The organism is Helicobacter pylori (assembly GCF_003637685.1).
Classification (GTDB): domain Bacteria; phylum Campylobacterota; class Campylobacteria; order Campylobacterales; family Helicobacteraceae; genus Helicobacter; species Helicobacter pylori_CJ.
In genome coordinates this window covers 1-96,707 of sequence record NZ_MVWW01000006.1, presented here as the reverse complement: position 1 = coordinate 96,707, position 96,707 = coordinate 1, and the positions used below count along the sequence as shown (strand labels likewise).

General features: G+C 38.9%; 81 protein-coding genes, 7 tRNA genes and 4 pseudogenes. 40 read left to right on the top strand and 52 right to left on the bottom strand.

Annotated features, from left to right (window positions below):
• From EAL44_RS05695 to uvrB, 3 genes are all read left to right on the top strand, one after another.
• On the top strand, positions 1-2,171 hold a 2,171-nt coding region (locus EAL44_RS05695), incomplete at its 5' end, for a PBECR3 domain-containing polyvalent protein (protein WP_121075695.1).
• Positions 2,172-2,239: 68 nt separating this feature from the next.
• On the top strand, positions 2,240-2,986 hold the full coding sequence (locus tag EAL44_RS05690; protein ID WP_121075692.1) for an ATP synthase subunit B family protein: 747 nt from the start codon (positions 2,240-2,242) through the stop codon (positions 2,984-2,986).
• Positions 2,987-3,026: 40 nt separating this feature from the next.
• Positions 3,027-5,003: an excinuclease ABC subunit UvrB gene (gene uvrB / locus EAL44_RS05685; RefSeq protein WP_121075698.1), complete on the top strand. Its 1,977-nt coding sequence runs from the start codon at positions 3,027-3,029 to the stop codon at positions 5,001-5,003.
• Here the strand turns inward: uvrB and EAL44_RS05680 are convergent.
• The 6 genes from EAL44_RS05680 to EAL44_RS05655 all read right to left on the bottom strand — a co-directional run bounded on the left by EAL44_RS05680 (position 5,000) and on the right by EAL44_RS05655 (position 10,488).
• Positions 5,000-5,833 (bottom strand): outer membrane protein, encoded by an 834-nt coding sequence (locus EAL44_RS05680; protein WP_121075689.1) that lies wholly within the window; start codon positions 5,831-5,833, stop codon positions 5,000-5,002. The genes uvrB and EAL44_RS05680 overlap by 4 nt on opposite strands.
• Before the next feature lie 64 nt (positions 5,834-5,897).
• On the bottom strand, positions 5,898-7,220 hold the full coding sequence (gene purB / locus EAL44_RS05675) for an adenylosuccinate lyase (protein ID WP_121075686.1): 1,323 nt from the start codon (positions 7,218-7,220) through the stop codon (positions 5,898-5,900).
• Positions 7,221-7,329: 109 nt separating this feature from the next.
• Positions 7,330-8,274, bottom strand: coding sequence for a thiamine pyrophosphate-dependent enzyme (locus tag EAL44_RS05670; protein WP_000238158.1), 945 nt, complete (start codon positions 8,272-8,274; stop codon positions 7,330-7,332).
• A gap of 12 nt (positions 8,275-8,286) precedes the next feature.
• Positions 8,287-9,510 (bottom strand): 2-oxoacid:ferredoxin oxidoreductase subunit alpha, encoded by a 1,224-nt coding sequence (locus EAL44_RS05665; RefSeq protein WP_001129863.1) that lies wholly within the window; start codon positions 9,508-9,510, stop codon positions 8,287-8,289.
• A gap of 9 nt (positions 9,511-9,519) precedes the next feature.
• Positions 9,520-9,912, bottom strand: a complete 393-nt coding sequence (locus EAL44_RS05660; RefSeq protein WP_000656179.1) for a 4Fe-4S dicluster-binding protein — start codon at positions 9,910-9,912, stop codon at positions 9,520-9,522.
• A 15-nt stretch (positions 9,913-9,927) separates the two neighbouring features.
• The gene (locus tag EAL44_RS05655; protein WP_000486467.1) at positions 9,928-10,488 is read right to left on the bottom strand and encodes a pyruvate flavodoxin oxidoreductase subunit gamma; all 561 of its coding nucleotides are present in this window, start codon (positions 10,486-10,488) and stop codon (positions 9,928-9,930) included.
• A 286-nt stretch (positions 10,489-10,774) separates the two neighbouring features.
• Here EAL44_RS05655 and EAL44_RS05650 point away from each other — a divergent pair, with 286 nt between their 5' ends.
• Entirely contained in the window at positions 10,775-11,437 is a 663-nt protein-coding gene (locus EAL44_RS05650) for an outer membrane protein (protein ID WP_121075683.1), read from the top strand.
• 6 nt (positions 11,438-11,443) lie between these two features.
• Here EAL44_RS05650 and EAL44_RS05645 read toward each other — a convergent pair whose 3' ends face one another.
• Positions 11,444-12,751, bottom strand: coding sequence for a hypothetical protein (locus tag EAL44_RS05645; protein ID WP_121075680.1), 1,308 nt, complete (start codon positions 12,749-12,751; stop codon positions 11,444-11,446).
• A 194-nt stretch (positions 12,752-12,945) separates the two neighbouring features.
• On the opposite strand from EAL44_RS05645, the gene EAL44_RS05640 reads away from it, so the two are divergent.
• Positions 12,946-14,142, top strand: a complete 1,197-nt coding sequence (locus tag EAL44_RS05640) for a glycosyltransferase family 8 protein (protein ID WP_121075677.1) — start codon at positions 12,946-12,948, stop codon at positions 14,140-14,142.
• A 145-nt stretch (positions 14,143-14,287) separates the two neighbouring features.
• A complete protein-coding gene (locus tag EAL44_RS05635; protein WP_121075674.1) occupies positions 14,288-15,454 on the top strand; it encodes a glycosyltransferase in 1,167 nt (388 codons plus the stop codon).
• A gap of 11 nt (positions 15,455-15,465) precedes the next feature.
• Here EAL44_RS05635 and EAL44_RS05630 read toward each other — a convergent pair whose 3' ends face one another.
• From EAL44_RS05630 to EAL44_RS05615, 4 genes are all read right to left on the bottom strand, one after another.
• Positions 15,466-16,512 (bottom strand): NAD(P)-dependent alcohol dehydrogenase, encoded by a 1,047-nt coding sequence (locus EAL44_RS05630; protein ID WP_121075671.1) that lies wholly within the window; start codon positions 16,510-16,512, stop codon positions 15,466-15,468.
• 169 nt (positions 16,513-16,681) lie between these two features.
• Positions 16,682-17,692, bottom strand: coding sequence for a glucokinase (locus tag EAL44_RS05625; protein ID WP_097702810.1), 1,011 nt, complete (start codon positions 17,690-17,692; stop codon positions 16,682-16,684).
• A complete protein-coding gene (gene pgl / locus EAL44_RS05620; protein WP_121075668.1) occupies positions 17,679-18,362 on the bottom strand; it encodes a 6-phosphogluconolactonase in 684 nt (227 codons plus the stop codon). The genes EAL44_RS05625 and pgl overlap by 14 nt, the downstream gene beginning before the upstream one ends.
• A 9-nt stretch (positions 18,363-18,371) precedes the next feature.
• Entirely contained in the window at positions 18,372-19,649 is a 1,278-nt protein-coding gene (locus EAL44_RS05615; protein ID WP_121075665.1) for a glucose-6-phosphate dehydrogenase, read from the bottom strand.
• Positions 19,650-19,714: 65 nt separating this feature from the next.
• Between EAL44_RS05615 and edd the strand changes: the two genes are divergently transcribed.
• The 3 genes from edd to hcpC all read left to right on the top strand — a co-directional run bounded on the left by edd (position 19,715) and on the right by hcpC (position 23,128).
• Positions 19,715-21,541, top strand: a complete 1,827-nt coding sequence (gene edd, locus EAL44_RS05610) for a phosphogluconate dehydratase (RefSeq protein WP_121075662.1) — start codon at positions 19,715-19,717, stop codon at positions 21,539-21,541.
• An 18-nt stretch (positions 21,542-21,559) separates the two neighbouring features.
• A complete protein-coding gene (locus EAL44_RS05605; protein WP_121075659.1) occupies positions 21,560-22,186 on the top strand; it encodes a bifunctional 4-hydroxy-2-oxoglutarate aldolase/2-dehydro-3-deoxy-phosphogluconate aldolase in 627 nt (208 codons plus the stop codon).
• Between the two features lie 69 nt (positions 22,187-22,255).
• Positions 22,256-23,128: a Sel1-like repeat protein HcpC gene (hcpC, locus tag EAL44_RS05600; RefSeq protein WP_121075656.1), complete on the top strand. Its 873-nt coding sequence runs from the start codon at positions 22,256-22,258 to the stop codon at positions 23,126-23,128.
• A 218-nt stretch (positions 23,129-23,346) separates the two neighbouring features.
• On the opposite strand, the gene EAL44_RS05595 is transcribed toward hcpC, so the two are convergent.
• The 4 genes from EAL44_RS05595 to EAL44_RS05580 all read right to left on the bottom strand — a co-directional run bounded on the left by EAL44_RS05595 (position 23,347) and on the right by EAL44_RS05580 (position 26,254).
• On the bottom strand, positions 23,347-24,099 hold the full coding sequence (locus EAL44_RS05595) for an SDR family oxidoreductase (RefSeq protein ID WP_121075653.1): 753 nt from the start codon (positions 24,097-24,099) through the stop codon (positions 23,347-23,349).
• A gap of 17 nt (positions 24,100-24,116) precedes the next feature.
• Positions 24,117-25,652 (bottom strand): hypothetical protein, encoded by a 1,536-nt coding sequence (locus EAL44_RS05590; RefSeq protein ID WP_121075650.1) that lies wholly within the window; start codon positions 25,650-25,652, stop codon positions 24,117-24,119.
• A 432-nt stretch (positions 25,653-26,084) separates the two neighbouring features.
• Positions 26,085-26,160, bottom strand: a tRNA-Ala gene (locus EAL44_RS05585).
• Positions 26,161-26,177: 17 nt separating this feature from the next.
• Positions 26,178-26,254 (bottom strand) — tRNA-Ile (locus tag EAL44_RS05580).
• A gap of 113 nt (positions 26,255-26,367) precedes the next feature.
• On the opposite strand from EAL44_RS05580, the gene galE reads away from it, so the two are divergent.
• Positions 26,368-27,402 (top strand): UDP-glucose 4-epimerase GalE, encoded by a 1,035-nt coding sequence (gene galE / locus EAL44_RS05575; RefSeq protein WP_121075647.1) that lies wholly within the window; start codon positions 26,368-26,370, stop codon positions 27,400-27,402.
• On the opposite strand, the gene truA is transcribed toward galE, so the two are convergent.
• Genes truA through EAL44_RS05555 form a run of 4 tightly spaced genes read right to left on the bottom strand, consistent with a single transcriptional unit; the run spans position 27,396 to position 30,837 of the window.
• Positions 27,396-28,124 (bottom strand): tRNA pseudouridine(38-40) synthase TruA, encoded by a 729-nt coding sequence (gene truA, locus EAL44_RS05570; RefSeq protein ID WP_121075644.1) that lies wholly within the window; start codon positions 28,122-28,124, stop codon positions 27,396-27,398. The two genes, galE and truA, sit on opposite strands and share 7 nt — an antisense overlap.
• Entirely contained in the window at positions 28,125-29,162 is a 1,038-nt protein-coding gene (locus EAL44_RS05565) for an LptF/LptG family permease (RefSeq protein WP_033757045.1), read from the bottom strand.
• A 10-nt stretch (positions 29,163-29,172) separates the two neighbouring features.
• Positions 29,173-29,802, bottom strand: coding sequence for a protein-L-isoaspartate O-methyltransferase (gene pcm, locus EAL44_RS05560; RefSeq protein WP_121075641.1), 630 nt, complete (start codon positions 29,800-29,802; stop codon positions 29,173-29,175).
• A 9-nt stretch (positions 29,803-29,811) separates the two neighbouring features.
• Positions 29,812-30,837, bottom strand: coding sequence for a ribonucleotide-diphosphate reductase subunit beta (locus tag EAL44_RS05555; RefSeq protein ID WP_000453980.1), 1,026 nt, complete (start codon positions 30,835-30,837; stop codon positions 29,812-29,814).
• A 200-nt stretch (positions 30,838-31,037) separates the two neighbouring features.
• Between EAL44_RS05555 and EAL44_RS05550 the strand changes: the two genes are divergently transcribed.
• Positions 31,038-31,122: transfer RNA gene (locus EAL44_RS05550), tRNA-Leu, on the top strand.
• 25 nt (positions 31,123-31,147) lie between these two features.
• Here EAL44_RS05550 and pseC read toward each other — a convergent pair.
• The 6 genes from pseC to accB form a co-directional block, all read right to left on the bottom strand.
• Positions 31,148-32,284: a UDP-4-amino-4,6-dideoxy-N-acetyl-beta-L-altrosamine transaminase gene (gene pseC, locus EAL44_RS05545; RefSeq protein ID WP_121075638.1), complete on the bottom strand. Its 1,137-nt coding sequence runs from the start codon at positions 32,282-32,284 to the stop codon at positions 31,148-31,150.
• Positions 32,281-32,880: a Laminin subunit alpha-2 precursor gene (locus EAL44_RS05540; protein ID WP_121075635.1), complete on the bottom strand. Its 600-nt coding sequence runs from the start codon at positions 32,878-32,880 to the stop codon at positions 32,281-32,283. The genes pseC and EAL44_RS05540 overlap by 4 nt, the downstream gene beginning before the upstream one ends.
• Before the next feature lie 92 nt (positions 32,881-32,972).
• Positions 32,973-33,521, bottom strand: coding sequence for a restriction endonuclease (locus tag EAL44_RS05535; RefSeq protein ID WP_121075632.1), 549 nt, complete (start codon positions 33,519-33,521; stop codon positions 32,973-32,975).
• Positions 33,521-34,483, bottom strand: a complete 963-nt coding sequence (locus EAL44_RS05530) for an SAM-dependent methyltransferase (RefSeq protein WP_121075629.1) — start codon at positions 34,481-34,483, stop codon at positions 33,521-33,523. Before EAL44_RS05530 ends, EAL44_RS05535 begins: the two co-directional genes overlap by 1 nt.
• Before the next feature lie 92 nt (positions 34,484-34,575).
• Positions 34,576-35,943 carry an acetyl-CoA carboxylase biotin carboxylase subunit gene (locus EAL44_RS05525; protein ID WP_079337901.1) on the bottom strand — a complete coding sequence of 456 codons (1,368 nt, stop codon included), beginning with the start codon at positions 35,941-35,943 and terminating at the stop codon, positions 34,576-34,578.
• Positions 35,944-35,957: 14 nt separating this feature from the next.
• Positions 35,958-36,443: an acetyl-CoA carboxylase biotin carboxyl carrier protein gene (gene accB / locus EAL44_RS05520; protein ID WP_121075626.1), complete on the bottom strand. Its 486-nt coding sequence runs from the start codon at positions 36,441-36,443 to the stop codon at positions 35,958-35,960.
• 126 nt (positions 36,444-36,569) lie between these two features.
• Here accB and dcd point away from each other — a divergent pair, with 126 nt between their 5' ends.
• The gene (gene dcd / locus EAL44_RS05515; RefSeq protein ID WP_000523105.1) at positions 36,570-37,136 is read left to right on the top strand and encodes a dCTP deaminase; all 567 of its coding nucleotides are present in this window, start codon (positions 36,570-36,572) and stop codon (positions 37,134-37,136) included.
• Positions 37,137-37,359: 223 nt separating this feature from the next.
• Positions 37,360-39,459: a porin family protein gene (locus tag EAL44_RS05510; protein ID WP_121075623.1), complete on the top strand. Its 2,100-nt coding sequence runs from the start codon at positions 37,360-37,362 to the stop codon at positions 39,457-39,459.
• Positions 39,460-39,551: 92 nt separating this feature from the next.
• Here the strand turns inward: EAL44_RS05510 and EAL44_RS05505 are convergent, their stop codons facing one another.
• Together EAL44_RS05505 and EAL44_RS05500 are read right to left on the bottom strand one after the other, a co-directional pair.
• The gene (locus EAL44_RS05505; RefSeq protein ID WP_121075620.1) at positions 39,552-40,232 is read right to left on the bottom strand and encodes a 16S rRNA (uracil(1498)-N(3))-methyltransferase; all 681 of its coding nucleotides are present in this window, start codon (positions 40,230-40,232) and stop codon (positions 39,552-39,554) included.
• On the bottom strand, positions 40,233-40,664 hold the full coding sequence (locus EAL44_RS05500; protein ID WP_121075617.1) for a hypothetical protein: 432 nt from the start codon (positions 40,662-40,664) through the stop codon (positions 40,233-40,235).
• 55 nt (positions 40,665-40,719) lie between these two features.
• On the opposite strand from EAL44_RS05500, the gene hemH reads away from it, so the two are divergent.
• The 4 genes and pseudogenes from hemH to EAL44_RS05480 all read left to right on the top strand — a co-directional run bounded on the left by hemH (position 40,720) and on the right by EAL44_RS05480 (position 46,563).
• Positions 40,720-41,727 carry a ferrochelatase gene (gene hemH, locus EAL44_RS05495; protein ID WP_121075614.1) on the top strand — a complete coding sequence of 336 codons (1,008 nt, stop codon included), beginning with the start codon at positions 40,720-40,722 and terminating at the stop codon, positions 41,725-41,727.
• Between the two features lie 73 nt (positions 41,728-41,800).
• Positions 41,801-42,466, top strand: coding sequence for a SoxW family protein (locus EAL44_RS05490; protein ID WP_121075611.1), 666 nt, complete (start codon positions 41,801-41,803; stop codon positions 42,464-42,466).
• A gap of 9 nt (positions 42,467-42,475) precedes the next feature.
• Positions 42,476-45,286, top strand: coding sequence for a cytochrome c biogenesis protein (locus EAL44_RS05485; protein WP_121075608.1), 2,811 nt, complete (start codon positions 42,476-42,478; stop codon positions 45,284-45,286).
• Positions 45,287-45,295: 9 nt separating this feature from the next.
• Positions 45,296-46,563, top strand: a pseudogene (locus EAL44_RS05480) (glycosyltransferase family 10 domain-containing protein).
• 12 nt (positions 46,564-46,575) lie between these two features.
• Here EAL44_RS05480 and gdhA read toward each other — a convergent pair.
• The 3 genes from gdhA to EAL44_RS05465 form a co-directional block, all read right to left on the bottom strand.
• Positions 46,576-47,922: an NADP-specific glutamate dehydrogenase gene (gene gdhA / locus EAL44_RS05475; RefSeq protein ID WP_121075605.1), complete on the bottom strand. Its 1,347-nt coding sequence runs from the start codon at positions 47,920-47,922 to the stop codon at positions 46,576-46,578.
• Between the two features lie 66 nt (positions 47,923-47,988).
• Positions 47,989-48,819 carry a peptide chain release factor N(5)-glutamine methyltransferase gene (locus EAL44_RS05470; protein ID WP_121075602.1) on the bottom strand — a complete coding sequence of 277 codons (831 nt, stop codon included), beginning with the start codon at positions 48,817-48,819 and terminating at the stop codon, positions 47,989-47,991.
• Positions 48,816-50,039, bottom strand: a complete 1,224-nt coding sequence (locus tag EAL44_RS05465) for a M48 family metallopeptidase (protein WP_121075599.1) — start codon at positions 50,037-50,039, stop codon at positions 48,816-48,818. The genes EAL44_RS05470 and EAL44_RS05465 overlap by 4 nt, the downstream gene beginning before the upstream one ends.
• A gap of 179 nt (positions 50,040-50,218) precedes the next feature.
• On the opposite strand from EAL44_RS05465, the gene EAL44_RS05460 reads away from it, so the two are divergent.
• Positions 50,219-50,749 carry a hypothetical protein gene (locus EAL44_RS05460; protein WP_121075596.1) on the top strand — a complete coding sequence of 177 codons (531 nt, stop codon included), beginning with the start codon at positions 50,219-50,221 and terminating at the stop codon, positions 50,747-50,749.
• 7 nt (positions 50,750-50,756) lie between these two features.
• On the opposite strand, the gene EAL44_RS05455 is transcribed toward EAL44_RS05460, so the two are convergent.
• Positions 50,757-51,500: an SPOR domain-containing protein gene (locus EAL44_RS05455; RefSeq protein ID WP_121075593.1), complete on the bottom strand. Its 744-nt coding sequence runs from the start codon at positions 51,498-51,500 to the stop codon at positions 50,757-50,759.
• A 201-nt stretch (positions 51,501-51,701) separates the two neighbouring features.
• On the opposite strand from EAL44_RS05455, the gene zapB reads away from it, so the two are divergent.
• The 3 genes from zapB to EAL44_RS05435 are packed head-to-tail and all read left to right on the top strand — an operon-like array spanning position 51,702 to position 54,022.
• Positions 51,702-51,929 carry a cell division protein ZapB gene (gene zapB / locus EAL44_RS05445; RefSeq protein ID WP_162970374.1) on the top strand — a complete coding sequence of 76 codons (228 nt, stop codon included), beginning with the start codon at positions 51,702-51,704 and terminating at the stop codon, positions 51,927-51,929.
• Positions 51,930-51,941: 12 nt separating this feature from the next.
• Positions 51,942-52,178 carry a hypothetical protein gene (locus tag EAL44_RS05440; protein ID WP_000051167.1) on the top strand — a complete coding sequence of 79 codons (237 nt, stop codon included), beginning with the start codon at positions 51,942-51,944 and terminating at the stop codon, positions 52,176-52,178.
• Positions 52,163-54,022 (top strand): primosomal protein N', encoded by a 1,860-nt coding sequence (locus tag EAL44_RS05435; protein WP_121075585.1) that lies wholly within the window; start codon positions 52,163-52,165, stop codon positions 54,020-54,022. The genes EAL44_RS05440 and EAL44_RS05435 overlap by 16 nt, the downstream gene beginning before the upstream one ends.
• Positions 54,023-54,070: 48 nt before the next feature.
• Here EAL44_RS05435 and cmoA read toward each other — a convergent pair whose 3' ends face one another.
• Positions 54,071-54,802, bottom strand: a complete 732-nt coding sequence (gene cmoA, locus EAL44_RS05430) for a carboxy-S-adenosyl-L-methionine synthase CmoA (protein ID WP_121075583.1) — start codon at positions 54,800-54,802, stop codon at positions 54,071-54,073.
• Between the two features lie 51 nt (positions 54,803-54,853).
• Positions 54,854-55,495, bottom strand: a complete 642-nt coding sequence (gene sodB / locus EAL44_RS05425) for a superoxide dismutase [Fe] (RefSeq protein ID WP_000494609.1) — start codon at positions 55,493-55,495, stop codon at positions 54,854-54,856.
• A 222-nt stretch (positions 55,496-55,717) separates the two neighbouring features.
• Here sodB and tpx point away from each other — a divergent pair, with 222 nt between their 5' ends.
• Positions 55,718-56,218, top strand: a complete 501-nt coding sequence (tpx, locus tag EAL44_RS05420) for a thiol peroxidase (RefSeq protein ID WP_121075581.1) — start codon at positions 55,718-55,720, stop codon at positions 56,216-56,218.
• Between the two features lie 260 nt (positions 56,219-56,478).
• Here tpx and cheW read toward each other — a convergent pair whose 3' ends face one another.
• The 13 genes from cheW to pheS form a co-directional block, all read right to left on the bottom strand.
• A complete protein-coding gene (gene cheW, locus EAL44_RS05415) occupies positions 56,479-56,976 on the bottom strand; it encodes a chemotaxis protein CheW (RefSeq protein WP_000070766.1) in 498 nt (165 codons plus the stop codon).
• On the bottom strand, positions 56,973-59,390 hold the full coding sequence (gene cheAY2, locus EAL44_RS05410; protein WP_121075578.1) for a chemotaxis histidine kinase/response regulator CheAY2: 2,418 nt from the start codon (positions 59,388-59,390) through the stop codon (positions 56,973-56,975). The genes cheW and cheAY2 overlap by 4 nt, the downstream gene beginning before the upstream one ends.
• 57 nt (positions 59,391-59,447) lie before the next feature.
• Positions 59,448-60,383: a chemotaxis protein CheV3 gene (cheV3, locus tag EAL44_RS05405; protein ID WP_121075575.1), complete on the bottom strand. Its 936-nt coding sequence runs from the start codon at positions 60,381-60,383 to the stop codon at positions 59,448-59,450.
• Between the two features lie 3 nt (positions 60,384-60,386).
• A complete protein-coding gene (locus EAL44_RS05400; protein ID WP_121075572.1) occupies positions 60,387-61,145 on the bottom strand; it encodes a UDP-2,3-diacylglucosamine diphosphatase in 759 nt (252 codons plus the stop codon).
• A gap of 1 nt (position 61,146) precedes the next feature.
• Entirely contained in the window at positions 61,147-61,815 is a 669-nt protein-coding gene (locus tag EAL44_RS05395; protein WP_121075569.1) for a YggS family pyridoxal phosphate-dependent enzyme, read from the bottom strand.
• A gap of 22 nt (positions 61,816-61,837) precedes the next feature.
• Complete coding sequence (locus EAL44_RS05390; protein WP_121075566.1) at positions 61,838-63,688, bottom strand: menaquinone biosynthesis decarboxylase; 1,851 nt, start codon at positions 63,686-63,688, stop codon at positions 61,838-61,840.
• Positions 63,689-63,697: 9 nt separating this feature from the next.
• Positions 63,698-65,272, bottom strand: coding sequence for a phosphoglycerate dehydrogenase (serA, locus tag EAL44_RS05385; RefSeq protein ID WP_121075563.1), 1,575 nt, complete (start codon positions 65,270-65,272; stop codon positions 63,698-63,700).
• Positions 65,273-65,287: 15 nt separating this feature from the next.
• Entirely contained in the window at positions 65,288-65,836 is a 549-nt protein-coding gene (locus EAL44_RS05380) for a hypothetical protein (RefSeq protein WP_121075561.1), read from the bottom strand.
• Between the two features lie 28 nt (positions 65,837-65,864).
• The gene (locus EAL44_RS05375; RefSeq protein WP_121075558.1) at positions 65,865-67,523 is read right to left on the bottom strand and encodes a 30S ribosomal protein S1; all 1,659 of its coding nucleotides are present in this window, start codon (positions 67,521-67,523) and stop codon (positions 65,865-65,867) included.
• A gap of 120 nt (positions 67,524-67,643) precedes the next feature.
• Positions 67,644-68,468 carry a 4-hydroxy-3-methylbut-2-enyl diphosphate reductase gene (locus tag EAL44_RS05370; protein WP_121075556.1) on the bottom strand — a complete coding sequence of 275 codons (825 nt, stop codon included), beginning with the start codon at positions 68,466-68,468 and terminating at the stop codon, positions 67,644-67,646.
• Complete coding sequence (gene aroA, locus EAL44_RS05365; protein WP_121075552.1) at positions 68,458-69,747, bottom strand: 3-phosphoshikimate 1-carboxyvinyltransferase; 1,290 nt, start codon at positions 69,745-69,747, stop codon at positions 68,458-68,460. Before aroA ends, EAL44_RS05370 begins: the two co-directional genes overlap by 11 nt.
• Positions 69,748-69,750: 3 nt before the next feature.
• Positions 69,751-72,045: a phenylalanine--tRNA ligase subunit beta gene (gene pheT / locus EAL44_RS05360; protein ID WP_121075549.1), complete on the bottom strand. Its 2,295-nt coding sequence runs from the start codon at positions 72,043-72,045 to the stop codon at positions 69,751-69,753.
• The gene (pheS, locus tag EAL44_RS05355) at positions 72,045-73,031 is read right to left on the bottom strand and encodes a phenylalanine--tRNA ligase subunit alpha (RefSeq protein WP_121075546.1); all 987 of its coding nucleotides are present in this window, start codon (positions 73,029-73,031) and stop codon (positions 72,045-72,047) included. Before pheS ends, pheT begins: the two co-directional genes overlap by 1 nt.
• Positions 73,032-73,111: 80 nt before the next feature.
• Between pheS and EAL44_RS05350 the strand changes: the two genes are divergently transcribed.
• From EAL44_RS05350 to EAL44_RS05285, 12 genes are all read left to right on the top strand, one after another.
• Entirely contained in the window at positions 73,112-73,426 is a 315-nt protein-coding gene (locus tag EAL44_RS05350; protein WP_001100331.1) for a histidine triad nucleotide-binding protein, read from the top strand.
• A gap of 18 nt (positions 73,427-73,444) precedes the next feature.
• Positions 73,445-74,767: an aminotransferase class V-fold PLP-dependent enzyme gene (locus tag EAL44_RS05345; RefSeq protein WP_121075543.1), complete on the top strand. Its 1,323-nt coding sequence runs from the start codon at positions 73,445-73,447 to the stop codon at positions 74,765-74,767.
• 25 nt (positions 74,768-74,792) lie between these two features.
• Positions 74,793-75,383 (top strand): DUF3972 domain-containing protein, encoded by a 591-nt coding sequence (locus EAL44_RS05340; protein WP_000352066.1) that lies wholly within the window; start codon positions 74,793-74,795, stop codon positions 75,381-75,383.
• Positions 75,384-75,486: 103 nt separating this feature from the next.
• The gene (locus tag EAL44_RS05335) at positions 75,487-77,877 is read left to right on the top strand and encodes a molybdopterin guanine dinucleotide-containing S/N-oxide reductase (protein ID WP_121075540.1); all 2,391 of its coding nucleotides are present in this window, start codon (positions 75,487-75,489) and stop codon (positions 77,875-77,877) included.
• A gap of 184 nt (positions 77,878-78,061) precedes the next feature.
• Entirely contained in the window at positions 78,062-78,559 is a 498-nt protein-coding gene (locus EAL44_RS05330; protein ID WP_121075537.1) for a hypothetical protein, read from the top strand.
• Positions 78,556-80,082, top strand: coding sequence for a glutamine-hydrolyzing GMP synthase (guaA, locus tag EAL44_RS05325; RefSeq protein ID WP_121075534.1), 1,527 nt, complete (start codon positions 78,556-78,558; stop codon positions 80,080-80,082). The genes EAL44_RS05330 and guaA overlap by 4 nt, the downstream gene beginning before the upstream one ends.
• A gap of 83 nt (positions 80,083-80,165) precedes the next feature.
• Positions 80,166-80,915 (top strand): HpaA2 protein, encoded by a 750-nt coding sequence (gene hpaA2 / locus EAL44_RS05315; protein WP_121075531.1) that lies wholly within the window; start codon positions 80,166-80,168, stop codon positions 80,913-80,915.
• Between the two features lie 182 nt (positions 80,916-81,097).
• A tRNA-Pro gene (locus EAL44_RS05310) sits at positions 81,098-81,175 on the top strand.
• Between the two features lie 67 nt (positions 81,176-81,242).
• Positions 81,243-81,319, top strand: a tRNA-His gene (locus EAL44_RS05305).
• A gap of 61 nt (positions 81,320-81,380) precedes the next feature.
• Positions 81,381-81,457, top strand: a tRNA-Arg gene (locus EAL44_RS05300).
• A gap of 22 nt (positions 81,458-81,479) precedes the next feature.
• Positions 81,480-81,556, top strand: a tRNA-Arg gene (locus EAL44_RS05295).
• 586 nt (positions 81,557-82,142) lie between these two features.
• Positions 82,143-84,014, top strand: a complete 1,872-nt coding sequence (locus EAL44_RS05285; RefSeq protein WP_121075528.1) for a mechanosensitive ion channel family protein — start codon at positions 82,143-82,145, stop codon at positions 84,012-84,014.
• Between the two features lie 2 nt (positions 84,015-84,016).
• Here the strand turns inward: EAL44_RS05285 and cfaS are convergent, their stop codons facing one another.
• On the bottom strand, positions 84,017-85,186 hold the full coding sequence (gene cfaS / locus EAL44_RS05280; protein WP_121075525.1) for a cyclopropane fatty acid synthase: 1,170 nt from the start codon (positions 85,184-85,186) through the stop codon (positions 84,017-84,019).
• 168 nt (positions 85,187-85,354) lie between these two features.
• Between cfaS and metG the strand changes: the two genes are divergently transcribed.
• Genes metG through speA form a run of 6 tightly spaced genes read left to right on the top strand, consistent with a single transcriptional unit; the run spans position 85,355 to position 92,568 of the window.
• The gene (gene metG / locus EAL44_RS05275; protein WP_121075522.1) at positions 85,355-87,292 is read left to right on the top strand and encodes a methionine--tRNA ligase; all 1,938 of its coding nucleotides are present in this window, start codon (positions 85,355-85,357) and stop codon (positions 87,290-87,292) included.
• Positions 87,293-88,300 (top strand): ferrochelatase, encoded by a 1,008-nt coding sequence (locus EAL44_RS05270; protein ID WP_121075519.1) that lies wholly within the window; start codon positions 87,293-87,295, stop codon positions 88,298-88,300.
• A gap of 3 nt (positions 88,301-88,303) precedes the next feature.
• Positions 88,304-89,089 carry a tRNA 5-methoxyuridine(34)/uridine 5-oxyacetic acid(34) synthase CmoB gene (cmoB, locus tag EAL44_RS05265; protein WP_121075516.1) on the top strand — a complete coding sequence of 262 codons (786 nt, stop codon included), beginning with the start codon at positions 88,304-88,306 and terminating at the stop codon, positions 89,087-89,089.
• 14 nt (positions 89,090-89,103) lie between these two features.
• Positions 89,104-89,532: a hotdog domain-containing protein gene (locus EAL44_RS05260; RefSeq protein ID WP_060473381.1), complete on the top strand. Its 429-nt coding sequence runs from the start codon at positions 89,104-89,106 to the stop codon at positions 89,530-89,532.
• Positions 89,533-89,536: 4 nt separating this feature from the next.
• Entirely contained in the window at positions 89,537-90,706 is a 1,170-nt protein-coding gene (locus EAL44_RS05255; protein WP_121075513.1) for a glycosyltransferase family 4 protein, read from the top strand.
• A gap of 14 nt (positions 90,707-90,720) precedes the next feature.
• Positions 90,721-92,568 (top strand): arginine decarboxylase, encoded by a 1,848-nt coding sequence (speA, locus tag EAL44_RS05250; RefSeq protein WP_100984793.1) that lies wholly within the window; start codon positions 90,721-90,723, stop codon positions 92,566-92,568.
• Between the two features lie 74 nt (positions 92,569-92,642).
• Here speA and EAL44_RS05245 read toward each other — a convergent pair.
• The 5 genes and pseudogenes from EAL44_RS05245 to EAL44_RS05225 form a co-directional block, all read right to left on the bottom strand.
• A pseudogene (locus EAL44_RS05245) lies at positions 92,643-92,836 on the bottom strand (type II toxin-antitoxin system HicA family toxin).
• Entirely contained in the window at positions 92,829-93,047 is a 219-nt protein-coding gene (locus tag EAL44_RS05240; RefSeq protein ID WP_079307853.1) for a type II toxin-antitoxin system HicB family antitoxin, read from the bottom strand. The pseudogene EAL44_RS05245 and the gene EAL44_RS05240 overlap by 8 nt, the downstream one beginning before the upstream one ends.
• Positions 93,048-93,208: 161 nt before the next feature.
• Positions 93,209-94,084: a hypothetical protein gene (locus EAL44_RS05235; protein WP_121075507.1), complete on the bottom strand. Its 876-nt coding sequence runs from the start codon at positions 94,082-94,084 to the stop codon at positions 93,209-93,211.
• A 150-nt stretch (positions 94,085-94,234) separates the two neighbouring features.
• Positions 94,235-96,081: pseudogene (locus EAL44_RS05230) on the bottom strand (DUF262 domain-containing protein).
• 51 nt (positions 96,082-96,132) lie between these two features.
• A pseudogene (locus EAL44_RS05225) lies at positions 96,133-96,585 on the bottom strand (hypothetical protein).
• Positions 96,586-96,707 lie beyond the last annotated feature (122 nt).

Sequence of the window (96,707 nt, the reverse complement as noted above, 5' to 3'; positions counted from 1 at the left end):
GAAACCATCCCCATGAACCTAATCCTACACAAAAAGATTTAACAGATCAAGAGGATTTATTAAAAACAAGCGAAAATTTAAACGAAACCACCAAAGAAGCTACAAAATTAAGCCCGCTTGAACAAGCAGAAGCTGAAAAATTAGCGAAATTAGAAAGCAAAGCCTTAGCGAGCGAACAAGAATTTTTAAAAGCTAAAGAGCAAGAAATAAAGCGCAAAGAAGCGTTAAAAAAGAAATTAGAACACGAGCGAGGGAACGCCGGCAACATTGAAAGCCAGACTAAAATAGAAGTAGGAGAGGATATACCCACAGAAATACAAGCACAGATCCCTAAAAGCCGAGTAAGGCTAAACGAACGAGAGATTTATGATCTAGATTATGCGATCGTTAAATCTAAAGACTTGAAGCCTAGTTTTACCACAGGCGGCACGCAAAAACGCACCGACATGAACGAAGAACAGATTAAAAGCATTGCGGAAAATTTTGATCCGAAAAAGATATTCGGTAGCGGAGGGTTTGAAGACTTGCCTATTATCCTACACGACGGCCAAGTGATCGCAGGAAACCACAGGATACAAGGCATGCTAAATTTCACGCCTAAAAGCCGTTATATTTACAACAAAGCGATCAAAGAATACTATCACATAGACTTACAACCGGACGAGCTGTTAGTGCGAGTGCCACATAAACGCCTAAACAACACCGAGATTAACAATTTAGCGGCTTCAAGCAATCAAGGACGCTTTAATAGTGAAAGCGATCATGCGATAGCGGTTTTAAGCCATTACGAAGCGAAATTAAAAGAATTAGACAACCAATTAGACGCTGATAGCATCTACTCATTAAAAAACATCGTCGCTAAAAATTTGAATTTTGACAAAGCCAATCATCCTAATGTAGGCGATAGTAATTTAGCGTTGCTTATGTATAACATGCCAAGGACCAAGACGCAAGGGATAGAATTACTTAACCGCTGGCAGAAAGCGTTTTCTAACGACATTAAAAGCTATGAAAAAGTAAAAAAAATGTTTGTAGATAACGCCGGCGGTTTTCACAATCTCATCCACGACATGAATTTTCCTAATGTAAGCCTAAACGCTTATTTAAGCGATATTATGGATCGCAGTTTTGCCAATTTAAAGAATTATCAAAGCACGAGTGAGAGCCTGAAAGATTTGAGCGAAAAATTCTATAAAACGAGTTCTTTAGACATGTTCGAGAAAAGCGATCAAGCGACTAGTGATATAAGCGAGATTTTAGGAGGTGCGATCGCAAGGTTTGCACGATTTGATGATCCGAGTAAAGCGTTATTTGAAGCCTTAAAGAGTGATAACATTAAAAAAGGTTTAAAAGAGTTTAAAATAGCAGATATTACAAAAGACATGTTTAATCCTAAAAGTAAGGAATTTAAGGACATTGATATTTACGATTTCACGCATTACCTTTTAATGGTGAATAGAGAGCCAAACGAAAATAATCCTACCTTAAACCGCTTGATACAAGCCGTTAAAGACATGCAAAAAGAAAGCGAGAAAGGGAGTAAAGAAGCTAGTAAAACGATCGCAGAAGAAACAGAGAAAAAGATTAAACGAGATTATAGCGATACCAATTTAAGTAATGATGAAATCAAAGCGTTATTAAATAACGCAAAAATCCCTACAAGCGGGAGAGATGCAGTTATTTTTGGCAAGAATAACCTAACGCCTGAAATTGTAGAATTTATACACAAAAATAACAAGAAAATGATTATAGAAAAAGCCTCTAACAAAGAAGTGGAACTTTTACAAAACGCTAACTTTAGACACCCTGAAGATGTTAGAGCGAGTTTAGAGCATGAAGCTATTACCCACATACTCAAAAGGCATGGCGTTAATTCGGTTAATGTTAGAAATGGAGAAATCCCTATTACTTACGAAGATATAGCGAATTATAGAGATATTGTTAATAACGCTGATGAAATTATTAGAGCCATAGGAAAAGGAAATAAAGAAAATATAACGGCGTTTAAACAAATCAATGGCTATGCGGTAGTGGTAGAGCAAGCGATCAATAAGAAAAATGAATTAATTTTAAAAACAATGTATAAGAACAATGGGAGTTATAAGAATAATGAAGCTTATAAAGAATTTTCAAGCACCGGACTCGATGCTAACGCAAAGGTTCAGCCATAGGTCGAGTTCCCATGGTGGTGCTAAAAAGAACAATACTTAAAAAACTTGAAAAAGTCAAGGATTAAAAAATGAATTATCCTAATCCACCAAGCCCAGAAATCACCACTAAAGAAAAACCAGCGTTTAAAGAAATCACAAGCGAGTTATTAAGAGAGCTTGAAAGCGCCTTAAATAACGCTACATTGTGGAAAGAGCAGGTCAATTTAAGCCTTAAAGGAGTGAAAAGGATTTTAGAAGTTATAACGGGCATGGATTTTTTTCAAAAAGCCAATGAAATTGATGAGAGATTGAGAGGGATCATTGAATGGTTAGAAAATTCAAGCCTTGAATTACAAACTAAAATACGAGAATATGAAAACTATTTCACTGATTTCAATGCGAGCATGCGATCTAACGAGCAAGAAGTAACCGCTATACTAAACGCTAACGCCGAAAACATCAAAAGCGAAGTTAAAAAGCTAGAAAATCAAATCATAGAAACCACGACAAGGCTTTTAACGAGCTATCAAATCTTTTTAAACCAAGCCAGAGATAACGCTAATCATCAAATCACAGAGAACAAGACCGCAAGCCTTGAAGCGCTAACGCAGGCTAAAACGAACGCCAACAACGAAATAAGCACGAGCAAAACGCAAGCACTAACTAACATTAACGAAGCCAAAGAAAGCGCTAACAACGAAATAAACACGAATAAAACGCAAGCGATAAACAACATCACGCAAGAAAAGCAACAAGCCACAAGCGAGATTACAGAAGCGAAAAACACGATCATTATCAAAACATTGATTTTTTTGAGATTGAATAAGGCGTGTTAAAAATCTACTATAATACCCCTAAAAAATGCGAGTTTTAAAGATGCCTTTATTTGATTTAAAAAGCCCTTATCCACCAGCAGGCGATCAGCCCCAAGCCATAGAAGCTTTAACAAAAAGCTTAAAAAATAACAACCATTATCAAACTTTAGTGGGGGTTACAGGGAGCGGTAAGACTTACACGATGGCCAATATCATCGCCAAAACCAATAAACCCACTTTGATCATGAGCCATAATAAGACCTTATGTGCACAGCTTTATAGCGAGTTTAAGGCGTTTTTCCCGCATAATAGGGTGGAGTATTTTATCTCCCACTTTGATTACTACCAGCCTGAAAGCTATATCCCTAGGAGGGATTTATTCATTGAAAAAGACAGCTCTATTAACGATGATTTGGAGCGTTTGAGATTGAGCGCGACCACCTCGCTTTTAGGTTATGATGATGTGATCGTGATAGCGAGCGTTTCGGCTAATTATGGTTTGGGTAACCCTGAAGAATATCTAAAAGTCATGGAAAAAATCAAAGTGGGCGAGAAGCGCGCTTACAAGAGCTTTTTATTAAAGCTAGTGGAAATGGGTTATAGCCGTAATGAAGTGGTGTTTGATAGGGGGAGTTTTAGAGCGACAGGGGAATGCGTGGATATTTTCCCCGCTTATAATGACGCTGAATTTATTAGGATTGAATTTTTTGGCGATGAGATAGAAAGGATTGCGGTCTTTGACGCTTTAGAAAGAAATGAAATCAAGCGCTTGGATTCTGTCATGCTTTATGCGGCCAGTCAGTTTGCTGTAGGGAGCGAGAGGTTGAATTTAGCCATTAAAAGCATTGAAGATGAACTCGCTCTAAGATTGAAATTTTTTAAAGAGCAGGATAAAATGCTTGAATACAACCGCCTCAAACAACGCACCGAGCATGATTTAGAAATGATTAGCGCGACCGGTGTGTGTAAGGGCATTGAAAATTACGCGCGCCATTTTACGGGTAAAGCCCCTAACGAAACGCCTTTTTGCTTGTTTGATTATTTGGGGATATTTGAGCGGGAGTTTTTAGTCATTGTAGATGAAAGCCATGTGAGTTTGCCGCAATTTGGGGGGATGTATGCAGGGGATATGAGCAGGAAAAGCGTTTTAGTGGAATATGGTTTTAGATTGCCTAGCGCTTTAGACAACCGCCCTTTAAAATTTGATGAATTTATCCATAAAAATTGCCAGTTCCTTTTTGTGTCCGCTACGCCCAATAAGCTAGAATTAGAGCTTTCCAAAAAGAATGTCGCTGAGCAAATCATTCGCCCTACAGGGCTTTTAGACCCTAAATTTGAAGTGCGAGACAGCGATAAGCAAGTCCAGGATTTATTTGATGAAATCAAGTTAGTGGTGGCCAGAGATGAAAGGGTGCTAATCACCACGCTCACTAAAAAAATGGCAGAAGAATTGTGCAAATATTATGCTGAATGGGGCTTGAAAGCGCGTTACATGCATAGTGAAATTGATGCGATTGAAAGAAATCACATCATCCGCTCTTTAAGGCTTAAAGAATTTGACATTTTAATAGGGATCAATCTTTTAAGAGAGGGGCTGGATTTGCCTGAAGTCTCTTTAGTAGCAATCATGGATGCGGATAAAGAAGGGTTTTTAAGGAGCGAAACAAGCCTCATTCAAACCATGGGGCGAGCCGCTAGAAACGCTAACGGCAAGGTTTTATTATACGCTAAAAAGATCACTCAAAGCATGCAAAAAGCCTTTGAGATCACGAGTTATAGGCGTGCCAAACAAGAAGAGTTCAATAAAATCCATAACATCACCCCCAAAACCGTTACTCGCGCTTTAGAAGAGGAATTGAAATTAAGAGACGATGAGATTAGAATCGCTAAAGCCTTAAAAAAGGACAAAATGCCTAAAAGCGAAAGGGAAAAAATCATTAAAGAATTGGATAAAAAAATGCGAGAATGCGCGAAAAATTTGGATTTTGAAGAAGCGATGCGTTTGAGAGATGAAATCGCTCAATTAAGAACGCTTTAAAAACTATAAGTGTAGTTGAAATAGACCGAGTAATTGCGCCTGAAATCAACTTGATACAACAAGCTGTTGATCCCGTATTCTAAAAATCGTAAAACTTTGAGAACATCTTCACTACTATTGCTAATATTATTCATAGAATAATAATGGTTAAAATAATAAGTGGGGATTTTAATCCCAAAGCCAAACTGGTTGCGTTTATTCCCTAAACGAACCCCTAAATCCACTAAAAACTGGAAGCCATTTGGATCCACTTTCCCGCCAAAAGTATTTTGAAGAAGCGCTTGATACAATAATGCATCACTCACTTTGTCATACACCCCAGCAAATGCGATCCCCAGATTGAACCCGGCAAAAAACTTATCCCCATTATAAGCGTTAAGCAACAAATCCATATAAGTGCCGTAAGTGGAAATGATAATAGACTGCGATTCTTTTTGGCCATAAAGAGAAGCGCTCAAGTCATAAAACAGCCCCCACCTGAAGCCAAACCACTTCGTTTCTTCATGCTTACCCACCCATTTATAGCCCACTTGGACGCCAAGACCATTAGACACATACGAATTTTTAAAAACAGGACTTAAACTATCGCTAAAAATGATCTGACTCTTATTGAATTGTTGGGATAGATTCAAGTTGCTAGAGTTGTGCTGAATGCTCCCTAATTGATACCCAAGCCCCAAATAAAACGCCGATTGATCCGCATAGCGTTTGATAGATGAAACCACCTTTTTATTGCCAAAAATATAATCCCCTTTAGTCAAAACATCTTTAAAACTATCCGCATGCAAAGCATAAGAAAGCCCTAAAATTAAATATAACGCTCGTTTCAAAAAACCCCTTAAAACTTCAATTTTTACCGCTTATTTTATAGTTTTGCTTTTGTAAAAACGCGCCTTATTCAAACACCCTTTTAAAAATCGCTCCCACGTTTTTAGTGTAATAGCTGTAATCAAAACATGCTTTGATTTCGTCCTCGCTCAAATATTTTTTCAAGCGTTCATCGTTGAGTAGGGCGTTTAAAAACAAATTTCCATCAACGTTTTTAAAAGCGCCTTGTTGCAAAATCTCCCATATTTTCATCGCATTTTCTTGCACGATTTTATAGCTTTCTTCTCGGCTCAAGCCTTTTTTAGGCAATTCCAATAACACCCGTTGCGAAAAGACTAGCCCCCCGCTCAAGGCTAAATTTTTAAGCATGTTTTTAGGATAAACCACCAGATTTTCAACCACGCCATTTATGCGGCTGAGCATGAAATCGCTAGTGATAAACAGATCGGGCAAGGCAAAACGCTCCACAGAGCTATGGCTCATGTCCCTTTCATGCCATAAGGCGACATTTTCTAACATAGGGGTAACAAAAGAGCGGATCACCCTGCAAAGCCCGGTGATATTCTCGCTCAATATGGGGTTTCTTTTGTGAGGCATCGCAGAGCTCCCTTTTTGCCCTGTTGAAAAAGCTTCTTCCACTTCATAGACTTCACTGCGCTGCAAATGGCGGATATTGACAGCGATTTTTTCACAACTGCTCGCTAAAAGGGCCAGATCGCATGCAAGCCTAGCGTAGCGGTCTCTTTGAATGACTTGATTGCTGATATTGGCGGTTTTTAAGCCTAAAAAGTTGCACGCTAATTCTTCTAATTCTAAAGGGGCGTGCACGAAATTCCCCATAGCCCCACTGATCGCTCCCACGCTGATAAATTCCATCGTTAGATCCAAGGCTTTTAAATGCCGTTTGATTTCATCAGCAAAAAGGGCTAACACTAAACCAAAAGTAATGGGTTCGCCAAACACCCCATGGCTTCTGCCTACCATTAGCGTGTCTTTATGTTCTAAAGCCCTGTTTTTAAGGGTTTCATAGAGATTTTTAACGCCTTTTTGAATGAGTTTTAAGCTTTTGGTCATCAATAACGCCATAGCCGTATCAATGCAATCGCTAGAAGTGATCCCATAATGAAAAAAGCGGGACTCTTCGCCCAAGCTTTCAGCCACGCAAGTAGTGAAAGCGATTAAATCATGCTTAGTGTTTTTTTCAATTTCTTTGATGCGCTCAAGGTTGAATGCCGCTTTTGAGCAGATTTTTTCACAATCGCTATCCTGGATTTGCCCAAGCTTATTCCACGCTCTAACGACAGCTTTTTCCACTTCTAAATAGGTTTCAAACTTGGTTTGCTCATTCCATAGGGCTTTCATTTCTTCATTCGCATAGCGTTCTAACACCGACAATCCTTAAAATCAAAATGGGATTTATGTTACTTTAAAGGGGTTTAAAAAGTCAAGGGGTAAAATCGCACAAGGCGCAAAAAAGTGCCTTGATTTAATGGAAGGGTTATACTTTAGCTTCTTCTCTGCGTTGCAAGTATTCCCAACGCTCATTCACATCTTTTTGCAATTCTTCAATGATGTGTTCGTTTTCTTTTTTGAAAAGGTGTTTGAAGCGCTTTTGAGCCGCTAAATAATCCCTTACAGGAATGATATTTCTTGGGCGGTAAGTGATTTTCAATTCCCTGCCATTAAAGATTTCAAATAAGGGGAACATCAAGCTATCCACAGCCATATCCGCTAATTCAATGGTTTTATTGGATTCAAATTTCCATTCAGTCGTGCATGGGCTAAGAGCGTTGATGAAGCAAGGCCCTTCAGTGTCTAGCGCGGTTTTAATCTTCTTGTTCATGTCTTTCCATTTGTTAGGCGAGAGTTGCGCCACATAAGGGACCCCATGGCTTGCCATGATATTGACGATGTCTTTTTTCTTTTCTTTTTTACCAAAGCTAACCGATCCCGCTGGCGTGGTAGAAGTGCTAGCCCCTAACGGTGTAGAGCCGCTTCTTTGACCGCCGGTATTGGCGTAGTTTTCATTGTCTAGGCAAATGTAAGTCATGTCATGCCCTCTTTCCATGCAACCGCTGATGAATTGAAGGCCAATATCATAACTAGCCCCATCGCCTCCAAACGCCACAAATTTTGGTTTTTGACCTTGATAGCGGCCCTTATTCACTAGCGCTTTATACATCGCTTCCACCCCTGAAATCGCTGTAGAGCCATTTTCAAAACCAATATGGATCCAAGGCACATCCCATGAAGTGTGAGGATACACCGCCGAGCATACCTCTAAACAACCGGTAGAATTGCCTAAAACAATAGGCCCATCTACAGCGTTTAAAACTTCGCGCACAATAATGCCATGCCCACAACCCGGGCAAAGTAAGTGTGAGCCTTGGAATTTTTCAGCGCTTTGGCTAAAACCTTTGAGTGTTTTGACTTCTTTTACCATGATATTTCCTTTTTAAAAAAAGCTCATTTTAGGACCGCGCAAACCTACGAATTGTTGGGTAGGGTGTGTGAGCGTGCCTTTAAGAGCGTCTTCATTGATTTCTTCAAAAATTTCGCATAAATGCGCGATCGTCATATCCCTTTCGCCTAAACCATAAATGTAGTTAGACACCACAGGGTGTTTAGTCCCTTGCGTTTGATACACCGCACTCGTTACTTCATTAAACATCGCCCCCATAGCACCCGCTGGAGAGCTTTTATCCAAAATCGCTAGAGCCTTAAGATTTTTCAAATCCTGCCCCAATCTTTCATAAGGGAAAGGGCGCAGAGAATGGATGGTAGCCACGCCGGCCTTAATGCCTTTTTTACGCATTTCTTTGGCTGCTACGATGGCGGATTCATAAGTAGTGCCTAACGCAAAAATAGCGATTTCAGCGTCTTCTAGCTGGAAAGTTTTAGTCAAATGGTATTGCCTGCCTGTGAGTTTAGCGAAATCATTAAACACTTCTTCAATCACAGAAGACGCGCTCATGATCGCATGGTGGAGTTGGGCTTTATGCTCATAATGCCATTCTTCTTCAGCTTGCGCACCATAGCTTACCGGTTTATCAAAATCCAAAAGGGAATGCTTGGTTTGGTATTCGCCTACGAATTGATAAGCCACTGCATCGCTCAAAGGGCGGACATTTTGCACGGTGTGCGAGCATAAAAACCCGTCTTGATTGACAATAGTAGGCACGCGCACCTTTTGATGCTCTGCGATTCTAAACGCCATTAAAGTGAAATCGTAAGCTTCTTGAGGGTTGCATGTGCATAAACTGATCCAGCCTGAATCCCTGCTTAAATACATATCAGAATGATCGCCATGGATATTCAAAGGGGCTGCTAGAGCGCGATTGACTAAATTCAAAACAATAGGCAAACGCATGCCAGAAGCCTGGTATAAAACCTCTACCATTAGCGCCAAACCTTGAGAGCTAGTCGCAGTGCTGACTCTCCCACCAGCAGCTGCAGCTCCCACGCATGCGCTCATGGCGGCATGCTCAGATTCCACTAAAACGAATTCGCCATCAACATAGCCATTATCCTTAAACGAGCCATAATTCTGCACAATGGGCGTTGATGGGGTGATAGGATAGGCTGCGATGACATCAATTTGAGCCTGTCTTAAAGCGTTAGAACTAGCGGTGTTGCCATCCCACACTTCTATCTCTTGTAATTCAATACTTTTTGCCATATTTTTTCCTTATGATTTTTTCTTTTCTTGTTTTTGCGGCCATTGAGTGAGAGCGGTGGCAGGCTCAATTTGTTCTTCAAACATCCATAGGGATTTAGGGTTAGTGGGGCAGACATCCACGCACACGCCACAGCCCTTACAATGAGAATAATCCACGCCTTTTAATTTGCCCTCTCTTGAAAGAATGGCAGCGTCTGGGCAATAAACCCAACAATTAAAGCAATTGATACAAATAGTATTGTTATGCACAGGTTTAGCCACGCGCCAATGAGCCACTGAAGTGGTGAAGTAACTCTGTTCGGTATAATGGCGCTCATCATTGTGTTTTTCCATTTCGCTTTGCGCGTTCTTTTCAAAAGGGAAGAGCACCGCTCCCATTTCAAATTCATTCCAATCTTTCATCTTTAATCCTTAATGTTATTGAACTTCTTCATAAGCTCTTTGGATAGCGAGCATGTTAGCGTCAATGACTTCTTGCGTGAGTTTTTTGCCTAAAACTTTCTTAAAAGCTTCTTTAAAAGCCCCGATTTCAAGCATGCCAGACACTTTCATTAAAGCCCCTAGCATGGGCGTGTTGGGGATAGGGCGTTTTAGGGTTTCCATAGAGATTTTTAAACAATCCACTAAAAACACCTTACGGGTTTTTAATTCAGGTTTTTTTTCAAACAATTCTTCTTTGTTAAGGTAGCTGGTGATGATATAAGTCGTGTCTTCTTTTTCATTAGCGAAAATGTTTTCAATGAAAACCAAACCGGGATCAATCACTAGCACATAATCAGGCTGCATGAAGCGTTCATGGTTTAAAATGGGTTCATCATCAACGCGGTTATAAGCCATCATAGCAGCCCCCCTTTTAGCTGAACCATAGGAAGCGAACGCTTGCACTTCTTTGCCTGTTTTTGAAATCACATCAGCCAACCCTTTAGCGCCGGTGATAGCACCTTGACCAGCTCGCGCATGCCATCTAATTTGAAACATGGTAATATGTCTCCTTAATATCGTATAAAATAAATTGAATTCAGCCCAAAATTATACAAGAAAAACTATTAATGTGTCTTATAACAATATCTTTTTAGGAATTTTTATAGGAAAATGGGGGCATACCTACAAGAATTATGGCTATTTTATGGCTATTTATTCTAAAAAATAGGCGTTCTTAATCAAAACCACTAATATTTATTTTAAACTTTGTTATTATTAGGGCGTGATTTGATCTTAGTCTATTAGGGCAAGTGTGGGGCAGGATAACAAAAGGAATTGGGTTATGGATAAAACAATGGTTAAAATATTGATGGGCATGGCGTTATTATCATCGCTTCAAGCCGCAGAGGCAGAGCTTGATGAAAAATCAAAAAAACCTAAATTTGCGGACAGGAATACCTTTTATTTAGGGGTTGGGTATCAGCTTAGCGCGATCAACACATCTTTTAGCACCGAGTCTGTAAATAAATCGTATTTCATGACCGGCAATGGCTTTGGTGTGGTGTTAGGGGGGAAATTTGTGGCTAAAACGCAAGCTGTAGAGCATGTGGGTTTTCGTTACGGGTTGTTTTATGATCAGACTTTTTCTTCTCACAAATCCTATATTTCTACCTATGGTTTAGAATTGAGCGGTTTGTGGGACGCTTTCAATTCGCCAAAGATGTTTTTAGGGTTGGAGTTTGGCTTAGGCATTGCTGGGGCGACTTACATGCCAGGAGAGGCTATGCATGGGATTATCGCTCAATATTTAGGTAAAGAAAATTCGCTTTTCCAATTGCTTGTGAAAGTGGGTTTTCGTTTTGGCTTTTTCCATAATGAAATCACTTTCGGGTTGAAATTCCCTGTCATTCCTAACAAAAAAACGGAAATCATTGATGGCTTGAGCGCGACCGCTTTATGGCAACGCTTGCCGGTAGCCTATTTCAATTATATCTATAATTTTTAGATATAGTTATTTAGAGGTTTTAGATTTGACAAAATCAATCAACTCTCGTGTGTCTATGGTTAGGGTTAAGAATTGCTGATAAGTAGTGATCCACTTGCCCCCTTTCCCATACAAATGATACCCATCGCCCCCACCTAAAAAGTTAAAAAACGCATCCGCTCGCACGCTTATCCATTTATTTTTATAGACATAATAAAGCCCTATCATGTCAAAATTAGGGGCTCTATACCATGGCAATCCGGTATAAAGGGATTGGCCATAAGTGGCGTAAAAGTGCATTTGGGGTTTGTTGGAAAAATAATATCTGTTAAAAATCCCAAAGCCTTTGTATTGCGCTTGAGCGTAAAATTCCCCCCCAAAGCTGTTGTAAAATTGAGCGTTTTTGCACTCGCTAGCATAACGCACGCAATAATGGGTTTGAGACGACTGCGTGCCAAAAGTCATAAAAATATTATCCATATAAGGCATGAGGTTTTTAAAATCCGCTTTTAAATAAGCATGGTAATAAACCCTGTCTAAAATGGTAGGGTTAGAGTATTTCCCTATTTCTCCGCCTTGTGGGTTATTTTTTTGACTGAAATAGGGGTAGCCATTAGGCCATTGCGGGGTTGTATCGCCTGGTTTTAAGTAAGAATTACCGCCGTAAGGGTAATTATCTCCCATGCTATGATGGCTGGCGTTATGAAAAATAACAAGCTGTCCCCCCAAACCTAAATACCCTTTAAGAAACTGAAATTCTGAAGAAACAAAATACAAGAATTGATCAAAATCGTAATTTTTCTTTTTGGGCTGGTTGTTCCAATTACGCCCCCCATACCAATCCACAACGCCCTCAAACCACCCATTCCACCAGCGGTTAGGATCATAAGCCGGTTTGAACTGAAACGCTCCTCCCCTAAAAGTAGGGTCTATAAACCAAAAAAGTTTTTTAAAAGCGCTTAAAGGGTAATGCCCTATTTGATAGCTTCGAGGCACAATGCCTAAAAAAAATCTCAAATTTTTCCCTATGTATTGGTAATACATAATAACCCCCCACGAATAAGGGAAATAGCTATAATGCGTGTGTAAATTTTGAATGAACCACGCCCCAAACATCAAGGCCTGTCTTTTGTCCAATTGGACGCCAATTTGAGGCATGAGACGGACTTGCATTTTGGTTAGGCTATTCCAATAGGGGTTGTTATTTGGGGCCACTAAATTGAAATTAAAGCTCATAAACTTCAAATCATAGACAAAACTAGCCGCTTTTATTAAAGGTGGTATTAAAAAACCTGAAAACAACAACGCATAAAGAGATTTTTTTAAGAAAATCAAATCAGAATACAGCCCCTTTCATCATCTTTTAAAATTGCAGCATTTAAAATGGCGGCACTTAAAAACAAAGTGCGATTTTAAATTAATTTGCTTTAAAAACAGCATAAAAACCAAAAACAGAACCCTTTCAAGTTCGGTTTTTTTTTTTTTTTTTTTGGATAAAATAGCCATTAAAAAAGGGTGTTTCATTTTTTATGACTTCAGCTTCAAACCATTCTTTCAAAGAACAAGATTTTCATATTCCTATTGCTTTCGCTTTTGATAAGAATTACCTTATTCCTGCAGGCACATGCATTTATTCCTTGCTAGAAAGCATCGCTAAGGCTAATAAAAAAATCCGTTACACCCTACACGCTTTAGTGGTAGGCTTGAATGAAGAAGATAAAGCAAAGCTTAACCAAATCACAGAGCCTTTTAAAGAATTTGTCGCTTTGGAAGTGAGAGATATTGAGCCTTTTTTAGACGCTATCCCTAACCCTTTTGATGAGGATTTCACCAAGCGTTTTTCTAAAATGGTGTTAGTGAAGTATTTTTTGGCGGATTTATTCCCTGAATATTCTAAAATGGTGTGGAGCGATGTGGACGTTATCTTTTGTAAAGAATTTAGCGCTGATTTTTTAAACATTAAAGAAGATGATGAGAATTATTTTCATGGGGTTTTGGAAGTTGAAAAGCACCACATGATGGAAGGGTTTTTGTTTTGTAATTTAGATTACCAACGCAAGAAAAATTTCACCTTAAGAATGCATGATCTTTTAAAGGGGAATGAGGCTAAAGGGGAGTTGGATTTCACGAAATGGTGTTGGCCTAACATGAAAGCTTTAGGGATTGAATATTGCGTTTTCCCTTATTATTACACCATTAAAGATTTTTCTAACGCGTATTTAAACGAGAATTACAAGAAAACCATTTTAGAGGCACGAGAAAACCCTACCATTATCCACTATGACGCTTGGTGGGGGGCGGTGAAGCCTTGGGACTATCCTTTTGGTTTAAAAGCGGATTTATGGCTGAACGCTTTGGCTAAAACCCCATTTATGAGCGATTACACTAAAAAAATGCACACCAATGAGAGCTTTTATACCACAAAAATGGCTGAGCAGCATTATTTTTCTTCAGTAAAGTCTTCAAAAGAAATTGTTTTTAAGACTCCGTATTTGTTTTTCAAATCGTATTTGTTTGTTGTGTTTAAAGAAAGGAAAATCCATTCAAGAGTTTTTGAATTAACTTGTAATTTAGTGAAAAAAATTTTCAATAAGCTTATTTATTTTGGGTTTTTGATGCCTAAAGCGTTAGCTAAAAGGGTGGTTAGTAAGATCCTTAGAGTTTTAGGGCTTCATGGGATTGTTAAAAAAATCCTAATCCAACTCAAGCTTTTAAGAAAGGGCTAGAGTAAAGGGGTTAAAACCTTTCTCTAAATTAATTTGCTTTAATTAATTTGCTTTAAAAACAGCATAAAAACCAAAAACAGAACCCTTTCAAGTTCGGTTTTTTTTTTGGATAAAATAGCCATTAAAAAAGGGTGTTTCATTTTTTATGACTTCAGCTTCAAACCATTCTTTAAAAGAACAAGATTTTCATATTCCTATCGCTTTTGCTTTTGATAAGAATTACCTCATTCCTGCGGGCGCGTGTCTTTATTCCTTGCTAGAAAGCATCGCTAAAGCCAATAAAAAAATCCGTTACACCCTACACGCTTTAGTGGTAGGCTTGAATGAAGAAGATAAAGCAAAGCTTAACCAAATCACAGAGCCTTTTAAAGAATTTGTCGCTTTGGAAGTGAGAGATATTGAGCCTTTTTTAGACGCTATCCCTAACCCTTTTGATGAGGATTTCACCAAGCGTTTTTCTAAAATGGTGTTAGTGAAGTATTTTTTGGCGGATTTATTCCCCAAATATTCTAAAATGGTGTGGAGCGATGTGGATGTTATCTTTTGCAATGAATTTAGCGCTGATTTCTTAAACATTAAAGAAAATGATGAGAATTATTTTTATGGGGTTTATGACAAAATATACCCGTATGAAGGCTTTTTTTATTGCAACTTAACTTACCAGCGAAAAAATCAATTTTGTAAAAAAATATTAGAAATCATACGCGCGCAAAAAATAGATAAAGAACCGCAATTGACAGAATTTTGTCGTTCAAGGATCGCGCCATTAAAAATAGAGTATTGCATTTTCCCACACTATTATAGTCTTTCTGAAGAACATTTAAAGGGCGTGGCCAATGCAATTTATCATAACACCATTAAACAAGCCCTAAGAGAACCTATCGTTATACAATATGACTCTCATCCTTATTTTCAAATCAAACCTTGGACATATCCTTTTGGTTTGAAAGCGGATTTATGGCTGAACGCTTTGGCTAAAACCCCATTTATGAGCGATTGGTCTTATTTGATCACAGGGGGTGGGGAGATAGGTGGAGAAAAATGGCACCACTACCACAGCATTGCCGCTTATCATTACTACTTTCCTTTATGGAAAGCAGAAGAACAGATTGCCCATGACGCTTTTAAGACGTTTTTAAAACATTATCTTTTACACATTCATGAGATTCCTAAAAACGCAAAACGGAGACTATTTAAATATTGCATTTCAATACCAATCAAGAGCCTTATTAGTAAAACCCTTAAAATCCTAAAACTCCATGCATTAGCAAAAAATACCCTAATCAAACTCAAGCTCTTAAAAAAGAGCTAGAGTCAAAGCCTTTAATCAAACGATTTCTTCATGTCAATCACATAACGGAATTTCGCTTTCCCATGGGTTAAGTTATGATAAGCGGTGTCAATATCCTTGCCTAAAATCAAATCCACTTCAGGATAAATATTGTGTTTGATAGAAAAATCCATCATCTCTTGGGTTTCTTTAATACCCCCAATCAATGAGCCATAAACCTTACGATTTCCCAAATGGATAAATTCAAAAACATTGAGTGCTGGAGCAACTTCTACAGGAGGGAGCCCTACAAGGGCTAATTCGCCACTATAAGTTAAGAGCTTGAGATAGTCTTTTAAATCGTAATGGGTAGGAATGGTTGAAATGATAAAATCCAATTCTTCTTTGCATTGTTTGGGGTCTGTGTAGAAATGTTTAACCCCCATGCTCAAAGCGTCTTGCTTTTTGTGTTCGTTTCTTGCAAAAACGCTCACTTCAGCCCCCATAGCCACAGCGTATTTAACCGCCATGCTTCCTAGCCCGCCAAACCCAGCGACGCCAACTTTTGTGCCTTTAGTAACCTTAGAAAATTTTAAGGGCGAATAAGTGGTGATGCCCGCACAAAGCAAGGGGGCTACTTTTTCTAAAGGAGCGTTTTTATCCACGCTAATCACATAGTTTTCATCCACTACAATATTATTAGAGTATCCGCCCATGTGGGGTTCGTTGCCATGGAAAGAATCCAAACAATCGTAAGTGAATACCACTTTGGTGCAAAATTGCTCTTGGTGTTCTTTGCAGGGCTTACACGCTTTGCATGAATTGACAAAACAGCCCACGCCCACCACATCGCCAACCTTAAATTTCTTAACTTCCTTACCCACTTCTTTGATGACCCCAGCAATTTCATGCCCAGGAACCATAGGGTAAATGCCTTCTTTCCATTCGCTATAAGCGCTATGAATATCGCTATGGCAAATCCCTGCATAAAGAATGTCAATCAGCACATCTTTAGGGCCTACAGCATGGCGACTAAAATCATGGGGCTTGAAACGCCCGTCCTTAGAAAAAATAGCAAAACCTTTAGATGGAACTCTCATTAAAACTCCTTGTTTCATTAAAATACCGCTATTGTATCGTTTTTATGGTTTGCTTATGTTTCTATAGGTTTAACTGATTTTATAGCTGTTGGTTATATGGTAGCGTTGTTTGGCGCGTTTAAACGCACCCCTTGCACTAATCGCTTTTATCTTAAAGCGCTACTATTTGCTAAATTTTATCATGCAGTAAATAATTCTCTAACGCAATGCCTGCCCCATCAAGTCCGGGAGTTTTTTTCATCACGACATGCACAGGGATAGAAGCGAGAAACGCTCCCATGCGCCCTTTCGTTTCAAAGCGTGCTCTAAAGGGCGAAGTTTTAAAATAATCAATGAATCGTGGGATAATCCCCCCACACAAATACACGCCCCCCCTAGCCCCCAAAGTGAGAGCCACATCAGCAGCGAGCGTGCCTAGCATGGAGCAAAAAGTGTCCAAGGTCAATCGGCATATAGGGTAATCCCCGTTCAAAGCGCGTTCGCTAATGATTTGTGGGGTCAATTCAGCCTTGCTTAACTTCGCCACTTTTTCTAAGCCTTTGCGTTTAGACAGGGCTTCATAAATCAACACCAGACCGCTCCCGCTCAAAAACCTTTCCGCGCTCACATGATTGAATTTAGAGCGGGCGTATTGCCACACTAAAATTTCTAGATCATCAAAAGGGGCAAAGCTCACATGCCCTCCTTCACCGGGCAAGACTTTTAAAGAGCCATCGCTATTTTGAATAAGAGTGCTTACCCCAAGCCCGGTTCCTGGTCCTAAAATCGCTTTAGGAGCGTTGATTTCGCACTTAATCCCGCCTATTTGAGCTAGATCGTTTTCTTGCATCGCGCTAATGGCATAGGCTTGCGCGACAAAATCATTGATGACAAGCAGTTTTTTTAAATTCAAACATTGCCGTGTCGTTTCAATAGAAAAAGTCCAGTGGTTGTTTGTCATTTGGACAAAATCCCCCATAATGGGCGTAGCCACAGCAAAAGAGCCATAAATAGGGTGCAGTTTAAGGCTTTCTTTGCATTTAGAAAGGTAAAACCGCACCGCATCGCTCAAGCTCTCAAAATCTTCGCACCGCAAGACTTCAATGCATTCAATCTGTCGTGGGGCGACTTCCAAACCAAAGCGCGCGTTCGTGCCGCCAATATCGGCTAAGAGTCTTGGGTAAGTTTCAGTTTTTGGCATAAAACACCTCCGTGGTAACTTTTTGAGAATGTAAAATCCGAGCAATCGGCAGAGAATAGGGGGCGTTTTCTTTTAAAGCTTTTTCTAAAACCTCCCTTTTTTCTACCCCACTAATGCTTAAGAAAAGTTTTTCGCAATTTTCTAAGGCGTTAACAGACATGCTCAAGCGCTCATAAGGAGCGTTAATTGGCTTAGTCAAAACGATATTTTCTTTTTCTTCGTTTAAAAAAGCGCTCGTTTCAGGAAAAAGGCTAGCCGTATGCCCATCAGTCCCCATGCCCAAAATGGCTAAATGGGGCTGTTTGAAATGCTGGTTAGCAAAATTTAAAAGCGCGTTTGTATCGCTAGAAATCTTTTTAGGCAAAAGCGGAATGAAAGAAGCTTTTAAGGCGTTATTTTGCAACAAATAATCGTGTAATAATTTGGTGTTGCTATCCTTGTGGCTTGTGTCTATAATGCGTTCATCTACTAAACTGACTAAACACTCATGCCATTTGAGATCTAAAACGCTCAATTTTTGCAACAAGCTAATGGGCGAACGGCCCCCAGAAAAAGCGATAGAAACTTGATGATGCTTCTTTAAAGCGGCGTTAAAAAATTCTTTAAAACGATCTGTTAAAGCCTTGTGGCAATCTTCTAAATTTTCAAATTCAAACAATTGATAACCCATGAAATCCCTTTATTGATAGAGTGGTTTTAAAAATTCTGATTCGTTGAGATTATGGCTTTCATAGGAATGTAAGGGCGTGGCGTTATTGATAAAACCCTCTATGAGCGTGTCAATAAACACCCATGACGCTTCTAATTCCAATTGGTGGGCGAAATTATTGTGGTTATTTTGTATCGCATCATAGAGCAATTTAGCGTAGGGCTGTAAAAATTCTTGTTGGTTATGGGTTTCTAAAATAAGGGGGTTTTGATTGTCTTTTAGAGTGAGAGTGATTTTATCTTGTGAAAGGAAAAATTCTAGCGTATTGACTGCGTTAAAATGGATTTTCACGCTCGCTTGGTTGCGGGGCATTTTTTTAGCGTGCTTAATATAGAAAGGCACTCCTTTAAATTTAGGCGTATCCAAAAAGGCTTTAATAGCGACAAAAGTTTCTGTCTGGCTTTCTTTATTAACCTTATTTTCATCTCTATAGCCTTGATACTGGGCCCGAATAACCTGTTTTTTAAAATCTTTAGGGGGTTGTAAGGTTTTTAAAACTTTGATTTTTTCTTTCCTTAAGTCTTTTAAATCGTTGGGTAAATCTGTAGCGATAAGGGATAAAACTTGCAAGAGATGGTTTTGAACCATATCCCTTAAAGCCCCGATTTTATCGTAAAATTCGCCCCTTTCTTCCACCCCCAAAGTCTCATACACGCAGATTTCAACCGCGCTGATTTGATCCCATAAAATGTTTAAGATAGGGTTATTTAGGCGCAATTCAAGGATATTTTGAACGCCCTTTTTCCCTAAATAATGATCGATTCTAAAAATTTGCTCTTCTTTAAAAAAAGCGCTAATGCTTTGGAAAATTTCTTGACAAGTCTTTAAATCATGCCCTAAAGGCTTTTCTAAAATCAAGCGCGTATTAGCATGGTTGAGCGCGTTTTGGGCCAAATTTTGAGCGGTCGTTGCAAAAAAACTAGGCGAGATAGAAAAGTAGAAAATTAAGGGCTTGTTGTTTGTAGCGATTTTACTCAATTCTCCAAAGTCTTTAGGGTTATCCAAACGGACGCGCAAATAACTGATATGGGCTAAAAATTCCTCACCCTTTTCTCTTGAATGCAGTTGTGTTTTTTCACAAAGAAGCGCTAAAAACTCTTCATTGGATAGCTCCTTACGCCCCGATGCGATAATTCTAGAATCTTTTTTAAAACCATAATGACTATAAATTTCATAAAGCGAAACAAAGAGCTTTCGCATGGCCAAATCCCCAGTCGCGCCAAAAAGAACCAAATCAAAATCCAACATCAATAACCCTTTTAGAGTGTTTTTAAGTTATTATTATATATTAAATCTTAATTGAAGGGGTGTTCATGCCTAAGCATTCTTTAGAACAAATCAAAGAAAAAATTACAGAGCGTAGCAAAAAAACCAGAGAGCTTTATTTAGAAAATATCTTTAACCCTAAAAACCAGCCCAAGATTGAGAGCTTGGGTTGCGCGAATATCGCCCATGTTACTGCGAGCATGCCAGAGCATTTAAAAATGCCTTTAGGTTCGCATAAAAGAAAGCATTTTGCGATTATCACCGCTTATAACGACATGCTTTCAGCCCACCAACCTTTTAAAAATTACCCTGATTTGATTAAAAAAGAGTTGCAAGAGCATAACGCTTATGCGAGCGTCGCTAGTGGCGTGCCAGCGATGTGTGATGGTATCACGCAGGGTTATGAGGGAATGGAATTGAGCTTGTTCAGTAGAGATGTGATCGCCTTAAGCACCGCCGTAGGGTTAAGCCATAATGTTTTTGACGGGGCGTTTTTTTTGGGCGTGTGCGATAAAATCGTGCCAGGCTTGCTTATAGGAGCGTTAAGTTTTGGGAATTTAGCGGGCGTGTTTGTGCCAAGCGGGCCTATGGTGAGCGGGATAGAAAATTATAAAAAAGCCAAAGCGCGCCAAGATTTTGCAATGGGAAAAATCAACAGAGAAGAGCTTTTAAAAGTGGAAATGCAAAGCTATCATGATGTGGGCACTTGCACTTTTTATGGCACGGCTAATTCCAATCAAATGATGATGGAATTTATGGGGTTGCATGTGGCTAATTCTAGCTTTATCAACCCTAACAACCCCTTACGAAAGGTTTTAGTAGAAGAGAGCGCTAAAAGATTAGCGAGCGGGAAAGTCCTGCCTTTAGCCAAACTCATTGATGAAAAAAGCATTCTTAACGCGCTTATAGGCTTAATGGCAACCGGAGGTTCTACTAACCACACTTTACATTTGATCGCTATCGCTAGATCTTGTGGGGTGATCCTCAATTGGGACGATTTTGACGCAGTTTCTAACCTCATACCCCTTTTAGCTAAAGTCTATCCTAACGGATCAGCCGATGTGAACGCTTTTGAAGCGTGTGGGGGCTTAGCGTTTGTGATCAAGGAATTGTTAAAAGAGGGGCTTTTATTTGAAGACACTCATACCATTATGGATACAGAAACGCAAAAAGGCATGCAAAATTACACCAAAACCCCCTTTTTAGAAAACGACCACTTGGTGTATAAAGACGCCATCAATCATAGCCTGAATACGGATATTTTACGCCCTGTTAGTGAGCCTTTTGCCGCTAATGGGGGGCTTAAAATTTTAAAGGGTAATTTAGGGCGGGCCGTGATTAAAATTTCAGCCATTAAAGATGAGCACAGGAAAGTTAAGGCTAGAGCGATTGTTTTTAAAACCCAAAGCGAATTTTTAGAACGCTTTAAAAATAAAGAATTAGAAAGGGACTTTGTGGCGGTCTTGCCTTTCCAAGGGCCTAAATCTAATGGCATGCCAGAATTGCACAAACTCACCACGAATTTAGGGGCTTTGCAGGATATGGGCTATAAGGTTGCACTCGTTACGGATGGGCGCATGAGCGGGGCGAGCGGGAAAGTGCCTAGCGCGATCCATTTAAGCCCTGAGGGAGCGTTGAATGGGGCGATCATTAAGATTAAAGACGGCGATTGGATAGAATTAGACGCTCCTAATAACGCTTTGAATGTGCTTGAAAAGGATTTTGAAAATAGAGGTATCAACCCCTTGTTTTTAGAAACCTTAGAAAATTTAGAAAAGCCTACTTTTGGGCTGGGTAGGGAATTGTTTACGAGTTTAAGATTGAATGTTAATAGCGCTGAAGAGGGCGGCATGAGTTTTGGCATAAAGGTATAAAAATATAAAGGAGATAAAATGCAAGATAAAATAATAGAGGTTTTACAAATCAGCCCCATTGTCCCTGTGGTAGTAATTGAGAATATAAAAGACGCTGTGCCTTTAGCGCAAAGCCTGATAGAGGGGGGTATTCCAATCATAGAAGTTACTTTGCGCTCCAGTTGCGCTTTAGAGGCCATAGAGCTTATCGCTAAGAATGTGCCAAAAATGCGTGTGGGCGCTGGCACGATTTTAAATCTTACTCAATTAGAGCAAGCGCAAAATAGGGGGGCTGAGTTTTTGATTAGCCCGGGTCTTACGCCTAGCCTTTTAGAACACGCAAAGAAAAAAGACATGCCTTTAATACCCGGGGTTTCTAGCAGCAGTGAAGTCATGCAAGCTTTAGAGTTGGGCTATAGTGCTTTAAAATTTTTCCCGGCAGAGTATTGTGGGGGCGTTAAACTTTTAAACGCTTTTAACGGCCCTTTTAAAGGGGTGAAATTTTGCCCCACCGGGGGGATTAGCGCAGATAACATGCGTTCTTATTTGAATTTAGAAAATGTTTTGTGCGTGGGGGGGAGTTGGCTTACCCCTAAAGATTTAATCCAAAACAAAGAGTGGGATAAGATCACAGAAATTTGTAAGAGGGCGTTAGCTTTAAGATAACAAAGAGATCATGGCATTTTGTATTTGCTTAATAACACTATAATAAAATTTTTAATAAGGAGATACATCATGTTAGAAAATGTCAAAAAGTCCTTTTTTAGGGTTTTGTGCTTGGGTGCGTTGTGTTTAGGGGGGTTAATGGCAGAGCAAGACCCTAAAGAGCTTGTGGGTTTGGGGGCAAAGAGCTACAAAGAGAAAGATTTCACTCAAGCGAAGAAATATTTTGAAAAAGCGTGCGATCTGAAAGAAAATAGCGGGTGTTTTAATTTGGGGGTGCTTTATTATCAAGGGCAGGGGGTAGAAAAGAATTTGAAAAAAGCCGCCTCCTTTTACGCTAAGGCTTGCGATTTAAATTACAGCAATGGGTGTCATTTGCTAGGGAATTTATATTATAGCGGGCAAGGCGTGTCCCAAAACACCAATAAAGCCCTACAATACTATTCTAAAGCGTGCGATTTGAAATACGCTGAAGGGTGTGCGAGCTTAGGGGGGATCTATCATGATGGTAAAGTGGTAACTAGGGATTTTAAAAAAGCGGTGGAATATTTCACTAAAGCGTGCGATTTAAACGATGGAGATGGTTGCACGATATTAGGGAGCTTGTATGATGCAGGCAGAGGCACGCCTAAAGATTTGAAAAAAGCGCTCGCTTCGTATGATAAAGCTTGCGGACTAAAAGACAGCCCAGGGTGCTTTAACGCAGGGAATATGTATCATCATGGCGAAGGTGCAACGAAGAATTTTAAAGAGGCTCTCGCTCGTTATTCTAAAGCATGCGAGATGCAAAATGGCGGAGGGTGTTTCAATTTAGGGGCTATGCAATACAATGGCGAAGGCGTAACAAGGAATGAAAAGCAAGCCATAGAAAACTTTAAAAAGGGCTGTAAATTAGGCGCTAAAGGGGCATGCGATATTCTCAAGCAGCTCAAAATCAAAGTTTAGTTTGAATAAGGCTTGATCAAGTGGCTTTAAAAGGCGGTTTTTTTGGAGGGTTAGGGGGATTTAGGGGAGGATTGTTTCAAAATACTTCCTATTCTTTTAAGATAATGAGCTTAAAATAAAGCAACCAAAATCCCTTTTTTTGAAAATTAAAGAGCTGTCAAAGTTTAAAAAAGGCTTATAAATATTTAACTAAAACAAAGCCTTTATTTTAAAACCCCTTAAGGGTTTTTATGGGTGGGTAGGGGAGCGAAAGTTTGGCTTGTGGGCATGATTTCTATGCGGTTGATATTGACATGCAAGGGTTGTTCATAAATCCATAGCACGATGTTAGCAATATCTTGTGGTTTAAGATAAAGGGTGTTTTCATAGACGGATTGGGCTTTGATTTTATCGCCCTTAAAACGCACCATGCTGAATTCTGTTTCGCCGCACAAACCGGGTTCAACATTACTCACTCTAATGTTAGTGCCAGCCAAATCCGCTCGCAAATTTAAAGAAAATTGCTTCACAAACGCCTTGCTCGCTCCATAGACATTCCCGCCAGGATAGGGGTAAGTGCCAGCGATAGAGCCAAGATTGATGATAGTCCCTTGGTCATGCTCTATCATAGAGGGCAAGATCAAACGAGTGAGATGCAACAACCCCTTGATATTCGTGTCTATCATGATTTCCCAGTCGTCTAACTCGCATTCATAAGCCTTGTTCAAGCCTAGCGCTAAGCCGGCGTTATTGATTAAAGCGTCAATGCGATCCGTCATGGAGAAAATAGCCTCTAGCGCTCGCTTCATTTCAAGCTTGTTTTGAATATCAAAACACAGGGGAATGAAACGCTTGGGATAAGCGAGTTGCAATTTTTGTAAATTCTCTTTGCGCCTCCCTGTGCCAAAAACCACATGGTTTTTTTGTAAAAACGCTTTAGCGATTTCTAGCCCAAACCCTGAAGTCGCCCCGCTAACTAAAATGTGCGCCATTTCTATCCTTTAAAATTTTAAAAAAGCCCCTTAAGCCCTTTTTCAAGCTTTTCTTTGAGCTTATCATCTTTAAATAAATGATCTAAACCTTTTTTAAGGGTGTCGTTTTTTATGATTTCTTTCAAGCCTTGTTGCAGGTTTTGTTGGATGGCTTTCTCGTTTAAAATGAGGGAAAATTTTGGCTGGTGCATGTTGCCTTGAAGTTTCATTTTAAAAATGAATTTTAAGATTTCCGCATCCATGAGCATGTCCATTTGATTGGTGCTTAAATCCAACAAGCCGTTATGGATTTTCAATTGGGTTTTGGGGCTTTTTAAACTCAAATCAGAGAGCAGGCGTTGCTGGTTGATTTGGCTTATTAGATTGGCATCGTTATAAATTTCTTTAGTAATATCAAATTTAGAAATGGAGTAGAGGAAATCGCTGAATGCATTTTTGAGGAATCTTGCGTTTTTCAGGCGGGCTTTCAATACGCCTTGCTTAGCACTAAGGTCATAATCCAAGTTAGCGTCTGCAATGGATTGGAAAAATTTAGGGTAATTAAATAAATCTAAGGCCTTTAAAGTGGAAATATTGGAAAAACGAGCCTTCAAATTTTTATTTAAAAGCGTGAAATCTAGCGCACCGTCTAGTAAATTTGAATGGCCGCTGATTTTTAAAAGTTTAGGGCTTTGCTCTATATCGCCTTTTAAAGTCAAGCTCCCTTTTAAGGGGTGGTTGATCATGTTTTGGAGCTTGGCTAAATTGGGGATTTCTAAAGTGTAGGGGGCGTTGAGTTTTAAAACAGAGAAAAGATATTCGCTTTTTAGGGCTGTGAAATTAACTAAAGGGCTAGTTAGGGTGGTATCGCTGATGGCTTTGTTTCCTTTAAAATCGCTTGAGTGCGAGAGGTTGAAGATAAGCGTGTCTTTAAGGTTTAAATGAAAAATTTGATTGATTAGAGCGTTGTTGATTAAAGCGTTATTAGCTGTTAGGATCAAATGCCCTTCTAAAGGCTTTAGAGAGTTAAAATCCGCTCGTAAGGACACTCTTGCGTTCGCATAAGCGGGGCGGTTGATTAAATAAAGCAAATCTTCTAAATTGGCGTCTTGTGCGTTCAAGCTTAAATGAGAAAGCTTGAAATCATCTAAAAGGGCGTTGTAGGCAGTGTGGGATTGAGCCACATTGGAGACGCCTTGAATCACAAGGGCTTTTCTATGCCCTTTAATGTTCCCAGAAGTAACAATAGCCCCCCTTAAAGGGTAGGGTATCAAATCCTTAAAAGAGTGTAAATTTTTAATATCTATATGGTAATTCAAATTTACGCTTTGCTTTAAAAACGAGAAATCCCCCTTAAGAATGAGCGTGGAATCATCGTTGGCTTGAGCTTCAAAATCTAAAGAGTTGAATCTCAATTTAAAGGTTTTAACGCTCAAATAACGCTCGTTCGGGTTGATTTTTTTCTCTATATACGAAGCGATGATTTTATTCCCCCATTCTGTGAAAAGGATAAGATAGGTTGTTAAAAGGCCGATTAAAAGAAGCGCGAGTAGGGTATAAAGAAGTTTTTTCATGTTGGTTTGTCCTTGGAGCAAATTGAATAGAATATATTAGCTTGTTTTGTAAGGGTTTCTAACATTTTTTCCACGCTCTGACGAAAGGCTTGAATTGAGCCAATAAAGAAAGAATGAAGCGCTCAAAACCCACAATTTAGTAACAACACGCTTACAATCATTGAAAAACTCAAAACCCTAAAATTTTAAGCCCCCTAGAACAAATATAAGCCAATAAAGCCGCCAAAGACAGAAAGCGAAAGATTATCAAAGCAAAAGAGATTTTGCGCCATTTAAAGAACAAAGCAAACAAAAAATCTCAATCCAACACAATCTTCCATCAAGGAACTTTGAATTAAAAGACTTGCGGCGTTAAACAAGGACGATCCAATCGTTTAGGATTTCTCAACCAAGACACGATTGATAAAAAGAAAAAATTTAAGGAGAAAACAATGGTGGAGAATAGCGGGATCGAACCGCTGACCTCCTGCGTGCAAAGCAGGCGCTCTCCCAGCTGAGCTAATTCCCCAAAGATTGTAAAAGAAATGGTGGGCTTAGGAGGAGTTGAACCTCCGACCTCACCCTTATCAGGGGTGCGCTCTAACCACCTGAGCTATAAGCCCTTAAAGTCAATAAAGATGAAATTATAGATTAAATTTTCTTAAGAAATCCTTAAATGATAAATGGGATTAAGATGTTATAATAGTTGTTATTTTTTCATTTTAAAAGGGGTTTTATGGCATTATTATTCACAGGAGCGTGCGGGTATATAGGCTCGCATACCGCAAGGGCGTTTTTAGAAAAAACCAAAGAAAACATCATTATTGTAGATGACTTAAGCACCGGTTTTTTAGAGCATATCAAAGCGTTAGAGCGTTACTACCCTAATAGGGTTGTGTTTATTCAAGCGAATTTGAATGAAACGCACAAATTAGACGCCTTTTTGAATAAGCAACAGCTAAAAGATCCCATTGAAGCCATTTTGCACTTTGGGGCTAAAATCTCAGTAGAAGAATCCACGCGTTTGCCTTTAGAATACTACACCAACAACACGCTCAACACTTTAGAGCTTGTCAAAATTTGCTTAAAACATGCAATCAAGCGTTTTATTTTTTCTTCTACGGCCGTGGTTTATGGCGAATCTAGTTCAAGCTTGAATGAAGAAAGCCCCTTAAACCCCATTAATCCTTATGGAGCGTCTAAAATGATGAGCGAAAGGATTTTGTTAGACACTTCTAAAATAGCGGATTTTAAATGCGTTATTTTACGCTATTTCAATGTGGCTGGGGCATGCATGCACAATGATTATACCACGCCCTACACTTTAGGGCAGCGCACGCTCAACGCCACGCATTTAATCAAAATCGCATGCGAATGCGCGGTGGGGAAAAGGAAAAAAATGGGGATTTTTGGCACTAACTACCCCACTAGAGATGGCACTTGCATTAGGGATTATATCCATGTAGATGATTTGGCTAACGCGCATTTAGCGAGCTATCAAACCCTTTTAGAAAAAAATAAGAGCGAGATTTATAATGTCGGCTACAATCAAGGCCATAGCGTGAAAGAAGTGATAGAAAAGGTTAAAGAAATCTCAAACAACGATTTTTTAGTGGAAATTTTAGACAAACGACAGGGCGATCCAGCAAGCCTTATTGCTAATAATTCTAAAATCTTACAAAGCACCCCTTTCAAACCCCTTTATGACAACCTAGACACCATTATCAAAAGCGCTCTAGATTGGGAAGAACACCTTTTAAGATTTCAATAATACACCCTGTGCAAATACAAGCCATTAGCCATTATGGGCGTTCTTATAGTGGCTTTAATGTTATGGATTTGCATTTCAATTTCAGCGAGCGTGATTTTTTCTAAGGAGTATTGAACGCATGCTTGAATGATCAAACGCACGCTGGAGCGTAAAAACGCATCGCCAATGATTTTAAACACCACGCACTCATGCCCCATGATAAAGGTTTTATAAGCAAAAGCGTTAAAAATGATGCGATTAGGATTGGTTGCCGCTCCGCCCTCTTTTTTAAACATGGAAAAATCATGCTTGCCTGTGAATTGCTTTAAAGCGGTATTTAATAAATCTAGTGAGCCATAATCCCCACAAGCGATATAAGGCGCTAAAAAAGGCGTTTTTAAATTCTTCGTCAAAAGGTAACGATACGCTCTTTTTTGAGCGTCAAAACGCGCATGAAAGTTTTTTTCTTCTAGTTTTTTTAAGACAATATGCGGAGCGAGTTTGGGGGCTAGATAATAAAATAATTTATCAGCGCTCCAGTGTTTTGGAGCGTGAAAAGACAGCGTTTGGTTGTTCGCATGCACGCCTTTATCTGTGCGCCCAGCCGCAACCACGACGCTTTTAATCCCTAGCAAATTGAGAGCGCTTTCAATTTTATCTTGCACGCCGAGTTTGTTGGGCTGTTTGGCATAGCCTGAAAAATACGCCCCATCATAAGCGATAGTAGCCTTAAAACAACGCATTTAATAACGCTTTAAAATGAATTTTCTAAACAACAAATAAGAGCCAAACGCCCAAATAAAGGGGAAGAAAAAGGTCATCAAAAACAAATCCGTAGAAATCACATGCACCATTAAAAAATAAACCCCAACCGCTCCAAGGACATAGAAATAACTCCAATTCGTTTTGAATCGTGGGTTGGCGATGCCAAATAAGGGGATTAAAAACACGCTCGCTAAAGGGAATAAGGAAACTAAAATCGCTTGAGAAAAACGGCGTTTTTGATTTTTATTAGCGTTTTTACCAAAGGCTTTCTTCCAATAGCCTAAATAATCCGTGCCTTGCAAATAAGCCGCATCATTAGAATTGAAAGACTTGAGCTTGTTGCGCAAATGCAATTCTTCAAAATCAACTTTACGCATTTTATCGCCTTGAGTGAAATACGCATGGCCGCTGTATAAATTCAATTCAAACACGCCGTTTTTATTGTTGATATTGCCTTTTTGGGCCAAAATGAAGCTTTCTTGAGAGAGGCTTTTATTAGAAAAAAGCACTAAATTATCATAGGAATTGTTCTCAGCCTTATCAACATACACGAGCCAATCGCCTAATTTTTGCCCGAATTCACCGGCTCTGATGTTAATATCAATCTTGTCTTTTTTTTGACGCAAAAACCCATAATAAGCGCTTTTAGAAGTGGGGATTAAAATAAGCGAAAACACCAATAAAATCGCGCTCACTAACAGACTTAAAGGCACAAACGCTTTAGTCATTGTTTTAGGCGAAACCCCTAAAGAGAAAAACACTAACAATTCATGGTCATAGCTAAGCCTTGAAAGCCCCAAAGCGCAAGCCGCAAAAAAAGTGATCGGCAAAATAAAAAAGATAGTTCCTGGTAAGGAATACAAAAAGAGTTGCACCAGATCCAAAAAGCTCACTTTAATCACGAGCGTTACGCTTGCGATACTGATTAATAGCACGATAGAAGAGATGAAAAACAGCACTAAAAAGAAAGAGAAAAAGACTTGCGAAACCGCCATGAAAAGATAGTGTTTAATCATGCCTTAATCTTTATTGCACCCCATCTACAACAGGCACAAACGAGCATTTTTCTAACACTTTTTGGACGTGCAAAGCGTTATTTTGCTTCACAAAGCGTTTGATCACTTGCTCGTTGTTTTCTTGAATGGGCGCAACTAATATCCCGCCTTCTTCAAGCTGATCAATAAGCACTTGGGGGATATTTTTAGCGCAAGCAGAGAACAAAATCCTATCATAGGGGGCGTATTGATCCCAGCCCTTGTTCCCATCAGCGAATTTAACATGAACGTTGTCTAAACCGAGAGTTTTAAGGCGCAAACGCGCTTCTAAATACAGGCTTTCAATCCTTTCAACGCTAAAAACGCGCCTGAAAATTTGAGACAAAACCGCCGCTTGATAGCCGCTCCCGCAGCCAATTTCTAGCACGCTATCCACATGATCAATTTCTAAATATTGCGTCATTTTGGCCACGGTTAGGGGCGAAGAAATGTATTGTTGCGCTTGCATAGAAAGCGCGTTTAAAGTGTAGGCAAAGTGTTTAAAGGGGGCTGGCACAAAAACCTCCCTTTCAATGTTCTCCATAGCCTTTCTCACTTTGGGGTGCAAATGAAAACGCTTGTGGATTTCTTCACACATCAAATGGTTTTTGATACTATTCAAACAAGCCCCTTAAAAATCATCAAAACTCACGCTCCCTTTAGCGTAATTGCTCACCCTAGCTTCAAAGAAATTAGAGCGTTGCTCATTGAAACTTGAAAAGCTCTCTACCCATTTAATGGGGTGTTGGACGCCATAAACTTTAGCGATACCCACCTTACTCAAACGGCTATCCGCTAAAAACTGGATGTATTGCTCAATCAAGCTTGAAGTGAGCCCTAAAATCTTGCCTTGCGTGATATAATCCCCCCACGAGGCTTCAATTTCTACCGCTTTTTTAAACATTTCTATGACTTCATTAATCAATTTTGGCGTGAATAGATCCGCTCTTTCATTCCTTAAAGCGTTGATCATGTTTTGGAATAAAATCAAATGCGTTACCTCATCTCTTTGGATAAAACGAATCATTTGCGCTGAGCCTAGCATTTTACCGCTCCTAGCCAAAGTGTAAAAATAGCTAAATCCGCTATAAAAATAAATCCCCTCTAAAATTTGGTTCGCAAAAAGTGCTTTGAGAATGTTTTCTTCTGTGGGGTTTTTGGCTAATTCCATATACACTTGCGCGATATAGTCGTTCTTGCTTTTTAATTGCATATCGTTACGCCACATATCATAAATTTCTTCAGTATTCGCGCTTATGCTTTCCACCATCACCGCATACGCATGGCTGTGTAAGGCTTCTTCATAAGCTTGACGCACCAAGCACAAATTGATTTCAGGACTGGTGATAAAGGGATTGACATTGTCAATTAAATTGTTGGTTTGCAAGCTGTCCATAAAAATGAGTTGCGCTAAAGCTCTGTCATAGCCGATCTTTTCTTCTGCGCTTAATTTCAAATAATCTCTTTTGTCATCGTTCATGCTCACTTCTTCAGCAAACCAAGTGTTAGCGAGCATCGTTTTCCACAAATGATCCGCCCATTGATACTTGATTTTATTCAAATCAAACATGCTTGTAGGATTGCCCCCAAAAATCTTTCTTTCATTCACACTTTCTGTAGAATCGGGGTTGTAAATTTTCTTGCGTGAAACTTCCATTGTGTTCCTTAATTTCCTTAAAACTATCTCAATGATATAGTCTCGTTAGAATACCTTAAAAGAATTTAAAACCCCCTAAAAGCCAGAAAAAACTCCAAATTTTAAAAAACTTCAATTTTTCAGTATTTTTAAAGGATTAAACAGCTAAAATACTGCTTCTTTATTTTCTACTCTTATGTGCATGCGATGGCGTGCGGTGTGCGGAAGTGGCGAAATTGGTAGACGCACTAGACTTAGGATCTAGCGCCGCAAGGCATGAAGGTTCGATTCCTTTCTTCCGCACCATTCTTAGTGATTAAGATTTGAAGCCCTAAATGGAACTTATTCTATTAAAACTCTCAAAAGTTTTTAAAACGCCATGAGCGATGTTTTGAACGCTTTCTAAATTTAAATTCGCATGACAAGGTAAGGAAATTTCAGCACGATAAAAATCCTCCGCGCTTTTTAATGGGGCTGTATTGAAGAGCTGTTGATACAATTGGTATTGGTAAATGGGCTTGTAATGCACTTGGGCTAAAATGCCACGCTTGTGTAAATTTTCTAAAATGGATCTTTTAAATGTAAAAAATTTTTGATCCATTAAAATAGGATAAAGGTGGTTAGAGCTTTGGCGTTTTAACAAGGGGTGTAAAGGGGTGAAATAAGGGTTATCTTTAAAAATCCCATCATAAACTAGAGCGACTTCTTCTCTTTTTTGCCTTAAAAAGGGGGCTTTTTTAAGTTGGCTCAAACCCAAAGCGCTTTGGATTTCATTCAAGCGGAAGTTATGCCCTATGCTTTTGACTTCGCCTTCAAAAAAATCTTTTTTGAGCATGCCATGAGAGCGAAACGATTTCATTTTTTCATACAATTCGCTATTATTAGTAACGACCGCTCCCCCCTCAGCCGTAGTGATAGGCTTAATAGCATGGAAACTAAACACGCTCGCTAACGCAAAGCCTCCTACTTTTTTGTTTTGATATTCGCTCCCTAGAGCATGCGAACTGTCAGAAAGAAAACTCAAAGAATGCTTTTTGCAAAGCTTTTGAATGCTTTCTATTTCTACGCTTTTACCGGCATAATCCACGCTCACTATGGCTTTGGTTTTTTTAGTAATGAGCTTTTCTAGGGCCAATTCATCTATATTGCCATCGTTTTTGACTTCAGCAAACACGGGTCTATAACCACTCTCTAAGAGCATGTTAGCCGTCGCTACAAAGCTTATGGGGGTGGTGATGATTTCATTACAATCAGCGTTAAATCCGCTAAAATTCCTATAAAGCGTTAAAAGGGCTGAAGTCGCGCTGTTAAACACTAACGCATGCTTGACGCCCAAAAACTCGCACAAAGCTTCTTCAAACAAAAGAGAGCGTTTGCCTTGCGTGAGCTGTTTGGAATTTAAAACCTCTAAAACAGCCTTTTTATCTTCTTCATCTAAACAAGGCTCGCTATAAGCAAACTCTTTCAAGCGAGCAAGTCTTGCAAGCGAGATGGGGTGATCTTGCTTGTGTCATGGACATCTTGGAATTTTTGAGCGTTCAGTCTTGTTTTATCCAAGGTGTTGTATTCCTTGTTTAAATGATTCGTTTCAGCGAGCTGTTTTTTCCATTGGTGCAAAGAATTTTGAATGTTTTCTTTCTCACTTTCTAATGATTTTGAAAATTTTTCCAAAGCTTTCGTGTCATCAATGTCAATATTGCCAGGGAGTTTCAAGCTATCGTTGCCTGATTTTTGGTTGAAAGAATCAATCGCTTTGTCCAAACGGCTTTTGAAATGCTCAAAATCGCTTCGATCCTTTTCATTATTATGAGCGTAAGCTTTAGAAATCCCCACCAATTCCTTAGCGTCTTTATCCATGCCTTTTAAGCTTTTAAGGCGGCTTTCTAAATCCCCTATGGCTAGGTTATCCTGCTTGGCCTGTTTGGCTAATTTGATTTTTTCATCATTCTCTGAAAGATTTTGAATTTCTTTATTTTCTTCTTTTCTTGCGTGCGGACTAACCCTTTGGGTGTGGTAATCCCTCATCATCAAAGACGGGTTATAATGATTTGAAATCTTAGACATCCTATCCTCCACTTCATTTTATTTCTTAAAGATAAGACAAGCAAACTTTATTCCTAAAAACATTTTAATCCACTCAATTCTATCTAAAAATATTAATCTAACTCTAAAATTCTCTCTAATTCTTTGATGAGGTTTGCAATTTCTTTCAGTTCTTTAAGATTGAGGGTGAGCTTATAATTGACTTGATTATCAGGATTCATTGGCACCAATTGCTTTTTAAGTTCATTTTGTTTCATAAAGTATTTTCTTTCTTTATGAATGTAGTTGATTTCATCTTTTTTAAAAATTCTATAAAGCAATTGGTCTTCGCACACTCCTAAGCAAATCAAAAAATCATAGTTATATCGTGGGTTTATGCCATTGAATTGAAAAGTGTTGTTGGTTCTGCCTTTTCGCGCTGTTTTGACCTCAAAAGACACACCGCTTTTTGTCATAACATCGTATTCATCATGAATAATGCCATCATTGATCACTCCATCTATAGCGTTAAGCACGCTTTTTAAAAACTCTTCGCCAATCTGCCCTATAGCGTTGGCTTCAAAATCTCTAATTTTTGAAAAAATAGCGTTGTAATCTTGCCCTAAATTCAATTCTTTATGTTTTTTTTCAATAATTTTTAAAAAAGTTTGTTCTAAATCCATCAATTATCCTTTAAACTATCCAAATGATCATGTAGGGCTTGAAAAATATGACTTTTGCCTAAATGATAGCAAGAATTAGTCGCTAAACTTGCGTATTTTGTCCAATCAATTTCTTTGAATAGTTTTTTTAATTTAGCGTTTAAAACCTTGTCAGCGCTAGTGAATACCACAGCAATACCAGATTGATACTTAACTTCCTCAAAGTTCTCTACAATTTGTGTGCTTTTATAAAAAGTTGATGAAATGTAAAAAGACGCTTTTTGATTAAAAATCCACTCTTTACCGCATTCTCTGTTTTTAGCCAATGAAACCGTGAAAACCTTGATATATTCGCCAAAGGGTTCTTTGTGGCGATTCTTATACCAAGAAAATTCACTTTTTTTATTTTGATACTTTTTGCTCCAAATTTGAAACACACAATGCACATCCACTTCTTTATTTTTAAAGTCTATAAACGCATTTTTTTCTAAGCGTTCGCTATAAAGCAGATTCAAACCTTTCACACGATATTTAATAGAACCTTTTCCTTGACTTTCAAAAAACATGGGCAAGATAAAACACACAAAATCACAATTTCTAGCATGGTTGATAAATTCTAATGCCATAACCCCACGATGCCCAAAAGGAGGGTTGCCCAAGCAAATCACTTTTTGATGTGTGGGCAATTTATAATTTAAAAAATCGCATTGAATAAATCCATCTCTTTTAGGTTCAATGTCTATACCAATGCGTCTATTTTTAGGGAATAAGTCATAAAACACCCCATCGCCTGCACTTGGCTCTAAAAAAATAAAGTCATCTAGATTTTCGTATTTTTTAATAATTTCACAAGCTTTTTGAAAGCATTTTAAAGCCACGCTAGGCTTAGTGAAATACTGATCTAGAACATTGCTAGAATTTTCTTTCATTTCATTGCCATTGACATAGCGTTTAGGGGTCATTTCTTTAAACAAGGTTTGCATGAAAAAACTTTACTATAAAACCATAAAATTTAATGCTGACTTTTTCTGATCGCTTAAAACCCTTAAACTATGCTTAAGAAAACCCTTAAAACTTAAAAATTTTCTTCTAAATACTTCGTGTGGATTTTTGCTTGCCTGAAATCCGCATTTTCAAGCATTTCAAGGTGGAAAGGAATGGTCGTTTTAATGCCTTCTACTTTAAATTCCTTTAAAGCCCTTTTCATCTTAGCGATCGCTCTTTCTCTGTTTTCACCCCACACAATGAGCTTGCCAATCATAGAATCATAGTGCGTAGGCACGACATAATTGGCATGCGCATGCGAATCAAGGCGCACATTCACCCCACCAGGAGCGATCCATTCGGTGATTTTGCCCGGGCTTGGGTAGAATTTTTTAGGATCTTCTGCCGTGATTCGGCATTCTATCGCATGCCCTTTGAGAGAAAAGCTTTCTTGCTTGGGCAATTTTTCGCCTTGAGCGATTTTAATCATCCATTCAATGAGGTTTAACCCGCTCACCATTTCGCTAATGGTGTGTTCCACTTGCAAACGAGTGTTCATCTCCATGAAATAAAAATCTTTCATGTTAGAATCAAGCAAAAATTCAAAAGTCCCAGCCCCCACATAGCCGATGTATTTAGCGGCCTTAATCGCTGTTTCTAGCAAACGCTTACGAACGCCTTCTTCTAAAACCACCGCCGGGGTTTCTTCTATGAGCTTTTGCTGGCGTCTTTGCACCGAGCAATCCCTTTCGCCCACATGAATGACATTGCCATGCTTATCGGCTAGAATTTGAACTTCAATGTGTTTAGGCTTGTTGATGAACTTTTCTAAATACACGCTCCCATCGCCAAACGCACTCAAAGCTTCCGTTTCTGCGGCTAGATAAAGGTTTTTAAGCTTGGATTTATCTTCTACGACGCGCATCCCTCTTCCGCCCCCACCAGCGGCCGCTTTAATGATGACAGGGTAGCCGATTTTATCAGCGATTTCTTCAGCTTCTTGATAGCTTTTAAGCAACCCTTCACTGCCCTCAATCACAGGCATGCCGGCTTCTTTCATCACGCTTTTGGCTTTGGATTTATCGCTCATTAAAGCCATGACTTTCGCGCTTGGGCCAATAAATTCCAAAGAATGGTGCGAGCAAATTTCTACAAAATTCTGGTTTTCACTCAAAAACCCATACCCGGGGAAAATCGCATCCGCTTCAAACAATTCCGCCGCACTAATAATGGCCGGGATATTCAAGTAACTCTCGCTGGATTTTGCCCCCCCTATACACACTTTTGCGTTAGCTGTATTGAGGTAGTGGGCGTCCTTGTCAGCAATAGAATAAATGGCTATGGATTCTTTACCCATTTCTTGAATGGTTTGGATCGCTCTTAAAGCGATCTCGCCTCTATTAGCGATCAAAATGCGTGAAAGCTCTTTTTTTTCTACCTTTTTATTTTCTTTATTCACTTTATTCATGGATTTTAAAGCTTTTCCACTTTGATGAGTTTCGTGCCGTATTCTACCGGTTGAGCGTCCCCCACTTCAACAGAAACCACCTTGCAAGGGTATTCCACTTCAATTTCATTCATGATTTTCATCGCTTCTACAATGCCCACGATTTGCCCTTTTTTAAGCGTATCGCCCGCTTTGACATAAGGCTCAGCCCCAGGGGAGGGCGCATGATAAAAAGTGCCTACCATAGGCGAAAGCACGAAATCTTCTTTTTTATCCACAATAGGGGTGCATACCATAGGCACAGGGGCTTGAGCGCTTGGCATGCTCGCTTCTACCATGATGGGGGTTGGAATGGGGGCTGAAGAATGAGCGGGATTTAGCGCGTTTTTATGTTTCGCGTAAGCGGATTCTTTATCCAAAACCAATTCAAAATGCTCTTGCTTTAATTTCAAATGCCCTAAATCAGAAGCTTTAAATTCTTTGATCAACTCTTCAATTTCAGAAAGGTTCATAACGATCTATTCCTTATTATTTTAAAATATGCCACAAACACATAATCTTAAAGCCATAAGCGTTTTTAGCAAAAAATTATTGTTATAATAACATAATTATTAACAAACTTTAAAGGCTTTGTGCGTATGGGATTGAAAGCGGATTCTTGGATTAAAAAAATGAGTTTAGAGCATGGCATGATTAGCCCTTTTTGCGAAAAGCAAGTCGGTAAGAATGTGATCAGCTATGGTTTGAGCAGTTATGGGTATGATATTAGAGTGGGGAGTGAGTTCATGCTCTTTGATAACAAAAACGCTTTAATTGACCCTAAAAACTTTGACCCTAACAACGCAACCAAAATTGATGCGAGTAAAGAGGGTTTTTTTATCTTGCCCGCTAACGCGTTCGCCCTAGCCCATACGATAGAGTATTTTAAAATGCCTAAAGACACTTTAGCGATTTGTTTAGGCAAAAGCACTTATGCCAGATGCGGGATTATTGTGAATGTTACGCCTTTTGAGCCGGAATTTGAAGGCTATATCACGATTGAAATTTCTAACACCACTAATTTACCCGCTAAAGTCTATGCCAATGAGGGGATTGCGCAAGTGGTGTTTTTACAAGGCGATGAAGTGTGCGAGCAAAGCTATAAAGACAGAGGCGGTAAGTATCAAGGGCAAGTGGGCATCACTTTGCCTAAAATTTTGAAATGACAAAAAATTAAAGTTGGAATAATCCAATTCCATCAAGCTTTTTAATCCCCCTATCCATTCCCATAACAATCAAGGTCTTTCTTTATCAGTGTTATTCGTTTTTTAATACAAACAATACCGCAATTTCTTAAAAATGTATTATAATACGAAACTTCAGTTTGATTGAGTTACAAACTCTTTGAGAGTAAAACGCTAAACCATTTAGGAAATTTAGGAAAATACCATGCTAAAACTCGTTAGCAGAACGATTTGTTTGTCCTTAATCGGTTTGTTCAATCCTTTAGAAGCCTTTCAAAAACACCAAAAAGACGGCTTTTTTATAGAAGCCGGGTTTGAAACTGGGTTATTAGAAGGAACGCAAACTAAAGAAGAAACAACAGCTCAAAACACCCAAAACACCCAAAAAATCTATGAAAACCCCCTAACCCACCCACAAATTAAAGAGCAACCCAAAGAACAAAACAAAAGCGATACAGCCACCCCCCAAAGCGCCTATGGAAAATACTACATACCCCAAAGCACTATTTTAAAAAACGCAACGGCTTTATTCACCACGGACAATATAGAAAAGGGCTTAACTTTTTATTCTCAAAGCCCTGTGTATGCGAATATGGTTAATGGGAGCGTAACCGTACAAAACTTTCTGCCTTATAATTTAAACAATGTTGAACTGAGTTTTAAAGACGCTCAAGGCAAGGTAGTCAATTTAGGCGTGATAGAGACTATCCCTAAAGATTCTCAAATCATTCTGCCTGCGAGCTTGTTTAATGATTCAGAATTTGAACAAGTTGATAGCTTTAATTACCAACAACTTCAAGCCACTGCCACACAATTTTCTGATGCTAACACGCAGAGTTTGTTTCAAAAACTCAGTCAAATCACAACCAATGTAACGATGAGTTATGAGAATGCCGATACCAACAATTTTAAAGGTAATTGCAATGATTGCGTGTCAGATTTCACCCCAAAAACCGCAGAAGAATTGACCAATTTAATGCTAGATATGATTGCGGTGTTTGACTCTAAATCGTGGGAAGAGGCCGTTTTAAACGCTCCTTTTGAGTTTTCTAACAGCCCATCAGAGTGTGGCTCTGACTTTCCTAAGTGCGTGAATCCTTTCAATAACGGGCGTGTCGCTCCCATCTATGAAAAATACGTGCTAACCCCACAATCCGTTATAGATGCGTTTAGAAGAACGATCAATCTTGAAGTGAATATCCTAAAATCAGGGTTTGTGGGGCTAGGGTATGAACTTGATGAGAATGATGGCAATCTAGGGATAGAAGCTTCTGCCTTAAATCCTGAAAAATTGTTTGGTAAAACCTTGAACAAAGTTGATATTGTGGAATTAAGAGATATTATCCATGAATTTAGCCACACTAAAGGCTATACGCATAACGGGAACATGACTTATCAAAGGGTGCGCTTGTGTCAAGAAAACGGCGGAGCCATACAAGAATGTGAGGGTGGGAAAGAAGAATTAATCAATGGAAAAGAAGAACTAAAATTTACAAACGGAAAAGAAGTGAAAGATCAGGATGGTTACACCTACAATGTATGCTCTTTTTATAAGGACAACCACCAAGCCTACACAGCGGGCAACTACCCCAATTCCATCTACACCAATTGCGCTCAAGTCCCTGCCGGGCTTATAGGGGTTACTACCGCTGTTTGGCAACAGCTCATCAATCAAAACGCCCTACCCATTAATTTCGCTAACTTGAGCAGTCAAGCCAACTACTTAGACGCCAGTTTGAACGCAAGAGCTTTCGCTAGCTCTGTGTTTAACGCATTCAATCAGAGTTTTTTAACTTCTAGCACCCAACAATCTTTTAGAAGCCCTATTTTAGGGGCCAATGTTAAAATAGGCTACCAACATTATTTCAATGACTACATCGGGTTAGCCTATTACGGCATCATCAAATACAACTACGCTCAAGCCAATAACGAAAAAATCCAGCAATTAAGCTATGGTGGGGGAATGGATGTGTTGTTTGATTTCATCACCACTTATACTAATAAAAAGCAAGGCAATCCAACTAAAAAAGTTTTTGCTTCCTCTTTTGGGGTGTTTGGGGGGTTAAGGGGATTATACAATAGCTACTATGTTTTCAACCAGGTCAAAGGAAGCGGTAATTTAGATATAGTTACTGGGTTTAATTACCGCTATAAGCATTCTAAATATTCCATAGGCATTAGCGTTCCTTTAATCCAAAGCGGTATTGAAATCGCTTCTAATAATGGCATCTATGCGAACTCTGTTGTTTTGAATGAAGGGGGCAGCCATTTTAAAGTGTTTTTTAATTATGGGTGGGTATTTTAGGGGTTAAAAATTGGCTTTAACTCAAACTTTTTAGCAAAAAATTAAGATCTTAAGTTTTTAAAATTTTATTTTTAAAACTTTTGCGATACCCCCTAAACTTGCGCGACACTCGCTACAAACACGCATGCGCTCTCAGATTTTAGCACCATATCTAACGGGATGCGATAAATTTCACGCTCTTTAAAATACCCTCTTTCTTGTTCGCTAAAGCCTCCTTCAGGCCCTATGATAACGCCATTTTCAAAATTCGCACTTGCGGGCAAGGTTTTGCCGTTAAAATCCAAAACGCTCGCTTTTGGGTAGGCGTTTAACACCTCTTTGGTGTTTGAAAACGCTTCCAATTCCATTAAAGCGCTGCGACCGCATTGCTCGCAAGAATTAATCAGAATCTTTTGAAAACGCTCTAATTTGGCGCTGTCTATTTTTTCATTACGCTGGCTAAAATCCGCATAAAATAGGCTTAATTTATTCACGCCTAATTGGTTAAGAAAGGGCAAAATTTTTTCAATGCTTTTGATTTCAATCACGCTTAAAATCAAATGCGTTTTTTTATTAGCCATAATCTCTAATGGTTGCGCGCCCACTAGCCTTAAAAGGGCGTGTTTTTTAGTGATTTCTGCATGCTCATAGGTGTATAAAAAGCCGTCTTTTAAATTCCTTAAATCCAAACGACTCGCGCTTTTGATACGCCTTGATCGGTATAAATGGGTATAACTCTCGCCTTCTATTTTTAAAATAGGCTCTTTGGCTAAAGGGTGGTAGACAAAACGCATTCAAAGGCCCATTAACACAACAATAAGAATCGTTTCTAAAAAATACAGGATTTTAGCCTTTTTAATATACGCTTCCATCCTTTCTTTTTTAGTGATAGCGAATTTCACGCTTTTATGGCGTTTGATTTCTGCTATCAGCATCAACAACAACCCCAAAAGCATGACAACAGCGCTAAAAGAAAATTCAAATTGCTGCATCGCCCAAATAAAAATCCCGCTCAAAAGAGCGATGCTTAAAAGAATATAAATCGCTGGCATGACAAGATAGATTTTTCGGTTCAATTGGATAAAATTCTTTTCTTTAAAAAGGGTGTAAAGATTGATTATAAAGGCTAGGGCAAGCAAAGCGGCAAAAAAGGCATGGACAAGCAAGGATTGAGCCATCACAGAAGAATCTTGTGTATTTAATGCTTGCAAACTCATCTCCAACATTAACTTCTTTCTAACGATTTATTTTTTATTAATCGTTTTATTTTAGCATGTGCTAATGAATTTGATCAATGAAAAGCTCAATAATTTAGAAAATAACGCCACAAAATCCCCTAAAGAAGCGGTTGTTCTTTTGAATATGGGAGGGCCTAACAGCCTTTATGAAGTAGGGGTGTTTTTAAAAAACATGTTTGATGACCCCTTTATCCTTACCATTAAAAATAATTTCATGCGTAAAATGGTGGGTAAAATGATCGTCAATAGCCGCATAGAAAAATCCAAAAAAATCTATGAAAAATTAGGAGGCAAATCCCCTTTAACGCCTATCACATTCGCCCTTACAGAGCGTTTGAACGAATTGGATCCTTCTCGCTTTTACACTTATGCGATGCGTTATACCCCCCCTTATGCGTCTATGGTGTTGCAAGATTTAGCCTTAAAAGAGGTAGAAAGCTTGGTGTTTTTTTCCATGTATCCTCAATATTCTAGCACCACCACGCTTTCTAGTTTCAATGACGCTTTTAACGCTCTCAAATCCTTAGAAACTTTCCGCCCCAAGGTGCGGGTAATAGAGCGCTTTTATGCTGATAAAAAGCTTAATGAAATCATTTTAAACACGATTTTAAGCACCCTAAACAACCACAAAAGCCAGGATTTTGTCTTAATCTTTTCCGTCCATGGATTACCTAAAAGCGTTATTGATGCCGGCGATACTTACCAGCAAGAATGCGAACACCATGTGAGTTTGTTAAAAGAGTTGATGCAACAAAAAAATATCTATTTTAAAGAGGTTTTACTCTCTTACCAATCCAAGCTAGGGCCTATGAAATGGCTAGAGCCAAGCACTGAAGAATTGATAGAAAAGCACCGCAAATCTAACATTATCATCTATCCTTTAGCTTTTACGATTGATAATTCTGAAACGATCTATGAATTAGACATGCAATACCGCTTGATGGCAGAGCGCTTGGCAATTAAGGAATATTTAGTTTGCCCATGCTTAAACGATTCCATAGAGTTTGCAAAATTTATCATTGAACGGGTTAAAAACCTCAAGGAAGAGTAAAATGCGCATAAAAAAGCGATTATTGTAGTAAGATACCTAGTTTTCAAACCCATTAAAAGATAAAGGTTATTGCATGTTTTCACTCTCTTATGTTTCCAAGAAATTTTTAAGCGTGTTGTTATTGATTTCGCTACTTTTAAGCGCTTGCAAATCCAACAATAAAGACAAGTTAGATGAAAATCTTTTAAGCTCTGGCTCTCAAAGCTCCAAAGAACTAAACGATGAGCGAGACAACATAGACAAAAAGAGTTACGCCGGTTTAGAAGATGTTTTTTTAGACAATAAGTCCATTAGCCCTAATGATAAATACATGCTTTTGGTTTTTGGGCGTAATGGTTGCTCCTATTGCGAAAGGTTTAAAAAAGATCTCAAGAATGTCAAAGAATTGCGCGACTACATTAAAGAGCATTTTAGTGCTTACTATGTCAATATCAGCTACTCCAAAGAGCATAATTTTAAAGTTGGCGATAAAAATAATGAAAAAGAAATCAAAATGTCTACAGAAGAATTAGAGCAAATTTATGCCGTCCAATCCACCCCTACGATTATTTTATCCGATAAAACCGGTAAAACCATCTATGAATTGCCCGGCTATATGCCTTCTACACAATTTTTAGCGGTGCTAGAATTTATCGGCGATGGGAAGTATCAAGACACGAAAAACGATGAGGATCTCACTAAAAAATTAAAGGCTTACATCAAGTATAAAACCAACCTTTCTAAAAGCAAGTCTAACTAGGAAAGTCTAATGAAGAATCTCAAAAGCCTGCTTTCTTTTTTGCTGGCTTCTTTTTGGGTCGCTATCCCTTTAATCGCCCTTTACGCCTTAGCGTGCGCGATAGCCACTTTTATAGAAAACGATTACGGCACGAGTGCGAGTAAGGCTATTGTGTATAACACCCCTTGGTTTAATTTCTTGCATGCGTATTTGTTGGTGGTTTTAATAGGCACATTCATTAAATCTAAAGCTTTGGAGCGCAAAAGGTATGCGAGCCTTTTTTTCCACAGCTCTTTGATTTTCATCATTTTAGGGGCAGCCATCACACGCTTTTTTGGCGTAGAAGGGCTTATGCATGTGCGAGAAAACAGCGCTCAAAGCTCTTTTGAAAGCGCGGACACTTATCTTAATATCACCCTAAACGACGAAAAAAAACTTTCTTTAAAAACGCCTTTAACCTTTTATTATTCCAAACGATTAAAACCCATTCATGCCACATTAGATCACAAGCCTTTGATTTTAGAACCCTTAGAGATTTACAAGCAAAACGCCATTAAAAAAGATGATGCTACCATTTTAGTGTTAAAGGCGACTTATAACGGCGTGAGTCGCAAATTCAACCTCATTAAAACCAACAGGAATGAAGGCGTAGAAGAAAGCGAGATGTTTAAAGACGATAAGCTCTCTTTAAGTTTTGGATCCGCTTACATTGAATTGCCTTTTCAAATCAAATTGAAGCGTTTTGAATTAGAGCGCTACGCTGGCTCTATGAGTCCTTCATCTTACGCTTCAGAAGTGGAAGTGTTGAAATTGGATAACACTTTAATCAAACCTTATAGGATTTTTATGAACCATGTTTTAGATTATGAAGGTTATCGCTTTTTCCAATCTTCTTATGACATGGATGAAAAAGGCACGATCCTTTCTGTCAATAAAGACCCGGGTAAAATCCCCACTTATTTAGGGTATGCGATGCTTATTTTGGGGGCTTTGTGGTTGCTTTTGGATAAAAACGGGCGTTTTTTAAAGCTTTCACGCTTTTTAAAATCCCAACAAGCCGCTAGTTTCTTGCTCGCTTTAATTCTAATCAGCCCTTTTACTTCTTCGTTCGCCAATGAAGGCCAAATTGACATGCATGGGGGCAAAAGCGCTAAAATTGAGCGACAAAAGATAGAAAATTCTACTAATAAAGAAGATTCTAAAAGCGCGATTTTAGAGCGTTTGAAACGTTTAAGAGAGTATTCCAAAGACCACTTAAAAGCCTTTCAAAGGCTTCAAGTCCAGGATTTTGACGGGCGTATCAAACCCCTTGATACCATTAGCATTGAATATGTCCATAAGATTTTAAGAAAAGATGATTTTCAAGGGCTAAACGCCATGCAGGTGCTTTTAGGGATCATGTTTTTCCCCAATGATTGGCGTAGCGTTAAGATGATTTACACTTCCAATAAAGCCTTAAGAAAGCTTATTGGCACGCCTTTAGACGAAAGCCGTATCGCTTTTAGAGATGCGTTTGATAGCCGTGGGTATAAATTAAAAAATCGGGTTGAAGAAGTCAATCAAAAATCTCCTAACGCGCGCAACGAGTTGGATAAAGATGTCTTAAAAGTAGATGAGCGCATCAACTTAGTTTATACGCTTTTTAGCGCTCAATTTTTACGCATTTTCCCTAACGATAAAACCACCGCTTGGCTCTCGCCCATTGAAGCGATCAACAGCCCCAATAAAGAAATTTCAAGCGTGGCACAAAATTTTTTAAAAAATATTTTTAGCGGGTTTGATGACGCTTTAAAAACCAATCAATGGGATAAAGTAGAAAAAACCCTAAAAGATTTAAACATTTACCAAAAAGAGCATGCCAAAAACCTCTATTTACCCTCTTCTAAAGTTGATTCTGAAATTTTTTTAAACCACACCAATTTTTTTAACAGCCTGACCTTGCCTTATATCCTTTTGGGGTCGTTGCTTTTTATCGTTGTGATCAGTTCTCTGGTTAAAAACACCCCTCCTAATATTTGGCTCACTAAAACCCTTTATATGGCTATCTTGCTTTGCGCGATCGCTCATTCTATCGGTCTCATTTTGCGTTGGTATGTGAGCGGGCATTCGCCTTGGAGCAACGCTTATGAGTCCATGCTTTATATCGCATGGGCTTCTGTTGTTGCAGGGTTTGTTTTACGCTCCAAACTCGCGCTATCGGCTTCTAGCTTTTTAGCCGGTATCGCGCTCTTTGTGGCTCATTTAGGCTTTATGGACCCTCAAATCGGCCATTTAGTGCCGGTATTAAAATCCTATTGGCTCAATATCCATGTCTCTGTCATTACCGCTAGTTATGGTTTTTTGGGCTTGTGTTTTGTGCTAGGGATTTTGAGTTTGGTTTTGTTTATCTTGCGCAAACAAGGGCGTTTCAATTTAGACAAAACCATCCTTTCCATTAGCGCTATCAATGAAATGAGCATGATTTTAGGCCTGTTCATGCTCACGGCCGGGAATTTCTTAGGCGGGGTGTGGGCGAATGAATCTTGGGGGCGCTATTGGGGGTGGGATCCTAAAGAAACCTGGGCGTTGATTTCTATTTGTGTCTATGCCTTGATCTTGCATTTGCGTTTTTTAGGCTCTCAAAATTGGCCCTTTATTTTAGCGAGCAGCAGCGTGCTAGGGTTTTATTCGGTTTTAATGACTTATTTTGGCGTGAATTACTACCTTTCTGGCTTGCACAGCTATGCCGCAGGCGATCCCTTGCCGATCCCTACTTTTTTATACTTTTTGGTAGCGATACCTTTCGTTCTCGTGATCTTGGCGTATTTCAAACGCCATTTGAGTTTGCCTAAATTGGTTTAAAGGATAAAAATGTTTCAGCCCTTACTAGACGCCTTTATAGAAAGCGCTCCAATTAAAAAAAAATTACCTTTAAATCCACCCCCCCCCCCCTAAAAATCGCTGTGGCGAATTGGTGGGGAGGCGCTGAAGAATTTAAAAAGAGCACTCTGTATTTTATCCTTAGCCAACACTACACAATCACCCTCCACCAAAACCCCAACAAACCCGCAGACCTGGTCTTTGGCAGTCCTATTGGATCAGCCAGAAAAATCCTATCCTACAAAAACACCAAACGAGTGTTTTACACTGGTGAAAATGAAGTCCCTAATTTCAACCTCTTTGATTACGCCATAGGTTTTGATGAATTGGACTTTAGAGATCGTTATTTGAGAATGCCTTTATATTACGCTAGCTTGCATTATAAAGCAGAGAGCGTGAATGACACCACCGCCCCCTACAAACTCAAAACTGACAGCCTTTATACTTTAAAAAAACCTTCCCATCATTTTAAAGAAAACCACCCCCATTTATGCGCAGTAGTGAATGATGAGAGCGATCCTTTGAAAAGAGGGTTTGCGAGCTTTGTCGCGAGCAACCCTAACGCTCCTAAAAGGAACGCTTTCTATGACGCTTTAAATTCTATTGAGCCGGTTACTGGGGGAGGGAGCGTGAAAAACACTCTAGGCTATAAGGTCAAAAACAAGAGCGAGTTTTTAAGCCAATACAAATTCAATCTGTGTTTTGAAAACACTCAAGGCTATGGCTATGTAACCGAAAAAATCATTGACGCTTACTTCAGCCACACCATTCCTATTTATTGGGGGAGTCCTAGCGTGGCGAAAGATTTTAACCCTAAGAGTTTTGTGAATGTTTGTGATTTTAAAAACTTTGATGAAGCGATTGATTATGTGAGATACTTGCACACGCACCCAAACGCTTATTTAGACATGCTCTATGAAAACCCTTTAAACACCCTTGATGGGAAAGCTTACTTTTACCAAGATTTGAGTTTTAAAAAAATCCTAGATTTTTTTAAAACGATTTTAGAAAACGACACGATTTATCATAATAACCCTTTCATTTTCTATCGTGATTTGAATGAGCCTTTAATATCTATTGATGATTTGAGGGTTAATTATGATGATTTGAGGGTTAATTATGAACGCCTTTTACAAAACGCCTCGCCTTTATTAGAACTCTCTCAAAACACCACTTTTAAAATCTATCGCAAAGCTTATCAAAAATCCTTGCCTTTGTTGCGCGCTGTAAGGAGATGGGTTAAAAAATTGGGTTTGTAAAATTGGGGGTAATCAAACCCCTTGGGCTATCATCGCAGACGCCACTTTTCTAAAACCAGCGATATTAGCCCCTAAAACAAAATTAGTAGGGTCTTTAAACTCTTTAGCGGTTTGAGAGACATTCTTATAAATCTCTTTCATGATATGGTGTAATTTCGCATCCACCACTTCAAAACTCCAAGGGTGCATGCTCGCATTTTGCGCCATTTCCAAGCCGCTCACGCTCACCCCCCCAGCATTAGCCGCCTTGCCCAAACCATAAGAAATCTTAGCCTGCAAAAACAATTCAACCGCTTCATTGCTTGAGGGCATGTTCGCCCCTTCAGCCACGCATTTACACCCGTTAGAAAGGAGGGTTTTAGCGTCTAAAACGCTCAATTCATTCTCAGTCGCGCTAGGAAAAGCCGCAAAACAAGGCACATGCCATATAGCATTCCCTCCTTTGGGGTAATTTTCTGTTGGGGTGTATTTCGCGCTCTTTTTTTCTAAAGCGTATTCTTTGATCCTCTCACGACGGATTTCTTTAATTTCTTTCAAAAGCTCTAAATCAATGCCGTCTTTATCGTAAATCATGCCATTAGAATCGCTCGCCGTTACCGGTTTAGCGCCTATTTGAAGCAGTTTTTCAATGGTATAAATAGCGACATTACCGCTCCCAGAAACGCTACAAACCTTGCCCTCTAAAGAGCTGTTCCTCTCTTGCAGCATTTCTTCTGCAAAATACACGCACCCATAACCGGTAGCTTCTTTTCTGCACAAGCTCCCCCCATAAGTGAGCCCTTTACCGGTCAATACGCCCTCAAAACGATTGACTAATTTTTTGTATTGCCCAAACAGATAGCCAATCTCTCTTTCACCCACTCCAATATCCCCAGCTGGCACATCAGTTGTGGCTCCAATGTGGCGGTATAATTCATTCATGAATGCCTGACAAAAACGCATGATCTCATGCTCGCTCTTTTCTTTAGGGTCAAAATCGCTCCCCCCCTTAGCGCCCCCCATAGCCAAAGTGGTGAGCGAATTTTTCAACACTTGCTCAAAGCCTAAAAACTTGATCACGCTTTCATTCACGCTAGGGTGGAATCTCAAGCCCCCCTTATAAGGGCCAATAGCCGAATTGAATTCAACCCTACACCCCCGATTGACTTGGATTTGATGGTTATCATCTAGCCAACACACCCTAAAAAAAATCTCCCTTTCAGGCTCAATCAAACGCTCTAAAATCGCATGCTTTTCATAGCTTTTATCGCTGTCTAAAAGGGGTTTTAACGAAGTGATAGCCTCATAGACGGCTTGGTGGAACTCTTTTTGATAGGGGTATTTTTTCTGTAAAGATTGGAGAATTTTTTCAACATACATGAGCGGCATCCTTTATTGTTTTAAGTGTTTTTATTGTAACACTAAAAGGGTAATTAAGTTTTAACCTTATCTTAAAAAACTTTTTAAAACGCCCACAAACCCTCTATCAAAGCCGCTCAAATCCTTGTAAAACTCTGCAAAATAACCGCAAAACTCCAAGCATTCTTTCAAGCTCTTTAACTGGTCATACCCCATTTCACAAACCAAAAAAGGGATTTTTAATCCAGCGGCTAAAAAAATGATTTCTTTTAAGATTTCATCGCCTTTAACCCCCCCAAAAAGGGCTTCGTGCGGTTCTTTGAGAACGGATTTTTCCAAAGGATAATTTCTAGCGATATAGGGCGGATTAGAGACAAGCATTTCTATCATGGGCATATGATCCCAAAGGCGCGTTTGTTTTAAAAAAACACGCTCTTTTAGACAAAAGCGTTCAATGTTTTTTAACGCCACTTCTAAAGCTTTTGGTGAAATATCGCTCGCATAAATAGAAAGGTTAGGGTTTTCTAAAGCCAAACTCACGGATACACATCCGCTCCCTATGCCGATTTCGCCTATTTCTTTTAAATGGTATTGAGAAATAATATCAAGGGCTTTTTGGACTAAAAACTCCGTTTCAGGCCGTGGGATTAAAACATGATCATTCACAAAAAAAGAGCGCCCATAAAAATCACAGCTTCCTAATAAATACTCTATGGGGCAGTCGTTCAAGCGCTTTTCCACCAATTCAAAAAAGCGTATCTCTTCTTCGTGGTTTAATTCCAAATGCTCATGCGTGTGCAAAAAAACCCTTTCTTTTTGCAAGACAAAGCCTAATAAAATTTCAGACTCTAACCCCCCCCTAAAGCCTTTTTGCGATAATTCTTTTTTGGTTTTGTTTAGGGCTTGTGAAAGGGTCATTCAATTTCGTAATCCAAAGCTTTTAAGCGCTCTAATAAGGGCGGGTGCGTGAAATGCAAGAAAACATAAAAAGGGTGCGAATAGGGGAACGCTTTATTTTCATTCACAATGGACACTAACGCTTTGGCTAAAGTCTCTTTAGAGCTTAAACTCGCCCCAAACTTGTCCGCATTGTATTCATTTTTTCGGCTAAAAAACCCGATCAAAGGCATGGCGTAAAAGGAAAACACCGGCAAAAACAAGAGTAAAATCGCAATCAAACTCGCTGGCGTTTGCGAGACATTAAAGCCTTCAAAAACCAACGGCGGCAAATGAGCGATCAGAGCAAAAACAAGAGCGAGCAAACCCCCCATAATCCCTAAACTTTTCAACAAATCCTTATTTTTAAAATGCCCTAATTCATGCCCTAAAATGGCTAAAAGCCCTTCTGTCCCAACTTTAGAGATCAAAGTGTCAAACAACACCACCCGCTTGTTTTTACCCAATCCCCCAAAATACGCATTCAAACGCCCATCCCTCTTGCTAGCGTCCATCACAAAAATGCCTTGAGATTTAAAACCCACCTTATCCATCATGCTCTCAATTTGACTCTCCAAATCCCTATTATTCAAGGGGGTGAATTGGTTGAAAAGCTGGGCGATTTTAGGGTAAAAAAGATTAGCCAAGATCATAAAAACAAACACGACAAAAAACGAGCTGATCTCCCAATGCTCCACATGTTCAATGATCATTATGAGAGTGTAAATCAACAACAACCCCACGCTTAAAGTGAGCGATAACCCTTTGAAAAAATCCTTGAAAAACAACGACAAGCTCACTTTAGAAAAGCCAAATTCCTTATCCAAATGCATGGTGGTGTAGTAGCTAATGGGTAAAGCTAAAACGCTTTGAATCGCTAAAAACAACAAGGCAAACACCAAGTAACCTAGCGTTTCAGGAAGGTTTAAATAATGCGTCAAATCTTCTAAATGAGTCAAACCAAAAAAGACCCAACTAGCAAAGATGATTCCGTCTAAAATTTGAGAAATAATGGATAATTGCATTTTCCTAATGGCATAATTTCCCGCTTCTTCATAATCCTTTTGTGGGAGTAAAACAGGCTTCTCGCAGAGCTTTTGGCGGATAAATTTCAATTGCAAAATATCGCCTACAATGTAAGGAGTCGTAAAAAAGAGCAAATAAAAAATACAGATTATCATATCTATCCATATATCAAGCATATTCTAAACTCCTTCTTTTGAATGAATTTACCAATAAAAGTGTAGGAATTATAACAATTTTTCAAAAATTTACCATAAAATTAAATAAATATGGTAGAAAAAAGGGTTGTGTTTGAGCGTTTTTAATCCAATCATAAAAAGCCGTGTTGTTCAACCCGCTATCAATAAAAAGGTTTGTCATGCCCCATTCTTTGAAAAAGCGTTTGTTAATCGTTTATACCCTTTCTACCTTGCTTTTAGTGGGGGTTTTGTTAGCGTTATTTTTCTTTTATGCGAAAAACAACCTTTTAGAAAACACCCAAATACGCATGCAATACACCGCTGATGCGATCGCTAAAAGCCTTTTAGAATTAAATAATGCCTCTTCTTTAGAGCCTTTAAAAATCTTAGAAGAACGATTCAAAAACACCCCCTTTGTTTTGTTAGACGCGGACAACAAAGTCAAATTTTCTAATATCGGGGCGTTTGTGGCCTCTTTTAAAAATGACGCCTTGATCAAAACCCCTTATTTTGCGCTTAAAAAACAGGGTTTTTACCTCACAGACAGCGCCCCAACTAACCGCTTAGGGGTTTCTAAAATCATTATTATAGAAGAAGAAATTCAAAAAACCTTTATCCCCCTTTATAAAATGATAGGCTATGCGTTTTTGGGCGCGAGTTTGTTTGTCGCATTGATAGCCAGGTGGCTTTATAAGATTCAATCAAACTAAGTAAAAATTACTTTTCCACCAACACAGGCTTATTTTTAAAGCTTTTAATTGCATTTTCAAGCTGTTTTAGGGCTTCTTCTTTCGTTTTATAAGGGCCAATCAAATAATGCGTGAGGGAGTCTTTTTTCTTTATTTGGTAAGGGAAAGTTTTGAGCGTTTGCAAAAAATCCTTACTGGGCGCGTTCAAAAAAGCCCCAATTTGCAAATAATACCCTTTAGGGATACTCGCATCTTTTAAGTTAGGTCTCAAGTTTTCTTGATGCTCATTTTTAGGCGGCTCTTTTTTTAAGGACTGGGATTGCTTAATAGCAACCTCTTGCTTATGGGCTTTTTTGATTTTTCTTTTCACCTTTTTGCTTTCTATATAAAAATCATATAAATCATGGATTCTTTGCTTCACATAAGCTTCATAGCAATTCCTATAAATCGGGCTATTTTCAATAGAAGCCTTAGGGCTTATTAACATGACTAACGCCACGCATTCTTCATGGGCGACTCCTAGCCATTCCTCTTCGCTTTGTTCTAGGATTTCTTTAATTTTGGGGAACTCATACTGCGTGCTTTTTCCCATATTGTCTAACATTTTGATAAGGTCTTCATAGGCTTGATCGAGCCTTAATTGGATAGGGGGTAAATTTTTAGGGGTATTTTGAACGCTTTTAGGAGCTGCTTTTTTATCGTCTAAACCAACAGCATTCCTTAAAAAGAGGAAAACCAACAACAGAGTTATTTTGAATATACTTTTTTGCATTTATCATTCCCTGTCAAGCTTTCTATCTTGTTGTTTTATGGTAATCAAAAATACCAAATACCACCATAAGAATGGTTTAAAACATGGGGTTTTAGTTACTTTATTTTATAGTAAAAGCCATTACCTTAAGAGGATAGGGGTATTTTGCGATAATTTAATAGCTTTGATATAATAACTTTTAAAAACCATGAAAGGCTTATGATGCAATCTTTAAGTTTGTTAAACCAATTGGGCGCTAAAATTGATGAGCTGATTGAAAAAATCCAAAAACAAGAAGAAGAGTTGAACGCTTTACGCCAAGCAAACACCACCCTGAATGCGCAAAATGAAGAAAAAGACATTCAGATCGCTATTTTATACGATGAATTGAGCGCTAAAGATAAGGGTATTCAAGGTATTTATGACAAAATCTCTGATTTATTGTCATAAACCATTAAAAACATGTCTTTAGAAAACGATAGCTTAGAAATCACTTATTTGGGCAAACGCTATAAAATCTCTCTCAATAACACCTTTAGCGATGAGATGAAACGCGCCCTAAAGGAGCGTTTCCATAACCAAGAATTAAACGCCTTAGAGCTTTTAAAGGACTATTTGCATGAAAGTTGTCAAAACGAGTATTTGCACAATGAACTCCAAAAGCTTTTAGAAAAAATCTCATCATGTTCTATCACTTGATCGCTCCTTTAAAAAATAAAACCCCCCCCTTAACTTACTTTTCTAAAGAACAGCACCTTAAAGGAGCGTTAGTCAATATCCCTTTAAGGAATAAAACGCTTTTGGGCGTTGTCCTTGAAGAAGTTTCAAAACCCTCTTTTGAATGCCTAGAGTTAGAAAAAACCCCTTATTTTTTACTCCCCTTTCAAATAGAGCTCGCTATTTTTATCGCTCAATATTACTCGGCTAATCTTTCTTCAGTCTTAAGCCTTTTCACCCCTTTTAAAGAATGCGATTTAGTGGGGTTAGAAAAAATTGAGCCTACCCTCAATGTTTTAAGCCAAACGCAAACCAACGCTTTAAAAGAATTGCAAAAACATCCAGCAAGCTTGCTCTTTGGCGATACGGGCAGCGGGAAAACCGAGATTTATATGCATGCAATCGCTCAAATTTTAGAGCAAAAAAAAAGCGCTCTGTTGTTAGTGCCAGAAATCGCCCTCACCCCTCAAATGCAACAACGCCTTAAAAAAGTCTTTAAAGAAAGTTTAGGCTTGTGGCATAGCAAACTCTCTCAGAATCAAAAAAAACAATTTTTAGAAAAGCTTTATTCGCAAGAAATCAAATTAGTGGTAGGCACACGAAGCGCGTTGTTTTTACCCCTTAAGGAGTTGGGTTTGATTGTTGTAGATGAAGAGCATGACTTTTCTTATAAGTCTCATCAAAGCCCTATGTATAACGCTAGGGATTTATGCTTGTATTTATCCCATAAATTCCCTATTCAAGTGATCTTAGGCTCTGCTACGCCAAGTTTGAATAGTTATAAACGCTTTAAAGATAAGGCTTTAGTACGCTTAAAGGGGCGCTACACCCCCACGCAAAAAAACATTATTTTTGAAAAGACTGAGCGTTTTATCACGCCCAAACTCCTAGAAGCGCTAAAGCAAGTGATAGACAAAAACGAGCAAGCCATTATTTTTGTGCCTACAAGGGCTAATTTCAAAACCTTGCTGTGCCAAAATTGCTACAAAAGCGTTCAATGTCCCTTTTGCAGCGTGAATATGAGCTTGCATTTAAAGACCAACAAACTCATGTGCCATTATTGCCATTATTCAAGCCCTATCCCTAAAATTTGCAGCGCGTGTCAAAGCGAAGTATTAGTGGGTAAAAGGATAGGCACCATGCAAGTGTTGAACGAGTTAGAAAGCCTTTTAGAGGGGGCTAAAATAGCGGTTTTAGATAAAGATCACACCAGCACGCCCAAAAAACTCCATAATATTTTAAACGATTTCAACGCTCAAAAAACGAATATCTTAATCGGCACGCAAATGATAAGCAAAGGGCATGATTACGCTAAAGTGAGTTTAGCGGTTGTTTTAGGCATAGACAATATCATTAAATCTAATAGTTACAGGGCTTTAGAAGAAGGCGTGTCGTTACTTTATCAAATCGCCGGAAGGAGCGCTAGGCAAATTTCTGGTCAAGTGTTCATTCAAAGCACTGAAACCGATCTATTAGAAAATTTCTTAGAAGATTATGAAGATTTTTTACAATACGAATTGCAAGAAAGGTGCGAACTCTACCCACCTTTTTCAAGGCTGTGTTTGTTGGAATTCAAGCATAAAAACGAAGAAAAAGCCCAACAATTGAGCCTAAAAGCCTCTCAAACCCTTTCTTCGTGTTTAGAAAAGGGCGTAACGCTCTCTAATTTCAAAGCCCCCATTGAAAAAATCGCCTCTACTTATCGCTACCTGATTTTGTTGCGTTCCAAAAACCCTTTAAGCCTAATCAAAAGCGTGCATGCGTTTTTAAAATCCGCCCCCAATATCCCTTGCAATGTGAACATGGATCCTGTGGATATTTTTTAAAAAATTCAAGTTTTAAAAAATTCAAGTTTTATATATTATTTTAAAAACTCAAGTTTTTCTGGCGGCTAACAGCGTGAAATTCACCCATTTAAACACCGCTTCCACATGCTTAAACCCCACGCTTTCTAAAAGCGCGATATTTTCTTTCAAACTATAAGGCACAAGCACATTTTCTAACGCTTCCCTTTTGAAAGCGATTTCATTGTGGCTGTAGCCTTGATTTTGTTTATAAAGGTAGTATAGCTCTATCATTTGCTTGTCTAATATCCGATCTTCGCTCATGATCTTTTCGCCCACCAATAAAACCCCATTCAACGCAAGGCTGTTATAAATCTTTTTAAGCAACACCTCTCTTTGCATGGGGCGGACAAATTGCAACACAAAAAGCAATGAAAACGCGCTCGCTTCTCTAAACTCAACCTCTAAAAAATCCATGCATTCAAAACGGACATTGTTAAAATCTTTTAATTTTTCTTGCGCTTTTTTGAGCATGGGCATGGAATTGTCAATCCCTACAAGCTCAGTATCTTGTTGGATTTGTTGGTTAAGCGCGATAAAAAAGTTCCCGGTAGAACAGCCCAAATCATAAATCAAGGGCTTAGGCAAGGACTTAGGATGGAGATTTTCTTTTAAATTTTGAGCGATAAAATACGCCCCCAAATTTAACATTTCATGGTAATAAGGGATGGAGCGCTCCAGCATGTCGTCAAAAACATGAGCGACTTTCTCATCAAAACAAAAGCGTTTGTTTAGAGATTTGTTAAACAGAGTGTCTTTCATTCAAAAAAGAAGCGTGGTTTAAAAACCTTTAAACCACAATAGCCGTAACGCTTAAGCTTTTTTATGCACCAACTCATTGATGTAGTAATCCACTGAGCCTAAGCCTTCTTTTTTCGCCCATTCATAGCATTGAGAGACAAAATGCCAGTTAATATGCCCATAGAATTTTTCCAAATACACAGGGCGCGCGTTTTTATGGTCAATATAATAAGCATGCTCCCACACATCCACCACCAAAAGCGGCACTTTTTTATCCGTAACTGGGGTTTGAGCGTTGCTAGTTTGAATGATTTCAATTTTTTGAGTGTCTAAATTATACGCTGCCCAATTCCAACCAGAGCCAAACAAAGTGGTCGCGCTCTTAATGAAGTCTTCTTTAAATTTTTCTAGTGAGCCAAAATCTTTTTCTAAAGCCCCTTTTAACTCATCGCTTAAGGCAGTCGCTTTGGGGCTTAGGCAATCCCAATAAAAATCGTGGTTGTAAATTTGAGCGGCGTTATTGAACACGCCTCCGCTAGACTTTGTCAAAATATCAAACAAAGAACTTTTCTCAAAATCCGTGCCTTTGATTAAGTTATTCAAATTATTCACATAAGCTTGATGGTGTTTCCCGTGGTGGAAATCAAACGCTACAGGGCTTAAAAAATCTCCCATGCTGTCTTTAGCAAAAGGCAACTCTCGTAATGTAAACATGTTTTCTCCTTGTGATTAGATAGCCGTATTGTAATCATTTTTTAATACTTTTTGGTAAATCTTTTCTTAAAAATGGATCGTTATGCAAATTTTGTAGATTTTAAGGGGTTTTTTAAAATGAAAACGACTTTTTAAACAAATTCTTTTTAAATTTTTTAAAAGTTAATCTTAATGGACTATTATTCGAACGCAATATAGCAATTCATTAGAAAGGATTTAACCATGCAAAAAGTTACTTTTAAAGAAGAAACATATCAGTTAGAAGGGAAAACCTTAAAAGTGGGCGATAAAGCCCCTGATGTGAAATTGGTCAATGGCGATTTGCAAGAAGTCAATTTGTTGAAGCAGGGCGTGCGTTTTCAGGTCGTTAGCGCGCTTCCTAGTTTAACCGGATCGGTTTGCTTGCTCCAAGCCAAACGCTTCAATGAGCAAGTTGGCAAACTGCCTTCTGTGAGTTTTAGCGTTATTTCTATGGACTTGCCTTTTTCTCAAGGGCAAATTTGCGGCGCTGAAGGCATTAAGGACTTAAGAGTCTTAAGCGATTTTAGGTATAAGGCTTTTGGGGAAAGTTATGGCGTGCTGTTAGGTAAAGGCTCTTTGCAAGGCTTACTTGCTCGATCGGTGTTTGTTCTTGATGATAAGGGGGTGGTTATCTATAAAGAAATCGTTCAAAACATTTTAGAAGAGCCCAATTATGAAGCGCTTTTAAAAGTGTTGAAATAGGAAATTCTTAAAAGGAGGGGGCTATAATCTAGCAAGTCTCAATGCAAAAGCCCCACTTATTAAAAAGTGTTGGTGATAAAAACTAAAAATAAGAAGTTTTTTTGAAATCCGTTTAAAAAAAGTTTCATGCTGTTTTTAAAAGAAAATATTAAAAAGACTCTGTTTTGAATCAAACGCTAACATGAGATTATCGCTTAATCAAACTCTTTTAATGGGATAAATCTTTCACAAAACCCATAAGGGTTTGATAGAAAAGGTTTTTAAAAGTCTTTTTTTAAGATTTCTTCCACTCTTAAAATGGTTACGAGTCTGTCGTTTTGCTTCCCAATGCCATAAGTTAAATTATTGTTATCGCTCAAAGTCTCTGGCACCGGGTCAATATCCGTTTGCTTGATGCGAATGGCTTCAGTTAAGCGATCAATGAAAAACCCAGCGATCTGATCGTTATGTCGCACCACCAGATAACGAGTGTCTTTGTTTTGCTTTTCAGCTTTCAAGCCAAATTTTAAACGCAAGCTAATCAACGGGAAGACATTACCCCTTAAATTGAACACGCCAAGCACATAGTTTGGGGTTTCAGGGACTCGTGTGTAACCAATGGGTTTGACAATCTCTAGAATATTTAAAATAGGAATGGCGTATTCTTCATCGCCAATAATAAAGCCGATGAATTGCAAAATTTCTTCATTGTCTTCTTGTTTAGAGCCTGCACTAGCTTCTTTTTGTCTTTCAAATAAATCTTTTAATTGGTTGCTCACGATTGGTCTCCTTCTAATTTAATACTGCGCTTCACTACGGTGGTTAAATATTCACCGCTATAAGGTTTGGTGATGTATTCAGTCATGCCGGATTCAACGCCACGCATCCTATCGGTTTTAGTTACCCGACTGGTAACGGCGATCAAAGGCAGGTTTTTGAATTTATTGTATTTACGCACTTCAGAAGCGAAAGTGTAACCATCCATTTTAGGCATTTCAATATCCACTAAAATAGCGTCCGGAATCTTATCGCCATTTTTGAGCATCTCTAAGCCCTCTAACCCATTAGTGGCTTCTAAGAGCGTGATGCCTAATGGTTTCAAACACTTGCGGATAATCGCTCTGTCCGTGCTACTGTCATCAATCGCTAAGACGACATAATCGCTAGGGGAATTTTTGCTTTTCGTGTTTTCTGATTCGTTCATCAAGGTAGTGATATTGACTTTAATGCTCTTTGCCATATCCATCATCGCCCCCACATCTACAATGAGGGTGATTTTCCCATCGCCTCTCACCGTAGCACCGGCAATGCCTCTAGTGTTTTTAAGATAGTAGCCTAAAGACTTGATGACCACTTCTTCTTGACCGATCAAATAATCCACAATCACGCCAATTTTTTGATCAGCCAAGCCAATGATGACCACATACACATCTGAGTTGGATTCCAAAATAGCATCCACTTTAAAAATATCAGAAAGGCGCACCAAAGAAAGCACCTCATCTCTCAAGCGCAACACGCTCTTGCCATCAACGGTGTAAATTTCATCTTGGCTGATGCGCACGGTTTCTAAAACCGAAGAAAGCGGGATAGCGTAATATTCTTCTTGAACGCCCACGAGTAAAGCTTGAATGATAGCCAGAGTGAGAGGGATTTTAAGCTTTTGAGTCGTGCCTACCCCCACTTCTGAATCAATTTCAATGATCCCATTGAGCTTTTCAATATTGGTTTTCACCACATCCATGCCCACGCCTCTGCCTGAAACATTAGAAACGACTTTTGCGGTAGAAAAGCCTGGCTTGAAAATGAGGTTAAACGCTTCCCTATCGCTCATGCTTTCAGCGTCTCTTTCGCTAATCACCCCTTTTTCAATCGCTTTTTCTTTAAGCATCACAGGGTCTAACCCCTTGCCATCATCAGAGATTTTAATCACAATATGATTACCCTCATTATACGCGCTCAATTGCACTTTACCGGTTTCAGGCTTGTTAAGCCTTCTTCTTTCTTCTAAAGGCTCAATCCCATGATCGCATGAGTTGCGGATAATGTGGATGAGCGGATCGCCAATTTCTTCCACAATGGATTTGTCCAATTCGGTTTCTTCGCCCTCAATGATCAATTCAATGCTCTTGCCTAATTCCCGGCTCAAATCCCTCACCATGCGAGGGAATTTATTGAACACCTTGCCCACTGGTTGCATCCGGGTTTTCATCACCGCAAGCTGCAAGTCTGTCGTTACCGCTGAAATAGAAGAAACCACCTGGTTTAATTCCTCTAAAAACTTTTCCCCATCATAGCGCTCTTCCACATCGCTATAGATTCTAATCAAGCGATTCTTCCCTAACACAAGCTCACCGATTAGATTCATCAAGTGATCCAAGCGGCGCACATCCACCCTAACGGTTTGCTCCACGCCAATAGAGGGGGCTTTATTTTCTTCAGTATCCGCTTTAGCCTTGGCTTTAGTTTCTGTTTTAGGGGCTTTGGGGGTTTCTGTTTTTTGGGGTTCTTTTGTTGGGGTAACTTCTTGTTTGGCTTCTTGTTTTTTTTGGGCTCTTCGTTCTTTATCGGCCTCTTGGCGCTTGTTAAGCAGGCGTTCAATTTCCGCTTCCACTTCTTCAGCGCTCATGTTGGCATAATCCAAATCCGGCTCATCGGCTAGCGGGTTATCGCTTGCGGAATTTTCTGCAGTAGGGGTTTTATTTGCTTTAACTTCTTCTTTCGCTTTTTCTTTAATTTCTTCTTTTACTTCTTTTGGGGTTTCTTTAGTCCCTGAAGTTTCTTTAGCGCCCTCTAAATTTTGGCTTGTAATGGCTTGAAGCTGTTTGACCGCTTCTTCAATCTCGTTTTCCTTGCCGTTATTAGTATCAGAGCCGGTATCTCTAATCGTTACGAGTAAGGTTTTCATCAAATCAATGGAGCGCAACACGACATCCATAATATCAGGCGTGATCTTGATTTCGCCCTTTCTGGCGCGATTTAAGACATCTTCCATGTTGTGCGTGAGATGCGTGAGAATGTTGAGATTCAAAAACGAGCTAGAGCCTTTAATGGTGTGGGCCACTCTAAAAATGCGATTGAGCAAGTCCAAATCTTCAGGGTTATGCTCTAATTCCACTAAATCCTGATCCAACTGCTCATTCATTTCAAAGGCTTCAATCAAGAAGTCTTCCATTATTTCTTGCAAATCATCCATTTTAAAACCCCTTTTTAGCGTTTGAGATAAGAGTATTTTACAATTTTATGAAAAGAATTATGCATTCTTGTCTAAAATCTTAGAAATTTCTTCGGTGAATTTTTCTGCATCAAACTTGACTAAATACGCTACTGCCCCCATTTCTTTAGCCCTTTCAGCGCTGTAATTATCGCAAATAGAAGAATTAAAAATTACAGGAATATAAGCGAACCTGGGGTCTTTTTGGAGCTTGAATAAGAAATGATAGCCATCCATTTTAGGCATTTCAACATCTGAAATAATGAATTTTAAATGTTTTCTCAAATCGTCCCCGTATTTTTTGAACAACATTTCTAATTTATTCAACCCGTCTTCCCCATCTACAGCTTCCGTGATGTTAAAGCCCAGTTTGCTTAGATGGTTTTTTAAGGTTTTCCTTGCGGTTCTGCTATCGTCTAAAAACAACACTTCGCCTTCAAAACGCTCTTTAGAGGTATCTTTGGTGTTTTTAGCGTCTTCATTAAGTTTTAAATCGTCTAAAATGCTTTCTAAATCCAAAATAAGTAGGGTTTTGTCGTTTTCAATGCGTGTCGTGCCGGTGATATTTTCTTTATTGATGTTATTGGATGCACTAAAGGATGCAGGCTCCACATCTTTCCAACTGATGCGCCTGATACGCCTAGCCGAATGGACTAAAAAACCCAATTTGACATTATTAAATTCCGTGATAATGACGATTTTTTCGTTTTCCTTGCTTTTATCTGGGACAATCCCTATCCATTTAGCCAAGTCTATAAGCGGGATGATCGTGGAGCGCAAATCAAACACGCCGATGATGTAATCCAAATTCGTGGGGTATTCAAAAAGGGTGGGCATGGGGATAATCTCTTGGACTTTAGCCACATTAATGCCATAAATTCCCTCATAAGGGACGCCCTCTTGCATGCCATAAATACGAAAATCCACGAGTTCTATCTCGCTTAGTTTTAAATCGTTAGCTGTTTTTTCTGCCATGATTTAGGCGTCCTTATTTTGAGATGGTTCTAAAACGCTTGATGATACCTTAAAAAGGCTTTGTTCGTAATAAAAGGAAGGCAGTGGGCAGTAAATAGGCGCGCTTGAATGGATTTTTGCACCGCTTTTGAGATGAAAATGCCCCTCTATAATGCCGTCAATCCTATCAAGGTTAAGATTTTTAATGTAGTTTTGATAGGCTTTTAGGCGTTGCTCAATAAAAGATTGCAATTCTTTTGGCTCTAATTCCCAAAGGCGGACGGGTTTTTGATAGATGCGTTTTTTAAAAAGGGGGTATAAGGTTTTAAGGCTTAATAAATTTAAAAAAGTTAAAAAAAATCTCGCCCAAGTGGAAGTGAGCTGCGTGATGTAAAATTCATACGCTTTAGTAATGAATAAATCCCCATGGGCTAGCAAAAAGCGTTTGTTATCATATTGGAATAATACGGGCTGGTTGTGGCGCTCAAAAACTACTACTTTGGAATTAAATACAAAACGCATGGAAAAATCATGGTTGCCTTCAAAATAAAAGACTTGTGAAATTTCGCTTAAAGCATGGATTAAATCAATGATTTTTTGCTGCTCTCTATCTAGGGGCAAATAGCCCACAAGCGCATGGAAAATATCGCCCATGAAAAAGACTTGTGGGGGTTTGGCGCTTAAAAGTTCTTGAAGCGTATGGATTAAATGAGGGCTTTTAGGTAAAAAATGCGCATCAGAGATAAAAACAGCCCCATTTTTAAGCGCATAAGTTTCTAGCATCTTACTCTTTGAACAAAAAAGAGCCAATCCTTAAAAGATTCGCCCCGCAAGCAATCGCTAATTCAAAATCATCACTCATGCCCATTGAAAGAACGCTCGCATTTTTTATTTGGTCAAAAAGCTTTTTGGTGGTGATAAAGGATTTTTCAATTTTCTTTTCATCATCGGTGTGTGCCCCTATACACATAAGCCCCTTAAGCTTGAGGCGCTTGCAAGTTTCACTGATTTGAGAATAAGTTTCTAGCGCTTCTTCAGGCACCACCCCGCTTTTACTTTTCTCATACGCGCTATTAACCTGTAAAAGAGCGTTTAAATTGACGCCCAATATTTCGCAACGCTTTTCTATTTTCAAAGCGAGTTTTAAAGAGTCTAAAGAATGCAAAAGGGCGGGTTTTAAACTCAAAAGCGCATTGATTTTATTTTCTTGTAAAGAGCCTATCATGTGCCATTCAAGGGGCAAATGCTCTAAAGAATGCATTTTAGTTTTTAAATCTTGAACTTTATTTTCTCCAAAAGCCCTTTGAGAGCAGTTGTAGTAATGTTGGATAGCCTCTGGGGAAGCGTTTTTTGAAACAGCCACGATTTTGACAATGTGGTGCCTTGAATAGGCGGTGCGAGCCTTTTCTATTTTGGTGATGAGGGTATCAATCCTTTGGCGGTAATCTAACATAATTCTTCTTTATGGCTATTTTTTATAGATCTTCTTTGTGCGTGCTGAAAGAATGCGTGAGGTGGAATTTTTGATTTAAAGTTTCAAAATCTTTTAAAAGCCCTTTCTTTTTCAAATCCTCTATAACTTCCATGGAGCAATTGGTTTCGGTGGGCCATTCTCTAAAATGTTTGTCCATAACGCCCTTATTGGTAGCGTCTATAAAAAAACAATGTTTAGAGGTGAGAGTATCGCGCTTGGCGTCAATATTATTAACGATGCGCCATAACAGCATGTAAGGGTTGTTTAAATCGTTGCTGGTATGCTCTACAAAGATGACAATGCGTAAATGCTCTTCAAAACCGAGCAAGTTTTTAGCCAATTCAATGACGCTTTTGTCTTTCTTTTCCACGCTGATCACGCAAATGGGGTTACGGGTGTGCGGGTAGTATTGCTTCAAAAGAACGATATTTTGCATTTTATCTTGTAAAAGCGCTAATAAGGCACTATCGTTTAAAAGCGTGGGGTAGGGGGTATTGCTTTTAGAGGTCGCATCAATACCGAGTTTCCCCCCCATAGCGTATTCAGGGCTTGCATGATCTAAGGCATCGCATATGCCTTGAGAGATGAGCGCGTTTTCTTTAGAAAAATTTTCCAGTATATATTCAATGATAGCGTTGGTGTCCCTTAGATTAGGAGCGTCTTCATTGACAAAAATCGCATGTTTGACAAAACTCATTTGCCCCACGCCCCAAAAAGCATGCATGACTTGTTTGGCATGAGCGTTATAGCGCGTGTGTATTTTGGCTAAAATCAAATTATGAAACACCCCATTTTCTGGCATGTAATAATCTATGAGATTGGGGGCGTTCATTTGAAGCAAGGGCAAGAACAAGCGTTCAGTCAAATACCCCATGTATTTGTCTTCTAAAGGGGGCTTACCCACCACAGTGGCTAAGTAAATGGAATCTTTTTTATAGCTAATGGTTTTGACTTCTAAAACAGGGTAAGGCTCAATAGGGGTGTAATAGCCAGTGTGATCCCCAAAAGGCCCTTCAAGCTCTAATTTTTCGCAATCCACAAACCCTTCTATCACAATATCGCAATCTTTTGGCACGCTCAAAGGATTGCTCAAGCATGGCATCACTTGCGCTTTTTTTCCTCTCATAAACCCATAGAGCATGAGTTCATAAATCCCATAAGGTAAGGGGGCTGTCGCGCACCATGTATAGAGCAAATCCCCACCAATAGCGATACTGACAGGCATTTTGACTTTAGCCTTAGCGTATTCGTGGAAAAAGAGTTGGGAGTCTTTATGGATTTGCCAGTGCAAGCCTAAATGGTTTTTATCATAAACTTGCAAGCGGTACATGCCTAAATTCTTTTTTTTATGATCCAGGCTTTGGGTATAGACTTGCCCCATAGTGATGAAAGCCCCGCCATCTTTTTCCCAAGTTTTTAAAACGGGCAGATCCCACAAATTGACTTCTTTATCTTGCTTGGTGATGAGGTCCTTAGGGCGAGCGGTTTTTTTAGGGAAAACGTGTCTTAAATCCCATAAATCTTTTAAGACTTTCAAACTCTCAGTGAAGTTTTTAGGGGCGTCAAAGCGCAAGAACGCTTGCATGCGTTGTTGTAAATCCTCTATAGGGGTTTTTAATAAAAGATCTAATCGTTTGAAAGAGCCAAAAGCGTTCATCAAAACAGGCATGCTAAAGGTTTTGATCTGGTCATGTTCTTTTCTTATGGGTTGCGTGAATAAAAGGGCTTTGCCTCCATTAGGTTTTTTCGCTTCTATATACGCCAGATGAGCGATTTCTAAATCCACTTCAAGGGGGGTGTCAATGATCTTTAATTCATCATGCTTTTTTAAAAGCTTTAAAAAATCTCGCATCCAATTACCTTAAATAACCACATAATGAACGCTTAAGCATGCAGGAATGTTTTTAAGCTCTTCTAAAACTTCCAAAGAAACTTCTTCATCTACAATGATGAGCGCTAGGGCTTCTTTTTGCGTGTTGCGCCCCAAACGAAAATCAGCGATATTAATGCCATGCCTAGCGAACGCGTTCCCCACGCTCCCAATAACGCCTGGAATATCCGTATTCCTGAATAAAAGCATTTTGCCCTTTGGCTCTATATCAATATGAAACCCATCAATTTCAGTGAGTTTTAAAATATCTTCTTCAAACACCGTGCCGCTCACGCTGATTGCGCCATTAGTCGCATTTAAAGTTAAAGAGAGCATGTTTTTATAAGGCGAAGCGCTTTCTTTAAGGCTAACCTTGATCTCAATGCCTCTTTCTTTGGCCACAAAGGGGGCGTTAATGTAATTGATTTTATCCCCTACAACGGGTTTTAACACCCCTACTAGCGTAAAAGCGACAAGGGCGTCTTTGAATTGGTTGATCTCCCCGCAAAGACTGAGCTCAATCTTTTGGCACACGCCCTTATGGATTTGACTGGAAAAATAACCCAGTTTTTGCGCTAAATTCAAGTAGGCTTTAGCGCTTGCATCAAAAGCTTGCATGGGTAGATTCAGAGCATGCGGGTGGCTTGAACCCCTTAAAGATTCCATAACCCCTTGAGCGGCTTGTTTGGAAATTTCTTCTTGGGACTCTAAAGTGTTCGCGCCAATATGGGGGGTCGCATACACATTAGGCAAGTCTAAAAGCTTGTTATGGATGCCAGGCTCTTTAGAAAAGACATCAATGCCAAGCCAGCGCACTTTTTTGGTTTCTAAAGCTTCATAAAGAGCGTCTTCATTATAAAGCCCCCCTCTAGCGCAATTGATCAAAATAACCCCCTTTTTCATGCGTTCAATCTCTTTAGCGCCTATCATGTTAATCGTTTCTTTGTTTTTAGGGGTGTGGATAGTTATCATATCGCATTGCAAAATGTCTTCAAAATTTTTCGTGTAAATAACCCCTAAATCAGTGGCTTTTGAAGAAGGGATATAGGGATCATAGGCTAAAACTTCCATTTCAAAAGCTTTAGCTCTAATGCCCACCCTAGAGCCAATATTCCCAAAACCAATGATTCCTAGTTTTTTATTTTTCAATTCCGTGCCATACCAGTCTTCTCTTTTCCATAGCCGTTGGTGTTTGATTTGATCGTTCGCACAAGGGAATGAACGCACTGCATTGATCAAATGCGCCATGGTTAATTCCACAGCGGCAATCGTGTTAGCGGTAGGGATATTCATTACGACAATGCCTTTTTGAGAGCAACTTTCTAAATCAATATTATCCACTCCCACGCCCGCTCTCACGATGGATTTTAAGTGGGTTAAGGGCTTTAAAAAATCGCTTGTGATAGGGGTCATGCTGCGAGTGATGAGCGCATCCATAGGAATGAGTTTCTCTAAAAGCTCCTTTTTGGGGCATTTGGAATAATCATGCAAGACAATGTCTTTTTGAGCTTCTAAAATTTGAATGCCTTTAGCATGGATGGGGTCGCAAATGGCTACTTGATACATTTTTATCCTTTGAATTTAAAAAACAGCATGATAGCGTATTTTATAATAGTCTAAATCAGCTAGCAAGCGTTCTTTTTTGTTTTTGTCTAAATAGATGATGAGGTTGGGTTGGTTTTTGGTGCTATCGTAAGCGTAATCAATTCGTTCTTTTTTGAGGATTTCTTTTAAGCACCACCATTGATAGTCCTTTAAATCCTTAATGATAAGCTTTGAATATTCCCTTTTTTTTTCTTCAAAAGGGATTTCAAAATGATGCTCTATAACAGGGTAATTGACAACTTCTTGCGCATCAAGGTTTTGAGAAAGGGCGTTATTGCGATCTTCTTCGTTATGGGGGGCTTTTTCATTACGAGAGGTTTCATTAGGATTATTTTCTTCTAGGTTGATGTCATGGCTTTTTGCATCTGTTTGAGAGAAGCCTTTATTGGTTTGAGAGATCGCATTGGTTTGAGAAATCGCATGAGAAGTAGTGGGCATTTCTTTTTTAACGCTTAAAAACAAATAGGCTAAAACGCCAAAAGCGATAGCTAGGGAGATAAAAGCAACAACACTCTTAAATCTCATGCCATTCTCATGTTTTTAAAATCACTCTTTAGAGTTTTTCTTTAAGAATATCCCCTAAAGTCATTTTATCATCGCTCGTGTTAAAAGCTTGCAATTCTTCTTTTTCTTTTTTACGCTCTAACCTATGCACAGAAGCACGCACCTTGTTGTTAGATTTTTCAATCGCAACCACCACGCATGTGATTTCCTGCCCTATTTTGATTTCATCTTTTTTCAAGGGGTTCAAATCTTCATTTTTGATCAGCACATCAATGCCATCAGCATGAATGAATACGCCAAAATCCTTAATACTCACCACTTTGCCTTGAATCACGCTGTCTGTTTTATGCTTTTGAGCGAATTCTTCTGTGGGGGAAGTCACCAAGTGCTTCGCGCTCAAAGAAATCTTTTTATCTTTTTTGTTGATTTTAAGGATTTTCACTTTGATCACATCGCCAATTTTATAGTGGTCCTTGCACTTTTTATCTTTATCCCAAAAAGCGTCGTGATTGTGGAGCAAACCATCCACCCCACCCAGATTCAAAAACGCCCCAAAATCCGTTAAAGTCGCCACTTTGCCCTCTAAAACATCCCCCACTTGGTGTTTGGATTCAAAAACATCAAAAGGCCTGTTAGTGAGTTGTTTTAAAGAAACCCTTAAGCGGCGGTTTTTAGGATCAATGTCAATGATCTTCACATCAATCTCTTGCCCCACGCTCAAGTAATGGCTAGGGTGGCTGACATTTTTATCCCAAGAGATTTCAGAAACATGCAAAAAGCCTTCAATATCATTACCAATATCCACAAACACCCCATAATGTTCAATATTGCTCACCACCACCTTAATGGCGTATCCGGGTTTTAGCTTGTCTTGGATCTCTTCCCATGGGTCTTCTATGGTCGCTTTTATGGAGAGCGAAAGGCGTCTTTTTTCTTCATCATAAGCGATAGCTTTGACATAGACTTCATCGCCCTCTTTGTAGTATTTTTCAGGATTGACTGGTCCTTTATGGCTGATTTCAGAATAATGGACCAAGCCCTCAATCCCCTTAGCTTCTACAAAAATGCCAAAAGGGGTGATCTGGCGTACAACCCCTAACACCGGCTCTGTGGCTTCTAACAATTCTTTAGAAATCTCAAGCTGTCGTTTGTCATTGACTTCAAAGAATCGTTTGCGAGAAATATTGATAGAATGGTTTTCCTTATCCACACGAATGATGCACGCTTTAATGCGTTTGCCGATATGGTTTGCGTCATTCTTTAAAGAAGAGTGCGAGCGGGAGAGGAAATACTCCACGCCTTGAGACTCCACGATATAGCCCCCTTTATTTTTGCCTACAATCTTGCCTTCAATAATGGCGTTTTCATAGTTTTCGCCTAATTCTTCAATTTTAGCCTGAATCTTTTGTTGGGAAATGGCCTTTTTGTAGGAAACGCTAGGGTGTTCGCCTTTCTCGGACACATGCACGACAATGGGGTCATTTTTTTGATACAGCAACTGCCCCTTTTCATCGGTGATCTCGCTCAAAGCCAAACGGCCTTCTGTCTTACCGCCCACGCTCACCATGGCATAACCATCATTCTCATTGATGGAAACGATTAGCCCTTCTTTAATAGTGCCTTTTTCTAGGGTTTCTTCTTTTTCTAAGAGCTTTGCGAAGTCTTCCTCCTCGTCATTAAAGTTCTGATCATCTGCTATCTTGCTCATTGACTGCCTTACTATAAAATAAATATAAAATCCTTAAGGGGATTGTATCCTTTTTTGGCTTACAAAATCGTTTAAAAACTAACAATTAGCGGTTTTTTTAAAGAAAATTTTCAAAATGTGTTAAATCGTGCTGATTTTTTGCTTGACATTTTCTATAATCCAATCCGGCGTGGAAGCCCCAGCGGTAATCCCGCACAATTTCTTATCCTTAAACCACGCTAACTCTAATTCGTTTTCATCTTCTACCAAGTAGCTGTCTTTGCAATGCTGTTTGGCGATGCTTAAGAGCTGTTTGGTGTTTGAAGAAGTTTTACCGCCCACGACTATCATAATATCCACTTCCTTACTCAAATCCAAAGCGGCTTTTTGGTTGTAGGAAGTAGCGTTACAAATCGTGTTAAAAATACGCACTTCAGTGCATCTTTCCACCAAATAAGAAGCGATTTGCAAGAGTTTTGGGGTTTGTTTGGTGGTTTGAGAAACTAAAGCCACTTTCCGTTGGAGCTTTTTTTCTTGCAACTCTTCTAACGAATTGACGACTAGAGCTTGGTTAGTGGCATAGCTTATCACGCCCTTGACTTCAGGGTGGTTAATATCCCCAAAAAGCACGATTTGATACCCTTCTTTACTCATGGACTCCACAATTTGTTGAGGTTTGATCACATACGGGCAAGTCGCATCAGTGATTTTAACCCACTTGTTTTTCAAGTATTCTAAATCCTGCTTAGGAATGCCATGGGTTCTTATGATCACGCTCTTATTTTTAGGGATTTTTTTAGGGTCTTCTTCAATTTTCACATTGAAGTTTTTTTCCAAACGATTGATTTCTTTAGCGTTATGAATGAGCGAGCCAAAAATCAAGCTGTTTTGATTTTTTTCAGCGATTTGTATCGCTCTTTTGACGCCAAAACAAAAACCATAATCCTTAGCCATTTTAATTTCCATTGAGACTCCCTTTTTTGAATAGATTGAGTAAACGCTTGAATTGCGGGAAAGAAATGTTTGCGCATTCTAAATTATCAATTTCTAAAGGCAGTACTAAAGTTAAAACAGCGAAACTCATCGCAATCCTGTGATCATTGAAACTCTTGATAATAGGGGGTTTAATCCTAGAAAAGCGCTGTTTTAATGGGTTTATATCTTCTAATCCCTCTACATAAAACCCGTCTTCAAATTCTTCGCACTCAATCCCTAAAGCTTTGAAATTAGAAACAACCGCTTTAATCCTATCGCTTTCTTTAGATCGTAAATCTTTAGCGTTTTTAACCATGCTTTTGCCTTTTGCAAAAAGCATAGCGATGCTTAAAGCGGGGATTTCATCAATAAGGCTGGCGATATTTTGATCAATATTGATCGCTTTTAAAGGGGCATGTTCTATGTAAATATCGCCAATGATTTCTAAATCTTTGGATTGAATCGCATACTCTATGGAAGCGCCCATTTTTTTCAACGCTTCAAAAGCTTCTATGCGAGTGGGGTTGAGCAAGACATTTTTTAAAAGAAGGCGGCTTTTTGGCGTAATCGCGCAAGCGAGGGCGAAAAAAAACGCACTAGATGGATCATTGGCTATCTTAAAATCAAAGGCTTCTAGGGGTTTTTCTAAGGGTGAAATTGTTAAAACGCCGTCTTGATTGTGAATCTTAGCTCCCAAACTTTTAAGCATGATTTCTGTGTGGTTACGGCTAAGCTCGCTTTCTTTATAGGCACTTGCGCCTTGAGCTTGTAGAGCGCTTAAAATAAAAGCGCTTTTGACTTGAGCTGAAGCGATAGGGCTTTCATAATGACAAGCTTTTAAAGGACTCCCTACAATCACTAATGGGGCGAAATGGTTATTCTCTCTCCCTAAAATCCTTGCCCCAAAAGCTTTCAAAGGCTCAATGATTCTTTTCATGGGGCGTGCGTTTAAGGAATTGTCCCCGCTTAAAACAAAAAGCCCTTTTTGAGCGCTTAAAAGCCCACTGTATAAACGCATGCTAGTGCCAGAATTGTTGCAATTTAAAATCTTGTTAGGCTCTTTTATAGCCGTTGGGGGCGTGATTTTAAAAGAATTTTTGGCGGTATTTTCCACTTTAGCCCCTAAATTTTGAGCGATTTCTAAAGAGCTTAAACAATCTTCTCCCATTAAAAAATTCCGCACGAAACAAGGCTTTTGAGCGAGCAAGCTAAAAATAACGGCTCTGTGTGAGAGCGATTTATCGCTAGCGTTAATGTCAAGCTCTATCACATATCATCCTTTAAGGCGGGCGTTAAATTCTTTTTCTAAAATTTCAAGTGCTTTTTGCACGGCTGAATTGACCTCTTCATCATTTAGGGTTTTTTCTAAAGAATGGATCACGCAACGCACGCTTAAGGCTATGGTGTTATCGCTTTCTTTAAAAATATCAAGGGGTAGAATCTCGCTTAAATTAGGGATTTGAGCGTCTTTTAGGGCTTTTTTAATCCCGCTAAAAGCGGTATTTTCATCAATGATGAGAGTCAAATCCCTCACACTGCTAGGGTAAATGCTAAAGGGTTTTAATAGCATGGCGGGGCGTTTGAGTTTAGAAGCGTCTATCTCAGCATAATAGCTTTCAAACAAATCTAATTCCTGGATCACTTTAGGGTGGATTTTAGCGATCACGCCTATGATTTCATTGTTTTGAATGATCTTAGCGCTCTGGTAGGGGTGGTTAATGGGGGTTTGATTGGTTAGTTTTTCTAGGCTAAAATCCCCTATAACTTTTGAAACGCATTCAGCGAAAGAATAAAAATCCCAAGCCTTGCCCTTAGCGTCAGGGTAGCTTTCTTTTTTTTGTAAGCCGCTTACTAAAAAGCCTAGTTTTTGGATCTCTTCTCTTTTAGCGTTATACACGCTCCCTTTTTCATAAAGGGCGATGCTTTTAAACCCTAAATTTTTATTCCTTAAGCTAGCGTCTAAAAGCCCGCAAACAAGGCTCGTTCTTAGGGTGTTGAGATCCGTTGTGATAGGGTTTTGCAATTCTAGGGGATCTTCTAAAACTTCAAAGCCCAGTTTTTGCTGTTTTTCTTTAGAATAAAACACATAATGAATGACTTCTTTAAAACCGCAAGCGAGAGCCTTGTGTTTAAGGTTTTCAAAAAAGCGGTGCGTGTCATAATGGGGGTTTGAATTTTTACTGCTGACACAATTAAGGGGCTTTGAGACTAGATTATCAATCCCTACAAAGCGCAAGATTTCTTCAGCAATATCTTGGATCGTTTTAATATCATGCCTGAAATTGGGAACGATAACCTCTAAAATTTGGGGTTTTGAATTTGGCTCTTTTACGCTGACTTTAAAGCCTAAATTTTTTAAAATGCTTTGAATTTTTTCTTTCTCTACAGCAAGCCCCAAAATTTCGGTAATGTCTTCAAGTTGGAATGTAAGGGTGCGATCCTTTAAAGAATGCTCAGTTTGTTTGCTTTCTAAAATCGTGGCTTTCAAATGAACGCTTAAAAAATTCAAGCCGTCTGATACATTAGGGTTACTCCCCCTAGCGCTCCTATAAATAAGGGCGTTGTCTTTTTGAAGCGTTTTATCTTTTAGGGCGTGTAATTTTAAAGACAGGCTTATCGGATCAATATAACTTGCTTCTAAAAGCAAACACTCGCTCAAATCTTTTTGATCTTGATGCTTGATAGCGATAATGGAGCGTTTTTGATGGTTGATATAAACGCTTTCAAGGTCGTTTTCATCGTTTTTCACGCTCAAATCCATAGGGGTTGTATTCAGGCTATAAGCGTTCATTATTACCCCACTAAAATGCGTGCCAAATTCTATGAAATTCTTTAGTTCGTTCTCACTTAAGGTATTATTGTGAGCGAGCGAAAGTTTGATATTTAAAGGGGTTTTTAAAGAATGGTTGCAAACCAAATAATAAGCCAGATGCGATTCAATATTTTCATTTGCACTAAGCGTGATCAAATCGCTTTTTGGCGTCAAGTTTAAAGCCTTGATAGGTTTTAGGGGCGTGTGATAAAAGGCGCTAATTTCTCTGGCAATACCTAAAACGCTCAAGCAATCCCCACGATTAGGAGTCAATGAAATTTCTAAAACATGCGTGTTGAAAGGGGCGTATTCGTTTAATTCTTTCCCCAAAACCAACTCCCCAACACTCTCATCTAATTCCAAGATGCCATCATTGATTTTAGGGAAGCCTAATTCAATGCTAGAGCAAATCATGCCGCAACTTTCAACCCCCCTAAGCTCCGTTTTAGCGATGGTTGTTGAGCCAATTAGCGCCCCATTTAAAGCGACTGGCACGAATTGGTTTGGCGCAACATTTTTAGCCCCACACACGATTGGTAACACTTCTTTGCCAATATCCACTTGACACACGCTGGGTTTTTCGGCGTTTTTATGGGGGGCTTTTTCTAAAACCCTACCCACAACCACATTTTTAGGAGCGATACAAGGGATACAGCTCTCCACTTCTAAACCTAAGCGGCTCAAATTTTCACAGAGTTTGGCTATATCTTTAGGCGTATTGACAAAAACATTCAAATCATTGACACTCAGTTTCATTAAAAGCTCTCCAACACTCTCAAATCAGTTTCAAAAAAACTGCGTAAATCATTGATTTGACAAGTCAGCATGGCCAATCTTTCAATCCCCATGCCAAAAGCAAACCCGCTCACGCTCTCATACCCTATGGCTTCAAACACCGCATTATTGACCATGCCACAGCCTAACACTTCCAGCCAACCTGTGTGCGAGCAAACCCTACAGCCTTCTTGCTTGCAAAACACGCAGCTAATATCCACTTCAGCGCTTGGCTCTGTGAAAGGGAAAAAGCTAGAGCGCCACCTTAATTTCACGCCCCCAAAGAAATAATGCAAAAAGTCTTCGATCACGCCCTTTAAGTGCGTGAAACGGATATTCCCTTTTTGATCCACGACAAGCCCTTCAATTTGGTGGAACATGGGCGTGTGGGTCAAATCATAATCGCGCCTAAAGGTTTCGCCTAAACAAATCATTTTAATGGGTGGGGTTTGTTCTTGCATGGTGTGGATTTGAACGGGCGAAGTGTGGGTCCTTAAAAGCTTGTGATCTTTAAAATAAAAAGTGTCTTGCATGTCTCTTGCAGGATGGTAAGGGGGCAAGTTTAAAGCACTGAAATTGTGGAAATCATCTTCCACTAAAGAGCCGATTTCAAGCTTGTATCCTAATGGGGTAAAAAACTCAATGATTTTATTTTTAGTATAATTTAAAGGGTGAGAAGAGCTTGTTTTGATAGCGTTAAACAAACTCACATCAATTTTTTCTTTTTTCAAGCGTTCTTCTAATTCAAGCTCTAAAATAGCCTTTTTTTTCCATTCAAAGGCCTTTTCAAACGCTTGCTTATAATGGTGGATTTCTTTAGCAAAGGCGTTTTTTTCTTCGCCATTCAGATTTTTGAGCTGGTTGAATTTATCCGCAAAAACCCCTTTTTTACCCAAAGCATTCAAGCGCACTTCTTCTAGCTCTTTGCTATTAGTAACCTTTTCTAATCGCTCTATTAAGGTGTGCAATAACGATCCTTATATTTTATTTTTAAAAAGCTATAATACAACTTTAATAAAAGAAAAACCTTAAAAGGGGGCAAAAAAGCATGAATGTGTTTGAAAAAATAATCAAAGGCGAAATCCCTTGTTCTAAGATTTTAGAAAACGAGCGTTTTTTATCCTTTTATGATATTAACCCTAAAGCTAAAGTGCATGCGTTAGTGATCCCTAAGCAAAGCATTCAGGATTTTAATGGCATCACCCCAGAGCTTATGGCTCAAATGACAAGTTTTATTTTTGAAGTGGTGGAAAAATTAGGAATCAAAGAGAAGGGTTACAAGCTTTTAACCAATGTGGGTAAAAACGCAGGGCAAGAGGTGATGCATTTGCATTTTCATATTTTAAGCGGAGACAAACATTAAAAGCGTTGGTGGTAGTTCGTGCAAGCGTTTTTAAACAGGAGTTTTGCCCCCTTACTCAACCCTAACGAGAATCCTTTAGAGCAAGTTAAATCCAGTATTATTTTAAAAAAAGGGGTGTCTTATTTTGACTGGGGGGCTTCAGGTTTAGCGAGCGCTTTAGTGGAAAGGCGCGTGAAATCCTTACTGCCTTATTACGCGAACGCTCATTCTGTCGCTTCTAAACATGCGATTTTAATGGGCATGCTTTTAAAAGAGTGCCAAGAAAAATTGAAGCGTTCTTTAAATTTGAGTGATAATTATTGCGTCTTGAGTGCAGGGTATGGGGCGAGTTCAGCGATTAAGAAATTTCAAGAAATTTTAGGGGTGTGTATCCCTTCAAAAACGAAGAAAAATTTAGAGCCGTATTTGAAAGATGTGGCTTTAAAGCGTGTGATTGTAGGGCCTTATGAGCATCATTCTAATGAAATTAGTTGGCGTGAAGGCTTGTGTGAGGTGGTGCGTATCCCTTTAAATGAACATGGCTTGTTTGATTTAGAAATTTTAGAGCAAACTTTAAAAAAATCCCCTAACAGCTTGGTTTCTATAAGCGCGGCTTCTAATGTAACGGGACTGCTTACGCCCTTAAAAGAAGTTTCATTGTTGTGTAAGAAATATAAGGCCGATTTGGCTTTGGATTTAGCGAATTTTAGCGCGCATGCTAACCCTAAAGATTGCGAATACCAAACCAGTTTTTATGCGCCTCATAAGCTTTTAGGGGGTATTGGAGGGTGCGGTCTTTTAGGCATTTCTAAAGATTTGATTGACACGCAAATCCCCCCGAGTTTTAGTGCAGGGGGCGTGATTAAATACGCTAATCGCACACGGCATGAATTTATTGATGAATTGCCTTTGAGGGAAGAATTTGGCACGCCAGGATTGTTGCAATTTTACAGGAGCGCTCTAGCGTATCAATTAAGAGATGAATGCGGTTTGGATTTTATCCATAAAAAAGAAAACAACCTTTTAAGAGTGCTTGTGCATGGCTTAAAAGACTTGCCCGCTATTAATATTTATGGGAATTTAACAGCGCATCGTGTGGGGGTAGTGGCTTTTAATATTGGGGGGATTTCGCCCTATGATTTAGCGAGAATCTTAAGTTATGAATACGCTATTGAAACCCGGGCAGGTTGCTCTTGCGCAGGGCCTTATGGGCATGATTTATTGAATCTTAACGCTCAAAAGTCAAGCGATTTTAACGCTAAACCCGGATGGCTTAGAGTGAGCTTACACTTCACGCATTCTATAAACGATATTGATTATTTGCTGGATAGCTTGAAAAAAGCGGTTAAAAAATTGCGTTAAGCTAAAACTATTTTTAAGGAAAAATTTGGATATTTTAGATTTGAACAAAGCGCAAGCGGTGCAACAAAATGAGCAAGAGGTAGAGGATAAAGAAAAAGAGTCTAAAGAGCCGGTGGTTTTAGAGGATTTGAGCGCTTTAGCATGGCTTGAATTAGAAGAGTTCAGCCGCCTTTCAGGGCTTCCTAAAGAAAGGATTTTAGAATTAGTCAATATTGGTAAGATTAAAAGCAAAATAAGCCACAACAAGCTTTTAATTGATGCAAGCAGTGGGACAAACGCTCTAATCAAAAAGGTAGAAAATAATTTGATTTCTATGGATATGAACGGGCGTTCTTTAGAGCCTGTGTTTGTGGAAAAGACCATTAACACGATTTTAAATTTGCATGATAAAGTCATTAGCGCTAAAGATGAAACGATTTCAGCCTTTAAAAATGAAAACATGTTTTTAAAAGACGCTTTAATCTCTATGCAAGAAGTCTATGAAGAAGATAAAAAAACCATTGATCTTTTGCGCGATGAACTCAATCAAGCGAGAGAAGAAATTGAATTTATGAAGAGGAAATACCGCTTGATGTGGGGGAAAGTCGCTGACATGAGCAGCGTGAATAAAAAGTAGTTTTCAATTAACGCCCATGATGAGGGCTTATTAGCGGTAATTTTAGGTGAATCTATGTTAGAATTTGGGGTGTTTTAACAGAATGCAAGCTTGAAGGAGAATCATGTCCATTTCACGCAGAAGTATCCTAACAAAAATCCCACTCGCGCTCGCTAGCACTAATGTTTTGAAAGCTGTTGGTGTTTTTGAAAAAGTAGAATCCATTCCGCATGCAACGCATTTTGGTCCCTTTATCGCAAAGGTTCAAAATGGAGTGATTAAAGATATTGTCCCTCAAAAGAGCGATTATAACCCTACTATGATGTTAAAAGCGATGGCAGATAGGGTGTATTCAGATAGTAGGGTGAAGTATCCTTGCGTGCGCAAGAGCTTCTTAGAAAACAAAAAAAACCACAAAGAATTGCGAGGGAGGGAAGAGTTTGTGCGCGTGAGTTGGGATGTGGCGTTGGATTTAGTGGCTAAAAAGCTTAAAGAAATCCCTAAAGAAAACATTTATAATGCCAGTTATGGTGGTTGGGGGCATGCGGGCAGCTTGCATCGTTGTCATCATTTAGCATGGCGTTTTTTTAACACGACTTTAGGGGGGGCTATTGGCACTGATGGGGAATATAGTAATGGTGCGGCCGCAAGAATAAACCCTATGATTGTAGGGGATATGGAAGTCTATTCGCAACAAACCACGCATGAAGAGATGATTAAAAATTGTAAGGTGTATGTCATGTGGGGGGCGGATTTATTCAAGTGCAACCGCATTGATTATTTTGTGCCAAACCATGTCAATGACAGCTACTACCCTAAGTATAAAAGAGCCGGTATTAAATTCATTAGTATTGATCCCATTTATACCGAAACCGCTCAAGCCTTTAATGCTGAATGGATACCCATTCGCCCTAACACTGATGTAGCGTTAATGCTAGGCATGATGCATTATCTTTATACAAGCAATCAATACGATAAAGAGTTTATCGCTAAATACACTGATGGTTTTGATAAATTTTTACCCTATTTGCTAGGAGAGAGCGATAAGGTGCCTAAGACTTTAGAATGGGCATCTCAAATCACTGGAGTGAGCGCAGAAAAAATCAAAGAATTAGCGGATTTATTTGTCTCTAAGCGCACTTTTTTAGCGGGTAATTGGGCTATGCAAAGAGCTCAGCATGGCGAGCAACCGGATTGGGCGTTAATTGTTTTAGCCAGCATGATTGGTCAAGTGGGCTTATCGGGTGGGGGCTTTGGCTTTTCTATGCATTATGGAGGAAACGCTCAAGCAAGCTCTGGGGCAAGAATTGTTCCTATGATTTCGCAAGGGCATAATTCTGTAAAAAGCGTTATTCCAGCATCTAGAATTTCTGAAGCGATTTTGAATCCGGATAAAGAAATTGATTTTATGGGTAAAAAACTCAAATTACCTAAAATCAAAATGATCTACAATTGCGGGACGGATTTATTAGGGCATGAAGCTGATACAAACGAGCTGATTCGCGCTTTAAGGACTTTAGATTGTGTGATCGTGCATGAGCCTTGGTGGACGCCTACGGCGAAATTTGCTGATATTGTCTTTGCTTCCACTAGCACTATGGAAAGAGATGATATTACTTTTGGAGGGAGTTATTCTAAGAATGTGGTTTATGCCATGCGTAAGGTAATAGAGCCTGTTTATGAATCTAAAGACGATTATGAGATTTTCAGGCAACTTGCTTTACGCATTGGGGGCAATGAAACAGAGCAGAAATTCACTGAATCTAAGAGTTACATGGAATGGATTAAGGGCCTTTATGAAAAAAGCGATGGCCCTACTTTGAAATCGTTTGATCAGTTTTGGAGGGATGGCTTTGTGGAGTTTGAAATCCCTGAAAATGCGAGAAAGTTTGTGCGTCATGCGAAATTCAGGCAAGACCCTATCGCTAACAAGCTGGATACAGAGAGCGGGAAAATTCAAATTTTTTCTCAAAAATGTGCGGATTTTAAATTGGCCGATTTTAAAGGGCATCCTACTTGGTTTGAGCCAGCTGAGTGGCTAGGCTCTAAAATGGCTGAGATTTATCCGTTCCATTTAATCTCTCCGCACCCAAAATACCGTGTCAATTCACAGCTTGATAACACTTGGGTTAGGAATGTGTATAAAATTCAAGGCAGAGAGCCTGTAATGATCAACGAACTAGACGCTAATAAATTAGGCATTAGGCATGGTGAAATTGTAGAAGTGTTTAACGCTAGGGGGAGGTTGTTAGCAGGGGCGTTTGTAACTAAGAATATCCGTCAAGGGGTTTTGAGTATCCAAAAAGGGGCATGGTATGACCCAGAAGATGTGAGGGTTAGAAACCCACGATGCAATGCAGGGCATGTGAATACGCTCACTTCTTTACGCCCCACAAGCAGCATGACACAAGCCATTTCAGCCAATACCGCTTTAGTCAATATCAGAAGACTTAGAAGGTATGAATTAGTCAAGCCCTACCATTCTATTTCAACACCAAGCATCATTGGGGCTTAAACGGAGTGAAAATACTAGCATGAGAGTGTTTTTACCCAATAAAGACTTAATAACTAAAGACTTGACTACTAGCCAAGTCAAAGCGTGGGGCGATTCTTAATTTTTATATTATAATACTTTGCGTCATGTAGCCTATAGTTATGCAACTATTATGCAACCGATGATAAGTCAAGGATTATAAAAGATGAGCGTTTTTCAAATGAGTTTGAAATGTTGCGTGGGGTTGGTTTTGTTTATGGGGGTCTTATTGGGGGATTCCAAAGCTTTTAAGGTTAGGGTGGATAAAAGTTTAGCTCTGCCCTTTTTAAATGTGCTTTCATTAGCTTTTAAACAAGACATGAAAACAGATCTCATTTTTGTGGTTACCAAAAGCAATAAATTGAGTAAAAAAGTCCTTTGTGGTTTTGACGCTTTTTTATTGCCTGAGGCCCTAATGAGCGGCATGCCTAAAAAAGCGCTATTCCATAAGGAGTTTTTATTCCAATCTAAAGAAAGTAAGACGCTCTATGCGTTTTCGCTGATTGATTCTCAATACTGCTCAAAAGGTGGGAATTACAGATACGAATTAGAAAGATTGGAACGCTGGTTTGTGCAAAAAGCGCCTGAGTTAGCTGAGAGCCACAGGGTGGATTATAAGAGCCAGTATGATAAAACACAAACAAAAATAAAGAATGAGCGATGATTTTAGTATTAGATTTTGGGAGCCAATACACACAGCTGATTGCTAGAAGATTGAGGGAGAGCGGGATTTATGCAGAAATAGTCCCTTTTTTTGAAAGCATAGAAAACATTCAAAAAAAAGCCCCTAAAGGTTTGATTTTGAGCGGGGGGCCAGCGAGCGTGTACGCTAAAGACGCTTATAAGCCTAACGAGAAAATCTTTGATTTGAATTTGCCGATTTTGGGGATTTGCTACGGCATGCAGTATTTGGTGGATTTTTTTGGGGGGGTGGTGGCTTGCGCGAATGAGCAAGAATTTGGTAAGGCTGTTTTAGAAATCGCTCAAAATTCCGTGATTTTTGAAGGCGTGAAGATTAAAAGCCTTGTGTGGATGAGCCATATGGATAAAGTCATAGAATTGCCCAAAGGCTTTATTACCCTTGCAAAAAGCCCTAATTCCCCCCATTGCGCGATTGAAAACGGCAAGATTTTTGGCTTGCAATTCCACCCAGAAGTCGTTCAAAGCGAAGAAGGGGGTAAGATTTTAGAAAATTTTGCCCTTTTAGTTTGCGGCTGTGAAAAAACTTGGGGGATGCAGCATTTCGCTCAAAGAGAAGTTGCAAGGTTGAAAGAAAAAATTGCTAACGCTAAGGTTTTGTGCGCGGTGAGTGGGGGCGTGGATTCTACGGTGGTCGCTACGCTATTGCACAGAGCCATTAAGGATAATTTGATCGCTGTTTTTGTGGATCATGGCTTGTTGCGTAAAAATGAAAAAGAAAAAGTCCAAGCGATGTTTAAAGACTTGCAAATCCCTTTAAACACGATAGACGCTAAAGAAGTCTTTTTATCTAAATTAAAGGGCGTGAGCGAGCCTGAATTGAAGCGAAAAATCATTGGCGAAACCTTTATTGAAGTGTTTGAAAAAGAAGCCAAAAAGCACCATTTAAAAGGCAAAATTGAATTTTTAGCCCAAGGCACTTTATACCCTGATGTGATTGAATCTGTGAGCGTTAAAGGGCCTTCAAAAGTGATCAAAACCCACCATAATGTGGGCGGACTGCCTGAATGGATGGACTTTAAACTCATAGAGCCTTTAAGGGAATTGTTTAAAGATGAGGTGCGCTTATTGGGTAAAGAATTGGGCGTTAGTCAGGATTTTTTAATGCGCCACCCTTTTCCAGGGCCTGGGCTTGCTGTAAGGATTTTAGGCGAAATCAGTGAGAGTAAGATCAAGCGCTTGCAAGAAGCGGATTTTATTTTTATAGAAGAGCTTAAAAAAGCCAATTTGTATGACAAGGTTTGGCAAGCTTTTTGCGTGCTGTTGAATGTCAATTCTGTGGGGGTTATGGGGGATAATCGCACCTATGAAAACGCTATTTGTTTAAGAGCGGTGAATGCGAGCGATGGCATGACAGCGAGCTTTTCATTTTTAGAGCATTCTTTTTTAGAAAAGGTTTCTAACCGCATCACTAATGAAGTGAGCGGTATCAATAGGGTGGTGTATGATATTACCTCTAAACCGCCAGGAACGATTGAATGGGAATGATTATCTTAAAAATAGCGCTAAAAGTGGGATTTTTTGGGTAAGATTAGGAATTGATTTTAAAGAAAAAGAAAGAAAGGAATTTAATGAAAAAAGGTAGTTTGGCAATCGTTTTAGGATCGTTACTAGTAAGTGGGGCGTTTTATACGGCTCTAGCTGATGGGATGCCTATGAAACAGCAACACAATAATATGGGCGAGTCAGTGGATTTGCATTTCCACTATCCTATTAAAGGCAAGCAAGAGCCTAAAAATAACCATTTGGTTGTCTTAGTCGATCCTAAGATAGAGGCTAATAAGGTTATCCCTGAAAATTATCAAAAAGAATTTGAGAAGTCTTTGTTCCTCCAGTTGAGTAGTTTTTTAGAGAGGAAAGGCTATAGCGTTTCGCAATTTAAAGATGTTAGCGAAATCCCTCAAGACATCAAAGAAAAAGCGTTGCTCGTTTTACGCATGGATGGGAATGTGGCTATCTTGGAAGATATTGTAGAAGAGAGCGATGCGCTTAATGAAGAAAAAGTGATAGACATGTCTTCAGGGTATTTGAACTTGAATTTTGTTGAGCCAAAAAGTGAAGATATTATCCATAGTTTTGGTATTGATGTTTCAAAGATTAAAGCTGTGATTGAAAGGGTGGAATTGCGGCGCACCAATTCTGGAGGTTTTGTCCCCAAAACTTTTGTGTATAAGATTAAGGAAACCGACCATGACCAAGCCATTAGAAAAATCATGAATCAGGCCTATCACAAAGTGATGGTACATATCACCAAAGAGTTGAGCAAAAAACACATGGAACGTTATGAAAAAGTTTCTAGTGAAATGAAAAAACGAAAGTAGTTTTTAAGGAACGAAAAGCTTAGAATCATTGAGAGTTGTTTTTAAAAAAGTAACTTTTAAAAGGGTTGGGGAGTTGGATTAGGTGTTTTTTGAGCGTCAATTTTGATTTTTAGCGGTATTTTTGAAAAATTACGCTCAAAAATTAGAGAATTCAGTTATAATAACACTTCATGTGAAAATTTCGGGGCGTAGCGCAGTCTGGTTAGCGCACTTGGTTTGGGACCAAGGGGTCGAAGGTTCGAATCCTTTCGCCCCGACCACTTTTTTGCATAATTTGTTGTTCTGTTTAAAATTCTTTGGTAGAATATCGCTTCCTTTCATTGAATGGTGGGAGTAGCTCAGTCGGTTAGAGCATCAGATTGTGGTCCTGAGGGTCGTGGGTTCGATTCCCATCTTCCACCCCATCTCATTAAATAAGCGTTTTACCAAGTTTTTATGTTAGTCATTCCTTTATTTGAATTGTAAGCGTTCGTAGCTCAATTGGATAGAGCACCAGACTTCGGATCTGGGGGTTAGGGGTTCGACTCCCTTCGGGCGTACCACCTAACATTAATACCATTCAATGCGCTTGTAGCTCAGCTGGATAGAGCAACAGCCTTCTAAGCCGTAGGTCGCAGGTTCGAGTCCTGCCAAGCGCACCACTTTTGACATTCTTTAAAGAGGAGTTATGGATTCTTTAGAGTGGGGATTACTCATTTTCTTGATTCTTGTTTTTCTTGTAGGCATAGGATACTACATTTTTATGGTTCTTTCTTCTAAAGATTGATCATTAAAAATAGCTCAATCACAAGAAGTAGGGTTGGGAACTTCTAAAACACAGATCTTACATGAAAACATTTAATAAAAGCGGTTATAAAAACCTAAAAAGTGAAACATGTAAGAATAAAAGACATGCACATTATCCGTGACTTTATTGCACCGAACAGGGAAAGCTTTTTGACTACGGCCTATGCGAAATCCTACTATAAAAATATTAAATAAAGCAAGATTTGTTAAAAATTAAGGCTGTATTTTAATTGTAAAATGTAAAAATACTCAAAGCATCGCATCAAGCGATGTAGCGATCTGAAAAGAGGCTCACAATTGGGATGAAGCCCGCTTTTTAGGGATAAATAAAAAGCGTTTTCAAATTGCATGGGTAACTTTATGGGGCGAAGCGTTTCTAATTTTTGGTATAATCGCTAGAAATTGTGAGAAAAATTTTATCTTGTTTGAGTGGGGTTTCGCATGCGTTTATTATTGTGGTGGGTATTGGTATTATCGCTCTTTTTAAATCCTTTGAGAGCGGTTGAAGAGCATGAAACAGATGCGGTGGATTTGTTTTTGATTTTCAATCAAATCAACCAGCTCAATCAAGTCATTGAAACTTACAAAAAAAACCCTGAAAGAAGCGCTGAAGTCTCTCTGTATAACACCCAAAAGAACGACTTGATTAAAAGTTTGACTTCTAAAGTGTTGAATGAAAGGGATAAGATCGGCATTGATATCAATCAAAATTTAAAAGAGCAAGAGAAAATCAAAAAGCGTTTGTCTAAAAGCATTAAGGGCGATGATTTCTACACTTTCATGAAAGATAGATTGTCTTTAGATATTTTGTTGATAGATGAAATTTTGTATCGTTTTATAGATAAAATCAGGAGCAGTATTGATATTTTTAGCGAACAAAAAGATGTGGAAAGTATCAGCGATGCTTTTCTTTTGCGTTTAGGGCAATTCAAACTCTACACTTTCCCTAAAAATTTAGACAATGTCAAAATGCATGAATTAGAGCAGATGTTTAGCGATTATGAATTGCGTTTGAACACTTACACCGAAGTCTTGCGTTACATTAAAAACCACCCTAAAGAAGTGCTTCCTAAGAACTTGATTATGGAAGTGAATATGGATTTTGTGTTAAACAAAATCAGCAAGGTCTTGCCTTTCACAGCCCATAGCTTGCAAGTGAGTAAGATCGCGCTAGCTTTGATGATTTTAGCCTTATTGCTGGGTTTAAGGAAGTTGATCACTTGGCTTTTAGCCTTATTGTTAGATCGTATTTTTGAAATCATGCAGCGCAATAAAAAAATGCATGTCAATGTGCAAAGTAGCATTGTTTCGCCGGTTTCTGTCTTTTTAGCCCTATTCAGTTGCGATGTGGCTTTAGATATCTTCTACTACCCTAACGCATCGCCCCCTAAAGTTTCTATGTGGGTGGGTGCGGTGTATATCATGCTTTTAGCATGGTTAGTGATAGCGCTTTTTAAAGGCTATGGGGAAGCGTTAGTTACGAATATGGCTACCAAAAGCACGCACAATTTTAGAAAAGAAGTGATCAACTTGATTTTAAAAGTCGTGTATTTTTTGATTTTTATTGTCGCGCTTTTAGGGGTTTTGAAACAACTAGGGTTTAACATTTCAGCCATCATCGCTTCTTTAGGGATTGGGGGGTTAGCGGTGGCTTTGGCGGTTAAAGATGTGTTGGCGAATTTTTTTGCTTCTGTCATTTTATTGTTAGACAATTCGTTTTCTCAAGGGGATTGGATCGTGTGCGGTGAAGTGGAGGGCACGGTGGTGGAAATGGGGTTAAGGCGTACCACGATCAGAGCTTTTGATAACGCTCTTTTGTCCGTGCCTAATTCAGAGTTAGCCGGAAAACCCATCAGGAATTGGAGCCGGCGTAAAGTGGGAAGGCGTATTAAAATGGAAATAGGCTTAACCTATAGCTCTAGCCAAAGCACTTTACAGCTTTGCGTGAAAGACATTAAAGAAATGCTAGAAAACCACCCTAAAATCGCCAATGGAGCCGATAGCGCTTTGCAAAATGCGAGCGATTACCGCTACATGTTTAAAAAAGATATTGTTTCTATTGACGATTTTTTAGGGTATAAAAACAATTTGTTTGTCTTTTTAGATCAGTTTGCGGACAGCTCTATTAATATTTTAGTGTATTGCTTTTCTAAAACAGTGGTTTGGGAAGAGTGGCTAGAAGTCAAAGAAGACGTGATGCTAAAAATCATGGGGATTGTAGAAAAGCACCATTTGAGTTTTGCTTTCCCATCACAGAGTTTGTATGTGGAGAGTTTGCCAGAAGTTAGCCTGAAAGAAGGGGCTAAAATCTAAAATTATTGGTAGATGTATTCTTTGGTTAAGGGGAAAGTGTTATCTACGCTGTTGGTTAAAAGCAATTGGAATAAATCCGCACTCCCCACCCTGAAAGCGGAAGCGCAAGTCCTTAAATACAGATCCCACATGCGGATAAATCTTTCGTCATAGCCGAGTTTTTTCACTTCATCTAGATTGTGGTTGAAGTTGTCTCGCCAAATGTCTAAGGTCTTGGCATAATGGATGCGTAAGCTTTCAGCCATGAGCAAGTGGAAGTCGCATTCGCTCATCACGCTCATCACTTCCCTTAAAGAGGGCAAGTAGCCGCCCGGGAAGATGTATTTATCCACCCATGCGTTAGTCTTGCCTTCAAAACAGCATAAAATGGAGTGGAGCAAAAACATCCCGCCCGTTTTTAACACTTCTTTAACTTTTTTGAAATAAAAGGGCAAATTATCCTTACCCACATGCTCAAACATGCCTACGCTCACCACTTTATCAAAGCGGTACAAACGCCCGTCTAAATCCTGGTAATTCAATAATTTGATCGTTACTTTATTCTCTAGCCCTAGCTCTTGGACTCGTTTGTTAGCCTGTTTGTATTGTTCGCTAGAAATGGTGATCCCCATCACTTCCGCCCCATATTCTTGCGCGGCTTTTATAGAGAGATAGCCCCAGCCACAGCCTATATCCAGCAGTTTTTCGCCTTGTTTTAAATGGAGCTTTTTTAAAGTGTGATCTAATTTTTGGAGTTGGGCGGCATGGAGGGTGTCATCGTCCTTTTTGAAATAAGCGCATGAATAGCTTAAGGTTTCATCCAACCAGATAGAATAAAAGTCATTCCCTAAATCGTAGTGTTTAGAAATGTTGGAGCTTTCTTTGATGGGTTTTTGGATAGCTTTAGCGTTATCATGTTTGTGCAAATGCTCATAATTGGTTTGCAAATACAAAGAGTGCATCACCTCATCCATAGAGCCTTCAATATCAATCACGCCGTCCATATAAGCTTCAGCGATCGTCAAAGACATGTCTTTTTTAATGTCGCTAAATTTCAGGGGGCGATGGATTTTAAGGGTGAATTTAGGCGAATGTTCACCATTCCTATAAACGCTATTGTCCCAAAAAACGACCTGATAATCGCCGTTTTTCCACTGCTTGAACATGCTTTTGAGCAAAAATTTTGAAATCATCTGTAATTCCTTGAACTCATTTTTCAATTTTTTGAGCGTTAATTATAATGAATTTTAAACTAAAAACACCCCATGAATAAGCATAAATTCAACCTCTATTCTCTAAATTTTAAAAAGCATGTTAAAATTAAAAGATTTAAACAAATTTAAGGTAACACGATTATAAAGATGCAAAAATCACTGATCACAACCCCCATTTATTATGTGAATGACATCCCTCATATTGGCCATGCTTATACGACTTTGATTGCGGATACTTTAAAGAAGTATTACACGCTTCAAGGCGAAGAAGTCTTTTTTTTAACCGGCACCGATGAGCATGGGCAAAAGATCGAACAAAGCGCGAGACTAAGGAATCAAAGCCCTAAAGCTTACGCTGATAGCATTAGTGCGATTTTTAAAAACCAGTGGGATTTTTTCAATTTGGATTATGATGGTTTTATCCGCACCACAGACAGCGAGCATCAAAAATGCGTGCAAAACGCCTTTGAAATCATGTTTGAAAAAGGGGATATTTATAAAGGCACTTATAGCGGGTATTATTGCGTGAGTTGTGAGAGTTATTGCGCGATTTCTAAAGCGGACAATACGAACGATAAAGTCTTATGCCCTGATTGCTTGAGAGAGACCACGCTTTTAGAAGAAGAGAGTTATTTTTTTAAATTGAGCGCGTATGAAAAGCCTTTATTGGAGTTTTACGCTAAAAACCCTGAAGCGATTTTGCCTATTTATCGTAAAAATGAGGTAACTTCTTTTATTGAGCAGGGTTTATTGGATCTGTCTATCACGCGCACGAGCTTTGAATGGGGCATTCCTTTGCCTAAAAAGATGAACGATCCTAAACATGTGGTATATGTTTGGCTGGACGCTTTATTGAATTATGCGAGCGCGTTAGGGTATTTGAATGGTTTAGACAATAAAATGGCGCATTTTGAATGCACTAGGCATGTTGTGGGTAAGGATATTTTGCGTTTCCATGCCATTTATTGGCCAGCTTTTTTGATGAGTTTGAATTTGCCCTTATTCAAACAGCTTTGCGTGCATGGGTGGTGGACGATAGAGGGCGTGAAAATGAGTAAGAGCTTGGGTAATGTTTTAGACGCTCAAAAGCTCGCTATGGAGTATGGGATTGAAGAATTACGCTATTTTTTATTGCGTGAAGTGCCTTTTGGGCAAGATGGGGATTTTTCTAAAAAAGCGTTAACAGAAAGGATCAATGCGAACTTGAATAACGATTTGGGGAATTTGCTGAATCGCTTGCTAGGCATGGCTAAAAAATATTTCAATTATTCTCTAAAAAGCGCCAAAATCACCGCTTATTATCCTAAAGAGCTAGAAAAAGCGCATCAAATTTTAGATAACGCTAATTCTTTTGTGCCTAAAATGCAATTGCATAAAGCTTTAGAGGAGTTGTTTGGCGTTTATGATTTTTTAAACAAACTCATCGCTAAAGAAGAGCCGTGGATCTTGCACAAAAACAACGAATCAGAAAAACTAGAAGCTTTGTTGGGTTTGATCGCAAACGCGCTGTTACAATCAAGCTTTTTACTCTATGCGTTCATGCCAAAGAGCGCTGTGAAATTAGCGAGCGCTTTTCGTGTAGAAATCACGCCTAATAATTACGAACGCTTTTTTAAGGCTAAAAAATTACAAGATATGATTTTACAAGACACCGAGCCTTTATTTTCCAAAATTGAGAAAATTGAAAAGACTGAAAAAGCGGGAGAAGCCCCACTAAAAGAAAATCAAGAAAAAGAAAAAGCCACCCTAAAACAAGAAAACTATATCAGCATTGAGGATTTCAAAAAAGTAGAAATTAAAGTGGGGCTTATCAAAGAAGCTCAAAGGATTGAAAAATCCAATAAATTATTGCGCTTAAAAGTGGATTTAGGCGAAAATCGTTTGAGGCAGATTATTTCAGGGATCGCTTTGGATTATGATCCTGAAAGCTTGGTGGGTCAAATGGTGTGCGTAGTGGCTAATTTAAAGCCTGCAAAGCTTATGGGCGAAATGAGTGAGGGCATGATTTTAGCGGTGCGAGATAGCGATAATCTGGCTTTAATCAGCCCTACCAGAGAAAAAATTGCAGGAAGTTTGATCAGCTAAATGCGATTAGGGGTGAATGAAGCCGTAGAATTGAGTTTGGGCGAATTGCAAAACACGCCCTCAATCAGCTATTTCAATTCCATTGTCTTGTCTTTAAACAAAGTCCAAAAAGGCTCTTTATTTGTGGCTAAAGATCACACGCTCATTCCTAAAGCTTTAGAGTTAGGGGCTTATGGGATTTTATACACAGGAGAATATCCTTTAAGCGATAGGGATGTGGCATGGATCAAGCTTAAAGACATAGAGCATTCTTTGAACCATTTGTTTAAATTTTGCTTGTTGAATGAGCGCGTGGTCGGGGCGCTGTTAAGCCCCATAGAATTAGAGATCGCTTCTAAAATCATGGTGAGCGGATTTGTGTGGTGCTTGAAAGAGAGCCTTGAAGATTTGTTCATTATAGAGGGGTGTAAAATAGCCTTTTTTGATAAATTGGAGTGGCTTCATTTGTTTTATAAGCAAGAGCGCTTGAGAGAATGTTTGAAAGAAAGTCGTTTAATGATTCTCAACCAATCCTTTTTTTGCAGCGCTTTAGTCTATGAAAAACAAGAATACGAATTAAAAATGCCATGCATCTTTTTAGAGCCTTTAAAAAGGGTGATTCAATTGTGCGAGAAATTACAAATTGAGTTTGATTTGAATCTTTTAGGCAAAAAAGAATACCCGCTAGATCATTGCAAACCCTTTTTTGTGAATAAAAATTTAGAAATAGCCCCCTATGGCGCAACGGCAAGGGTGGTTGTCGCTGAGGCGTCAAAAGAATTGTTTGAAATGATGCTTCAAAAAGCCCTTGAGACTTTATCGTGGGGGAAAATTGTCGTGTTTTGTCGTAAAAACAGCGCAACTTTCTTTGAAAAAAATAACCCTTATTGTTACACCACCCAAAACAACTTAAAAGAGCAATTAAAAAATTTAGCGTTTAATTTCGCTTTTATTTATGGGATTAGCTCCCATCATTTAGAATCCCTTTTAAACCCCCCTTTTTTTAAAAAAACCCCCACGCTATGGTAAGTCATGCTCATTTGTAACGATAATCTCAATCCAAAAACCCTTTTAGAAGAAATCATGGCTCTAAGGCCATGGCGTAAAGGCCCTTTTGAAATTTCTCAAATCAAGATTGATAGCGAATGGGATAGCTCCATTAAATGGGATCTAGTCAAAAACGCCACTCTTTTAAAAGACAAAATAGTGGCTGATGTGGGTTGCAATAACGGCTATTACTTGTTTAAGATGCTAGAACATAAGCCTAAAAGTTTGGTGGGGTTTGATCCGGGCGTTTTAGTCAAAAAACAATTTGAATTTTTAGCCCCCTTTTTTGATAAAGAAAAAAAAATCATCTACGAGTCTTTAGGGGTAGAGGGTTTGCATGAAAAATACCCTAACGCTTTTGATGTCATTTTTTGCTTAGGGGTGCTATACCACAGAAAAAGCCCGCTAGAAGCTTTAAAAGCCTTGTATCATGCTTTAAAAATAAAAGGGGAGTTGGTGTTGGATACGCTTATCATTGATTCGCCCCTAGACATCGCCCTTTGCCCTAAAAAAACTTACGCTAAAATGAAAAATGTTTATTTTATCCCTAGCGTTAGCGCTTTAAAAGGGTGGTGCGAAAGGGTGGGGTTTGAAAATTTTGAGATTCTTAGCGTTTCAAAGACCACGCCTAAAGAACAGCGTAAAACGGATTTTATTTTGGGGCAGAGTTTAGAAGATTTTTTGGATAAAACGGATCACTCTAAAACTTTAGAGGGGTATGACGCTCCTTTAAGGGGGTATTTTAAAATGCTCAAACCAAGCAAGCTTTAATAAAGGATTAAATAGTGCAAGAATCAGTCGTTCGTGTGGATTATGACTCTTTAGAGACTTGTAAGAATTTCAAACCAAGCGTTGGCACTGAATTAATCGTTTTAGAAAAAGATATAGCCCATGCGCGTTTCAAGGGTAATGAAAGCATGGTGTATGAAGAAAATTTTGTGCATGCCGGGTTTGTGCTTATTGCGTGCAATTATGCGGCCTTGTGCGCGTTGAATAAAAAGCACAGCGTGGTGGTTTCTAATAACATCAATTTTTATGCTCCCCTAGAATTGAATCAAGAAGCGCTCATTAAAGCGCAAGTGATTCAAGATGGCGTGAAAAAAGCTGAAATAAAAATAGAGGCGTTTGTGTTAGACATTCAGGTTTTAGAGGGAATGATAGAAATCGTGGTGTTTGATAAAAAGCCTTTTAAATTTAATTTTAAAGAAGAGTAGTTGAATGGTTATTGTGTTAGTTGTGGACAGCTTTAAAGACACCAGTAATGGCACTTCTATGACAGCGTTTCGTTTTTTTGAAGCGTTGAAAAAAAGAGGGCATACAATGAGAGTGGTTGCTCCTCATGTGGATAATTTAGGGAGTGAAGAAGAGGGGTATTACAACCTTAAAGAGCGCTATATCCCCCTAGTTACAGAAATTTCACACAAACAACACATTCTTTTTGCTAAACCGGATGAAAAAATCTTAAGGAAGGCTTTTAAGGGAGCGGATATGATCCATACTTACTTGCCTTTTTTGCTAGAAAAAACAGCCGTAAAAATCGCGCGAGAAATGCAAGTGCCTTACATTGGCTCTTTCCATTTACAGCCAGAGCATATTTCTTATAACATGAAATTAGGGCAATTTTCTTGGCTCAATAAAATGCTTTTTTCGTGGTTTAAATCTTCGCATTACCGCTATATCCACCATATCCATTGCCCGTCAAAATTCATTGTAGAAGAATTGGAAAAATACAACTATGGAGGGAAAAAATACGCTATCTCTAACGGCTTTGATCCCATGTTTAGATTTGAGCATCCGCAAAAAAGCCTTTTTGACACCACGCCCTTTAAAATCGCTATGGTAGGGCGCTATTCTAATGAAAAAAATCAAAGCGTTCTCATTAAGGCGATTGCTTTAAGCCGATACAAACAAGACATTGTATTATTACTCAAAGGCAAAGGTCCTGATGAGAAAAAAATCAAACTTCTAGCCCAAAAACTAGGCGTAAAAACGGAGTTTGGGTTTGTCAATTCCAATGAATTGTTAGAGATTTTAAAAACTTGTACCCTTTATGTGCACACAGCCAATGTGGAAAGCGAAGCGATTGCGTGTTTAGAAGCCATTAGCGTGGGGATTGTGCCTGTTATCGCTAATAGCCCTTTAAGCGCGACCAGGCAATTCGCTCTAGATGAACGATCATTGTTTGAGCCCAATAACGCTAAAGATTTGAGCGCTAAAATAGACTGGTGGTTAGAAAACAAGCTTGAAAGAGAAAGAATGCAAAACGAATACGCTAAAAGCGCTTTAAACTACACTTTAGAAAATTCAGTCATTCAAATTGAAAAAGTTTATGAAGAAGCGATCAAAGATTTTAAAAACAACCCCCATCTCTTTAAAACCTTATCGTGATAAAAGGATAGAAAATGCAAGAAGTCCATGATTATGGGATTAAATTTTGGAGCAATAACGAATTTAAGATAGAAAAAGGCTTGGTTAAAGTTTGTCATGGCAAAAACCCCTCGCTTTTAGAAATCGTTCAAAGCGTGCGCGATAAGGGTTATAGAGGGCCTTTGTTGGTGCGATTCCCCCATTTGGTGCAAAAACAAATCAAAAGCCTGTTTGATGCGTTTTCTTCAGCGATTAAAGAGTATCAATACAGCGGGGCTTTTAAGGCGGTTTTCCCTTTAAAGGTCAATCAAATGCCCTCGTTTGTTTTCCCTTTAGTGCAAGGGGCTAAGGGCTTGGATTATGGTTTAGAAGCCGGGAGTAAATCCGAACTCATCATTGCGATGAGCTACACTAACCCTAAAGCCCCTATCACCGTGAATGGCTTTAAAGACAAAGAAATGATTGAGCTTGGCTTTATCGCTAAAAGCATGCAACATGAGATCACTTTAACGATTGAGGGTTTGAATGAGTTGAAAACCATTATCGCTGTGGCTAAACAAAACGAGTTTTTAGCCTGCCCTAAAATTGGTATTCGCATCCGTTTGCACAGCACTGGCACTGGCGTTTGGGCAAAGAGTGGGGGGATCAATTCTAAATTTGGTCTTAGCAGCACGGAAGTTTTAGAAGCGATGCGCCTTTTAGAAGAAAACGACTTACTAGAGCATTTTCACATGATACATTTCCACATAGGCTCTCAAATCAGCGATATTTCGCCCTTAAAAAAGGCTTTAAGAGAGGCGGGCAACTTGTATGCAGAATTGCGTAAAATGGGCGCTAAAAACCTTAATAGCGTGAATATTGGAGGGGGGTTAGCCGTAGAATACACCCAACACAAGCACCACCAAGATAAAAACTACACTTTAGAGGAATTTAGCGCTGATGTGGTGTTTTTATTGAGGGAAATTGTGAAAAATAAGCAGGAAATAGAGCCGGACATTTTCATTGAATCAGGCCGTTATATTTCCGCTAACCATGCCGTTTTAGTGGCCCCGGTATTAGAATTGTTTTCGCATGAATACAATGAAAAATCCCTAAAAATCAAAGAAAATAATAACCCCCCCTTGATTGATGAAATGCTAGACTTGCTCGCTAACATCAACGAAAAAAACGCCATTGAATACTTGCATGATAGTTTTGATCACACCGAGTCGTTATTCACGCTTTTTGATTTGGGCTATATTGATTTGATTGACAGAAGCAACACTGAAGTTTTAGCCCATTTGATCGTCAAAAAAGCGGTGCAGTTGCTTTATGTTAAGGATCATAACGATATTTTACGCATTCAAGAGCAAGTCCAAGAGCGCTATTTATTGAATTGCTCGTTTTTCCAAAGCTTGCCGGATTATTGGGGCTTGAGGCAGAATTTCCCGGTCATGCCCTTGAATAAATTAGATGAAAAGCCCACCAGAAGTGCGAGCTTGTGGGATATTACTTGCGATAGCGATGGGGAAATCGCTTTTGATTCCACGAAGCCCTTGTTTTTGCATGATATAGACATAGATGAAGAAGAATACTTTTTAGCGTTCTTTTTAGTGGGAGCGTATCAAGAAGTTTTAGGCATGAAACACAATTTATTCACGCACCCTACGGAATTTAGCGTGGTTTTTGATGAAAAAGGCGATTATGAAGTGGAAGATATTTGTGAAGCCCAAACGATTTTAGACGTGCTAGACGATTTAGACTACGACACTAAAGAGATCGAGCGCCTTTTAAAACAAAAAATTGAAGACAACAACCAACTAGACATGGAAGAAAAGAAAGAAATCATGGGGCGCTTGTATGTCATGCTGAGCGAAAACGGGTATTTGCGCACGATTTCTTAAACGCAAAAACCCACTAAAAACGCTTTTTGTTGGGTTTTTATATTGTTTAAGATCTTTAAGACTTCTTTGAGATTTCATTTAAGGGCATTTTCCATGATTTCTTTCACTATTTAGGGTGCAAAATTCCGCCAGAATGAAAAGGCAAAACCTGCCTAATTTTATCTTTCACATAAATTCTATGGTTGCCTTTTTGCCTAGAGAAAACAAACCCATTCTGCAATAATAGTTTCTCTGCTTCTTTAGCTGTGAGTCGTGGCAATTCAGGCAAAAGCTATCTCAATGGGTGCTATTACAGAATTTTTCTTAGAAAGAAAAGCTAACTCATCGGCTTCTAAAGCTTCCAAATAAAGCTCTATGGCTTCTTTAATATTTCTTAAGGCCTCTTCATAACTTTTCCCTTGTGATACACAGCCTTTTAGAAAGGGGACAAAAGCAAAATACCCATTCTCATCTTTTTCTATGACAGCGTTTATAAGCATGGCACTACCTTTGATTAAATTCCTTATGGATTATACACATAATATATTTTAAACAAAATTAAATGGACAGATTAGAGAGGGAATGAAAAAAGAAAAGAATAAAAGAGAAAAAAAAGAGATTAAAAAAAGGAGACCCCTCACAAGAGAGTAAGGGGGGGGGTTTAGTTTTGAGCCTCGCCCTCGTTTTCTAACAAGTCGCTTTCAGTTAGCAACCCATAACTACCGAGATTGTCCGCTAATAAGCTAGCAGTTAAGCCTCCGCAACTTAAGTCATACTTATTGATACCGCCATCGCATAAGAGTTGTGCCACAAACATCGCCTCTTTTTCATCTTTAGGCAAGACTTTAGCAAAAGGGTCGTTTAGAGTAATTTCGCCTTTTTCATCATCGGCATAAGCGACAATCAAATTACAGAATAAGCGAATATCCTCTCTGTCCATATCATCAAAGGTATCCCAATAACACTCGTCTGTGTTTCGGTTTTTAATCATTTGATACCACTCCTCATCGCTATGGTGCTTTAATTTTGAAGCACAAGTTAAAGCGTGAATAATAATCATACTCGCTTGAAAACCTTGTCCCTCAAACACCATAGGCACGAACAAAGAACTTAAGCGTCTTTTTCTCTCGGTATTAGCATACAAACTCGCAGTCGCTAAAAACGAACTAGTCTCCTCATCTTTACCAAAAAACTCAAAGTCAAGCTTATATTTGCTTTCTTTAGGCTCTTTAGGAGTTGAAGTCCTTTCCTTAACACTTGGTCTGCTCGTAACGATTTTAATCCCTTTGAGCAAATCATCGGCGCTATCTTGCTTGTTTTCAGCGTGAAGTCTCATATGCTCTGTCAATGGAACTTGATTGAACCATTTTAAGAACTTTTCGCTATTGAAAGCGTATGAGGCTTGGTTGCCTTTTTCGCTCCTTAAGGTTACACGATTGAACCCAATGCTAATGACTTTAGCCTCCACCACTTTGTTATTGATTGTGGCTTTGACTAGTGCCCCTACTTTTAATTTGTTTTCATTTTGAAAACCCATAAAATACTCCTTGATAAAAATTTGTTTTAAATTCCGCTATAATCGGTCGTTCAATGTTTTTTAGTGTTTTTTATCTTTTTGGCATGGCTTGTTCCTCCTTGTTGTGGGGTGGGCGTTTTTCAAACGCCACCTTATTTTTGAGTGATCGCATCATTTGATCTCTTTTAAAAGAGCGTTTTTAAAAGCTTTAATCGCATTTTCGCCCACCAATTCAGCGATGCGATAGCGTGCGATTAAAAAGTCTAATAGTTTTTCGCTCCTTTTTTGAATCTCTATAATCCCAAAAGAAGCGTTTTTAGCCACTTCTTTTTCACTATAAGAGCCTTTCATATACTCTTTTCTTTTTTCATCAAAAGGCTTGTTGCTTAAAGAGCTGTTAGCGTTTTTAGGAATTAAGAGCAAGTTCCCTAAAGCATGCACGACATGGGGGTTTTTAGCCCAATTTTTTTCTTTAGCGTTGTAGCCTTGATCGGGTTTTTGAGGCAAGATATGTTCAATGCTTTCTAAACTGCTATCAAAATTCAAAGTCGTTTTAGGGTTATGGTATAGTTCGTATTCATAAAGCAAGTAATTCAACGCCTTGCCCCACTGATACCACTTCTCAGTATTCCTTTTGGAATGGATATTCTCTTCAAGCAATTCTAAAGCGCTATTGTTTTGTTTATTGAAAAAATGCTTTTCTAATGGTGGGAGATCTTCAATAGTAATATTCCCTTCTCCTTCTCTATACGCTTTGAACGCCATAAAAGCCAATCCAATCCATTCATTTTTAGCCGTATTCTTGCCAGCAACCCCATAGATCAAAAACCCGAAACGCTCTAAATATTCCAACAAGTCCTCTAATTCTTTGGTGGTATAAGGCTGTTTGTTAGCACCTTTTTTAACAAGCTGTATGGTAAAAAGAGAGAGCAATAAGGGCAGAAAAGCGTTATCGCTCAAAGCGTTTAAGCGCCGCATTTTGTCTAGCAAGCCGTGCATTTTAGGCGTGATTTCCATCTCAATCTTTTTATTGTCATTAAAAATAAGGGTGATAGCTTTTTCATCAAGCGTGTGCAAGAAATTCCAAACTTTAGAAGAGTAAGAAAGATAAAATAACAACTCGTCTATTTTGTCATATTCATCGCTAAAGGGTGTGTTAGGGGTATATCTTTTATGAGCGTTAAACTATGAGCGTTAAACTCCATTTCCAATAACCTCTTTTTAAAATCCCTTTTCTCGCCATAATAATACTCTACGAAATGCTTTAAAAACTTCTCTAAATCATCATCTTTAAATTGCCTCAAATCGTAATAAATGATCGTATAGGTGTCATTGATCTCTTTTTGAAGCGTTTCTAATTTTTGTCCATTACAAATCTTGTGCGCTACAAAATGCAAGCGGTTTTTAAACAATTCCAGAGTGGATAGATCCTTACCACGATTGTTGATCGTTTCAAAAGAGCTGAACGGATCGATTCGATTATCATTCAATTCTGCCACGCTAAAAAGCATTTTTTTAGTGAGAACATCAAACATTTTTTCAAGCGTTTCCATAGGCGTATCGCTGATTTTTTCTTGAAAAAATGCATGAGCGTCAATCAAATTTTTAGCGTAAAAAGAAGTTTGAAACTTTTCTAAATCTTTTTCTTCTCCCATGATCGCCCTAAAAGCTTCATTCAAACCATAATACTTATAGGACAGAACGGGTTCAAGGTTCATTGAATCATACTTTGGGTCTTTATGTTTAGTAATCTTGGCTAAAAGGCCTAATAAAATTAAGCTCGTAGTCAATCGTTGCTGGCCGTCTATGATTTCAAAAGCGCTATCTTCAAGCTCATTTTCAAGCCCTCTTAAGGTTAGGCTGTGCATGTAATGGAATTTATCTCCCAGCTTAGAGACATGCTCTAAATCGTTCCAAAAATCCTTCAATTGCCTTATTTGCCATGCATACCCCCTTTGATAGCTAGGGATTTCAAACACGCCTTTTTCAACCACGCCATCTAAAGTTAACAATTCCATTAAAATCCTTTCTTAAATGAATGGGATTATGAGTTAAAAACCCATAATCCCTTAATTTTTTCGCTCAATCAATTTTGGTTGTCCAAGTCTTGTGCTGTGCGTGAAATGCCAAGTGTTTTTATTGACTAATTCTTCGTATTCTTGGCTCCCTTTTTGAGCGCAAACACCCTCAACCTTTAACGCTCCCTATTCATCAGTCCCAATAGTGTCATGGTCAATCTTTAGGGCAAAAACACTCCGTTGGATTTTAACCCCTTTAATAGCTGATTTCTCATACACAATAGCAACAGCATAGTCCGCTTGACGCACTTTTTCAAAATCTTTATATTCAGCTACATTATCCATTCTTGGGCGAAAAAAAATCAAAGTGCATTCCTCACAAGCTTGTTTGAAAGGCTTGCCCTCTAAATCCGTATTTTTTGGATCGTTGTAATAATCGCTTTTGAATAAGCACAACAACAAATTGTATTTTTCATGCACTTTTAAATCTTCTAACTGAGCCATCATTTCTCCTTTGAATTTAACTCTGTAAGCCCCACTGATAAAAATGGGGCTTATGGAATCAAATGGTTTAAAAATGTTGTGGCACGGATTAATGAGAGAGAGAATAAAAGGGTTAATAAAAG

Excerpts from the sequence above, each read along its gene's own strand:
- EAL44_RS05690 (WP_121075692.1), top strand. The coding sequence starts at position 2,240 with ATGAATTATCCTAATCCACCAAGCCCAGAAATCACCACTAAAGAAAAA.
- uvrB (WP_121075698.1), top strand. The coding sequence starts at position 3,027 with ATGCCTTTATTTGATTTAAAAAGCCCTTATCCACCAGCAGGCGATCAG.
- EAL44_RS05670 (WP_000238158.1), bottom strand. The coding sequence starts at position 8,274 with ATGGTAAAAGAAGTCAAAACACTCAAAGGTTTTAGCCAAAGCGCTGAA.
- EAL44_RS05665 (WP_001129863.1), bottom strand. The coding sequence starts at position 9,510 with ATGGCAAAAAGTATTGAATTACAAGAGATAGAAGTGTGGGATGGCAAC.
- EAL44_RS05660 (WP_000656179.1), bottom strand. The coding sequence starts at position 9,912 with ATGAAAGATTGGAATGAATTTGAAATGGGAGCGGTGCTCTTCCCTTTT.
- EAL44_RS05655 (WP_000486467.1), bottom strand. The coding sequence starts at position 10,488 with ATGTTTCAAATTAGATGGCATGCGCGAGCTGGTCAAGGTGCTATCACC.
- EAL44_RS05650 (WP_121075683.1), top strand. The coding sequence starts at position 10,775 with ATGGATAAAACAATGGTTAAAATATTGATGGGCATGGCGTTATTATCA.
- EAL44_RS05640 (WP_121075677.1), top strand. The coding sequence starts at position 12,946 with ATGACTTCAGCTTCAAACCATTCTTTCAAAGAACAAGATTTTCATATT.
- EAL44_RS05635 (WP_121075674.1), top strand. The coding sequence starts at position 14,288 with ATGACTTCAGCTTCAAACCATTCTTTAAAAGAACAAGATTTTCATATT.
- EAL44_RS05630 (WP_121075671.1), bottom strand. The coding sequence starts at position 16,512 with ATGAGAGTTCCATCTAAAGGTTTTGCTATTTTTTCTAAGGACGGGCGT.
- EAL44_RS05625 (WP_097702810.1), bottom strand. The coding sequence starts at position 17,692 with ATGCCAAAAACTGAAACTTACCCAAGACTCTTAGCCGATATTGGCGGC.
- pgl (WP_121075668.1), bottom strand. The coding sequence starts at position 18,362 with ATGGGTTATCAATTGTTTGAATTTGAAAATTTAGAAGATTGCCACAAG.
- EAL44_RS05615 (WP_121075665.1), bottom strand. The coding sequence starts at position 19,649 with ATGTTGGATTTTGATTTGGTTCTTTTTGGCGCGACTGGGGATTTGGCC.
- edd (WP_121075662.1), top strand. The coding sequence starts at position 19,715 with ATGCCTAAGCATTCTTTAGAACAAATCAAAGAAAAAATTACAGAGCGT.
- EAL44_RS05605 (WP_121075659.1), top strand. The coding sequence starts at position 21,560 with ATGCAAGATAAAATAATAGAGGTTTTACAAATCAGCCCCATTGTCCCT.
- hcpC (WP_121075656.1), top strand. The coding sequence starts at position 22,256 with ATGTTAGAAAATGTCAAAAAGTCCTTTTTTAGGGTTTTGTGCTTGGGT.
- EAL44_RS05595 (WP_121075653.1), bottom strand. The coding sequence starts at position 24,099 with ATGGCGCACATTTTAGTTAGCGGGGCGACTTCAGGGTTTGGGCTAGAA.
- EAL44_RS05590 (WP_121075650.1), bottom strand. The coding sequence starts at position 25,652 with ATGAAAAAACTTCTTTATACCCTACTCGCGCTTCTTTTAATCGGCCTT.
- galE (WP_121075647.1), top strand. The coding sequence starts at position 26,368 with ATGGCATTATTATTCACAGGAGCGTGCGGGTATATAGGCTCGCATACC.
- truA (WP_121075644.1), bottom strand. The coding sequence starts at position 28,124 with ATGCGTTGTTTTAAGGCTACTATCGCTTATGATGGGGCGTATTTTTCA.
- EAL44_RS05565 (WP_033757045.1), bottom strand. The coding sequence starts at position 29,162 with ATGATTAAACACTATCTTTTCATGGCGGTTTCGCAAGTCTTTTTCTCT.
- EAL44_RS05555 (WP_000453980.1), bottom strand. The coding sequence starts at position 30,837 with ATGGAAGTTTCACGCAAGAAAATTTACAACCCCGATTCTACAGAAAGT.
- EAL44_RS05540 (WP_121075635.1), bottom strand. The coding sequence starts at position 32,880 with ATGTCTAAGATTTCAAATCATTATAACCCGTCTTTGATGATGAGGGAT.
- EAL44_RS05535 (WP_121075632.1), bottom strand. The coding sequence starts at position 33,521 with ATGGATTTAGAACAAACTTTTTTAAAAATTATTGAAAAAAAACATAAA.
- EAL44_RS05530 (WP_121075629.1), bottom strand. The coding sequence starts at position 34,483 with ATGCAAACCTTGTTTAAAGAAATGACCCCTAAACGCTATGTCAATGGC.
- accB (WP_121075626.1), bottom strand. The coding sequence starts at position 36,443 with ATGAACCTTTCTGAAATTGAAGAGTTGATCAAAGAATTTAAAGCTTCT.
- dcd (WP_000523105.1), top strand. The coding sequence starts at position 36,570 with ATGGGATTGAAAGCGGATTCTTGGATTAAAAAAATGAGTTTAGAGCAT.
- EAL44_RS05510 (WP_121075623.1), top strand. The coding sequence starts at position 37,360 with ATGCTAAAACTCGTTAGCAGAACGATTTGTTTGTCCTTAATCGGTTTG.
- EAL44_RS05505 (WP_121075620.1), bottom strand. The coding sequence starts at position 40,232 with ATGCGTTTTGTCTACCACCCTTTAGCCAAAGAGCCTATTTTAAAAATA.
- EAL44_RS05500 (WP_121075617.1), bottom strand. The coding sequence starts at position 40,664 with ATGTTGGAGATGAGTTTGCAAGCATTAAATACACAAGATTCTTCTGTG.
- hemH (WP_121075614.1), top strand. The coding sequence starts at position 40,720 with ATGAATTTGATCAATGAAAAGCTCAATAATTTAGAAAATAACGCCACA.
- EAL44_RS05490 (WP_121075611.1), top strand. The coding sequence starts at position 41,801 with ATGTTTTCACTCTCTTATGTTTCCAAGAAATTTTTAAGCGTGTTGTTA.
- EAL44_RS05485 (WP_121075608.1), top strand. The coding sequence starts at position 42,476 with ATGAAGAATCTCAAAAGCCTGCTTTCTTTTTTGCTGGCTTCTTTTTGG.
- gdhA (WP_121075605.1), bottom strand. The coding sequence starts at position 47,922 with ATGTATGTTGAAAAAATTCTCCAATCTTTACAGAAAAAATACCCCTAT.
- EAL44_RS05470 (WP_121075602.1), bottom strand. The coding sequence starts at position 48,819 with ATGACCCTTTCACAAGCCCTAAACAAAACCAAAAAAGAATTATCGCAA.
- EAL44_RS05465 (WP_121075599.1), bottom strand. The coding sequence starts at position 50,039 with ATGCTTGATATATGGATAGATATGATAATCTGTATTTTTTATTTGCTC.
- EAL44_RS05460 (WP_121075596.1), top strand. The coding sequence starts at position 50,219 with ATGCCCCATTCTTTGAAAAAGCGTTTGTTAATCGTTTATACCCTTTCT.
- EAL44_RS05455 (WP_121075593.1), bottom strand. The coding sequence starts at position 51,500 with ATGCAAAAAAGTATATTCAAAATAACTCTGTTGTTGGTTTTCCTCTTT.
- zapB (WP_162970374.1), top strand. The coding sequence starts at position 51,702 with ATGCAATCTTTAAGTTTGTTAAACCAATTGGGCGCTAAAATTGATGAG.
- EAL44_RS05440 (WP_000051167.1), top strand. The coding sequence starts at position 51,942 with ATGTCTTTAGAAAACGATAGCTTAGAAATCACTTATTTGGGCAAACGC.
- EAL44_RS05435 (WP_121075585.1), top strand. The coding sequence starts at position 52,163 with ATGTTCTATCACTTGATCGCTCCTTTAAAAAATAAAACCCCCCCCTTA.
- cmoA (WP_121075583.1), bottom strand. The coding sequence starts at position 54,802 with ATGAAAGACACTCTGTTTAACAAATCTCTAAACAAACGCTTTTGTTTT.
- sodB (WP_000494609.1), bottom strand. The coding sequence starts at position 55,495 with ATGTTTACATTACGAGAGTTGCCTTTTGCTAAAGACAGCATGGGAGAT.
- tpx (WP_121075581.1), top strand. The coding sequence starts at position 55,718 with ATGCAAAAAGTTACTTTTAAAGAAGAAACATATCAGTTAGAAGGGAAA.
- cheAY2 (WP_121075578.1), bottom strand. The coding sequence starts at position 59,390 with ATGGATGATTTGCAAGAAATAATGGAAGACTTCTTGATTGAAGCCTTT.
- cheV3 (WP_121075575.1), bottom strand. The coding sequence starts at position 60,383 with ATGGCAGAAAAAACAGCTAACGATTTAAAACTAAGCGAGATAGAACTC.
- EAL44_RS05400 (WP_121075572.1), bottom strand. The coding sequence starts at position 61,145 with ATGCTAGAAACTTATGCGCTTAAAAATGGGGCTGTTTTTATCTCTGAT.
- EAL44_RS05395 (WP_121075569.1), bottom strand. The coding sequence starts at position 61,815 with ATGTTAGATTACCGCCAAAGGATTGATACCCTCATCACCAAAATAGAA.
- EAL44_RS05390 (WP_121075566.1), bottom strand. The coding sequence starts at position 63,688 with ATGCGAGATTTTTTAAAGCTTTTAAAAAAGCATGATGAATTAAAGATC.
- serA (WP_121075563.1), bottom strand. The coding sequence starts at position 65,272 with ATGTATCAAGTAGCCATTTGCGACCCCATCCATGCTAAAGGCATTCAA.
- EAL44_RS05380 (WP_121075561.1), bottom strand. The coding sequence starts at position 65,836 with ATGAGATTTAAGAGTGTTGTTGCTTTTATCTCCCTAGCTATCGCTTTT.
- EAL44_RS05375 (WP_121075558.1), bottom strand. The coding sequence starts at position 67,523 with ATGAGCAAGATAGCAGATGATCAGAACTTTAATGACGAGGAGGAAGAC.
- EAL44_RS05370 (WP_121075556.1), bottom strand. The coding sequence starts at position 68,468 with ATGGAAATTAAAATGGCTAAGGATTATGGTTTTTGTTTTGGCGTCAAA.
- pheT (WP_121075549.1), bottom strand. The coding sequence starts at position 72,045 with ATGAAACTGAGTGTCAATGATTTGAATGTTTTTGTCAATACGCCTAAA.
- EAL44_RS05350 (WP_001100331.1), top strand. The coding sequence starts at position 73,112 with ATGAATGTGTTTGAAAAAATAATCAAAGGCGAAATCCCTTGTTCTAAG.
- EAL44_RS05335 (WP_121075540.1), top strand. The coding sequence starts at position 75,487 with ATGTCCATTTCACGCAGAAGTATCCTAACAAAAATCCCACTCGCGCTC.
- EAL44_RS05330 (WP_121075537.1), top strand. The coding sequence starts at position 78,062 with ATGAGCGTTTTTCAAATGAGTTTGAAATGTTGCGTGGGGTTGGTTTTG.
- guaA (WP_121075534.1), top strand. The coding sequence starts at position 78,556 with ATGATTTTAGTATTAGATTTTGGGAGCCAATACACACAGCTGATTGCT.
- hpaA2 (WP_121075531.1), top strand. The coding sequence starts at position 80,166 with ATGAAAAAAGGTAGTTTGGCAATCGTTTTAGGATCGTTACTAGTAAGT.
- EAL44_RS05285 (WP_121075528.1), top strand. The coding sequence starts at position 82,143 with ATGCGTTTATTATTGTGGTGGGTATTGGTATTATCGCTCTTTTTAAAT.
- cfaS (WP_121075525.1), bottom strand. The coding sequence starts at position 85,186 with ATGATTTCAAAATTTTTGCTCAAAAGCATGTTCAAGCAGTGGAAAAAC.
- metG (WP_121075522.1), top strand. The coding sequence starts at position 85,355 with ATGCAAAAATCACTGATCACAACCCCCATTTATTATGTGAATGACATC.
- EAL44_RS05270 (WP_121075519.1), top strand. The coding sequence starts at position 87,293 with ATGCGATTAGGGGTGAATGAAGCCGTAGAATTGAGTTTGGGCGAATTG.
- cmoB (WP_121075516.1), top strand. The coding sequence starts at position 88,304 with ATGCTCATTTGTAACGATAATCTCAATCCAAAAACCCTTTTAGAAGAA.
- EAL44_RS05255 (WP_121075513.1), top strand. The coding sequence starts at position 89,537 with ATGGTTATTGTGTTAGTTGTGGACAGCTTTAAAGACACCAGTAATGGC.
- speA (WP_100984793.1), top strand. The coding sequence starts at position 90,721 with ATGCAAGAAGTCCATGATTATGGGATTAAATTTTGGAGCAATAACGAA.
- EAL44_RS05240 (WP_079307853.1), bottom strand. The coding sequence starts at position 93,047 with ATGCTTATAAACGCTGTCATAGAAAAAGATGAGAATGGGTATTTTGCT.
- EAL44_RS05235 (WP_121075507.1), bottom strand. The coding sequence starts at position 94,084 with ATGGGTTTTCAAAATGAAAACAAATTAAAAGTAGGGGCACTAGTCAAA.